Origin of the sequence: Legionella lytica, assembly GCF_044626755.1 — a bacterium.
Taxonomy (GTDB): domain Bacteria; phylum Pseudomonadota; class Gammaproteobacteria; order Legionellales; family Legionellaceae; genus Legionella; species Legionella lytica_A.
On the sequence record NZ_JBGORX010000006.1, the window covers coordinates 57,672 to 145,471 of the forward strand.

Here is an 87,800-nt window from a genome sequence, read left to right on the forward strand (position 1 = left end):
GGCGAAATTTACAGACTTTAAGCAAATTAATGGCGCCAACTTAAGGAACCTGGTAGCGTAACAAGTAGGCTGGGCTATAAAGCCCAGCAAACAATATGCGTACAATTCCGATGCGGGACTTTGCAGCCCAGCCTACACTCATCAATACAAGAACAAAGCACCTTGTATTGTTAAGTTGATTGCATTACATGAACACTTACAGAAACATGCAGGAGTAATTCATGCAAATTTTTCATGACCTTCACGAATGGATAAACTTTCGCCAACAGCTGCCAAGTGAGCAGACTATTGGCTTTGCGCCCACGATGGGTAATTTACATGCCGGCCATGCCTCTTTATTTTTAGCAAGCCGAAAAGAAAATCACTATACCGCCACCACCTTATTTGTTAACCCCACGCAATTTAATCAAGCAGATGACTACAAGCACTATCCTCGTACTTTAGAAGCGGACATACGTATTATGGAAAAAGCAGGAGTCGATTTTTGTATCTTGCCTACCGAAAAAACAATGTATCCGGATCAGTATAACTATCAAGTGCACGAGCACCAGCTGTGCCAGCTGATGGAAGGAGCTCAACGTCCAGGTCATTTTAACGGTGTATTGACGGTAGTTATGAAATTGCTGAACCTGGTTAAGCCTCACAAAGCTTATTTTGGTGAAAAAGATTATCAACAGTATTTGCTTATCAGGGAAATGGTTAAAGCCTTTTTTATGGAGGTGGACATTATCCCCTGCCCCATTATTCGGGAGCCCAGTGGTTTAGCCTATAGTTCTCGTAATAATCGTTTAAACCCTGGAGAAAAAGCGTTAGCTGAAGTCTTTGCCCAACTATTTCAGCAAAAAGACAAAACCTGCACACAACTTCAAGCCGAGATAAGCGCGAAGAATATTGCTGTTGAATACATTGAAGAATACGATCATCGCCGTTTTGCGGCTGTACGTATTGGGGATATTCGTTTAATCGATAATTATTGCTTATGATTTTAATCGGCATAACCTGGTTGCTCGCAACCAGGGTTTCTTTTAAAACAAAATGAATTCAAAAAACCTAACCCGTATTGGCGTAGCGTAATACGGGAGCAACCTTGGCCTGCGCCTATAACAACTCCGGTACCGCTTCTTGAGCCACTGCACCCACCACAGCTACTTGAGGTGCCAGTTGATAACCAGCCCCCACTGAAGTTGATTGGGCAGGAATACCAGCCCACTGGGTGTTCTCCGGTAAGCATTCCCCTTTCATTAATAAAGAAAGACTACCTAAAGAAGAGTTCTCTTCCATCACCGTGTTGTAGAGTACAATGGATCCAGTACCGACATTACAGCCTGAATTAATCGTTACATTAGACACTTTAAAGATACGATCTTCATAAAGATGGGTCTGAATTATAGTTTCCGCATTAATGCACACATCATCACCAATAGTGATTAAATCAAATTCAGAAAACTCGGCACTGTCAGTAAATACCCGCTTGCCCGCCTTAGTACCTAAACAACGATGGATCCACAGTGCAAATGGAGTGCCTAAAACCTTATTGGTTAAATGAGGATTGGTGTAATAGTTATAGGAATATTCAATAACATCATTTTGCCAAATAAAAGGATCCCAAATAGGCTTGGTTAAGGGCTTTAATTTGCCCAAAAGAACCCATTTTAAGCCGACTAAAACCCCAACCATACACACCGTAAGGAATAGCTCGGAAACGGGTAATACAAGCGCGGTAAGCCCCCAAGAATAAGTTGCCAGCATGTAGTCCAGAATATAAAGCAGGTTAAACAAAACTATTAATGAAAAGGACGTCGGTAAAATAATTCGTAAAAACTCAATTAACAAACGCGTGCAATACAGTTTTTTTGATGGATAAAAAGTTTCTTTATCAGAAAAACCAACAAATACCTCGCGTTTTGGCAAATATACAGCAGGAGAACCTAACCATGCAGAATTGACCTCAGTTGCCTTATCTCCTGGAGGAGTTATTGACAAACATCCAAGCAAGGCGCGCTCGCCTAATTCTTTACCTGCCGACAGTAAACTCACATTCCCAACGAAACCACGACGCCCCACAGAAACTGGAGCAAAATTAATTGCACCCTGATAAACATGGGGCCAAGCTAAAGCCACGGAACTTGCTGTAAATCCCCCCTCTTCGATCGTCACTAAATCGGGAATAATGTGTGGGGTCTCTCCCATTTCTACACTTTTACCAAGTTTAGCGCCAAGAAGCCGCAAAAAGGCCGGCAAATAAAGGGTATCCGCCATCACAGAGATTTCATCGCTGTCCAGCATTTTTACGATAATCCAATGACGCAGATAATAAAAGCTCTTCAAGGAATACTGGCCTGGTTTTACCTTATCCAGAATAATTTTTTTGCAGACAATGACGCACAGATAATACAAACTTAAGAAAAGCATCGAGCCCAAAGGAACAGCGAAGAAAATCGTTGTGAAATAACTGCCCTGATCATAGTAATAACTGATAAAAGAAAGCGCGGGTATCAAGCATAAATAGAACATGACCATAACAAAGACAATGCCTAAATAATGCAAAATACCAAACATCGTATTTTCCAGCATTGTTGATTCTTCAACTTCGACTTTTTTCCTGGTGATGTGATCACCAGGAAGCTCTCCCGGCACCGCAGGAGAACCCGAAAAATAAGAGCCTTGAGGCATATAACTTTGCTCAGGCAACATGGACATATCATCCAATACCGCATTATCTTCAACAACGCTATTTAAGCCAATTACAGCACGGGCACCAATATAGCAATTATCGCCAATAGTAATGGTCCCTATTTTCAACCAACCATCCTCCACAATATATCCATAAAGACGGCTATCCGTATTAATGGATGTATTATCGCCAATGACTAATAAATCATGAGCAGCAATCTGCATAGAACCTATATGACAGTTTTGACCGATTTTAGCCCCTAATAGACGATAATAAATTCGGACTAAGGGAGAACCTACGAGGTATTTAGCCAAAAATAGGTTTTTCTGCAGTTTCTGTACTAACCACCAACGGTAATAAAACCAACCCCACAGCGGATATTCACCCGGTTTCACTCGACCTAATAAAATCCACTTCATCGCAACAGTAATCATTAACGAAATAATCGGTAATGATAAAAATAAAGCTAAAAAGGCTAACTGTGATTCACGAGAAATAATGGAATATTCTGAGGTCACCCAACTGTAACATAAAACCACCGCCAGCAATTGAAAGGTGCCCACCGCATATTGCAGTAAACAACCAAAGAATTGCCCTAGGCCACAGAGATAATATTTCCATTGCGGAGCACGGTATTTGGGTTTACGCTGCACCTCTGCTTGAGGAGTAGAATTCGCATCCTTAAATTTTTGTTCTAGCTGGCTAATAGTGGGGTTTTTATATAAATCCAAAATAGAGATATTACGTAACGCAGGAATTCTGCGTAAGCTCGATATTGCCTTTGCAGCCAGTAAAGAATGTCCGCCTAAATCATAGAAAAAGTCAGCATCCACCGACACTTTAGGATAATCCAGTACTTTCTCCCAAACATGGGCAATTTCTTTTGCTAACTCTGATTTAGGTGCGGTATATACTCTCTCCGCTCTCGTTTGAGTTGGTTTAGGTAACGCCTTGCGATTTACTTTCCCACTCGATAAAACCGGAAACGATTCCAAAACTTCTGTAATCGCTGGAATCATATAATCTGGTAAATTAGTTTTTAAAAAAGACGTAAGTTCACTGGCATTAAATTTAGCATTTTTTTCGAGCAAAACATAAGCAACTAAGGTGGGTTGATCCAGGGTTTGTAAAGAGGCAACCGCTTGCTTAATACCTGGGTATTGCATTATTACCGCTTCAATTTCATTGAGTTCAATACGAAAACCACGGAGCTTGACCTGATCATCAATGCGTCCAGCAAAGCGTATATCACCATGTTCTGTTTTAGAGGCTAAATCCCCTGTACGATATAAGCGCTGCTGATTTGTGGGATTAGTTACAAATTTTTCCGCGGTACTTTCCGGACGATTCACATAGCCACGAGCCAGAGCCATACCGCTAATACATAACTCGCCCTCTTCGCCATCTCTTACTTCATTTAAATGTTCATCAACAATTAAAACACCATATCCAGAAAGAGGTTTACCGATGGTAATTTCTTTTTCTGGATAACATTCCGAATAAGTGGCAATTACGGTTGCTTCCGTAGGGCCGTAAGTATTGATAATTCTAAGACCCTTGCGGCTCCAGTTTTTAACCAAACTGGCAGGACAGGTTTCCCCACCTAAAATTAGCAAACGTAAATCAGGTAACTGCCCTTCCAAGGTAGACAAAAGAGTGGGGACCGTAGAGAGTACGCTGACTTGATGTTGATTTAAAAAGGAAATTAAACCAAGCCCGGAGCGAACTTCTTTTGCAGTACAAGCAACCAAGGCAGCACCATTAGCAAAAGCCATCCACAACTCTTCTAATGACGCATCAAAAGCTAAAGAAAAGCCTTGATAGACACGATCATTGCTCGTTATCTCATAAAGTGCACTCGCCTCTCTTACATAGTGACAAATACTGCTTTGTGGAATTTCTACACCTTTGGGCTTACCTGTCGAACCAGAAGTGTAAATGACATAGCACAAATCATCTGCACTCTGTTCATTTAGAGTCGAAACCAATCTTTTGGTAGGTTGCTGGGATAGTTCTTCACTAAGTTCATCAAGAGCAAAAGTGCTAGGCCAAGCTAGTTTTTTTTGAGTTAATTGAGTGGTGGAGGTCAATACCGCAGTAAATTGCAGATCAGAAAAAATATAATTAATTCGTTCCTCAGGATAATCCACTTCGATGGGAACGTAAGCTGCACCTGCTTTTAATGTAGCAAGGATAGCAATATAACATTCAACGGAACGTTCCAAAAGAATACCAACTATGCTACCTTTTGATACCTTATTCGCAACCAGATAATGAGCTAACTGGTTCGCACGACATTCTAATTCTTGGTATGAAATAAAAGCATTATCACAAATTAAGGCAATATTGCTCGGAAAGCTATCGACTGATCGCTCAAAAAAATGATGCAACTGCATAGTGTTATCACCGGAAGAAAAACTCAAGTTGGCTTGCTCCTACTAAACGCACCATTCCCACAAAGTAATTGATTTTTGCTGATAAAAAGCACCGAAAACCCCATACTTTAAATATATTATATTTAGCATCAATAGTAAAAGGCTTAGGAAAAAAACACCGTAGCGGAGCTTAATTTGAGGGATTATAATTCTTTCTTGTCTGACAAGCGACACTCAAGGATATAAATTTTTATTAAAGCACGAGACGCCACATAGCGCCCAATAAATTTCTGTATATTTAAACATCTTATCAAAGGGGATTGAATCGGCCAGGCTTTAACCTCATTTTCAAACGCACTTACCCTGAAAATTGACGAGAAAGAAACTCCTGGATAAAGCCCCATGCTCTTTCATAGCAGAGATGCTTCCCTCAGGAGTTCCTCTGATGATGTATTCACGGCCTTAGATGCCCCTATTCACTCCATAAAAATTTCGTGTAAAAAATTCGTCATTGCTTGCCATGAGCGTTTCGCAGCAACAGAGTTATACATTAGTCCTAATTGTGTATCATGAGCGTTAGGATTGGTGAATGCATGCTGCACCTGGCCATACATATGCAACTGCCAATCCACTTTTGCCGCAGTCATTTCCTGACAAAATGCATTGGCCTGCTCAGGATTTGCCATCGGATCTTCATAACCATGTAAAGCTAACACCTTTGCTTTAATTGCATCGGACTTCATAGTTCCAGGCTTATTCAGCAAGCCATGAAAACTCACCGCACCTTTGATGTCCGCTCCAGAGCGAGCTAACTCTAAAGCACACAGGCCGCCAAAGCAAAAACCTATAATCGCAACACGCTCCTTATCGACTTCAGGAATGGAGAGCACAGTATTTAAAGCAAGGTCTATACGCCGACGAAGCAATGCTTGGTTAGAAACTAAAGGTTGTATTAATGCTGATTTTTCTTCCGTCGTTGTACCAATCTGGGCATTACCAAACATATCCAGGGCAAAACCAAGATACCCCATCTCAGCAAGCATGCTTGCTTTTTGACAAGCAAATTCATTACGTCCGGACCAATCATGGGCTACAATTACTGCAGGGCGAGTTCCTTCTGTAGAAGAGTCATAAGCCAGAAAACCATGAAGTTCTAGTTCATCCTGATGATATATATAGTTTGAAGTATGCATGTGCTATCCCTGAAATAAACGATAACGATAGTCTAGGTGAATCTACTTAAATGTCCAGTGATTTAATAATTGGTTCCGTTCATAAAATACAGCGGTTCTCAGCAATAAAAATAAGGAAATTTTTACTCTATAGTGTTTGATAATAAAGGAATTGTGAACCAATAAAAAAATTGGTCTACACTAAAAGAAAATAAAAGGAATTAGTATCATGTTAACTACATCATTAACATATGTTAGGGATTTATTACATGCTAAATTCTGCTATCAAGTTTTTATTACTCCCATTCATTTTCCCCTGGAAAAGGAATATCGCGATTTTGCAAAATTAGCTTGTGAAATTATGGAGAAAAGACGTACGGAAGTAATTCATAAGGAACACCCTCGTCATCACGTATTACATCGCTTTATCCCCAACAAAATAACCAAAGATAAAAAAATTCTTATTACCCATGGCTGGATATCACGAGCGGCTTATATGATGCGTATTATCGATACGTTGCAGCAACAGGGATACGAAGTCTATGCTCTTGATTTTCCTGCTCATGGAGAGGCCAAAGGACTACAATTACCCTGGATGGATGCAGTGAATGTAATTAAGGAAACCTTAAACGAGTATGGTCCGTTCTATGGAGCAATTGGACATTCTTTTGGAGGCTCCATGTTGCTTAATACCTTAAATTTATCCGGACAACTTCCTGAATGGCACCTACATTATAAACCGGAGCGCGCCATATTAATTGCCTCTCCAACTCATATGCGTGGTCCCGTAGCCAGTGTGGCTAAAAAATTTCGTCTGAGTGGGCATGGCTATATTCACTTACGCCATCTCATGGAGGAAAGCGCAAAAGTTGGTTTAAATCGAATTCAATTAAATCATTTTATTTCCCAATCTCCAAATATCCCCTTTTTATGCATTCATGGAGATTTAGACAAAACGGTGAGCACCAAAGAATCAATTCGTTTTTGCCAACAATACCCGAATGCGGATTTACGGATTTTGACTAATGCGAATCATGTTAGCGTATTGATGGATGAGCGCGTGGAAAGTTTGGTGCGGGATTTTTTAGAGTAGGACTTCAAAGTAAAGCCTGGTTGCATGCAACCAGGCACTGAATAAATTAGCCAAAAACGACCTGCACGCTACGCTTCAATATATTGGCGCAGTTTCTTCATGGCATTTTTTTCAAGCTGTCGTACACGCTCAGCGGATACGCCATATTTTTCGGCTAAATCATGCAAGGTCAGCTTGTCATCTGCTAACCAGCGTTGTTGCAGGATATCTTGGCTGCGCTCATCAAGCTGCTCTAAAGCAAGCATTAATTTCTCACGCCCCTGCTCCCCACTGTCTTCCTTCTCTAATGCTAAAGCCGGATCGTCATTGGCATTAAATAAATAGTGTTCTGGTGCATGGAAAACATCACCACCGTCATCCGAATCAGAAGCTTCATAGGGAGAATCCATCGCATTCAAGCGCTGCTCCATCAACAAAACATCCTTAGTGCTTACACCCAGATCTTTTGCTACCACTTCAACTTCTTCACTAGTAAACCAGCCTAAGCGATTCTTCATCTGACGAAGATTAAAAAATAACTTACGTTGCGCTTTAGTCGTCGCAACCTTGACAATACGCCAGTTGCGTAATACAAATTCATGGATTTCCGCTTTAATCCAATGGACTGCGAAAGAAACTAGGCGTACGCCCATTTTAGGGTCAAATCGTTTTACAGCTTTCATTAACCCAACATTGCCTTCTTGAATTAAATCATTCAAAGGCAAACCATAACCTAAATAACCTCGAGCAACTCGAACAACATAGCGTAAATGAGCAAGCACTAAGTGTCTGGCTGCTTCAAGATCCCCTTCGGAATGAAAACGCTCGGCATAGGCAAGCTCTTCCTCCAAAGTTAACATCGGAAGTTGATTAACTCTATGAATGTACGCATCAAGACTGCCTATGGGTAAATTCATAGCAGCAAGGTGCAATTGTTGACTCATATGTCATCCTCTTGGAATTAAACTACAATTGAGGTTCTATAGAAGCTAATTGCCGTTTTACCGACAAACAGGCCCCTAACCAACCTAGTATAATAGCAAATATAATGAGTAGCAAGATTTGCCGCATAGAAAGAAGATCAACCGAGTAGTGCATTTGATAAACAAATGCGAGGTGATTAACGGCTTTGGCTAAACTCAAAATAAAGATATTAACTAAAAATGCAGCAAATACAGCGCCAATAACCCCATACCAAATCCCTGAATACAGAAAAGGACGAAGAATAAAAGGATCTTTCGCACCAATTAACTTTAATACTTGAATCTCTTCCTGACGACTGTGTAGCGCTAAACGCAATGTCGTACCAATGATCAGCACCACCGCTAAAGCGAGCAATATGAATAAACCATCTGAAAAATGAGCAGCAAATCGTATCAGAGCATCAAGGCGACTAATCCACTCCATATCAACCTTGGTTTGCTCAACCCCAGCCAAAGTCTGCAATTGCTGTGCCAGTTGATCCAACTTAAGGGGAGAATCAACGGATACAGCTGGCTGCACCGTCACCACTGCTGGTAATGGATTTTCAGGAAGGTAACGCATGATATCCTGCATGCCCTCTTGCTTGGTTAATTCCGCAAGCCCAGCTGCGGGCGATTTCAGGGAAACCTGGCCAACTCCCCCTGTATCACGTACTTTCTGTACCAATTGTTGTTGTTCTGCTTCCGTCAAATTAGGTTTTAGATAAATAGAAATCGGGCCACCACGTTTCCAATCGCTCGTCAGCTTATTTATATTATCAGTGCAGACCCAAAAAAGTGCGGGTAATGCCAATGCAATGGCAATTACCACCGATGTCATTAAGGTAGCCACGGGTTTACTGCACAGATAATTTAAACTGTGTGTTGCTGCCTGAACGTGATAGGCAAAAAAGGGTCGTAATTTCGTTAACACACCCGGCCTCCTTTAAGCATGACAATTCGGTGTTTCATGCGGGCAATTAAAGGTAAATCATGAGTGGCAATTAAGACACTCACCCCAACCTGATTAAATTGCTCAAATAGAGACATAATTTCCGTAGACAGCTTGGGGTCTAAATTTCCAGTGGGTTCATCCGCCAATAATAAAGCAGGCTTATGGACTACGGCGCGCGCAATACCAACTCGTTGTTGCTCTCCTCCAGACAGATGAGGCGGAAGCATTTTTTCCTTACTCAATAAACCGACCATGTCTAAAGCCGCATGCACCCGTTTTGCAATCATGGGATAAGGTGTGCCCTGGATTTGTAAGGGTAAGGCAACATTATCAAAGATACTACGATCATTCAGTAAATAAGGCGATTGAAAAGTAATTCCCAATTGGCTGCGGTGAGCGGCTACATCACGACGCTTCAAGTGGTTTAAACGCAGGCCATTCACCATTAACTGTCCCGATGTTGGCCATTCTAAAAGCGCGATGAGCTTCAATAAAGTGCTTTTTCCTGCTCCCGAATGCCCAGTAAGAAACGCCATTTCGCCCTTTTGTAAGGAAAAATTAACGTTGCTTAAGGCTTCATAGCCACCAGGATAGCGTTTACTTACCTGCTCAAATGTGATCATGAAACAATGCACCAACAAATTGTTCAGCATCAAAGGGACGTAAGTCTTCGATCCCTTCACCAATACCTATATAACGAAAGGGTATTCCCAATTCACTCGCAATCGCAAATAATATCCCGCCTTTAGCCGTTCCATCTAACTTGGTCATTGTAATGCCCGTTAAATTTACTGCTTCATGGAATTGGCGTGCCTGCACTAATGCATTCTGACCGATACTTGCATCCAAGATTAACATCGTTTCATGAGGCGCTTCTGGACAAAGCTTTTGTAAAACTCGCTTTACTTTCTTCAACTCATCCATCAGATTGCCCTGGGTATGCAAACGTCCAGCGGTATCTGCAATAAGTACATCGACCTTACGTGCTTTTGCTGCTTGCAGCGCATCAAAAACTACGGAAGCACTATCAGCTCCCGTATGTTGGGCGATGACAGGGATGTCATTGCGCTCACCCCAAACCTGCAATTGCTCTACTGCTGCCGCTCTAAAGGTATCGCCTGCAGCCAACATGACTTTTTTGCCTTGTTGCTGAAACTGTTTCGCAAGCTTACCAATGGTGGTCGTTTTTCCAGCCCCATTGACCCCTACCATTAAAATGACAAAAGGCGAATGATCTTCGGTCTCTAACGTTAAAGGGGTATCGTTTTGGGTTAGAATGGATTGTAAATGCGCTTTAAGGGCATCATAAACCGCCTCACCATTAGCTAATTTCTGACGCTCTAATCCATCAGTAATTTGTTTTAAGACCGTTTGCGTTGTATTAATTCCAAGATCCGCGGAAATGAGTATCGTTTCTAACTCATCTAACAGCTCTTGGCTAATCTCTTTTTTACCTAAAAGAAGTCGCCCTATACCATCACCTAATTGGTGACGAGTCTTACTTAGGCTCTTGCGAAAACGCGCAAAAATACCTTCTTTGGTAACTTCGGGTTCAGGTTCTACAGAGCGGGGAATCGCCTCAGAAATAGACTCTTCGATTTCCTGCTGTTCCTTGCTCTCGGGAGGAGCTTCACTTTGGCCTCGTTTAAACCATTTAATCATATTAGTATACAAATCCTAAAAAATGTGGAATTCTATCATCTTTTTGCTTAGAGGTTAATTTGTGCGCAAAATATTAATCACCTTACTTATGGTACTATCTTGCCAAACCTTCAGCCAAGTTCAAGAGTATACCTTGAATAATGGATTAAAAATATTGGTTAAAGAAGATCATCGAGCGCCCATTGCCGTATCCATGATTTGGTATAACGTAGGTTCCGCAGATGAACCCGGAGGGATTACCGGAGTTTCACATGCCATTGAACATATCATGTTTAAAGGTACCAAAAAATATCCTTTGGGTGTGTTTTCGAAGACAATCGCCGAAATTGGCGGGCAATCGAATGCATTTACCAATAATGACTATACTGCATTTTATGAAAAGACTGATGCTTCTCGCTTAGCAACCAGCTTTGAACTAGAAGCTGATCGCATGAATAATTTACTGCTTAGTGCCGATGAGTTCGCCAAAGAAATTAAGGTAATCCAGGAGGAACGTCGTTTACGCACTGACGATAATCCGCAGGCCCTGGCTTTTGAACGCTTTTTAGCAACAGCACATTTAGCAGCACCATACAGTCATCCAGTGATTGGTTGGATGAGCGATCTAAAACAAATGAGTGTTGATGATGTAAGAAAATGGTACCAGCGCTATTATGCACCAAATAATGCAACACTCGTGGTCGTCGGCGATGTGAACGCGGAACAAGTACGTGCTTTAGCGCAACACTATTTTGCTACTCTACCCCAGCGCCAAATCCCTGCACGTAAGCATCAGCAGGAACCTCCAGCATTAGGCAAAAAGGCAGTTAATGTGCAAAGCACCGCAAAACTACCCTTGGTGATGATTGGTTATTCAGTGCCAGGAGTAAAGACGGCAAAAGCCGCATATGAACCTTATGCCCTGGAAATTATTGCCGGTATTCTGGATGCTGGAGAAGGCGCTCGCTTTGCCAAAAATCTCATCCGCGGACAACATATCGCCACCGGAGCGAGCACTTATTATAATCTTTATACTCGCTATCAAACACAATTTATCGTTTATGGCGCCCCCAGCCAAAACCAAAACGTTCGTGTTCTGGAAAAAGGCTTAGTAGAACAATTAGACGATTTGAAGAGACATCTTGTTAGTGAGAACGAATTAAAACGCGTTAAAAATCAAATCATTGCTCAAAAAACCTATGAAAAGGATTCCATTTTTAGCCAAGCAATGGAACTGGGTTTGTTAGAAACCGTAGGGCTTGGTTGGAATAAAGCCAATGAATATACCCAAGCAATTAATGCGGTAACCGCGGAGCAAATTCAACAAACGGCTGAACGTTATTTTCAAGACAATAATATGACCGTTGCCACACTAGAGCCGCAAACCACTCCTAAGGTGAAATCATGAAAATCTTAACTACTTGCCTTATGGCGTTAACCATTGGCTTGTACAAAACCGCCCACGCGACAAGCTTTCAAACGGAAAAATGGCAAACAGCAAATGGCGTACGTGTAGTGTTTTATCCAGCAAAAGAAGTACCCATGCTGGATGTGAGCCTCGCATTTGCCGCAGGCTCCTCCTATGACGAAGAACATTATGGTTTAAGCTCCTTAACCGGACATCTGTTAAACCAAGGTAGTGCAGGCCAAGATGCAACCACGATTGCCGAGGCATTGGCAGACACTGGAGCACAATTCAGTGTAGAAAACAGCAGAGATATGGTCATTCTAAACCTGCGCTCACTGGTCACTAAGGATGCCCTGACGCAATCAAGCAAAACCTTCGCCCAAATTATTAATCAACCTGATTTCCCAGATGAAGCTTTTACCAGAGAAAAGAAACAATTGCTCATGGCGATAGAGCAAAGCCATGAATCGCCAGAAGACGTTGCCGATCGCGCGTTTTTTAAGGCGTTGTATCAGCAACATCCCTACGCCCATCCAGTTAATGGTACTAAAAAGTCACTCAATGCCATTACTAAAAAACAAGTAACGGACTTTTATCATCGTTATTTTGTGGCGCAAAATGCGGTGCTCGTGATGGTAGGAGATATTAGTAGTGAAACAGCGCACCACTTAGCAGAGCAGTTTACCGGAAGCTTACCTCAGGGCACTCCAGCTCAACCTGTAAGCCAAGCGGCACAATTAGCGCAAGCCGAGCGTGTGAATACCTCCTTCCCTTCATCACAAACCATGATTCGCCTTGGTCAAATAGGCATTGATCATAAGAATCCCCGTTATTTCCCACTGATGGTCGGTAACTATATTTTAGGTGGTGGTTCCTTAGTTTCGCGCTTGGCGGTTGAGGTAAGAGAAAAACGCGGATTAACCTATGGCGTTGAGAGTCAATTTTCCCCGATGCCTGGGGAAGGACCATTTCTCATCAGCTTATCAACTCGTAATCAACAAACTAAGCTTGCTTTGGAGATCATTCAAAAAGAATTACATACCTACATCAATAATGGTCCCAGCGAGCAAGAACTGGATGCGGCTAAACAATATCTCACCGGTAGCTTTCCACTCTCCTTAGCAAGTAATCGCAGCATTGCGACTATCTTGTTGCGTATGACCTTCTATCATTTGCCCGATAATTATTTGGATACTTACATCGCTCGCATCAAAGCCGTAACCAAAGACGAAATAAAACAGGCATTCCAGCAGCAGTTAAATCCAGATAAATTACTTCTCGTTACAGTGGGGCAATCTTGAAACAGGAAATTCGTATTATTGGCGGTCAATACCGGGGGAAAAAGTTACACTTCCCCGCTATTGACGGACTTAGACCCACCCCTGATCGGGTACGTGAAACCGTATTTAATTGGTTAATGCACGACATTAGGGACGCACGCTGCCTCGATGCCTTTGCGGGCAGCGGTGCTTTAGGCTTTGAAGCGTTTTCCCGTGGCGCAGCTCAAGTCGTCTTTGTCGAGCAATCACCTCAAGCGCATGCGAGTTTGCAGAAGATAATTACTTCATTTAATAGTCCCACTTTAACCTTATTAAAAATGGATGCACGGACCTATCTGCAATCCAGTAAAGAGCAATTTGATATTATTTTCCTCGACCCCCCTTTTGCGCAAAACTATCTTCCTCAATGCATCCAGGAACTGACGCAGAAGGATATTTTAGTTCCCGGAGGTTTGGTTTATTTGGAATCACCAACGGCAATCGCCTTGGATGAACAATCCTGGCGAACGGTGAAGCTGAAAAAAGCCGGACAAATCGTCTACGGTCTATTTGAGAAAATATAAAGTAATAAGTAAGCTGGGCTGAAAAGCCCAGAAAACAATGAAACCTGGATGCAAGCAACCAACACTTTCTTAAAAACGAAGCCCGCAAACATCCCCCTCATCAACCAGCCAAAGCTAAATCGAAGTGCTTTTTTTATGGATACAACCTAGCTGTCCGAGGAAAAAACAATTTGATTTAACAAAGATTTTGGGCGATTCTTTTCCAGAATTTACGTTATGACTTGACAAGGAGCGTGGCTCCTGTTTCAATCATTCCAATATTATCTAGACCGAAAGAATTTGAATGAACCACAAGCTTGTCACGCTTTTAATTGCTTCAATCCTGCTTGCCAGTTGTAAGTCTACGGGAGTCTTTTTTAAAAAACCGCCCGTAAATAATCCCAGCGATGATGCCACAATTAAATTGGCGGAAGCAGCGGTTTCTGTTAGCGATTCGATGCATGAAATGGCTCGTATAGAAAAAGTAGTCGTGCCACCACACAAAGATAATATATTAACAATCCCTAACGCCTATAACCTACAAGCCCGCGCAAGCGTAGATTGGTCCGGTCCCATTGAAGAGTTGACTGCACGTATCGCTAAAGCCGCACACTATAGAATGCGTATCCTAGGAAAATCTCCGGCGATACCTGTACTTATTAGTCTTACCGTTAAAGATCAAAGCTTAGCTGAAATCCTGCGTGATATAGATTATCAAGCTGGAATAAAAGCTTTTATTCACGTTTACCCTAACAGTCAGGTTGTTGAATTACGTTATGCCAAAATTTACTCTTAGTCTTACTGTTCTGGTGTCTGCCTTATTGGTAGCATCATGCCACAGATCAGCTTATCTAGGTGACACCGGTTCATTATCTGGTTTGCAAGCTATGGCCAATGTAACGGTCAAAGAAAGAACCAGAAAACAGTCTGGTAAATTTCGCCAAATGGCACTTAAAGAAACAGCGCTCAGCCTTGGAGCCCAAGCAGGTTTAGCGTGGCGAGCAAAAGCGATTGATGAGCAATTGGCTAAACAAACACGTACCTTAGATACTATCTATGACTTTAACTCATTAACTCTGGAACATAACATTCTTCCTCCAGTGCTATTGGAAGGAAGAAATACCTTAAATTTAGCAGATGCACAAAACATTCGTGTTGCCGATCGCACCTATAAAGTAGCCAAGCAAGCTCACTTTGTGACCACGCCTCCAACATGGCGCCAATATTTATGGCTGGATTATGTGAAACCAGAATATCCAAACCATACCTTGCTACCTAAAACGCGAATCGAGAAGAAAATTTGGTGTATGTATGTAGCGAAAGGATGGAAAAATGGTATTGAGCAAGCCAATACCATTCTGGAAGAAAACATTGCTCGTATCAAAGAAGACTTTGGCGGCATGATTCTTTATCGCAAGCTCTTAGCAATGAATATGGTTTCTCCTCCTTATGTTTCCCATACAGACTTAGGGGTAACTGGGGATGCTTCCGAAATTCGTATTGATGACCGCGTCTTACGTATTACCGCATTGCCTGCATTAAATATCAATAGTAATGAATGGCGAGCAGCAGTAGCCAAAGATGAAAATGCGTTGGAACAATTTAAGAACATGGAAAAATTGGCAAGTCAGTCTAAAATTATCATAACAGACAAATCTTGGCAGCCGGTTATTACACCAACGACAAACTGATAATTAATTATGACTACAGACCATTTAATGCCTGATGAGCCAACCCGTTTTACGCCATTATTCATGGATAAAATGTTGGAACATACGGAACGACTCAACGCATCAGATATCACCATTCAAACCGGTGAGCCTATCTATGCTGAGGTTTATGGAAAATTGCTCCGCATTACGAATCGCCGCTTATCGAATACTGAGCTTGGCGATTTAATTAATGCTATTTATGGACCTAACGCAACTACCCAGCTGCTTTCAGGAAAAGATATTGATACGCACTATGAATTCCGTCCGAATCGTGGCGTACGTTACCGTTATAGGGTCAATGGTACTGCTTGTCTCGTTGAAGGCCATGATGCGATTCAAGTTACATTGAGGACCATTCCCACCACCCCTCCTAAGTTAGAAACCATGAATCTTCCGGACATCGTGCTTGAGTCCATTGCTCCGCAGGAAGGTATTGTTTTTATCACCGGGGCAACAGGTTCAGGTAAGTCAACTCTGTTAGCATCAATTATTCGCGACTTAATTGAAAAAGAGGATTCGCACCGTAAAGTATTAACTTATGAATCGCCTATTGAATTCGTTTATGATGAAATTGAAACGATTTCATCCGTCGTAAGTCAATCTGAAATTCCTCGCCATCTGCCAAGCTTTGCGGACGGGGTACGAAATGCTTTACGTCGTAAACCACGTCTTATCATGGTTGGGGAGTGTCGTGACGCAGAAACCATCAGTGCGGCACTTGAAGCAGCACTCACTGGGCACCCAGTATATACCACTTTACACACCTCCGGGGTTGCAGAAACCATGCGGCGTCTCGTAACTTCATTCGCAGGGGAAGAGCGCTTAGGACGTACCATTGATATTCTGGAAACCATTAGATTGTGTATTTGGCAAAAATTAGTCCCCACTGTGGATGACAAACGGGTAGCATTGCGTGAATATCTGGTGTTTGATGAAGAGGTTCGCGATATTTTACTCGAAAGCGATCCCAATGATGTCACTGCAGCAACACGTAAATTAGTGCGGCAAAAAGGCCAACTCATGACGTGGGATGCCAAAAATAAATTCGAGCAAGGAATAATTAGCGAACGCGTCTATAAACTAATTATTGCTGGGGCAAAAGAGTATCAGCAATAATTCTAGATTTAAACTAGAGGGGTACAGCTATAAACGGAAACGCTTTATGTTACTATAAAAGTGCTCAAGCCTTATATTTACCAGTGAAACCTATTGAAGAATTAGAGGGGTTTGAGCTGCGCCTGCACAAACACCGTTACTTTTTCTGTGGCGCCGAACCTCCAATAAATTATTCCAGCAGTACCCGCATCGGCCAACATAAATATGTTGCCAATCGCTTATTAGAAGAGGCAGAAGTTCCGGTTCCTAAAGCTGTTTTACTGGATAAAGAAGAACTGAAAAACGATGCCTTTACCGAGCAGACTGCTCAACTAAAATTTCCTTTGGTGGTAAAACCGCTCAATGAACGGCAAGGAAGGGGTGTTTTATGCAATATCCAAAGCCTAGATGAATTAAGAACAGAACTAACCCACGCCTTTTCCACGTATGAGCAAATCATTGTGGAAGAATTCCATGGCAATTTACAGTCGTATAGAGTCCTCGTATTTAATCAAAAGGTAATTGGAGTAGTGCTTCGTCATCCAGCCTTCGTTATTGGCGATGGGAAGCACAACATTAAAGACTTAATTGAGCGCACCAATAAAGAACGTAAACGAATCAATGAGTTTTTAGGTCCTATCAGCTTGGATGTCGAAGCATATACTTGCCTTAACGAACAAGACATACAAGAAGACTATGTTCCTCACGTTGGAGAAAAAGTAGGCTTAGGCTATACCAGTAATGCGAGCCGCGGAGGCAGCTACGAGAACATAAATAAAAATATATGTAAAGAAAATCGCAAGCTTATGGTTGAAGTTGCCAATACGCTCAGCCTCAAATTAGTTGGTATTGATATACAATGTGAAGACATAAATAAACCAATAAAATACCCTGATGGGGTTATTATTGAAGCTAATGAAATACCCAGTATACGCATTCACGAGCTGCCTATGCAGGGGCGGGCTAATCGGGTAACCCGAAAAATAATGCGCCATTTTATCTATCGCCACCCTTTTGCCTATTTATGTTCGCTATACTTTAATAAACACACCGCGTTTTATATCAGGGCATTGAGTGTTTCCATAATTCTCGCGGTGCTGTATCCATTACTCAAAACAAAAGGCATTATATGAACGATTCCATGCAACTGTTGGATGCGTCATTAAGAGATGGTGGACATAGAACAAATTTTCATTTTAAAGACGATGAATTAGAAGGTTTTCTGCCCCTTCTCGATCATTCAGGCATTGAATACATTGAAATTGGTTATCGCAATGGCTCCTTACATTTTATTCCAGACTTAGGGCGAGCCGGATGGTGCCACAAAGACTATTTACTTTTTTGTCGTGGCTTGATTAAAAATGCCAAAATAGCAGTCATGGTTCATCCCCACAATGTAAACCAGGAAGACCTGCATGAGCTCAAAAGCTGTGGGGTGGCCTTATTAAGAATCTGTATTGCCCGAGGTGAGCTCCCCGTGGCGCTCCCTTTAATAAAAAGTGCTCAAGACCTAGGCATGATGGTTTCAGTTAATTTTATTCATATTTCGTACTATACGAATGCGGAATTAGATGAAGTCGTTGGCTTAGCCAGTAGTCATCAGCCAGATATTATTTATTTTGCTGACTCCAATGGCAGCTTATTGCCCTCTCGTACTAAAGAAATTTATGACCGCTATCTGAAAGATACCTCGATTCCTTTTGGCTTCCACGCCCATGACAATATCGGCCTCGCCCAAGCTAATGCTCTGGCCGCTCTCAATTCAGGGGTTCGTTTTATTGATGCGTCTCTTGCGGGAATGGGTAAAGGCATCGGTAATTTGCGAACTGAGTTTTTTACAGCATACCTCCATGCAATTGACGTTAAAAAATATAACTTGCAGGATGTTTTGGAGGCTGCTAATTACGTACGAGATGTGCTAAAAATAGGGCATGAAGCCATTGAGATGGATGAGTTTATTCGCGGAATTACCGATCTCTCCACGGCAGATCTCAAAGCATATAAAGAAAAAAATAAATTGTCCTAGAGGTACTGCATGCAAAAAAAGAAAATATTAGTTATTGGGCCGGTTTCTGCACATGCTGAAGACATGGTATCGATTGCTAAAACGCTGACATTTCTCACCGAGGACTATGCCATTGACTACCTCGACTCTCTGTCCATCCTGGAAGAGTTAGCCAATGCCGCCTACTACCAGCGCTGGGAACAAAAGTTAGCACCCTGCATCGATGCCTATGATGCCTTTTTTGGATTTGCATTTGGTGGTGTAGTCATTCAACAATGTTTTTCATTGTTCCAATCCGTGAATAAACCAATTATCTTATTTTCAACGCCTAGTTTTGCAGATAGCCCATTAAAACAAAAGCTCGGTTTGGTGGTGCATTTATGTGAGGAGCATAAACTTGAAGAAGCGCTGCAAGCGCTTTATGAACCAGTTTTTCACCCCCATCCCATCCCTCCGCAGTCAACTGCTAACCTTAACCGTGATCAAGCCTATAAACGGCTAATTTTTGGTTTAAACCGAGTACTACACACAGACTCAAGGCCCATCTTAGAAACCAATCAAGTACCTCATTTACATTTGATCGGCGAATACTCTAATCTGGTGAACAATAAAAATGTTGTTGCTGCTCAAAATGGCCAATTAGTGACGGTACCGCATTCCAGTATGCGGGTTCTGCAAGATAATCCCAGCTATTGCCAAAAGCTCATTTTGGAGGTTTTAAGTGACTCCCAATAAAAAGCTTAAAATCGCGGTCCTCCCGGGCGATGGCATTGGCATTGAGGTTACTGAAGCAGCGCTTCCCATATTTACTGCGCTTGATCTTTCCATTAGCCTACATAGGGGGGATATTGGGTGGTCCTGTTGGCAAAACGAAGCTACTCCTATTCCGGAAAGGACTTGGAAGCTGATCCATGACTGCGATACGGTTTTATTAGGGGCAATCACCAGCAAACCACAACGCGAAGCACAACAAGAGTTAGCGCAGGACTTACGTGAACGTCACCAAAACTACATTTCACCGATTATTTTACTGAGACAAAATTTAGATTTATACGCCAATGTACGCCCTTGCTTTTCAATTCAGCCCCGCGACAAAGCCTTTAATTTTTGCATCATCCGCGAAAATACCGAAGGCCTCTATGCTGGCTTTGATTATGCCCCACCTCCCGAAGCAATACTTAGTTTACTGAGTAAAAATAAAACCTGGCAGCACGTTCCTGCAGACGAGCTAAGTTGTGCGCTGCGCTTGCAATCAACCGCTGGCTTAACCCGTCTCTTTGAATTTGCATTCGAGCATGCAGACACCCAGCAAATACCCCGAGTCACTTTCGCTGATAAGCCGAATGTTTTAAGGCTAAGTGGTCATTTTGCCCGCGAAATTTTTGAGTCCGTCGCTCAGAAATACCCTCATATTCATGCCGACATCCTCAATGTTGATGCGGTTGGCCTGTGGCTTATTCGCCGCCCCGAAGAATTTGGGGTGATTGTTGCCGAAAACATGTTTGGGGACATTTTATCGGATGTCGGGGCGGGAGTTATGGGTGGTTTAGGATTTGCACCCAGCGCCAATATTGGCAAAAAACACTGCTATTTTGAGCCGGTTCACGGCAGTGGGCCACAGATGCGCCCACAAACTGCAAATCCAAGCGCCATGTTCTTAACCATCAGCATGCTCCTTAAGCAATTCGGCTATACAGAACAAGCGCAACTGATTAATGAATCCGTACGTACTATCATCAATAAAAAACGATTTGTGACCTGTGATGTGGGGGGGAATTCAAGCACCACCGATATGGCCAATGCAATTATCGAGCAATGCTTACGTGCCACCAAAAATCGGCATCAAGTCCCGAGCCTAAGCGAAGAAACCTCCATGGATGCATATCTGGAAAAACTATATACCTTTAATACCACCGAAATTTCAGATGCATTAGATGCCTGTCAGGTCGAAGGCGCTTTGTTACACCTAAAAGCATTAGCACCTGGCATGAAGATGGCCGGCCCCGCCTATACCGTACGTTATGCCGCTAATGAGCAAAAAAGTGCTGAGTTTAAAAATGCAGCAAATTACATCGACGCAGTACCAGAGGATTCGGTGATTGTCATCGATAATGAGGGACGCATTGATTGCACCGCCTGGGGAGCAATCCTTACCAAAATGGCGCTGCATCTGAATATAGCAGGCACTGTTGTTAATGGTGCTATTCGGGATGTAGACTTTATTCGTGAGGCCAAATACCCACTTTTTTGCGCAGGAACCTACATGCGCTCAGGTAAAAATCGTATTCATAAGGTAGCTGAACAATGTCCTGTGATTATAAATGAGGTAATGATTCATCCTGGTGATATCATTTTTGCCGATGATAATGGAGTTTTAGTCATCCCAAGACAATTAATGGCCGAGGTCATTAAGAAAGCAGAAAAAATAAAGTTCACTGAGCTCAATATTGCGCAGGCCATTCAAGACGGCTCCTCATTGGCACAAGCACGCATCGACTATCGCTATGATCAACCCTGGCTTGGTGCGAAAAAGAAATGAACACATTAGCAGATTATCAATTCATTGATATTCATTATCATGCCAGCCCCGATCTTTATGCTCGTCGCTGGAATGCTTTGCAAGCAGGAAAAATTTATCAATCATTACATGGCGCCGTTTTTTTAACCAGCCACCTTGGGGCAACCAGTATTCAAGCCACTCTAGCCCAGCAACAAGGATTACCCGTATTTCCTTCACTGATATTAAATCAACTCGCTGGTGGAATTGATTATCGTGCCATTATGCAGGCCCTGAACGAATATCAACCGCTTATACCTTCAAAACTATTAGTACATTTTCCTACAATTACGGGACGTAACTATCCCTCAAAACTTTCGCGTCAATTAAGCTATCCCCATTTAAGCCCATTTAGTCAACGTGGCGAAACTCTGTTTAATAGCGAACAGCAATTAGGTCAAAATGTGATTGATATTTTAAAAATGGCGAATGACTATCCCATTATTTTAACCACAGGACATGCCTCTAAAGAGGAAGTATACAGTGTAGTAGATGCCTGTATTCGCTATAACGTACCCGCCTTAATTTTAAATCAGCCCGCCCATCCATTAGTTAATTTAAAAGCGCCAGCCTTAAAGGAGTTAGCTCAGAATGAATTCGTCTGGATTGAACAAACGGCATTAACTTACCTTTTAGGACACCAGGATAAGGAAGATTTTAGCGCCGTCTTGCAAACCATTCCTCAGGTTATCTATAGCTCCGATCTAGGGCAGACAACTCAAATGGATATAAAGGATTGGGTTCGTTTTTCCGCTGAGCTATTTAGCGAACTGCAGCTATCAGAACAAAGGAAAAATGAACTGTTGCGAGATAACGTGATTAAGCTGCTTTCGTAATTAGAGGCGCATGCATTCAACACTGCGGGGTTGGTAGGTGCCGAATTACCGAGGTCAAAGTACAGTAATTCGCCAAGATACTATCCTAGCCCGCAAAAACCTCTTTCAAGAAGGCTTCGGTTGCCTGCCAGGAGCGACGGTCCGCCAGCTCATTGTAATGTAGGCCCATCTCATCATCATTCGCCAAAGGATTAGTAAATGAATGAGCCGTATTACCGTAAATATGGATTTGCCAATCCGCCTTACGGGCACTCATTTCAATCGCAAATTGATTTAGTTGATCCGGTTTGACCAAAGGATCATCATAACCATGAAACACCATAATTTTAGCTTTAATTGGAGCAAATAACTCCTCTTCAGGGGCTTTCAGCACACCATGAAAACTCACCACCCCCTTAACATCCACACCAAAACGCGCTAAATCCAAAACACATAAACCACCAAAACAATAACCTATCGCCGCGATCTTGTTTTTATCAACTTGAGGTAATTCCGTAAGTACATTAAAAGCGGATTGGATGCGCTTAATCAGCATGGGCCGATCATTCATAAAAGGCGTCATTAAAGCTCGTTTTTCTACCTTGTCAAAGACCACCTGCGCCTGTCCATACATATCAAGAGCAAAGCCAACATACCCCAGTTTAGCAAGCTGTATGGCCTTGTTACACGCATCATTGCCTCGTCCCCCCCAATCATGCGCAACCATCACGGTCGGCCGGGGTGAAGAAAGCTCCTGGTTATAGGCGATGAACCCTTTGCAGATGGTACTCGCATCGTTGTAATTTATTTCATCCGTTACAATCACACTAATCCTCAACTCATGAAAAGACTAAGGCCTGTTTACATCCTGGTTTGTTAACCAAAGCGTAAACAGACCTTAATTATAATAACCCTATTATTTTGTTAGCCGCCCTCGCCGCCAAGACCTTTGAGTTTACCTCCTAGGCCTTTACCGCCACCTTTGCCTCCTTTGTCACCAGTAGCCTCAACATTACCGCCAGAACCACCGCCGCCCAAGGCACCTTTCGCTTTATTAAGTCCTTTCATACCAACACCACCAAGTTGCTTGTCAATCTGACCTTGAGCATCCCTGGTTTCTTTAACACCAGCATCCTGTTGTTTTTGAACCTCACCCGCCCATTGTGCGGACTCCTGTCCTAAGCTTTCAGGGTTACCACCAATCCAGCGTAATACCTTATCAGGTAAGTAAGAGATTAAGGTAAAGGATTTTTGAATTAACACTAAGTACATCGAAGTGTAGGTCAAAATGGAGAAGAAGAAGGCATAAACACCAGCCCAATCCGAATAACCTCCCGTACCTGAGGCCATATCATTGACCCCACCACCTAAGGTAGTAATCGCGGTACCTAAACCCGTCTTACTCGTATTCTCCTGTTGAATAAAGGCTATAGCCGTATCATATCCGGAATTAAGAATCCATACGCCCACGTAGGACAAGGCAATACCCGCAATATATCCAATAATCATCATCGAAGGCCTTAAGAAGACGTTGATCAAGATCATAATTGCCGCCTCACCTTTACCAAAGGCATCATGTCCTTCTGGGTGAGTAACCCCTAAGGCAACAATTGGGGCCGCCACCATCGCCTCAATCACTGAAATCAGCCACGACATAGCACCGAAAGTAAAGATCATGTAGGGCAAGATAGGCACATAGTATGCAGTTGTAAATCCTATGGTCGTCATCACCCCAACCCAAGCGAGTAACAGAGGCAGGGATAAAGAAATCAACGCAAAGATGAAGATACCAAATACCGGGATTAGCGCACTTGTAACCGCCATATCCAATAACATGATCCATAAGTTACCAGAGAAGTTAATGTATTGGACCCCCATATTTGCTAAGGCCACAACAGGGTTAACTCCTGGAGCAGAAAGAACTTGTACCCCTTGTTTAAAGATATCAGCCATACCACTAAGAGGGATCATCAGGAAGGACATAATTACTTGGTTAATAATCTGGCCAAAAACCTGCATCAACGTGTTATAGATGAAGAGGAAGATCACATTATAGAACAAGTTACCTAACAACTGCCCTAAACAGAAGGAGAAGAACAAGATCTGTACCTTACCGCATGAGAAGCTTTGCTGTTGTAAGGTATATAATGACGTATCAATATGGAAGTTAATGGTATTAGCAAAGGTCAAAGGTTGTAAACCTGGTTGTCCTGGTGTTTGCATCATGACTGAGTTATTGATAAATCCATAAACAGTCGATGATTGTAAACTAGGAACGGCTGGTCTATTAGGATTTGCTGTCATATTAGGTTTAGGAACAAGGCTGCTTGAAGACGTAGAGGTAGGAGAAGAAATACCAGAACCATCAATTAAACCCTGTACCATCGCTACTGGTGCACGATTCCCACCAAACCAAGTACACAATGTTGTGAAAGAACCACCACTACAACTGTTATTATCGCCAAAAGCCGACGTAATCTTAGTTGCATCAAAAGAACTTTGATCTAAACCGGTATTACTATCCGTCATACTCGCGTTTTGAGTCGCACTGCCCTGAATTTGCACGAGGTTAAAGAAGTAAGCCCCCGCCATAATCCAGCCTTGAGTTGATGCTTGGGCAATGAATGAGCGAGCATTACTAGCATTAGTACTGTCGTTCATTTGAGTTAGCAGGTTGAGCGTTGGCATCATAATACCATTGTAATCATTGATGGCATTGATAAACTCGGTTCCATTAAACAATGTACCACCGCCAGTGCTGCCCGCAGCAGGTCCCCAAATATAACATGTGTCGCCATAGGAGTTACATACAGTCGAATTTTGCGTATAAGGTACCCCAAACTGCTGACTTGCCAGATTAGCAATAAATGGCGTATTGTTGCCTGAATTATTCGAACCAGGTGGTGCAAATCCAGGCGCATTGCCGATAATTGTTTGGGTTACATTAGATAAATCCACAAACATTTGTTGGATGGCAATTGCCCGTGACATCTGAGCAGTTTGTAACTCATCAGCACTTAGGGAAACTCCTCCAATGTTCGTTCTCTCACCAACTACTCCAGTACTGGAATTCAAATTACTGGAATTGTTACCCACGTTGTTAGTATTAGATACGGTACTGTTTGAAGGTTTAACACCGAAGGTAGTCTTGAGTGCAGCCAACGCCGCATTATCAGATTTGGTTGTGGTATTCGTAGTTGTAGTAAGGGTATTAATATTATTCCAACGAATCTGACCGCAAATACCGTTTAAGAAATTATAAGGAGAGCCAGTGTCAAAATTAGGCATTGACACAGTCCAGAAACTCGCAGTGGGATTGCCATTTTGCGTAGCCACGGCATTAACGGAACCAAGAAAATCAGGAACCGAAGTATTACAAAATGTAGCCATAGCTCCGGAAGGCGTTCCCGAACAAGGTCCTGAATTTTTTGCTTTCTGATTTAAATAATTTTGCCGCTGATTTTGTAATTGTGTTTGCAAACCCAGCATACACACTTGCCCCGCAAGAATGTTCATCGCACCCGAAGCAATACCCGACATTCCAGCAGAACCATTAACCAGCGCTGAAGCAGGGTTTACTTGCTGGGCTTGAATAATGACCCCACCCCGGTTCAAATAGCTTAATGCTGCATTCCATACTTTATCGGCAGCGCCAACACCTTGTACTACAATCCACATAACAAAAATTTGCATCAAGCAATAACCAGATGCTTTAGGGATTAATAAGGACAAGCCTACAGTGGAACGTACCGGAATCCAAATTGAAGACCATTTCTGGCCCAACATTTGCCCTTCGTGGGCCGTATTCATCGTGGAGACGAGCAAGGTGTACATGATAATCATACCGCCTAAGGCTAAAACGGCGGAGTTAAACACCCCAAACATGCTCCCCATTATTTGGCTACCGGTGCCGCTTATGACGCCATCCACGATACCAAATAAGTTACCCAAAAATACAATTGAATAGTCACTGGCCGGCGGCGCAAAAGTCAAGGAATTATCTGCTAATGCTAAAGCAGGGAAGAGAAAGAGGAGGGCAGTCTTTGTAAGAAAATCGTTCATTTTTTCTCCCCTAATAATCCTTGCTTAAACCATTCGTCAAAAGTACAACCCAACTTACGATTTTTAATTTGGTAGTACCAGAAATGGTAGCGAAAAGCCAATGCCAATGCGATTAAAGTGACTATTAAGCTCACAAAAACCGCCTTAAATGAACCATAAAAAAGTTGATAGCCTGCATAGCCCAAAATCAGGCCAGCAGCGATGAGCATGACGAGGCTTAAACGAAACAAAGCTTTTTGCTTTGTCATTAAGGTTGTATCACTCAGATTTAATTTGGTTGCCGCCTCTTCAAAAGACTCAGCTTCATTATTCTGTTGTGGTACAAACAGCCGTTTAAATCCATTAGATAGGTATAGAGTAAAAGATCTCACCCGTTCCCAATCAAACCATGCGCGAACATTTAGAATACTGCTAATAAGCTTTACGATTCTCGATTCTGATTGCTTCTTCATATTTTTTACTTCTTTAAATTAGAAATCTATCTTTTACCCTTCATAATATACTATAGTAGTAAGTAATGAATTCGTCCATTAATCTGACACAGTAAAAAAAGAGTAAATCATGCCCGATCTTAGCCATGAAGCATCCTCCCAATATTGGTTTGAATATATTGACCCGATGATCTACCGCGTAATTACTTTTATGGAAAGTGTCGAGCACTGGACTCTCGATGGAAACCCCGAATTTGAAGCTGCTATGGAGCAGCTAGGTAAGGAGCTTGATGACATTGAAAAGATCGATTTAGGACTCCTGTCTGAAGAGGAAAAGTTCATCCGTATCGTAGGAAATATTAAATCAGGGAGAGGACTACGTTTGTTGCAAGCAATCGATACAGTTCATCCGGGAAGCGCTTCACGTGTCCTGATTCATGCGGAAGAAACGAGTACTGGAAGCCATGATCCTGCAGGGGTTTTTCTTAAGAGAAACATTGTATTTGAACGTTTACGCTTATTATCGCGAGTTTTTTGTCAATATCGACTTAAACTCGTTTTGCGCGCACTTGAAGGGGATGAATGATGAAACGACTATCAAAATTCGCTGTGATTAATTTGTTTTGCTGGACGGCTCTGCCTGCTGTAGCAGATGATGTTTCCCAGTACAGCACCCAGCAAACAGCGACCAACACTCAAAACTTAGTACAATATTTAGTAAACCTTGGTGGCTATTTAGGATATAACATTACTCAATCCCCTACCAAAAATAACAGCACCGTAAGCCAAACCCTTCTTAATGCGACAGCAACTCAGGTTATGCAAACCTACATGTTTAATACCTTTTTAGGTGCCCTTCCCGTTAACGCGTTCAGCACTGCCTTAGCTCAAATAGTCCCCGGAGAAGTATCGGGTGCATCATCAATAAATGCGTGGGCCAATAATACTTTTAATGCACAAACGTTCAACAATCCTTCATCACAACAGCAAGGCAAGGTATCCGTTGTCAATAATGTTGACCAACAGACATTCCAGCAAGACCCAGTGAATCAAGGTTTGTTAAATATACTCGGCACACCAGATAATAGCTATTGCATGAACTACGATGGGACTGAATGGGTTGGATGCTCCTCTAATGCGAATGGCAACCTGGTGCCCGGAAGCGTAGTATCTGCGAACATCATTGGGGAACTCCCTTCAACGTACCAATATTTTACCTATCAATATAACCAACAATTTTTAAGTCAGTTAAACAGTAATAATCTAACTGCGCCACTGTTATATTCAACCCAAAGTACCTCGAATAATACGGGTTCACCTGGTTCAGGCTCTAACTCACAAAATCAAGGCTTAAGTGCTCAAAACCAAGCACAACAAGCGGCGAACTTTATTCGTTATGTTTCTGGCTCGGTGACGCCATTACAACTACCCAATCTTAAGTCCTATGATACCTTATATAGTACTGCAACCGCAGCAAGTGGTTCTCAGCAGCCAACACTTCAACAAATACAGGCGCAATCCACGCTGAATAATTATTTTACTTCGCTACGTACCTATGCAGCGCAATATTCTGTAGGGCTAAGTAACTTGTATTTCATTATGTCAAAAAGGCTGCCACAAAATCAAAGCACTACTGGACAAGCACCCGCAAGCCAGGCATTAAGTGAGTTTAAAATGGCGACCTGGAGATTATTTAATGCGGATATGAGCCAGAATAATCAATGGATCAATCAAATTAATAGCGCATCTCCGGCAACAGTCGAAAAAGAAATTGCAACATTGTTGGCTGAAATTAACTATCAAATGTACTTAGATCGCCAAATACAAGAGCGTATTTTAATGACCAACAGTATTATGCTTTTACAAAATACGCGCTCAACTCAACCCAGCGGCAATTTCACCAGCGGCTCCACAACAAACTCTCAATAGAATATCGTGTGGGCCTTAGGGCCCACAGTTTTTTACCACCTGCATACCAACGTAGACATCAGCGCTTCTCAAAAATACGAAGGAGCAACCTTCTGCCAAATTTCTGGACGTAGGCGCGTAGCACGGGCATTAAATCCAGGACCGTCAAGCTCGAAAAACAACCTTGCCGAATTCCTGGGTCTTGACGCAAGCTTGCTCCCGCGGTCAAAGCGCGAGAATTAGGTAGATATGATTGAAGGTCAAGGTAGCCTAGGCTACCCCGCTCTTTTATACACCAAATAAACATTATCAACCGTCTTTTGTGAATGTCCTTCTATATCCTGAGCAATAGGTCCTGACTCAAAACGAGCGATGAACTGATAATGAGTTAAAAAATCACTGCCTTGAAGTAGGCTAATCAAGAAATCGCCACGAGCTTCTAAAACAGGCTTGCTGATAATAACCCAATTAGGTTTTACCTGCTCGCGAAGATAGGAGGCATATAAAGCAAAATTACGATGATAGGGTGCTTGGGTTAATTCCGCATTATTCAAACACTGACTATCAATAAAACGTAAATCAGGGCGCGCATTAAAAGGAATTACTCCGCAATCCCCTAATAAAATAGTATCGCCCTTGGCTGCCTGCTCATTCAATAATCTGGCAATCAATAAGCGACTTTGATTGCGGCTTTGATAATTAGTGGCCAAGGTATGCAGCGAAGTCAAATGATTCCCTGGAATCAATAAAAGTGTTATGAGGATAAATACAAAACAAGCAAGCAGCCGTGAATCTTCTTTGGCTAAATTAAAATAGCTTAAAAACTCAGAAACACCCAAAACAGCCAGCAAAGAAAACAAGGCGAAAGGAGCTAAAAATAAGCGTAACATGTGTGCTAAAACCGGATCCGCCCCCCATAACATCACACCATACAACAGAGAAGGTAACCACAGAAGGAGATGACGGCAATCTTTAGATGCTAATAAATAGGGTAAAGAACACACGATTAAAGGCAGAATAACACGGACATAATCGAGATCAACCACCCCTCCCTGCCCAGTCAGAGAAGCTTTACATTGATAACTGTTTGGAATCCAATGCCCAAAATAACGCACCCGCCATATTAAGTAAATTGTATAAGGAAGTACTAAACACGCAAGGGTGATGCTTCCCCATAAATAGCCTGTTTTGGAGCTCGGCAACCTCATGTGTATACATTTTGATTTCCACTGACAAAAAATAAATAACGCAACAGGAACTCCCCAAATGATTCCTTCAAAGCGAGTTAGTGCCAGTAATAGCAAGCTAATATTAGCAATTATCCAAGCCTTAGTAGATAAACGACTATCTCCTGTTGCCGGTTCTATCACGGCGGAAAATCCCAAAGCCACTGCACTTTGCCATATTAATAGCAGCGATAAAGCACAGAAAAAAGCGCTCTCTAGTCCACTAACAGTCCACCAAACCACTCCAGTATAATGGCTAAAAATGAACACCGGAAGCATTGCCAATAAAGGACTTAAAAAAAGCCGGCTCAAACGATAGAGAAAAAACAGTCCCGACCCTAAACTAAAAACAGAGATCCATTTCATGGTCAAAACCACAGGCCAATGAAGCTTAAAACTTAAAGAGGCCATTACTAGCCAAAGAAAATTTGAATAGCCCTCAACTCGCGGCAACAACGCAGGCCAACTAATCCCCTCCCCCTCAGCCAACTGCCGTGCATAAAGCCAAGTAATGTAGGCATCGTCAGTCGTAAACCCCCAGGCAGCAGCTAAGGAAACAATTAAATAATAAGTACAATAAACTGCAAAAATAATTGCGAGCCAATTTTCTTTTCTCGTTGATAAAGAACTCAAAATTTAATAATCCGCTGTTTCTAAAAAGTGGTTTAAGCATAGCGATAAGCAGTAATACTGTCACCCAATTTTTTAGCTCTCTTAACCTATTCTTGCACCCAGGTTTGAGTAATTAATAATCTCATGATTTAATTGCAACCAATAAAATGCTTGAAAAAAACCTATCTACGCCTCTTTTTTAATATAAATTAACAATTTTGCAAAAAAAGGGTGCAAAAAATGTCATATGTGGTATGATTTCATTCAAATTGTAACATCCTGTTTTTAAGTCAATTTTAGCTAATGACTCACAAATAAACTAAAAGATAAAATACAAATCAAAATTTAGCGGGTAAATATGTCTAAGACTTTAATTTTTTATGTTTCCGGAATGACTTGCGGAGGTTGTAGTAGCAGCATTAAACGCATTGTAACGAATAAGCTCGCCGAAGAATCCATTGAGCTTATTTCATTTGATGTCGATTTATTGCAATTTAAAGATCCGAAAAAAACCACCATGGTTATTTCGAATACTCCAGAAGAAATACAACTATTAGACCAAGCGCAAACCAGCACAGAACGCGCACAGCGAGAAGAACAGTTAAGACACACAAGCTGGGAAAAAATAAGAACCTATATTGAAGACCTCGCATTTACCAGTAAAGATTATGACTACATTCCCGAAAATGAGCAGCCAGTATTGCTACCCTATCCTCAAGAGCCACTTTTAGTCGTAGAACACTCACAAGAAATGCTTTTAACCGCGGGAGAGCAATTACCAGCAACCGCCCCCAGAGCAGAAAACAGCATACCACCAGAGTCTCTCCCCTCCCAACTCCGTGCCCTATTCATTAGCCAAACAAAAAAATATTTTTCCTCTCATTGGTTCAAGGGTTTTCTAGGCTGCGGAGCAGGCGTTATCGTATTAATCGCGTGTTTGAGCGGTGCCTCCATGTCACTTGCTGTGATGCTGCCACTTGCAGGACTAAGTACCCTGTTAACTTTAGCATTAGGGGCAAACTCCTATGCTGACGCCTGGAAAAAATGGAGGGCAAGCCGTGCTCTAACTATGGATAGCCTCTTCGCGCTAAGTACAAGTTTAATTCTGGTTATATCTCTTGCTTCATTATATGCACCTTGGCTGCCGATGATGTTCGATGCAGCGCTGCTCATCTATGGCTTTAGACATATCGGTCTTGGCATCGAAGACCGTATTAAAGCACGCATAGGTACCGCTAAATTCCAGGATCGCGCAGCCAAAATAGTGCGAAAAATTAGCACAGACCCAGAAGATCAGGCTGCTGAGCGTGAGGAACAGGTCTTATTAACCCAGATTGAACCCGGCGATGTTATCCTTGTTCATCCTGGAGAAGTTATTCCTTTAGATGGAGAGTCTCTGGCAGAAAGCACTATTTATAATACCATTACCACAGGAGCCATTCTTCCTCGTTATTTCAAATCTAACGCTACAGTGCTTGCAGGAATGCGGCTTGCAGAAAATGCAGAACCGTTAAGAGTTCGTGTCACCAAAAACCATAAAAACTCCTATCTTTCACGTCTCGATGCCCTAATTTCCAAGGCTGCTTTAGATAAATCCCCCATTGAGCTGCAAGCAATACAATACTTAGAGTATTTCATTCCTTTAGTGCTCTTATTAGCATTAACTGCTGGAACTGCTATTGGTCTATTTTTCTCGTTGACCTCTGCCATTCAATGTGTGGCATCAATTTTAGTGAGTGCTTGCCCTTGTACCTTAGGCTTAATTATTCCCCTGGCAGTGACATCGGGAATGCACAAGGCAGCGGAAAATGGCGTACAATTTAAAAGCACCAAAGTATTACAAAATGCCGAACACATAGATACAGTTATTTTTGACCTAAATGGTACCCTAACGACAGGAGAACCTTACGTCGAGAAAATAATTGCTCTCAATGAACAAGAGACATCTGAATTGCAACTCCGCCAAATTTGTGCTGCTCTCGAAAGGACATCCACACATCCCACAGGCAAGGCTATTTATGCCTATACGAGAAGCACCAATTCAGAAGAGTTAGAAGTAAGTGAATTCGATAGAAAGCATCACTCTGGAATTATTGGAGAAATAAATAGAGCCAGCTATTTTATCGGTAGCCGCTCTTTGATGAAACAACAGGGCATAGTGATCCCTGAGCAGGTTGCCTTACTTAAGCAAGATAGCGATGATCTAATCCTGATTGCTCGTGATAAAACGGTCATTGGTTATATGGAGATGACCGACCCACTGCGCGAAGATGCTATTCGTACAATCAAAGCCTTAAAAAATATGGGTAAAGAAGTTCATCTCTGCACGGGTGCTGCTAAAGAAACAGCTCTTCGTTATGCGGAACAGCTTGGCATTAAACCTGAGCATGTATTTCCAGGATGTCTGTCCCATCAAAAGACGACTTATATCCAAGAATTAAAAACCCAAGGCCGTAAAGTAGCCATGTTTGGCGATGCAGGAAATGATGCTGAAGCGATGGCGGCAAGCGATTTTAGTGGTGCTATAGCCTCGGGAGACCAAGTAACTAAAGATGCTGCTGACGCAGTAATTCAGCCGGGTGCATTAATGGCGATTGCCTCATTGTTTGCTATTTCAAAACAAACGGTTGCAAATATTAACCAAAACATGCTCGGAAGTTTTGCCTACAATTTAGGTATGGTGGGCGCCTCAGGACTATTATTTATTACCGCGAGCATCACGATTCCCCCGGCAATAGGTGTTGTGCTAATGATGTCACAAGCCTGCCTTGTCTTATTAAATGTTTATCGATTCAAACATCAACCAATCAACCATTTGGCAGAAGAGGCTCAGGAAGAGAAAGAAGTACCTCAACCTCTATCACATACACGCATGATGCAGCGCATGCCAAGCTGCGGCAATACTGAATATTGCCTACTGAGTTCGCCGTTGAATAGTCCTCGAAATGATACCGCTCCCAGTTCTCATGTCGTAGAACCAGGAGTTTCACCGGATATAAACATAGAAGTACCCCATTTATTCACTATTTAGTGGCAAGTGCAAGATGGTGATTGGGTGCCATCTTTACACATTTGGTGCCCAGTAGCTTTATTACATTGGGCAACTCCGCCATGATTAGAACAACAGCCTTTAGCACTACCAGTTGAAGTTCCTTTGCTAGTCTCCGGGGTTGTTGTTTTAGATTTACCACCCCACCAGCTACTTTTTGGTTTTGTTGTTGTGCTCTTGGTTGCTGGAGTGGTAGTCGTCGTTTTAGGGGGTACTGCTTTCTTCGTATTTTTTGACTTAGGACAAGTACAGGTTGGAGAAGCAGTGCCATCTTTACACATCTGAACCCCTGTCGTTTTGTTGCACGAAGCAACCCCACCATGACCTGCACAACAGGCAGCATACGCCCCCGCTAATGGACTGGCAAATAAAAACAAGATAATAACAAGATGATTTAAACTGATGCATTTTACTGCTAAATTATTCTTCTTCATTTGGAACTCCATGTCCGTGGTTTACATAAGTAAATATAGACCATATTTTGCCTAAAATGCATAGTTAATACTCTGCTAAGATTAAAAGAGAAGCCGCTCCATAGCGAACAACTGTAATCAGCGAAAATTGTGGAGCAAATAAGCCTCAATGAATAAAAATAATTCCTTATGAATCAGTGGAACATGATGACAGAGATCAATTATAAAAAACTTAACGCCTGGATGTGGTTTATCTTCCTAGGCCTTATTATTGTGATGAGTTTTGCGTTAATAACCCTACACCGTTGGATAGGGGAACCTTCTGCTGCCTTTCATGTGGTCATGCTTATTTTTACTTTCTGCCTGCTGATAACCGTGCTTATGGCAGTATGCATGTATTTAATCCTTAAATCGCACGAAAAAAGTAAATCACTCTTTGATAACGAACAACGCTATAAAATGATTCTCGACAGCATCAAAGACATTGCAATTTTCACTTTAACCCCCTTAGGACATGTAAAAAGCTGGAATTTTGGTGCCCAACGCGTTTATGGGTATGCTGATAAAGAAATAGTGGGCAAACACTTCTCCCTATTTTATCCGCGTGAAGATGCTGCTAAAGGTATCCCTTTAAATGTGATCAGTATTGCCAAAACAAAAGGGAAATTTGAAGGAGAAGTAATTCGAATACGTAAAGATGGCAGTCCTTTTTGGGCGCATGTTATGATGGAACCTATATATAACGACAAACAAAGATTAGCAGGATTTGTTAATATAACTCGGGATGTGACCGAAAACCGCAAAATGGAAGAAGAACACTCCAGACTGATAGCCTTAATCGAAGAATCCTCTGATTTTGTAGGCATTGCGGATTTACAAGGCAATTTATTATACCATAACCGCAGCGCTAAACAGATGGTTGGTTTACCTGAGGATTATGATATTTCCTCATTGAAAATATCCGATATGCATCCTCAGTGGGCCGTACAAAAAATAATTAACGAAGTCATACCCACCGCTTTTGAAAAAGGATTTTGGACTGGGGAATTGGCTTTATTACACCGTAGCAGCCGAGAAATCCCGGTATTGCAAGCGGTAACCTTACATCGAAATGCTATGGGCGAACCGGTCTGTCTTACCACCATTGCGCGAGACATCACCGAACGTAAAGCAGAAGAAGATGCAACCAAAGCCAGCGAAGAAATATTCCGCTCCGCGATGCAACATGCCTCTACGGGAATGGCCTTAATATCACCTACTGGCAAGTGGCTAAAAGTAAATCATTCCATATGCAGCATGCTTGGCTACAGTGAGGAAGAATTATTGCAAAGTGATTTTCAGACCCTAACACATCCGGACGATTTAGAAACTGATTTGGAGAATGTGCTTTTAATGCTCAATAAACAAATCGACAGCTACCAAATGGAAAAAAGATATATTCACAAAGATGGGCATATTGTCTGGGGCTTATTGAGTGTCTCTTTAGTATGGGGTAATGATGGCACCCCCAAATACTTTGTTTCATTAGTGCAAAACATTTCCTATCGTAAAAAAGCAGAAGCCGCCAATAAAAAACTCCTGCAAGCTTTAGAAAGTTCAAATGCTGAATTAGAGCGATTTGCTTATGTAGCCTCCCATGACTTACAAGAACCCATACGCATGATCAATAGTTTCGGCGAACTGTTATTAACTGAAAAACAAGATAAACTTGACGATGAGGGAAAAGAATATTTAAAAATCATGACTGATGCAGGCCTGCGTATGCGAGCAGTCATCAATGATTTACTTGCCTATTCTCGTGTACATGAAGACGCTAAAAATGCCTCCTTTGATGGCGAAAGTGCCTTAAAAAGCGCTTTAGAAAATATCAAAGCGTTAATCGAAGAACAAAAAGCCCAAATAACCCATGATCCAATACCGTTGCTCTATGGTAACCCCATGCAGATTATGCGCGTCTTACAAAACCTACTCACCAATGCCATAAAATATCAACCGCCAGGCAATATTCCTATGATTCATATTGGTGTAGAGGATGCGGACCCCTATTGGAAAATCACCGTCCAAGATAATGGACTGGGAATTGATGAGCAATTTATTAAAGAAATTTTTGAACCTTTTAAGCGCCTCCATGCATGGGACTCAATTAAAGGAAGTGGGCTTGGGCTCTCAATTTGCAAAAAAATTGCCGAGCACCATAATGGCTCATTATCAGTCGCATCAAGGGTAGGATTTGGCAGCAAATTTACCCTCACTCTTCCCAAACATGATAACATTTTACATGCCTGAATAAGAAGACTAGTATTATAATAGCAGGAAAAATACTTTGACGTCCTCGCAGTAACGACACGTACGGATATGTTAAATAACTTAGGAAAAAATGATGCACGATTCCTCTGCCTCTAACCCGCTAAAAATCTTGCTCATTGAAGACTCTGCCGGCGATGCAATGATTATCGGCAAGGTATTACAGCAGGCTATGCCTCAGGCTCATCTATTGGAGCGAGCCGCAACAATTGGCGAAGCGCTAAAAATTGTCTCTGAGCAAGAATTTGATGTCGCATTATTGGATCGCACCCTCCCTGATTCTCATGGCTTTAACGGACTGCATAGCATTCAAAATATGTCCCCCAAACTGCCGATTATTTTTTTAACTGGTTATAAAGATGAGCGCTTAGCTCTTGAGGCAATCAAACAGGGAGCTCAAGATTATTTATTTAAAGATCAATTGGATGCCGAACTGATTAAACGTGCCATCCAATATGCAGTACTAAGAAAACAATTCGAAGATTTACTTATTATCCGCGCCAATTTTGATATGCTGACTGGGCTTGCCAATCGCATGCTCTTTGAAAATCGCCTGGAAATTGCCTTATCAAAAATGAGGCAACTTGGAGGCATTATTAGTGTACTCTTGCTTGATCTGGATAAATTCAAACAAGTTAATGACACCTATGGACACATTGCCGGGGATAAATTACTCAAAGAAGTAAGCTCCCGACTAAAACAATCGCTGCGTTCCTATGACGTTGTTGCTCGTTTTGGCGGAGATGAGTTTGCCATCCTGCTTGAAAACTTATCCGACCCTCATCAAAGTGAAATTGTCGCCCAGAAAATTGCCTCTTTGATGGATACACCATTTAATTTGTCAGGAAATGAGCTCCCCATTACCCTCAGCATTGGCATCGTTAATTGTCATAATAATCGTTACATCAGCAGTGAATCCGTCTTATTACAAGCAGATGCTGCGATGTATGAGGCGAAATCCCTCCCTGGCACTTCTTATCGGGTTTTTGGTGGGAAGTAAGTTTTACGTCAAATAAATTGTCGGTTGCCCCCCCAACACATTGAGCCAGCAGAATACGAAAACCTCTTCATTGCAAGACACGTAAGGACAACGCAACCGAGGAGATAGAAGCCTGGAAACCTGCGTAGCATCACTTCCGTTGCCAAGACGACTATTTTTTATTTCAATTTAAAAAATACATCATCTGGAGCACTTACGAACATAGCACAGCTCAGAAAAAATAGGTATATTAACGGGAATTCACTTTGAAAGAGATAAAGCAATGGGGCGCGTTATTGGATTTGCAGCCAGCTTAGTTATCGTATGGATCGTCGGATATTTTCTTATCGTTGGCAGCAGCATCTTAGTACCAGTTGTTTTGGCCATATTTATTTGGCACATCCTCAACACGATCAGTAGTATTATCCAGCGTACTCCCAAAATAGGTGTTTTACTTCCTAACTGGTTAAGTATGATTTTAGCCTTTGGTGTGACTGCTATTTTTATCAGTATCTTCGTGAATATTATTTCCAATAATGTCAGCAACGTTGTGTATGCCTCCGGACGTTACCAAGATCATTTGTTATCCATTATTGATGGCATTGATAAACGATACCACATTGAGGTGTTAACCAATGTTAACAACATTATAAAAACCATTAATATTCAAACAATGCTTCTAAAAATCTCAGGAGTTTTTACTACACTTGCTAGCTCTACCGTACTCATTGCCTTATATGTGGCCTTTTTATTTGTGGAGCAACACTACTTCCTCAGAAAAATCGATGCCCTAGTCCCCTCCCTAGAAAATCAACAGTTAGTTAATAATATTTTGACTCATATCGTGAACGACACGCAAATTTACTTAGGCTTAAAATCGCTATTAAGTATGGCTACAGCAATGGCAAGTTGGTTCATTATGAAATGGGTGGGGGTAGATTTCGCTGAATTTTGGGCTCTACTTATTTTCTTTCTCAATTTTATTCCCAATATCGGCGCGATTATTGCCATTTTTTTTCCAGCCACTCTCGCTATAGTGCAATTTGCTGACTGGCTGCATTTTCTAGAAATTATTATCGGTCTTGGCTCCATACAATTTCTAGTCGGTAACATAATTGAACCACGCTTTCTGGGTAACTCATTAAATTTAAGTCCCCTAGCAATTTTACTCTCCTTAACAGTTTGGGGAACCATCTGGGGAGTTATGGGAATGTTTCTTTCTGTCCCCATTACCGTAATGATGATGATCATTTTTGCGCATTTCGAAGCGACTCGTCCCATCGCTATTTTATTGTCTCAAGATGGGGATATTTTTAAATCATATGAAACAATTTCGGGCGAAAGGATACCGGAAAAAAATTGGATACAGTATTAATTAAGGGATTTTGTAATGAATAGATTGTACGTGGACCCAGACATTGAAAAAGCATCCACCCTGCCCGCCCAGTTCTATACCTCTGTAGACTGGTACGAGGAAGCAAAAGAAAAAATATTCGCGACCACCTGGCAGTTTTGTTTGAGTACTGAAGACTTACAATTAGAGGCAAAATTAATTCCCTTCACCATGCTCCCAGGACTTTTGGATGAACCCTTATTATTTGTGCGCGCTCATGACGAGGTTCTGCACTGCTTAAGTAATGTCTGTACTCATCGTGGAAATATTCTTATTGATGCCCCCTGTACTGCCGAAAAAATTAAATGCTCCTACCATGGCCGTCGCTTTAGTTTAGGAGGGGAGTTTTTGTATATGCCGGAATTTGAAAAAGCCTGCCATTTTCCCTCCACAAGAGATAATTTACCGTCAATCCCTTTTGGTGAACTATCCCCTTTTCTTTTCGCCTCATTAAGCCCAAAAATACCATTCAATGAGGTATTTATGGAAATAAAAGAGCGCCTTTATTGGTTGCCTATGGAGAAAATGCGCCTGGATAGTAATCGTTCTCGAGATTACCTGGTCAAAGCACATTGGGCTTTATACTGCGAAAATTATCTTGAGGCTTTACACATTCCCTTCGTACATCATTCCTTAAGAAAAGTAATTGATTGCACCACCTACACCACGGAATTGTATCCCTATTGTAATTTACAACTGGCTTTAGCCAGTCCCGGAGAGGAGTGCTTTGATATACCTAAAGACTCACCCGACTATGGCAAACAAGTAGCAGCCTATTACTATTGGATATTCCCTAATACCATGCTCAATTTCTACCCTTGGGGATGCTCTGTTAACGTAGTCAAACCCCTGGGACCAGAGCTGACCAAAGTTTCATTCTTTACCTATGTTTTGGATGAGGCTAAATTGGGCAAAGGAGCAGGAGGAGATCTCGATAAGGTTGAGCGTGAAGATGAAGCTATAGTGGAGTCCGTACAAAAAGGTATCCGCTCCCGTTTTTATGATTCTGGACGTTTCTCCCCCTCCAAAGAGCAAGGAACGCATCATTTTCAGCGTCTGCTGTGTGAGTTTCTTAATGACTAAGGGCTGATGCCTCTAAAAATGCTGAGCGCTTTTACGCTCAAAATACAAGGATTGATAATGCAGGATGAATTAGCCCAAGAACCCACTCTACAACGACAGTTTAGTGCTCGAGTTTTAGTCATGATAACGTTGGGGGGCTCAATTGGTACCGGGATTTTTTTAGCCAGTGGTAGTGCCTTAGCCTTGGCAGGCCCGGGAGGCACCTTGCTTGCCTACAGTACTATGGCCATTATGGTTTATTTTTTGATGACGGGTCTAGGCGAGATGGCCTCATACATGCCCACCACCGGCTCCTTCTATGTTTATGCCTCCGAATTTTGTGACCCATCATTAGGCTATGCTTTGGGATGGAACTATTGGTATAGCTATGCCATTTATATCGCTTCCGAAATCTCCGCTGCAGCCTTAATTATGCGCTATTGGTTTCCCGACAGCTCCCCCTTCCTTTGGTGCTCTATTTTTTCCTTTTTAATCATTGGCTTTAATGCCATTTCAACCAAAACTTTTGGGGAAGTAGAATACTGGTTGTCATTTATTAAAATTACCGTGGTCGTGCTCTTTATCATTACCGGCTTTCTGCTCGTTACAGGAGTTGTCGGGCACCACACCGGTGGCTTTCACAATTGGTACATTGGTGATGGCCCTTTTCATGGAGGGTGGAGCGGGATCATTGGTGCCTTTGTAGTGGCTGGCTTTTCGTTTCAGGGTACTGAGCTCATTGGCATCGCCGCGGGCGAAAGCAGTAATCCCCGTAAAAATATCCCCAGAGCCATTAAGATGGTTTTCTGGCGGATTTTAATCTTTTATATCTTATCCATTTTCATTATTAGCTTGTTATTGCCCTACAACGCACCGCAACTGGCCACCGAAGATGTGATAACTAGCCCCTTTACCTTGGTGCTCAAGCAATATCATGAAAGCTTTGCCGCAAGTATCGTCAATGGAGTTATCCTAATTGCGATTATATCTACCGCCAATACCGGCATGTATATCAGCAGCAGAATGATGTGGTATCTAGCTAAAGAAGGCCATATGCCGCGAGTTTTTTCCACAGTCAATCGTCGGGGCGTACCAATTCATGCTTTAGCCTTAACCAGTAGCATCACCATTTTAGCCTTTTTATCGTCAGTATTTGGCAATGGTACGGTTTATTTTTGGTTACTCAATGCCACCAGCCTCTCCGGTTTTATTGCATGGATGGGGATTGCCATTAGCCATTATCGTTTTCGCAAAGCTTATGTAAGTCAGGGAAGAGACCTGTCCAAACTACCCTATGTCGCCAAAGGCTATCCTTTTGGCCCTATCTGTGCTTTTATTTTATGCACGATTGTCATTGGTGGACAAAACTATTCGGCACTCGTCGCCAATCCTATTGATTGGTATGGTTTACTCATTTCCTACATCTGCATTCCCTTGTTTTTAGGCATTTGGCTGGGTCATAAGTGGATAAATAAAACTAAGGCTATCTCATTGATGGATTGTAAATTTACTGCTGAATAGCCTCAAAGAGAGCACTACGGATTTTATTTCTTATTGTTTTAAATTTATACTAAATAAATAAGAATAACTTTTTGGATGTTGTATCGTGATTATTCATAGTGAATTCAAACCTGCTTGGTGGCTAACAAATAAACATGGCCAAACCTTATATCGTACGCTAACTAATCGTTTACAGGCACCGATAGATTTTCATGAGCGCATTGAATTGCCCGACGGTGATTTTATTGATCTCGCCTGGGCAATTAATGGACTCAGCTCGGAAGCTCCACTGGTAGTCTTACTGTATGGTTTAGGAGGAAGTGTTAACTCAGCCTATGTAGCGGGACTACTGGCCGCATTTAATAAATCCGGTTACCGGGGGATGCTCATGCACTTTCGAGGTGCGAGTGGTGAACCCAATCGTCTGCCTCGTACGTATCATGGAGGAGACACCGCCGATTTATCCTATGTCCTTGAGCAGTTAAAAACCAGAGAACCTAAAACTCAAAAGGCTGCGGTTGGTATTTCTCTTGGCGGTAATGTGTTGTTGAAATGGCTGGGGGAGTCTGGCTCCGAAGCCTTAATTGGTGCGGCTGTTGCGGTTTCCGTGCCCTTTCAATTACATGATGTGGTGCATCACATCAATAAGGGATTCGCACGGGTTTATCAAGCGAATTTATTACAGCGTTTACGGGCGGTGTTTTTGCAAAAACTAGACATTCTAAATTGCCAATTACCCATTTCTGAAGAGCGCTTACTGAGCTTAAAAACACTTTATGATTTTGATCAACAAATCACCGCCCCCTTACATGGTTTTGCCAGTGTGGACGATTATTATCAACAGGCAAGCTCTCGACAATACCTCAGCGGAATTACCGTGCCCACCTTAATTATTCATGCCTTAGATGACCCGTTTATGACACCAACCACCATTCCTGGTGTAGACGAGCTATCCGAAAATGTAGTACTGGAATTAAGCAAACATGGGGGGCATGTAGGTTTTATTACCGGCAAAAATAAACACCATTCGAAATGCTGGTTAGAGCAGCGTATTAATTACTTTTTTAATGATTTGCTGATTAGAAGGGAAACAAACTAAACCTTAATGAAAAGGATGACACCTTATGTCCAATACCCTGCTCCACAATTCATTCTGTGCGCAGTTAAACATAAAATGGCCCCTTATCCAAGCTCCTATGGGCGGGGGACCAACAACTCCGGCCTTAGTTGCTGCTGTGTCTAATGCCGGTGGTTTAGGCTCTTTAGGAGTAGCTTATTTATCTCCGCAAAGTATTGAGCAAGCAATTAAAGAAACTCAAAAACTCACTCAACGCCCCTTTGGTGTGAATCTATTTGCGCCCGCACGCACCCCCACCTTAAATCAAACCGAGATTGACGCGGCCTGCAACGCAACCCAAGCTTACCGCCAGGAGCTTGGTCTCAATGATCCTTCCGTGCAAGCACCCTTTAACGAAAATTTTGAAGAGCAATTCACCAGTGTATTGCGATGTCGTCCTGCGGTATTAAGCTATACCTTTGGACTCATTAAAAAAGAACTGTTGCAAGAATGTCGCCGACAAGAAATCTTTACTATAGGTACCGCAACCACAGTAGAAGAGGGATTACTCTTACAAGAATATGGCGTGGATGCCGTAATTGCTCAAGGTGCAGAGGCCGGTGGGCATCGTGGGACCTTTACTGCAGAGCAACATGACTCTTTAATTGGGACCTTTGTCTTAACTCGCCTCCTAGCACAAAACCTACATATCCCTGTGATTGCTAGCGGGGGTATTATGGATGGTCGTGGTATTGTTGCCGTTCTAACCCTAGGTGCGCAAGCAGCACAAATGGGTACGGCTTTTCTTTTATGCGATGAAGCAGGGACTTCAGCGCCCTATCGAGAGGCATTAAATCATGCTCAAGATACCCAACTCACTCGCGTATTTTCCGGACGTTGGGCACGCGGAATACCCAACCGTTTTATGCAGGAAATGGAACATTCCCCCATTTTACCCTTCCCCGCACAAAACGCATTTACACGTGATATCAGGAAAAAAGCTGCGGAATTGGATAAGGCAGAATTTTTATCCCTCTGGGCGGGTCAAGGAGTCAATTTAATTCGCAGCATGAGTGCGAGTAAATTAGTTGAGACATTATACCAGGAAGCAGTGGATACACTAGCCCAACAATAATGGATTTGTCGAATGGCTATCTCTAACTTTTACAGCAATGATAAGATAATAAATTCACTGGAGTTTTTTCAGTTACATTCAAATGCAGTCATTGCCGAACGAAGTGAAGCAACCCAGGGGTTCCCTGCATCGAACTCCAAGATTGCTTGGGCACTACCTTTTTCGCCAGGGCGAGTGTAACTCGGTGCTTCGAATACTTAACACGAGCAACAACTGCACAAGCAATGGCCAGTTCTTTTTTTAACCTTATTGATGTATAATGCAACCTTTTATTCCAGATACACAGAGATTCTAAATGCACTTGAACATCCATGAAAAATATCAGCTCTTAGTTGCGGTTCTAAAAACTGCTATTGATGCGGCGAAACAGAATGATAAGCCCGAGCTTAAACGTCTGGAAGAACTAAAAAAAACTATGGAGCAAGCCTTGGTAACCAGCGAGCTAAAGGGCCTAAATGCTCATAGCAAAACGAAAAACACCGCCGAAGACTCTCTTAAAACAACATACCAACTCGCCAAAAAAGAATTAAACGCGTTACTGGGCAAATTAAACTCCAAAATTGATGTTGAAAAACTTCTTAAGCCGAGTGAAAAAACCTATAAGAAAATTAAAGAAGGCAAGAGAACAGCATTTTCTTTTGCTGATATCGTAGCCCATGTACAAAAGCAATTAATGGATGCGCTTAATCTTCAGCTCAATGATGAAGTGAGTTCAGACCTGGAATCCTCATCGCAGGAAGAGAAGCCCAGCTCCTCTGGCAGCGCTCAATTAAGAGCTAAATATGAGCAGCAGCGCCCAAGAAAATTTAGCTTTTATAAAAATGTTCCTGCTCTTAATATCGCCGTAGCTTCATCCTCAAAAACCAAGCCATCCCTACTATCGCCACATTCACCACGACCATTACAAGAAGATAACCTGACCACTTATTTTGATGACTTCTTTGCCTGTGATAGCGAAAAGACTTCGCAATTTGTAATTGCCCTAGCAACTCAAGGATATTCCTGGGGAATTCAGGCCCTTAATGCCGCAAGCGATAAAGAGCATCACGACATCGCCAAAACATTATTTGAAAATCTAAGTGAGCCCGAATTAGTTCATGTGTTTGCTGAAGTATTCAAATTAGATCCCTACGAAAAGTGGTGTCGAGGCAATCAACTCATTTATACCTTACTGCAACAATACATGGCTCAACCCAGCCTTAAAGAGTACCGAAAGCTCGTATGGGATACGGTTTTTATGTTAAGACCAGCAATTGACAAGATTAGTATTAAGCAACGCGACTCCATACAGTTTACAGCGAAGAACTTTTCTGCGGCGCAACAAGATATTAATGCCTTACAACACGCTTTTACCAGTGCAGTGAAACAAATACTTGCTCCGGAAAACATTCCGCCATTAATGCAAGAAATCATAAAATGTGCTTACTATGATTTATTAAGCAGAAGCGAGGTAAAACGTGACTACGGCACTCTGATGCGCACCCTCATGACGCCCTTCGTACTGCGTTTTATTTGCCCGCTAATTCTTGCAGAGGCGGAAAAAAATTTAACATTAGACAACCTAAATACATTGGGCGCGATTAATTTACAAACAGAAAATAATACACTCTGTGAAGAGAAGCTCATCGCATTAAAAACCTGGTATAAGACGATCTCAACTGCGATACAGGCATTGAATTCTCCATTAAAGAATACCAATGAAAAACAATCGAAGCCCCAAGCCATATGGATTGACCAACAACTAGAGGAGCAATCATTAGCAACAGCGATGTTTGAGGCAGTAACACAAGATGAAGCACTCCGAATCGAACTCTATACGGCAATTGAAAAAGGGCTACAATTAAAGCCTATAAGCTCAATAACACCCACCTATGATGACAGTAAAATACCATCGTTTAATAGACCTGATGTTATCGAAAAACTAAGTGAGTTATTCTTGACTGAAAAATTCTCAGGAGTGATTGTCCGAAAAGATGGCGCTGTACTAAGCCCCCGTAAAGAAGACAAAATCAGTATATTCTCTATTTTTAAACCAGAACCATCGCCCAGAAACGATTCGGAAGCCCCGATAAACTCACCTCGATAGTAATCTAATCTCTCAGGCAAATAGTCTAATGCGAAGCAGCGCTAAACGCGCTGCTTCCTCACTACGATTGCTCCAGCAGCTTTTAAGATAAAACTTCCGCCAGCTTATCCATTACCTCGTCAACCGAAATAAGCTGCATGCTTTCATCGCCATGTACATGCTGCCCCCAAACCTCCTCAACAGAGGCACTGCCTAAAATTTTTTCTGCAGCTTCGGGATAGCGATCCACTACTAAATGTTGAAAAAGATAAGGACCAGAAATAAGTGGATTAGTTACCGCATGCAAGGCAATAACCGGCGTGTTTACCGCAGTGGACATATGCGATGGTCCCGTATCAGGACAAAGAACCACTGTGGCTTTGCTAATCAATGCCAGTAATTGCTTGGGCTTTGTTTTTCCAGCTAAATTAATGGCGGGAATCTCTTGCAAGATTTGCTCAGCTAATTGTTTATCGAAATCACCAGGGCCGCCGGTAATAACCACTTGCGCCTGCCATTTTTCCTGAGCTTGATGCAATACATCGATGTAACGCGCGACAGGCCAACTGCGCTCTGGCTTGCTTGCCGCAGGGTTAATCACCAAAATAGGACCCTTTTTCGGCAAATGCTGATCCGCCCATTCGTAATCCGCGGGCGAAATCGGTAAATCCCACCGAATCACTTTTTCCTTGATGCCTAACGCTTCTGCAAACTTTAAAAAACCATCTAAAGTATGTTCAAAGCCTGGAGTAATACGCTCATTGACAAACCAGCCATGACCATCATTAGCTCGATGCTCATCATAGCCAATCTTACGTTTCGCTTTAATAAAAGGATAGAGAAAATTAGTGCGCAAACTCGCTTGAGGAGCCAACAAAACATCAAAAACACGGCCACTCATTTGTTTTTTAAAACGCCAATAATCTGCTAAACGATGAGGCTTGTCGATTACGATAAATTCAACACCATCCATGCCTTCGACTAAATCAAAAGCAGGACGGGATATAATCCAAGTCAATTTGGCATGCGGTAAACTGGCTTGCAATGTCCTGATGAGCGGGACCGCCATTAGGACATCACCTAAAGCAGATAATCGAACAATACAAATAGAATCAATCATTCTGTAATACAAATCGCGAACCACAATAAGGACAAACTTCTACGCCAGTTTTATCAATGGGTAGATAAACTTTGGGATGCGCGTTCCACAACACCATATCATCTGTAGGACAACTTAAAGGTAATTGATCACGGTGTACTACATAATTTTTTTTCGTACTTGCTGGTTCTAGTTGTTCTTTTAACATTGTGTTCCTCAATTAAAAAATACCCCATATTCATTCGAAGAGGCAAAGAATCAAGTGCAATGCACCACGAAACATTTAGCGATTATCTAATATTTCCCCAGTTTTCGCCATAACCTCATCAGTAAAAGCTGTATTTTGTGGATCAAAACGCATTCCCTCCTCCCAATGCCGCAACCAAGTTAATTGCCGTTTCGCTAATTGACGGGTAGCAGCAATGCCTTTTTCCCGCATCGAAGGATAGTCATCAGTCCCCTGCAAATAATCCCATACTTGGCGATAACCTACGCAACGCATGGAAGGCATATTGGTCGTTAAATTCCATTTATGCTGTACTCGTCGTACTTCGTCAATAAAGCCTTGTGCCAACATTTGCTCAAAACGCAATGCGATGCGTTCATGCAACCAAGCACGGTGTTCGGGGAAAAGCATGACATTGACAAAGGTATACGCGGCCCCTTCTTTTTGTTGCTGCGCTAAGAAATCAGATAAACAAGTCCCGGTTAAATAATAAACCTCTAAAGCACGCTGAATTCTTTGCGTGTCATTAGCATGAATACGTTGGGCTGCGATAGGATCCACTTGAGCTAACTTTTGATGTAAAGCACCCCATCCATACTGAGCGGCCTCTACCTCCAATTGTTGCCGTAGTTCAGGATTAGCTTCCGGTAAAGCTGATAAACCCTGCTGTAATGCATTAAAATACATCATAGTCCCACCGACCAATAAAGGAATCTTACCTTGTTGGATAATGGTCTCTGCTAAAGAGGTGGCATCCGTACAAAACTGTGCGGCAGAATAAGTTTCTGTTGGGTCTTTAATATCGAGCAAATGATGTGGCGCTGCTTGCAATTCCTCTGGAGAGGGCTTAGCAGTACCAATATCCATATCACGATAAATCATAGCAGAATCAACGCTAATAATTTCAAAAGGATACTGCTTGACCAATTCAATGGCTAAAGCGGTTTTTCCTGAAGCGGTGGGTCCCATTAAACAAAAAATCAATTTAGACATGTAACAAACTCTGACAATGTTCAATTGTTAAGGCTTTAAAAAGCCCGGCTTTCTGATTTTCTCCTCCCTGAATCTTAGCAAATATCTGATTCAATTCAATTTTTTCTTCACGACTTAATAATCTTGGGTCAAAAACTTGTGACTGGCTCATTAATTCACTCAGCTGTTCTAAACTCCATTCCTCTATAGCCGCCACCGCATCCAAAAATAAACGCAAATCCAAATAAGGAACGCTTATAGGAATAGTACGAATTAGCACTTCGTTTACTCCTGAAAGTTCACAGCGAATACCTAATTGCTCGAGGCTTGCACTTAGGTCGGTTATCTTGGCGACTAATTGCTGTTCTAATCTATAACGAATAGGCACCAATAAAGGACGGCTTGCCCACGGTAAGGCTTGTTGCGCCAAACGCTCCTGCACGGCATATTGATGTAAAGCGAGCAGGTTAATGAGAAAGGGGGTTTGCTGTATAAAACTTAGAATATACTGATTATTTAAAATGACCCATGATACATCTGTTTCTTGGCGTGGAGGTTCTCTGCTTAACAACTCCAATTGCGAATAAGGCTCACAAATTTCTTTGGCAGATTGCACCGCTATTTCATAGTTCGGTTGATAGTTTTTTTCTGGTTTTGGTTCAAACACTGGCTCCGTAGTAACCAAGCGCAATGCAGCTCCCAGCTGGGAAGTAAAAAAATCATGGACTAAACGTGGCTGTTGAAAACGCACCTCATGCTTGGTGGGGTGCACATTAACATCTACTTCGCCATGCTCAATAGAAAAATACAGCACGCAGGCAGGGAAACGTCCTGGATATAGCAACTCATCATAAGCTTGCTTAATTGCATGAGTAATTAATTTATCTTTGACCATACGTTGGTTAATATAAACCCATTGCCGATCATTTTGGCTACGTTGAAATCCTGTACCGCTAATCCATCCATAAAGCCGCATCGCGCCCCGTTCCACGTCTAAATAAATAGCGTTCTTCATAAACGTGCTGCCCATAATCCGCGTCATTCGGGTTAAGCGCGTTGGTTCATTGATTGCAGCCGGAAGCGCCAAAATCTGCTTTCCATTATGCTTTAAGGTTAAGGCAATACCGGGAGCACTTAAGGCAAAACGTTTAACCACGGTTTCGATGGCTTGAAACTCTAATTTTTCGCCTTTCAAAAATCGTTTACGCACAGGTGCATTAAAAAATAAATCAACCACATCAATGGTGGTACCCTGATTGCGGGCACAAGGTGTGATCGACATTTCCGTACCCTGCACTCTTAGAGCCATTGCTGTAGCTTGGGTTGCAGGTCGGGAGCTAATCGTTACTTTGGCTACCGAAGCAATACTGGCTAAAGCCTCACCCCGAAAGCCCATGCTCTCTATCGCATATAAGTCATTGAGGGTATTGATTTTACTAGTGGCATGCGCGGCAATTGCCAAGGGTAAATCGTCCGCAACAATACCCATGCCATTATCACTGATTTTGATTTGATTCAGGCCACCATAACCAACCTCTATGGTAATCGCATCAGCCCCTGCATCCAAAGAATTTTCCAGCAACTCTTTAACTACGGATGCCGGTCGTTCGATGACCTCACCCGCAGCGATTTGGTTGGCAATTAATGGTGGTAATTGGTGTATTCTCATGCCCATGCCGCTGGAATCACTAATTTTTGCCCAGGCTTAAGATAAGTTACTCCACGTAAATGATTCGCTGCCTGCAATGCATTTACCGTCACTCGATAACGAGCAGCAATTGCGGGTAAGGTTTCGCCGGCACGTACTAAATGAAACTTGCTCGCCACCATCGCCTCAATGCGTGAACCATGGGGTGGGTTTTCCCAGAAATAGCCTTTTATTCCTTGGAAAATTGCCTGGCTTAAACGCAACTGATAAGCAGAACTGGTGAGATTTCGTTCTTCTCGCGGATTGGAAATAAATCCAGTCTCCACCAAAATTGAAGGGATGTCGGGGGATTTAAGCACCACAAAACGAGCCTGTTCCACCCGGGAGTTATGCAAAGTCGCAAAACCGCCTAACTGATTTAAAACACGTTTGCCCATTTCTAAGCCCGCATTAATCGTTGCAGTTTGTGACAAGTCGATTAATACCGAACGCACAACTCCATTGCGATCATCTAACTCACCTAAATTCACGCCACCCAATTCAGAATAGTTTTCTTTTTCAGCGAGCCAATGTGCCGCCTCACTAGTTGCTCCTCGTTGCGATAAGGCAAAGACTGAAGCACCATTAGAATGCGGATTATGGAAGGCATCCGCGTGGATCGCCACAAAGATATCGCCATTGTATTTACGGGCAATATCTAAACGCTCCCTGAGTCCCACATAATAATCACCAGAGCGAGTGAGCACTGCATGCATTCCGGGTTGCTGATCAATAAGGCGTTTTAATTTAAGGGTAATCGCCAAAACGACATCCTTTTCCTTAGATGCATGAGGGCCGCGTGCTCCAGCATCTTTCCCCCCATGTCCTGCATCTAGGACCACAATTACATCCCGCAGTGCCTTCGTAGGACCTGCACTTACTTTAACAGGTGCTTGGCGCGCGAGGATAGGTTTTACCGGGGCTTTTACCGTAAGCGAAATAGGGACGGAAGCAGGAGCAGTAGGCACAGGAGCCGCGATTGTGGTCACCGCAACAGGCTCTTGTGTGTATATTAAATCAACACGCACCCCATAGATCCCCCCAGGAGGTTGCCAAGGAGCAGAACGAACCTGTACTTTTTGACTTACATCCAAGACCAATCTTAAGGTTCTGAAGTCGGCATTTCCTGTACGCATATGCCGAATAAGTGCATTAGTTAAACTTGGATGATTTAAATCTGTTGCTAATTGCGTGTCTTTTAAATCAACAACTACCCGGTGCGGTTGCGACAAAACAAATAGCTTATGCATAAACGGCCCATCAAGCGTAAAAAAAAGGGACGTTTGATTCTTTTGTTGTTGTAAGGCAATTGCCTTGAGTTGGCCTGCGAAGGCCCCTACCGAGCTAAAAAACAGCACGAGCAATAAAGACCATGAGCGTAAGATCATATTTCCCCTGAGAGGCAAGCTAAAATTCTTTGGCCAGCATCACTGGATGCAATAATCTGCACCTCGCGTCCAACCCCTTTTATACTTAAATTAAAACGAATATCTACTTTAGGCAACGCTCTTCCTGCTTTTTCAGCCCATTCAATACAGCAAATGCTCTCTTTCGTAAAATAATCGCGAAAGCCTAAATATTCTAATTCTTCTTCGTGGTGAATCCGATATAAATCAAAATGATGGATTGCTCCATTCGCACAAGGATAACTTTCTACCAGCGAAAAAGTGGGACTCTTAATTGCGGATTGCACCCCTAAACTGCGTAACATCGCACGCACAATCGTTGTTTTTCCAGCCCCTAAGTCGCCACTAAATGTGAGGATAAGAGGGGCACTAAGAGAAGAAGCCAATTGGCAGGCAAACTGCTCGCTGGCTTGTTCGTCAGGCAAATCTAAAATAAGCACTTTATTTAATTCATTCACAGTAATTTAGTACATAAGGTAAAACGTCAAACAAATCACTCGCTAATAACCCAGCACCTCCTTGCGCGTAAGCAACTTGGTCTCCTGCAAGCGCATGGGCGTAAACCCCACACCGAGCAGCCTCAGGTAAGGACATACCTTGAGCACAAAGACCGGCAATAATGCCGCTTAAAACATCCCCCATGCCCGCACTGGCCATCGCGGGGTTGCCTTTAGAGCAAACATAGGTGTTTTGCTCAGGGGCTTGGATTATCGAACCAGCTCCTTTCAATACCACCACTCCCCCATACTGCTGTTGAATTTTGGCAGCAGCCTGGTAGCGATTCTGTTGCACCTGCTCTGTAGAACAAGAAAGTAATGCAGCGGCTTCACCAGGATGTGGCGTTAAAATCCAATTATCATCCATCTGAGGATGTTCTGCCAAGAGTCTTAATGCGGAAGCATCAATAACCATAGGTAGTTGCGAGGTAATCGCTGCTAAAAATAAGCTAACCGCCCAATCACTATCGCCCAAACCCGGGCCTATAACGCAAACGCTAGCTCTGGCTAGTAAGGGCTGCAACTCGCATGCAGAATGGACTCCCCAGACCATCGCTTCGGGGATTAAAGCTAAAGCCCCCTTTGCATGCTCCGGCAAGGTGGCAATACTGACCGAACCCGCACCAGTACGCATAGCCGCTTTAGCCGCCAGACTAATCGCTCCAGGCATGCCCAGCCCTCCACCAATCACCAGCACATGACCGTAATCACCTTTATGAGAATTTTTTTTGCGGGGTGCTAAAGGTAATCCAATATGAATTGGCTCTAACAGAGATGCAGCTGGTTGCTGCTTGGCGACCCAAGCATCTAATTGAATGGAGCAACAATAAATATCACCGCAATAATCAAGGGCGTCTGCAGTATACAGTCCGGCTTTCAATGCAATAAAGGTTAAAGTAACGGATGCTTTAACACAAAGATTCTCCACACAGCCCGTATCGGCATTAAGCCCGGAAGGAACGTCTAAAGACACCACCGGTATGCCACTGTCGTTAATTTGATTAATTGCTGAAGCCATTAATCCATGCACTGGACCTTGCAAGCCAATCCCTAACAAGGCATCGACAATGAGTTCAACCTCACTATCAATAGGCTCATCCACGGGCTGACATTCGACTCCCGCATCAAGAGCCATTAATGCGGCATATTGCGCGGCATGCGGAAGATCCGCTAAAGCTTTGCCCTGATAAATCGTCACCGCCAATCCGTTTTCATGTGCTAGTCGAGCCACCACATAACCATCACCGGCGTTATTACCTGAACCACAAAATACGGCAATGTGCCTTACTTGGGGATAGAGCTTTTTAATACGAGCAAAAGCCTCTGCCCCTGCTCGAGACATTAACTCATTTTCATCGAGGTGATATAAAGACGTGGCTTGTTGTTCGCAAGCTCTGATGTGTTCACAACGGTAAAGGGCATTCTCTGGTTTAATCACCTGTTTGCTCCGATAACGATTGGGCTGTTGGCATACCCGGGTTTGAACTGAAACGATGAGCCTGGATGAAACATCGTGCTAAAAATCTTTTCTCAATTTTACTCTCTTACTTAACGGCCTGCAGCACGTCGCAAGAATGAGAGAAGAGTTCAGAACGATATCTGGCCCAGGCTACAACTTACTTAACTAACTTTAACGATGGCTTACTTTTAGCCATAGCCGCAGCGACATCTGCACCAGCGGTTGCAGGTGGCGGAGTCGGTGGTTCTTCTTCAAGCTCAAACGCAATACCTCGACCATTTTCTTTGGCATAAATCTCTAATACCGCACTAGGAGGAACAAAAATTTGCTCTGTTTTTCCTGAAAAACGTGCGGTGAATACGATACGATCGTTTTCTAATAACAATCCACGAGTGGCTGCTGGAGATATATTTAACACAATCCGTGCCTCAACGATGTGCTCATGAGGAACCTGTACACCCGCATAGGCGGTATTAACCAAAACATAGGGCGTTAATCCGTTATCTACGATCCAATCGTAAAAAGCACGAATTAAATAAGGTTTGTTTGATGTCATAGTCATGTTTATGCCGCTCTTAATTGTCGCTCAGCATCAGTTAAGCTAACTTGAAACGACTCACGTTTAAACAAGCGCTGCATGTATGCAATTAATCCTTTATATTCAGGTCCAATATCAAGACCTAAACGAGGTAAACGCCATAATAAAGGAGCAAGCGCACAATCCAACAAAGAAAACTCATCGCTTAAGAAATAAGGCTTGTCAGCAAAAACAGGATCTAAGCTAGTTAAACTTTCAAATAAGTTTGCTCTTGCTGCTTCAACATTAGTATCTCTTAAAATTTGATTCATTAAGTAATACCAATCATGCTCAATGCGATGCATCATTTTACGTGTTTCTGCACGAGCAACTGGATATACAGGCAGTAATGGAGGATGAGGAAAACGCTCATCTAAATATTCCATAATAATGCGTGGTTCATACAGTACAAGCTCTCTATCAATCAGAGTTGGCACTGTGCCGTAAGGATTCAGAGCTAAAAGATCAGCACTGGGTTCATTTTGCTTGGCAGGGAGAATTTCAACATTAACTCCTTTCTCAGCCAAAACGATACGAACCTGATGACTGTACACATCATCAATATCAGAAAATAAAGACATTATAGTGCGCTTTGCAACAATTGCCATGAGCAACTCCTATCATTTCATGAAAAACGGTAAGGCACCTAGGGGTAATAATTCTCGAAGGATATGTTGAGCCATTACTCAATATCCCTACCCGACAGTACAAACGTAACATTTTACCATATTTTTAACCTTTTGGGTTACTTTGTTATCTAAACTATGATATTTTTTGCCAGTACAGGCGATTTAAGCCTAGTACCACCAATAAAAACACCAGAAGAAACGCCAGTACATAATAACCTAGCTGGTAACGAGCCAGTTGTGTAGGCTCACCAACATAAATAAGAAAATTAACTAAGTCCTGCACTAGGCTATCAAGTTGAGCCGCAGAAAGCTCCCCCTCTTTAACCAACGATAAATGTGCCACATGCTCTTGAGTTGCTCGCACCAAGATCATTTCACCAATTAAAGGTTCTAAGATATTCGGCATGGCAACACCTGGCACCAATAAATTGTTCACCCCAAAAGGTCTGGAATTGTCGTTATAAAAGCTTTTTAAATAGCCCAATAGCCATTCGGATCCCTTTTCTCTAGCAACTAAAGATAAATCCGGTGGTACGACACCAAACCATTGCTTCGCATCCTCAGGAGGTAAGGCAATACGAATGGGATCATTCACTGAAGCTTCCGTAAAAATAAGATTGTTTTTCAGTAACTCATTATCAACACGCCCATCAAAGCCAACAAGACCGATGCCTTCCGCCATGTGATTGTAACGCAAATATTTTAATGAATGGCAGCCAGAACAATAATTCATAAACAGTTTAGCCCCCCGCTGTAAGCTAGACTTATTATCGACGGATTGAGCTTCCGAAATGGAGGCCCATATGCATCCTAAGAGCCCAACGAGAAGTACTTTTTGTTTTAACATAATTAGCCCCCTATCCGCAGCGGAACAGGGCGCGTAACTTCCCAACGGGTATAAATGGGCATAAAAATAAAGTAGGAAAAATAAAGAACAGCGCAAATACGCGCACTCAGTAAGCGTGGAGGATTTACCGGAATGGTGCCTAAATAGCCCAAAATTAAAAAGGCGCTAACGCCCACGAATAACATGATCCGTGAAAAACGCCCCTTATAACGCATGGAACGCACCGGACTACGGTCTAGCCACGGTAAAAAGAACAATATGGCGACCGCGGCTGCCATGCCCATAATCCCTAAAAGTTTATCAGGAATAGCCCGTAAGATGGCATAAAATGGTGACATATACCACATGGGAGCAATATGATCTGGGGTTAGCATAGGATTGGCGGGAACAAAATTACTGTACTCTAAAAAGTAGCCCCCCATCTCTGGGGCAAAAAATACCACGGCAAAAAAGAGGAACATAAAGACCAACACCCCCACTAAGTCTTTAACAATGTAGTACGGATGAAAAGGAATAGCATCAACTGGATTGCCTTTTTGATCTAAGTTATTTTTTATATCAATGCCTTCTGGATTATTAGAGCCGACTTGATGCAAAGCAACAATATGCAAGAAAGTCAGGAGCAATAAAAGTAAGGGGATAGCGATAACATGCAAAGCAAAAAAGCGTTGCAGCGTCGCATTCGTCACCGAATAATCGCCCCGGAGCCAAATTTCCAAGTTGTGTCCTATGTAAGGAATACCACCAACCAAAGAAGTAATTACTTCAGCCCCCCAATAAGACATTTGTCCCCAAGGCAACAAGTAGCCTAAAAATGCCGCGGCTAAAAGTAAAACATAAAGTAACATACCTAAGAGCCAGACCAACTCTCGTGGCCGTTGATAAGAGCCATAGAGCAGGCCTCTAAATAGATGTAGATAAATCACAATAAAAAATGCAGAAGCGCCCGTAGAATGCATATAGCGGAGCAGCCACCCATAGTTTACATCACGCATGATGTACTCCACAGAAGCAAAAGCCTGTTCGGAGCTGGGCGTGTAAAACATTGTCAGCCATAAACCCGTAATTAGCTGATTGACTAAGACGACCAAGGCAATAGAGCCAAAAAAGTAGAAAAAATTTAAATTCTTGGGTACATAATATTCACTAAAATATTGTTTCCAAGTACTGGATAATGGGAAACGCGCATCCAACCACTTAAATAATCTTTTCATTTCTTTTTCTCTAAAATCATCACGAACGTTATCCGCCTTAGACGAAGTAGTAATACCGGTGTTGCGGTACCAATATCCATAGTCCATAGAGTATCTAATTTCGATATTGCAAGCCCTGGCGCAGCAACAGCACGATGCCTTGTTAAAACTCCATACTGGTTTGTTTCACTGCCTTCGCATGACGGTCTTTTTTATTTTAATTGCATCTCTGAACAACTAATCGCTATCAAGTAGGCTGGGCTTTTAGGTGAACCTCTAAGTTTCACCATTCTGCCCTATAACTAAAGTATACTTATCCTTAAAATAGTAAGGCGGCACTTCCATATTTATCGGTGCCGGTACATTTTTAAATACACGCCCAGCAAGATCAAAGGTAGAACCATGACAAGGACAAAAGAAGCCACCCGGCCACTCCGGCCCCAACTCTCCAAGTGTCGGTTTATATTTTGGCGAGCACCCCAGGTGAGTACAAATACCAATTAAGACCAAATACTCAGGATTAAGTGAACGATGTATATTCTGAGCATAGACAGGCTGTTGGGCGGTGAGGGATTGAGGATCTCTTAGCTGAGTGGTGTTTTCATTAAGCCGTTGCAACATTTCATGGGTGCGGCGAATAATCCACACGGGTTTACCACGCCATTCAACTACCGCTTGCTCACCAGGCTCCATTTTACTTAAATCCACCTGAATAGGTGCACCCTCAGCTTGTGCTTTAGCACTGGGTAACCAAGACGATACGAGAGGAGTTAAAGCACATAAGGCGCCAACACCACCTAAAACACATGTAGTGCCCAGTAAAAAGCGACGTCTGCTTTCATCGACAGCATTATCGGTTTCTGGCTTTGAATCGGTAACTTCACTCATTATGAGAGCACCTCAAAATGATATTAGTATCGCTTGGTTGCGCTCAACCAAGCTCATCTTTGGCAATATTCACAGCCTTAATTTTTTAAGGCAATAAAACTAGCATCATTGCAAACGAAGTAAAGCAACCCAGAAGCCCTGGGTGGCTTCGCCACGGCTCGCAATGACTAAGCATACAAATCTGTATACCCTCGTTGGCGACAACGCCAATAAAAAACCCCGCTGCTGCGGGGTTTTTTGTGTCCAATAAACGATTAACGTTTGGAGTACTGAGTAGCACGACGTGCTTTGTGTAGACCCACTTTCTTTCTTTCAACACGACGTGAATCACGTGTTAACAGTCCGCGAGCACGAAGCTTTCTACGGAATGAATCTGGGTTTGGCTCTGCATCTTCAGCTAAACCATGCTCGTCATAAACAACTAATGCTCTTGCGATACCTAAACGAACTGCACCAGCTTGACCAGAAACACCACCACCTACAACAGTAATATAGATGTCAAACTTGTTAACTAAATCAACAGTTTCTAGCGGTTGCATCACAACCATGCAAGAAGTTTCACGGCAGAAATACTCTTTCAAAGTGCGACCATTAACTTTGATCTCACCTTTACCAGGACGCAAAAACACACGAGCTGTTGAACTTTTTCTACGGCCAGTGCCATAGTATTGCTTCATTTCAGCCATAATACTTATTCCTCAATATCAAGTTGCTTGGGTTGTTGTGCAGTATGTGGATGCTCGCTGCCAACATATACTTTCAGCTTACGATACATTTCACGACCCAAAGGATTTTTTGGTAACATACCTTTTACAGCTAATTCGATAATCCGAGCAGGATTTCTAGCCTGTAATTTTTCAAAACTATCTGATTTGATACCACCTGGGTGACCTGTGTGACGGTAATACATTTTGTCTTTGAACTTGCGACCAGTCACAGTAACTTTTTCTGCATTTGTGACGATAATGTAGTCACCAGTATCAACATGGGGGGTATACTCAGCTTTATGTTTTCCGCGTAAACGACGGGCAATCTCAGTAGCTAAGCGACCTAAAACTTTATCGCTGGCATCAACCACGAACCAGTCACGTTTGACTTCATGGCTTTTGGCACTAAATGTCTTCATTAAATGAACTCCGAACTGCCTAAATTAGTAATCTTCTATCATGGACGGGCGATTTTAACCAAAACAGAAACATCCTACAAGTAAAAAGGATAAAAATTTACAAACAAATAAATAAATCCGCGTAAATATAACAAATTCTGTGTGATAAAACCACTATAAAAATATTGCTCAGTTAAAGAAACAAAAATACAGATGCTTAATTACTGAACTAAAAACAATGTACGCATTCACCTCATAACATCGGCTCAAAGAAAATATCTTAGTACTCAACTGTAGGCCAGGCTTTAAAGCCCAGCAACGAAGCAGCATCAAAGTATCGTCCTGAGCTTTTCAGCCCAGACTATGATTTTTTCCTTAATTGACGCGATTAAACATACATCATAGGCACATAAGTAATTTATATGTGCTCAGGATCAATAGCTAATTCCTGGGCAATAACCCCAGAAATTAAATGTGAATCAATGATTTTGTCAATATCAGCAAAGGATGAATAGGTATACCACACACCTTCAGGATAAATAACAACACAAGGCCCTAAATCACAACGTCCAAGACACCCTGATTTACTCACACGAATTTTCCCCGGGCCATGCATCCCCAGTTCCGACAAACGTGATTTCATGTAAGTAAAAAACTCTTCACCACCAGAGTTAGCGCAGCATTGCTTGCCTGCAGCCTTCTGGTTAGTGCATAAAAGTACATGTTTCGAATAATAAGTCAACGATCTACTTTCCTATTTCTTCAATTTTGGTTTTCAACTTCAAACCAGATTTAAATGTAACAACCCTGCGGGCAACAACAGGTATTTCTTCACCCGTCTTAGGGTTCCTACCAGGTCTTTGTGGCTTATCCCTTAGAGTGAAATTACCAAAGCCTGATAACTTTACATGATGACCATGTTCCAGCGCATGTCTTAATACTTCAAAAAAATTTTCGACCATTTCTTTGGCAGCAGTTTTGGACATATTTAATTCATCACACAAGGTTTCAGACATTATTGCTTTGCTAAGTGCATTCACGATTATTCCCTCAATATGATTGAAAATTCATTTTCTAACGCTTTGATTATAGCACTGATTAGAGAATTGATCTCAGCGTCAACTAATGTTCTACCATCATCTTGTAATGTCATTGCAACGGCTAAACTCTTCTTACCCTCTGGAATACCTTGACCAGTATACACATCAAATACATCAAAGGCTTTTAACCAGTTTTCGTTGCTCACGGCTCTAATTGCCGACTCAATCTTCATCACACTAATTTGTTTATCCACTAAAAACGACAAATCTCTACGAATCTGCGGATATTTGGAAATGGGTCGATAACGAGGCGCATCATGGCCAGTGAGTGCATCTAAATTTAATTCAAACAAAAACACATCGTCTTGTAAATCTAAAGCATCCAGCAAGCGCGGGTGCAAGGCGCCGATCCATCCAGCAAATACACCATTTACCAGAATCTCAGCAGATTGTCCCGGGTGCAATGCAGAATGAGATGCCGCAATGAACTCAACTCGATTTAATTTTAATGCCGCAAACAAGGATTGCAAGTCACCTTTTAAATCAAAAAAGTCAAAGGTACGACTCGTTTCACTCCAGTTTAGCTCGCCAAAAGAGCCCATCATAAGCCCCGCCACACAAGGACGCTCAGTTAATTGTTGTTGTTTAATGTCAAACACTACCCCAACTTCAAAAAACTTTACGGACTGTTGTTGACGATGCACATTATGAATCATTGACGCAATTAAGCCAGGCCACATACCTACTCGCATTTGCGATAATTCAGATGAAATAGGATTTAATAACTGCATGGTTTGGCATTGTGGATAAAGCTCTTCTTGCAGCTGTGGATCCACAAAACTATAACTAATCGTTTCATTATAGCCATTCCCACTAAACCAACGAGCCACCCGCGTAGCAATCTCTTCATTAGCACAAGTTGTTCCTGCTTGTACAGAAGCCTGCATCGGCTCAGCTTTTAAATTGTCATACCCATAAAGACGAATAATTTCTTCGACCAAATCAACGTCTTGTTGAATATCAAAACGATGTGATGGTGCCGTCACTTCAAAAACCGTACCCTGTTCATTGTCAATTGTAATGCCAATTCCCTGCAACAGGCTTTTCATTTCTTCACGGGAAATATTAAGACCTGTCAACCGCTTTACTTTGTCTGTATCAAAAGAGAAGCTCACTGTAGCGGGTATGTGGGCACTATTATTTGCTTCAATGACGTGACCTGCTTTTCCGCCAACAATGGCCAGAACCAGCTCGGTAGCACGTTCAAGCGCTTTTCTTTGTAAATAAGGATCCACACCACGCTCAAAACGTTGTGATGAATCACTAAATAAGCCAAATTTTCTAGCAACACCCGCAATAGTGATGGGATTAAAGAATGCACTTTCAAGAAATACGTCTGTTGTATGTTCTTGCACGGCACTATGCGCGCCCCCCATAACACCAGCCATCGCTAAAGGTTTTTCTTGATCAGCAATAACTAACACACTCTCATTGAACTTAAGTTCTTGCCCATCGAGTAATTCCAATTGTTCGTTTACATTACTAAAGCGAACATTAATTTCGCCGTTAATGGTGCTTAGATCAAAGGCATGCATAGGCTGCCCCAGTTCCAGCATCACGTAATTCATAATATCAACAACGGGATGTAAGGAGCGCACACCGGCGCGACGTAGACGCTCTCCCATCCATACAGGAGTAGTTGCATGTGGGCTAATATTACGAATAATACGGCCACAATAACGTGCGCAAGCTTCTGGATTTTGTAACTTCACTGACAATAGGTCATCAATGCTCGGAGCGACTTCAGAAATCGACTTCTCTAGCAAAGGTGATTTATTTAATACCGCAACTTCTCGAGCAATACCTAAAACGCTGAAGCAATCCGCACGGTTGGGCGTTAAATCAACATCAAAAACATGGTCGTCTAAACCTAAGTATTCACGCAGATCCATACCTACAGGAGCTTCATGTTCTAACTCCAGAATACCCTCAGATTGTTCTGCCATTCCCAGCTCAGCTACTGAACACAACATTCCTTGAGAGAGTTGGCCACGCAACTTGGATTCTTTAATTTTAAAGCCGCCAGGTAAAACCGCACCCATCATTGCCAATGCAACTTTTAAGCCCGCGCGCACATTAGATGCACCGCAAACAATTTGTAGGGGTGTATCGGTATTAATGTTTACTTCGCATAAAGTTAATTTATCGGCATCAGGATGCGGCTTAGTACTAAGAACTTCAGCAACGATTACGTGGGTAAATTCTCCAGCTACAGGGCTTACTGCATCGACTTCCAGGCCAGCCATTGTTAATTGATCGGCTAATTCTTGTTCTGTTAATGAGAAATTAACCCATTCACGTAACCATAATTTACTTAATTTCATTTATAGTCCTTACCACCAAATTAAAATTGACTTAAGAAAGTAAAATCATTTTCAAACATCATACGCAGATCATCGATCCCATAATACAACATGGCTAACCGATCCATTCCCATTCCAAAGGCCCAACCTTGATAATCGTCAGGAGAAATGTTGACCGCTCTTAAAACATTGGGATGCACCATACCGCAACCTAATACTTCCAACCAACCAGTGAACTTACATGAACGACAACCTTTACCATTACACTGGGTGCATTCAATATCTACTTCAGCAGAAGGTTCAGTAAAGGGGAAATAAGAGGGTCTGAATCTTAATGCGAGTTCACGTCCAAAGAAATGAGCGAAAAAGTCTTGCAATAGACCCTTTAGTCCCGCCAAAGTAGCCTGCTTATCGATAAGCAAACCTTCCACTTGATGGAACATTGGTGTATGTGTTAAATCAGAGTCACAACGGTAAACACGTCCTGGAGCGATCAAACGAAATGGTGGCTTAAGTTGCTCCATGGTCCGAATTTGTACCGGTGAAGTATGAGTTCGTAATAGACGGCCATCACCAAAGTAAAAGGTATCGTGCATTGCACGTGCGGGGTGATGCCCGGGAATATTTAAGGCTTCAAAATTATAAAACTCAGTCTCAATTTCAGGACCATCAACGATATCAAATCCTAAACGACTAAAAAATTCATTAATACGATGTTTTACTTGGGTTACAGGATGTAATGAACCGCTGTATTTATTACGGCCAGGAAGGCTCACATCCACTTGCTCTGCAGCTAGTTTCTCTAATAATTGCTTTTCTTTGAGCTCATACATTTTCGCTTCAATCAGTGCAGTAATGTCGCGTTTCACCTGATTGACTAATTGCCCTACTTTAGGCTTTTCTTCAGCTGATAAATGAGCTAATCCTTTTAGGATTTCAGTTAATTGGCCTTTTTTACCTAAAAAATCAACACGAATTAATTCTAAAGCAGCAACATCTTGTGCATGATTAATTGCGTCTGAAGCTTGTTCTTGTATCGCGGTGATATCCTGCATAATTATACCCACAAGTAAAAAGGAGGCCTGAGCCTCCTTAGGAATTACATTTTATAGTTGCTCTAGTTAACTGTTGGTACAGTCAGGCTAAAACAATTATTTTGCTAATGCAGCTTTCGCTTGTTCGGCAACGGCAGCAAATGCAACTTTATCGTGAACGGCTAGATCAGCTAGAACCTTTCTATCTAGTTCAATTGATGCTTTTTTCAAACCATCTATTAAACGGCTGTATGATAATCCGCATTCACGAGCTTGTGCGTTAATACGAGTAATCCATAATGCACGGAATTGACGTTTTTTCTGGCGTCTATCACGGTACGCATACTGACCCGCTTTAATTACTGCTTGTTTGGCAACACGATAGGTACGACTACGGGCACCGTAGTAACCTTTCGCTTGGGCCATTATTTTCTTATGACGCGCTTTGGCAGTCACACCACGTTTAACTCTTGGCATTTTCTATTCTCCCCTTAACTACCGTGCAACATACGTTCTGCTAAACGTGCATCGCATGCTTTCAAACTACTAGCCCCAACGCGCAATTGACGTTTTTGCTTTGTAGACTTCTTGGTGAGAATATGGTTTCTGTAAGCGCCACGGCGTTTTACTCGACCACTTGCTGTTTTAATGAAGCGTTTGGACGCTCCACGATGTGATTTTAACTTCGGCATAACATATTACTCCGCATTTGTTCTGCTACTTAGTTTTTTTGGGCGATAATACCATCAGTAATTGTCTTCCTTCACGTTTTGCGTGTTGTTCAACAACAGCAACTTCAACAGTATCCTGTTGAATACGTTCAAGAATCTTCATACCTAGCTCTTGGTGCGCCATTTCACGACCACGAAAACGCAGTGTGACCTTGACCTTATCACCATGATTGAGGAAACGGATCAGGTTGCGTAGCTTGACCTGATAATCTCCATCTTCCGTCGTAGGACGGAATTTCAGCTCTTTAACCTGAATTTGCTTTTGCTTTTTTCTAGCTTCAGCTTGTTTTTTGCTCAGTTCAAAGAGAAACTTTCCATAATCCATAATACGGCATACCGGAGGTTTGGCTGTTGGGGAAATTTCCACCAAGTCCAAGCCACCTTCTTCCGCAGCGCGCAGGGCTTCACGTGTTGATACAATTCCTGCCTGATTACCATCGACATCAATTAAGCGTACCTCAGGTACATTGATCTGTTCGTTAATTCGTGCGCGATCACTTTCACGCTTAGTCGGTGCACTAATGGCTTAATCTCCCCTGCTGGTTAATTGGATATTGATCCCTTATGGGCAATTTCTTGCATTAAGGTATCACAAATTGTATCTATTGTCATCACACCCAAGTCTGCACCTTCACGGGTACGCACAGCGACTTGGTTTGCTTCGACTTCTTTATCCCCGATCACTAAAAGATAGGGAACTTTTTGTAAAGTATGTTCGCGAATTTTAAAACCAATTTTCTCATTTCTCAAGTCAAAATTGGCGCGAACCCCTCTTTTTTGTAAAGTTTGGGTTACTTTTTCAGCATATGCGTTTTGTTTTTCACTAATTGTTAAAACTACGGCCTGAACTGGAGACAACCATAAAGGTAATTTACCAGCATAGTGCTCAATAAGAATTCCCATAAACCGCTCAAAAGATCCTAAAATTGCACGATGCACCATTACCGGGGTTTGCTTACTGCCATCTTCAGCAATATAGCTCGCTTCTAAACGGCCTGGCATCGAGAAATCAACTTGAATGGTTCCGCACTGCCAGATTCGACCTAAACAGTCAGATAGTGAACATTCGATCTTGGGGCCATAAAAAGCACCCTCGCCTGGAGCATCAACCCATTCGATATTGCGGTCTTTCATCGCCTGTTTTAAAGCAGCTTCAGCTTTATCCCAAACCTCATCGCTACCGACTCGTTTTTCGGGTCGTAATGCCAAGCGGTATTTAATTTCATGGAAACCAAAATCAGCATAGACTGACTGCACTAATTGCAACATCATATCTACTTCAGATTGAATCTGATCTTCTGTACAGAAAATATGAGCATCATCTTGCACCATATTACGTACACGCATTAAACCATGTAATGAACCTGAAGGTTCACAACGGTGGCAGTTACCAAACTCAGATAATCTTAACGGTAAATCTCTATAGCTCTTCAAGCCTTGGTTATATACTTGCACGTGGCAAGGACAGTTCATTGGCTTTACTGCATAATGACGGTTGTCTGTTTCAGTAACAAACATTTCATCTCTAAAGTTAGCCCAATGGCCGGACTTTTCCCAGAGAACGCGATCAACTAATTGCGGTGTCTTAATTTCTTGATACCCAAAATCCACTAAGCGTGAACGCATGTAACGCTCAAGCTCTTGATAAATAGTCCAGCCTTTAGGATGCCAAAAAACCATTCCCGGAGCGATATCCTGGAAATGGAACAGCTCGAGACTTTTACCTAATTTACGATGGTCACGTTTTTCCGCTTCTTCAATACGGAACAAGTAATCAGCTAAAGATTTTTTATCTGACCAAGCCGTTCCATAGATACGCTGTAACATTTCATTGTTGGAATCACCGCGCCAGTAAGCACCTGCAACTTTCATTAACTTAAATGCTTTTAAGAAACCAGTGGAAGGTACATGGGGACCACGGCATAAATCTTCAAAATCACCTTGTTTATAAAGGGAGAGCACTTCATCTGCAGGAATGTCAGCAATAATCTTCGCTTTATAGTCCTCACCGATACTTGTGAAATAGCTAATTGCCTCATCTCGTGGCAACTCTCTGCGACTCACAGGATAATTGGCCTTGGCCAATTCCATCATTTTCGCTTCAATTTGCTCTAAGTCTTCAGGTGTAAATGGTCTTTGGAAGGCGAAATCATAGTAAAAACCATCGTCAATCACCGGGCCAATAGTTACCTGAGCGGTAGGAAATAAACTTTTTACTGCTTGCGCTAATAAATGCGCAGTAGAGTGACGAATCACCTCGAGGCTATCGTCTTGCTTTTCCGTAATAATAACTAAGGAGCAGTCATGTTCAAGAAGATATGAAGTATCAACCAGACATGAATCAACACGGCCAGCTAAAGCTGCTTTTGCCAACCCTGGACTAATACTGTGTGCCACATCATAAACAGTCAGAGGCGCTTCAAAATGTTTTACACTTCCATCAGGTAATTTAATGTTTGGCATGATTAGTATCCGTATGTCCGTCGATCACTTTATCTCAAAAAAAAACCCTGCAGAGCAGGGCTTAACATAATCTGAAAATAACTACAATCTAAGCGTAAAGTATTCTACACTTAATAAACTTAAAAGAATTCTGTTCTTGGTAGGCACGAGTGGGATCGAACCACCGACCACCACCATGTCAAGGTGGTGCTCTACCACTGAGCTACGTGCCTATAAAAAGACCTGCATAAAGCATAGCTAGGCAGTATATAATAGTGGGTATTGCAAAGCAACCTATTATTTACAATCTTGATGCAATTAATGATTTGACTTTTTGACAAAGAAAATACATAGTGATCGCCTGTTGTCTAACTTATAAGAATAATAACCATGGCAATTAGCCCTATAAAAAGCATTTTAAATTGGTTCAGTGGAACTAACTCAACGTTAAAATCGTTTACAAATTGGTATCAGGAAAATAATTCATTCCAAGATACCCCCCTCGCATCTCAAGAATGGGATAAGCTGATATCTAAAAAACATGTACGAAAAGCACTGGCAACCAGCACTGAAAAAAGCATTCTTTGCTTGCAAGTTGAAGCGCGTTTGGCGCAAGACTATGCCGACTTGCTGGATGTTCAATTAAGAAGTGCTTTTCAACAATTAGCAGAACAAGACATAGCAAACCCTGTTGGATTTTCTGATATCAGCCGTGGCAGCATCAACATGCAAAACTATTTACAATGTTACAATATAATGGACAAGTTCATTGAAGCTGATATTACTGGACATTCAAAGAAAGCGACGAAACTACATGCCTTCGAACGCTGGATAGAAGTTGCAGCCATCCTGCTTAATCAACACCAAAATTACGAAGCCTTCACCTTAGTTATGTTGCGCTTGTCTGTAGTGGAAACCGATTTAAAAAATTTATACGCTTTATCCGCCACCTCCAGAGATGCCTACACCGAGCTCCAGCCATATATAAACCCGCGTGGAAACTTCAGAGAATTAAGAACGCATATGCAAGGCAATAATGACCCTAAAGTGCTTAGACCAAGCTTTTTATTGTCAAAAGACATATTGTTCCTCAATGAAACGCTGGGAGAAAACAAAAACTTGAAGAGCACAGATGTCCCAATTACTCATGAGAACTATGAGAATCTTAAGAAGAAAGAAGATATTCTTGCGCAATTTGTTGCGGCACAAAAAACTGAGGTAAAAAAGCAATCCCCTCATTTAAAAGAGACCTATACAATTCTTGCCGAACAATATAAGGCACAAGCTGAATTAGAAGAACGTAATAACTTAGAACAAGAGAAGACAAACCAAACTACGCGCCCGCGAAGAAATACAGCAGATGCCGAACTTCCCAAGAGAAAAACGGAACCAATGGTTGAAGAAAAGGGACATAAAAGACAGCGTAGTAAGTCGCTTGATTCTGGAAGTACTCCAAAATCCGAAGGCACTACAGCAAAAGAAGAAGCTAAAAAACACTATAATAATAAAGGGCTCACCTTCTGGCACAAACCCAACGATATTACGCTGGATCGCATGATAGAAGCTCAACGCGATTTGATACGCACATTAGGAATGGGCTTTTAACTTATCAACAGAGCCTGGTTGCTTGCAACCAGGTCCTCCTTAAACAGCAGCCAACTCAAAGAACATCATGTTAAAGGCAATAAACGCTTAAATCCGATAACCCGAAGAAAGACGCTCCGTTTCATCCTCCTCTTCTTTACGAGCCAACCGCAGCTTAGACATCAAGAATCTAAATTTAGAGAACCATCCTTTATCCCATCCCTGATTATCCCTCGTTGTCAGTTCGAGCGTCCGCCTGTTTGTTTCCGTAGACTCTTGCATCACCCTCATAACGACTACTTTAGGCTGCAATTCATCAATATCTGCCCTTGATCATACCTCTCTAAATAAGATTGAAGCGCCTTATTTAGCTTACCCTTTTATATTAGAAGAAATAAAAAAAGGCCTGAATGATTCCCATCATTCAGGCCTTGGTTTGCGAGGTTAACCGCTATGGTTAAACCACTACTCCTGTTTGTTGAACTGTTCATGACACGATGTTCCATCGGGTGTCATGTTTTTCCATGTATTTTTGGACTTTGTTGAAATATTTCCGTAAATTTCACAGCCATTATAGCGCCCTGGTTTCGAATGTCAACACCTAATTTCGAATCGAAACCAAAAGTTTCGTTTTAATACTAAAATTTGCAGGTTCCCCCAGTCTTTGTTACAATTCAGCACAGTTTTCACTCTAATAAGTTTATTGCACGCTCCATGGAAAAAGTTGATTTAACAAAACAATTTGCATACCGCCTACGTGATGCCATGATCGCTGCAGGTTTCAATTCTCAACGTTCTACATCTGGCGTGTGCATTCATAAGTTGTCGGAAATTACTGGTTATTCCTTACAAATTTGTCGAAAATATCTGCGCGGAGAAGCTATACCGGAACCATTAAAGCTGGTTGACATTGCCACGAAACTCCATGTTTCGCCAGGTTGGTTATTATTCGGTGATTCCCATGATGATCGCGGTTTAGAGCAGGATAAAGTATCAATTAGCAAAACATTACTTCATTATATTTTCAGCAAAGCAGCAAATCTATATAATAGCCCGCTTATGGAACAAGAAGTCTCTGACTTCTTAATGGAGTTGATAAATGATGTAAGTTTAATCAATGCCAATGAAGAGCAGTCAAAAAGAATTATTGATCTGGCTTTAGCTTCAGTGAAGCATTTTAGCCGGCCCCATGGAATTTGAAATAAGAATGGTTTTATGGAAAATTGTCGTCATGAAGTAATGCAGCATCCAGAGTTACTGGAAGTCCTTTTTGCATTTAGAAGTAAAGTCTCCTCCGTATTCCGCGATGTTTTAGGCATACATGAAATTGATCACCTTGCCTTTACTCGCATCAACAAGAACAATCAACTACTAACGCTATCCTCAACACCGGCGATGGAGTTTAATTTATTTAATAGCCCGCTTTGGCGTTTTGATAAAACCTATAGACATCAATGGTTTGAATTATGCGTACAGGATTATTGGCAAAACTTATATGACCCTACGCGCTACGATGAACTGTATTATTTAAAGCAAATCAAACATGCTTATCCAATAGGATTAAGTCTCGCCGCAAAAATGGGCGAGGAATACCTTATCTATTCATTGGCTAGCCGCAAATCCTGTGCTCATACTCGTGAGCTATTTGCGAATCAACATGAAGATTTTTATAAAATTGGGCAATATTGTTCAAACAATCTAATCTCACTTTTAAATACCTATGATCCTACATCCTCACCCCTACTACCCATTACAGGTTGAACTATGAAACACCAAAATAAATCGATACTCGGCGGTCTTATGGGGAATGTCGTAGAAGCCTATGACATGTCTATCTGCTACTTTATGGCAACAGAAATGTCACGCTACCTCATTGGGGATAATAAAGGCAGCATCACGGTGGTTTTGTCTTTAGTCTTCATTGCTTATTTAGCCAAACCCTTAGGTGCATTCATCCTGGGTTTATTTTCCGATTTATATGGGCGTAAAAATGTCCTTATGGTATCAATTCTGATTATGGGGGTTTCTACTGCACTAATCGGGGTGATTCCCGGACATCAACAAATAGGCCTTGCCGCAGCAGGTTTACTTTTGACCTTGCGTATTATCCAAAGCATGGCTTTAGGTTCTGAATTTTTGAATTCAGCGTCCTTATTAGTTGAAAGTGGCGACAATCAGCAACGGGGTTTTCGTGGCTGCTGGTCTTCGGTGGGCGTCAAAGCCGGTTATTTACTTGCCTGCTTAGTCGTTGAGGGCATGCGTTATTTTGCCGATGCCTATCCCGAAGTCGACTACATCTGGCGGATTCCCTTTTTATTTGCTTTGCTGACCACCATTATTGGTTTTGCAATCCGTGCTAAGATGCCTGAAAGTTTGGCCTATGTTGTCTATTATGCGAATCGAGCCAAACCCACAACACGAGATATTTACAGACAATCATTAAACTACATCCAAAAATATCCCTTCATGTTTCATTATGCCTTTTTCTCCAGTTTTCTCTCCGTCACCACAGGCTTCTTTTTTTATCTTTATATTCCCTTACACGCGATTCAGTATGCCCATCTTTCGCGTTCATTAATTATGACCTCCAATACTTTAGCGCTTGCTTTAGTCACCCTACTAATCCCCATTTTTGGCTGGCTCTCGGACAAACAGGACCGTTTGAAAATGCTCACTTTTGCCAGCAGTGGCTTATTGGTGCTGGCCTATCCCTTTATGCATGGTGTTAATTATGGAAGTGCCGGTTATTATATTTTAATGCAGCTGCTCATCTCGATTCCCTGCGCTTGTTATTATAGTGTCGCTACGGTATTACTTACCGAGCTCTTTCCGTTGCAGATACGCTGCACCGCTTTATCAATTGTTTATTCCATTGCAGCAAGCCTGGCAGCCGGCGTCCCCCCACTGCTTTCCGATTATTTGGCACGCAAAACGCAAATGCCTAGCGCTCCCAGCCTAATCATTATCGTATTGGCAGCGATCGTATTAATTAATATTAAGATTTTGGCGCAACGATATCGCATAGGTAAAAACCAATATGCGAGCGCATCCATTAAGGATGAGTCACCCGTGTTTAGTATCCATTATAACTAAGACTATGCTCCCGTATTACACTACTCTAATACGGGCTACTGCATCTTGAATTTACTATTCCTCAACAACTAATGAAACTACTGGGGTTATGGCTTTGATTGCTTGCTCAATATCTTGCATAAGATGAGGCAAATGACTTTCCTCGGCTTCATTTAATTTCAACTCTACTTCGGCACGTAAAGTCTTTAATTTATGATCAAGCTCAAGAATTTTTTTACGTGTATCTGTATCAATTTCATTTAGGAAAAACGGCATACCTATCTTCATGAATACGCTCCAAATAAAAAATACTTTTTAATGTAGGTTCTGGATAAGAATTCGCACGTTTATCTCTTCCGCCAATTGACTCAACAATGCTATCATTGGCCTTTTTGCAGGCAGTGAGTTGTATGTTGTTACATTTTCTATTCATCATGGGCATTTGTGTCGAAGCGGTTACAGGTGCATTGGCCGCTGGCCGCAAAAAAATGGATTTTTTCGGCGTCATGCTCATTGCATGCATTGCAGCACTTGGTGGTGGCACTGTAAGAGACTCGCTATTTAATACCTACCCATTGACGTGGGTACTTCATCCAGAGTACCTATTATACACGTCCTTATGCGCATTTCTCACTATTTTTATTGCCCATTCACTGATAAAAATTATGAAGCTCTTTTTAATCCTTGATGCACTTGGCTTATCGACCTTTGTGATCATTGGTACTCAGAAAGCATTAAATCACGGATTATCTCCAAGCATCGCTGTAATTAGTGGAGTAATAACCGGTATTTGTGGCGGGATGCTACGTGATATTTTATGCAATGATATTCCCTTGGTCCTAAGAAAAGAATTGTACGCGGTGATTGCTATTGGCGGGGCTCTGCTCTTTATTACGTTGAATTATTTTCAAGTTGCAGAAAACCTCAGTGTGATTATTACTTTGATAAGTATCTTCATTGCACGTCTTTTGGCTATTTTCTTCCATATTGAAATACCCATTTTTGATTATTCGGAAAGTATTAAGAAGCGTCGCAACGAATAGGATTTTTTCACCAATCAGACTACGCAATTTCGTCATTGCGAAAAACGTGGTGACGAAGCACAGAATCCTAAGTTGCTTCTCTTCGTTTGCAATGACGACAGGTTTTATAATTAATCACGCCGCGAACAATTCGCGGCAATAAAAAATTACTCGACTTCTTTAACGGAAAGAATACTTACTTCCTCAACTGGAACATCGGCATGTCCCATGCTTTGTCCAGTTTTTACTTTAGCAATCGCATCGACAATGTCCATACCTTCAACTACTTCACCGAATACGCAATAGCCAAAACCTTGCATTGAGTCCGCAGTGTAGTTCAAAAATGCGTTATCAGCGACATTAATGAAAAACTGTGCTGTTGCAGAGTGAGGGTCCATTGTTCTTGCCATAGCAATCGTGCCGCGCTTGTTTGGCTTGCCATTTTTTGCTTCATTTTTAATTGGGCTTTGCGTTTGTTTTTGTTCCATATTGGAATCAAGTCCGCCGCCTTGAATCATAAAGCCAGAAATGACGCGATGAAAAATTGTGGTGTCGTAAAACCCGCTACGCACATAACTTAAAAAGTTTTCTGCTGTAACTGGAGTATTTTCTGTATCTAACTGAAGACGAATGTCACCTTTAGATGTGCTAATAACTACCATTATTTCTCCTGTGAATTAATTACCAACTCGCGCATTTTATCACAAACATCATGCATCACATGGATATTGTGAATCGTCGCCAGAGCAGTGAAAAGATTAGACTTCTGTTTTATTAAGTGGTGCAAATAAGAGCGTGAATAATTACGGCAAGTATAACAGGTACAATCAGGCATAATCGGTGACATATCATCAGCAAAGCATGATTTTTTAATTTGAATACGTTCATTCTCATACTCACTGGCAAAACGCAGCCAATTCCCGTCTGGTATCACCTTCCCGCAATACAAAGCTCCATGTCGTGCATTACGCGTGGGCGCAACACAGTCGAACATATCGATTCCCTCTGCAACTACGTCCAAAAGATCTTGGGGAGACATGCCCACCCCCATGGTATAACGCGGTTTATTTTCGGGTAAATAATCGCGTACCCAACGAATTACTTCAACTGTTGTGTTCATGTCAAAACCAATGGTTTCACCCCCAATGGCTAACCCATCAGTATTCATCGATGCAACAAAATCAGCACTTTCACGTCGTAAATCCTTAAACGTGCCTCCTTGAATAATGCCAAATAAAGCTTGCTGATAGCCATAGCGTGATTCAGGGTGTTGCTGATGATATTGAATTGATTGTTTTAACCAGCGATGGGTGCGCATCATAATGTGACTTACTTCATCTTTAGTACAACTATCAGGCGTACATTGGTCAAAAGCCATAATAATGTCGGCACCAATAATCTTCTGAGTCTCTAAAGACATTTCCGGAGTCATGTGGATGATGCCCTGCTTACCCGGCAAGACAAAATGAGCGCCGTCTTCATCAATGGTACAAATTTCTTTATTTCTGGACAAACTAAAAACTTGAAAACCCCCGCTATCCGTCAGCATAGGACCATGCCATCCCATAAAAGGATGCATCCCACCGGCCTTTTCAATGACCTCCATACCAGGAGCACAAAGCATATGATAGGTATTACCACCTAAAATAATTTGGCTATGGGCATCTTGTAACTCAGCAGGCATCATATTGTTCACCCCGGCACGCGTACCAACGGGCATAAATACTGGAGTGATAAATTCACCATGAGCAGTGGTAACACGGGTAACCCGGGCTTTGGTGGCCGAATGCCGATACAGCACTTCGCAAGAAAAGCTTTTCATTGTGTCAAAAATAATTCAAAAAAAGCGATGATAGCTAACTCGACTTCAGATTACCAGTAAAGGATACTCAGAAATATTAATCCCCCATCAATCTATGATAAAATCATGCGCTAATTTGAATGGGAATCAGGTCTGAGACCTAAACTACGTCATTCTGAGGCGTTTACGACGAAGGATCTCCTGAATGTGACCTTAATAGTCATACATAAACTTTATGCTGAATTCAGGAGCTCCCTCGCTTGGGCTGACGTGTATTACGTTAAACGAGGAGTATCATTATGCCATCGCAATTCATGGTTGATATAGAGGGAACTGAGCTATCTAATATAGAACGGGAACTTTTAGCGCACCCTAATGTAGGTGCCGTAATTTTGTTTACCCGTAATTTTATAAATCCTGAACAACTCGCACAGTTGACTGCCGAGATAAGAAGTATCAATCCCGCTCTTTTTATCGCAGTTGATCATGAAGGAGGTAATGTCCAAAGGTTCCAACGGCAAGGATTTAGCTCCATTCCGGCCGCTCGCTCCTATGGCAAGGTTTATGATCTGCATCAGGAGGTTGGTTTGGCTCATGCCCAAGAATACGGAAAAATCATGGCGCAAGAACTTTTAGCACATGATATTGACCTTAGCCTCGCCCCCGTATTAGATCTAGAAGGCAATAGCCGTGTTATTGGCGGTTTAGATAGGGCGTTTCATTCCGCTCCAGACGCCGCGGCAGCCTTAGCAGGGGCCTTTATTCAAGGCATGAACGATGCGGGCATGCCAGCCGTGGGCAAACATTTTCCTGGCCATGGCTCTATCGTATCGGATTCACATATTGCGATGCCAACATCCTCTGCATCTCTCGAGGAATTAGAAGCCAAAGATTTAAAACCCTTTAGTGAGCTAATTAGTAAAGATTTATTAACCGCGGTTATGCCAGCCCATGTAACCTATGAGGCTATTGATAAAAATAACCCCGCCGGTTTTTCCAAGGTATGGTTACACACTATCCTCCGTACTAAATTAGGATTTAAAGGATTAGTCTTAAGTGATTGCTTAAGTATGAAAGGTGCTGACATTGGCAATTTAAAAACCCGAGCCGAACGTGCACTGAATGCTGGATGCGATATGTTGATCGTATGCCACCAACCTCGCGAATTATTATTGCAGTTGCTGCACTCCCCTTCGATTGAGCAAACATCTGAATCTGCCGTCCGCATTAGTGCATTCAAAAAACAAATGCCCCGTTTTTCTAAAGGACCTATCTCACCCTATTCCTTATATGAAAGAAACGCTGTTGATAAGGCTCAGGTTATTGCAGGACCTAATGATGAATTTAATAAGACGGTGGAAATTTAGCGCTATTTATGATGCTTCCACATCCCGTATTAGACAAAGTCATAATAGGGGATGTTCTGGTGGTGCTACATTCTTGAGTACATCCTATCAAAACGTGAGCGATGGGTATTCCAAAACAAAAACAGCCCCATAACCACCATAAAAATAAAATACATAGCACTCCAACCCGCCATAGAAATACCTAACCAATGCCAAGTAGCTTCAGCACATTCCCCAGAGCCCCATAACAACGTTTGCGCTACCGTTTTCCAGGGAAAATAACGAATCATAATATCCAAACCAGGCATACAGGCAGGAACATTTCCTGCAGGTAATGATTGCAGCCACAATTGACGGCCGGCAAAAAATAAACCTAAGACCGCAAAAAAGACTATCCATCCACTAATTGCATGTGCTCTTTTTTGCGTACCAAAACTTAAACTCATAACGGCCAATAAGAAAAAGACACACAGACGTTGCATCAGGCATAAAGGACAAGGCGCCAAGCCTACAAAGTATTGAAAATAAAATGACGCGAACAGCACCAATAAAGTAACTACTGCGTTAAATGTTTGAATTCTTCTAAAATTTAATTTTGTCATGATTTTGGCAACATATAAGAGATTGCAGCGCTCAGATCATCCTCACTGCACTTAAAACAAGTTCCTTTTGTAGGCATCGCATTTAAACCCTTTATTGAAGAAGCAACTAAATCCTCTAATGTTCTACCCGTTAAACGAGGTTTCCAATCTTGCTCATTACGAAACTTAGGCGCACCCGCCAATCCATCTTTATGGCAAACAATGCAATACTGCTCATAAGTTTCTTCGCCTGGCTCTTTTTTAGCTGGTGTTGCCAACGCTTTCTGTTCAGAACCAGATTGTCCCTGCACCGAAACCTGACCTACGGGTTGAATTCTTAACTGCATTTCCTGCCGCTCGGTATCACTATCTGCATAGCCTGCAAAGGAGAAAAAAGATACTAGCACCACAACAGACCATTTCATACCCGTACACCTCGAAAACACAATTTAAAAATCATACCTATAAGTAAGCTTTTTTTCCAGCATAGCGGATAATTATTCATTCTATAGGCTATATTAAAAATAATACAATCAAAAGGAACTGATATGGATAACACAGAAAAGATGCAGATCCCAATGGTCGATTCATTACAACGTCATTGGGGATGGCTGTTAGGACTAGGGATAATTCTGCTGATTATTGGAACGATTGGTTTAGGCATGGACATTATGCTGACCTTAGTAAGCATGTATTTTTTTTCTGCCATGCTATTAGTCTCCGGTTTATCGCATTTTGCAGATGCATTTAAATACCAAAAATGGAAAGGAGCGGTTTGGCAAATTCTTATTGCGCTGTTGTATGTAATTGCCGCCGGTGTGGTGTTATACGACCCTATTCTCGCCTCCGCAGTAATTACCGCCATGCTCGCCTGGTTGCTTATTATTATCGGCGTAACACGCATCTCCATGTCCATTTCGTTACGAGATACTGAAGGTTGGGGTTGGATACTGTTTGCCGGTATTACCTCATTAATTTTAGGAATTTTAATTCTCATCAAGTGGCCAATGAGTAGTTTATGGGTTATCGGGATGTTCATTGCCATTGATATGATCGTTAGCGGTTGGACTTATATTTTCATGGCCCTAGCACTACGCGCTGGTTATAAAAAATAAACCGTTTAAAACCTGGTTTGGAGCCTTGCTCTACTCCAGGTTACATTTCTTGACGTCAAACTCACACTCCTGCAAATAAAATGCTATGATAGCGCATCATTAAATAAGTCGTTCTAATTATCTATGAATATCAAAACGCTACGTATTGCAACACGCCAAAGCCCTCTTGCGTTATGGCAAGCTAACCATGTGCGTGATTTATTATTAGCACAGTGGCCCGAGCTAAAAATTGAGCTCGTGCCGATGACCACCTCAGGAGATAAATTTCTGAAAGATAAACTGCTGGCCATAGGGGGTAAGGGTTTATTTGTCAAAGAATTAGAAGAAGCTTTATTGGACAACCGAGCAGATATCGCCGTGCATTCATCAAAAGATATGCCAGCGGAGTTTCCCGCAGGCCTATGCTTAGCGGTTATTTGTAAACGAGACAATCCCTTTGATGTCTTAGTCAGTAATCAATATAGTAGTTTGCAAGACCTCCCTCCCCAAGCTATTGTGGGCACCAGCAGCCTCAGACGCCAATCGCAATTACTCACCTACCGACCTGACTTATACATCAAACCCTTACGAGGGAATATCAATACCCGCCTAGCTAAATTAGAATCTGGCGAATACCAAGCCATCGTATTAGCAGCTGCCGGCCTTGAGCGCATGGGATTTACCGACGCCATTCGCCAACAAATTCCCGAGCACATTATGCTTCCCGCCTGTGGACAGGGAGCATTGGCTATTGAATGCCGAACCAACGATCAAGAAACGCAAGCCTTAATCGCCGGACTCAATGACCCTACCTCCGCTATTTGTGTACACACAGAACGTCAGGTGAATGCATTATTAGGAGGCAACTGCCATGTGCCTTTAGCAGTTTTTTGTGCACCAGTCGCGGCCAATCAATTGATGTTGCATGCCAAAATATTAAACGAAGAGGGTACACAAATCCTGAGCAATCAGCAGACAGGCGCTCTGGTAGATGCTCCTCAATTAGCTAAACGTTGTTCTGAGGAATTACTTGCTCAAGGTGGGGCTGAACTTCTGGCATCGGTTCCAAAATGAATCCGTCATTGCAAGGCTTACGTATTTTAAATACCCGCCCACAAGAACAAGCTCAGCACCTAAGTGAGCGCATCCGAGCAGCGCAAGGCATCTCTATTGAATTACCTACATTGGAAATACAGGCAACGGCTGATTGGCTTGGCCAGCTGCCTGATTTAAATAGCGTACAACAAGCCATATTTATCAGTGCAAATGCCGTTAAACATTGTTTCATGCAACTGGAACAAGCACAAATTCATTGGCCATCAACCATTGAGGTCATTGCGATTGGCAACGGCAGCGCCACACTACTGCAGCAATTTGCGGTAGCGGTACATGCCACCCCCTTAATGCCAGATAGTGAACATTTATTGGCATTGCCGAGCCTACAAAACCCAGAGAAGCAAAAAATTCTCTTATTTAAAGGTGAGGGTGGAAGACCACTCATTGAAGAAAGCTTGTTACAACAAGGTTCTGATTTAATTGCATTAAATGTATATCAACGTGCTTTGCCCAAAATAAATGAGCAATTTATAAAATCAATCTGGCGCGATGATTTAGTGGATATTATACTGTTAACTAGTGAGCAGTCTATGCATCATCTTTTTCAATTATTTCCTAAAGATGCTCATCACTGGCTGCGCAGTAAAACATGCCTGGTTATTAGCGAACGCCTGGCTCAAAGCGCCTCCTCATTGGGAATAAAACATATTATTCGTAGCCATCCCGAGGGGATAATGAATGCATTGTTTGACTCTGTTATCAAGGATTAATTTATGGCCAATGGCAATGAAGAACAAAAAAAAACATCCGAAACACAACCAAAACAGACTATGGAGCAAAGCACTAGTCCGTCAATGAACAAGCAAGGCGCGACTGTAAAAACTAAGTCGGCAGTGGCCTTGGGAGCCGTGGTCATTGCGATTGGTGCCCTTAGCTCTTCACTGTATACACTATCACTCAATAAGCAATTACAAGCGCAGCTAAGTAATCAAAGAAATCAAAACAATCAAGTAAATCGACAATTAGATAAGTTAGAGCAAAATGAAGATAAGACCCAAGCACAACTTGAAGCCAAGGCGAAAATGCTTGAGGAAACACGCACCACATTACAAAACCAATTTGGTGAGTTAAACAAACAATTGCAAGCAGCGATGAGCCAGCGATTTTATCAAAATCAAAACTGGCTGTTACTCAAAGCCCGTTATTATCTTGAGTTAGCACAAGTCAATGCCCATTGGGGCAACAGCTTTGATGCCACCATCAGCTTGTTGCAGCAATCGGATCAGTTATTACTGCAATTAAATGAACCCAAAGTTTTTGAGATCCGCCAAGCGGTAGCGAAAGACATTGCTGAATTAAAAGCAACACCTAAAATGGACATCGCAGGAACCCTAAGTCAATTGGATGCAGCGCAAAATAGCCTTGAGGATTTAAGTATTGCTTCGACTTTAAGTGATATGAAGCCCGCCTCTCCAGCAGCAATAACACCGGCTAGCCGCGAAAATAAAACATCAGTATGGCGCCTGCGCTGGCAAGATAGCATGGATGTATTAAGCAAACTGGTAGTCATTCGTCGTAATGATGAGCAGATTAAACCATTAATATCCCCTGCCCTTGAAGCCATACTCAAGGAAAACATTCGTCTGGACTTACAGCAAGCACAATGGGCAGTACTCAATAAGAATACCGAGGTCTATCAATTAGTGCTCAATCAGGCAATAAAAACCCTGCAAAAGAATTTTAATGAGAGTGCCGCCAATACTGCCGCCCTTATAAAAAAATTAACTGAATTACAGCAAATTCAGTTAACACAAAAAAGCCCTGAAGTTGGATCTCACTCCTTACCATTATTAAATCAATTAATTGATTCCAAAGAGCCTGCTGCCAAGCCGGCTGATAAAGAAGAACAGGGAGGAACCCCACAATGATGCGACTTTTTATTGCGTTTTTCATCTTATTAGCCGCCATCATTTTAGGCGTGCAGCTCAATAAAGATCCGGGCTATGTATTAATTGCCATAAATCATTGGACCATTGAAACCACCTTGTGGGTAATGATTTTAGGTTTAATTCTGGTATTTCTTATCGTCTATTTAGTAGTCCGCTTATGTCACAAAGTTACTCGCGCCCCGAAAGCAATGAGTCGTTGGCACTCTAAGCGCTTAGCTCAAAAAGCCCAGGCAATTACCCGTAAAGGATTAATCGAATACAGCGAAGGATACTGGGATAAAGCAAAAAATCATTTAATTCAAGCTCTGCCCAACACAGATACCCCACTACTCAATTATTTAACTGCTGCGCGAGCAGCACAAAAAATGGGGGATAGTCAATTACGTGATGACTTTCTGCGTGAAGCACAACAATCAATGCCAGAAGCAAAGATTGCGGTGGAACTGACACAAGCCCAATTACAATTGGCAAATCATCAATGGGAGCAGGCATTAGCCACGTTAAGACACTTACATGATATTGCCCCACGTCATCCTTATGTTTTAAAACTGCTCGTGCAATTGTATCAAGAGGTCCGCGATTGGCCGCAACTCATTGCCTTACTGCCTAGCTTGAAAAGATATAATGTGCTCGAACCCCAAGAATTTGAAGCACTACAGCATAGCGCCTATTTGCAAGCATTGGCGGATCTAACGAAACAAAACCAGCCTGAAGCGGTAATGGAACTCTTTAAGTCATTGCCCAAACCCTTAGCAGCAGATCCCAATATTGTTACCGAGTATGTGCGGTTTCTACTTAAGAACAAGGAACATGCCAAAGCCAAAGAATTATTACGCCGTAATCTGCGTAAGGAATTTAATCCGCAACTCGTTACTCTGTATGGCTCATTACCCAGTGATGATAGTCAACTTGCTTTTGCTGAAAGCCTATTAAAAAAACATGCTCATTCAGCGGAGCTTTATTTATGCTTAGGGCAATTATGTATTAATCGTCAGCTATGGGGTAAAGCGAAATATTATCTGGAGCAGTCGAACGAAATCGAACCCACTCCTTTAGCCTATATGACACTAGGCAAGCTACAGGAAAAATTAGGTGATGCCCACCAAGCCTGTGAAAGTTATAAAAAAGGATTAGCGTTAACAACTCATCATGTATTGATATGAAAAAATTACCGTGGTTTACTTCACCACGGTAATTCAAGCTTTAGTGCAAAAAATACCATTTTACTCGTAATGAACTACATTCATTTATAAAGAATAAGGGTAATTACTGCTTAAATCCGAATATCCATTTTACTGAGTTTCTAAATCAATAATTTATTGCTTTAACTCGCTGATTTTATTGATTTATAATCGTCTGGTTCAAGCGCTCATTTGGAGCCACGCGCGGATAGGCATTTTTTCCTGCTTTTTTCAAAACGTTTAAAGTTCCTCAAACCACCTTATGAGAAAAAGAAGTACTCTGAGTTACCGGTGCAATTGCTGCAAGGGGCAATTCTCTGCGGATTTCTTTTAATACCCTAATTCCTTCATCCTATACGTTATGAAGTACCTATAAGTATAGAATGAGGGAAATTTACTTTGCTCAAGGGAGCTAGCTATAAAAAATTAGAGTTATGGCAATTATCATTGCAAGCTGATTGGGTCTTTTCTACCTGAATAGTGATATGCTGGATACTAAATTCGTGTCTTAACTGTTCTGTCCACTCCATCCGTGATGCGTCGCTTAACTCGACTTCGGGCATGTATAAATGTACCGACATCGCATTTTCCTGCGTACTCATAGCCCAAATGTGTAAATCATGGAAACCATCAACCCCAGGTTTAGCTAACAAAAACTCACTCACCGCAGACCAGGAAATATTTTCGGGTACGCCATCAATAATTAAGCGGAAACTGTTAACAAATAAAGACCAGGTCCCTTTTAAAATAATAACCGCGATAAGTAACCCCACAACCGGATCAATCCAGAGCCAACCTGTAAAATAAATCAAGGCAGCAGAGATTACTACCCCAACCGAAATTAAGGCATCGTAAAATAAATGGAGATAAGCACTCTTGATATTAAGATCATCGGTACCACGCATAAATAAAAGGGCGGTTGAAAAATTAATGACAATACCAATACCTGCCACAATCATCACTGACACGGCTTGAATTTCCGCGGGGGAAAACAATTTATACATTGCTTCCGTAGCAATAATACCGCAGGTGAAGACCAACAAAATCCCATTGGCAAGCGCAGATAGAATAGAGGTTTTTTTCAGTCCATAAGTAGCTTTCATCGTGGGAGCCCGTTTCATCAAACTCGTGGCAATCCAGGCTAAAACCAAGCTCAACACATCGCCTAAATTATGGAATGCATCAGCTAATAAACTGGTGGAGTTTGATAAATAAGCGAACACAATTTGCAAAAGCACAAATAGACCATTCGCAATAATTGCAATTAAAAAAGCCCTATCATAGGTAACAGGACCATGCGAATGGTTATGATGGTCATGACCATCACTGTGTGAATGTGTACTCATAAATCCTCTTTATTTTCTGCCTCGGCAGCATTGTAGTAATTAATTCCTATTTTAATGCGATTACGTTCCTTTTGCCGGCGCCAAGCATTGGTATCTCTTAATGAATAGACACAACCACAATACTCCTGCTTATAAAATTCCTCACGCTTGGCAATTTCATACATACGCGCTGCCCCTCCATTTTTCCGCCAATTATAAGTCCAATAAACCAGTTCGGGATAATGAGCGGCTGCGCGAAGGCCACTATCATTAATTTGGTTCATGTCTTTCCATCGGGAAATGCCTAAGGAACTACTAATCACCGGAAAACCATGCTCATGGGCATATAAAGCCGTACGCTCAAAACGCATATCAAAACACATTGAGCAACGTTTACCGCGCTCAGGTTCCCACTCTAAGCCTTTAGCCCGCTCAAACCAATTATCTTTATCATAATCTGCATCAATAAAAGGAATATTATGTTTTTCGGCAAACTTTATATTTTCCTCTTTCCTAATTTCATATTCCTGAACAGGATGAATATTAGGATTGTAAAAAAATATTGAAAAATTAATTTCTGAACTGATCAGAGCTTCCATTACCTCACCAGAACAAGGTGCACAGCAGGAATGCAGTAATAATTTATCTGCTCCATTAGGCAATTCCAATTGTTCTCTTTCTATCATTGTGATACTTCCGGCAAATTTATAAAATGTTGGCGATAATAAACCAATTCGGCAATTGAGTCTTTAATATCATCTAAAGCTAAATGTTTTGAGTGCTTGTTAAATCCATTTAATAATTCTGGTTTCCAGCGAACCGCTAATTCTTTAAGCGTGCTTACATCTAAATTACGGTAGTGGAAAAAGGCTGCTAATTCAGGCATGTATTTGTATAAAAATCGTCGATCCTGGCATACGCTGTTACCACACATCGGTGATTTTCCTTTCTCAACAAATTGCTTTAGAAAATTCACTGTCTCTTGTTCTGCTTGTTTCTCATCCACAGTACTTTCCAGGACTCGAGCCACTAATCCAGATTGGCCGTGTTGTCGGGTATTCCATGAGTCCATGGCATCCAATTCTGCTTTAGGTTGAGAAATGGCGAAAACGGGACCTTCTCCAATAACATTTAAATGGGGATCGGTCACGACTGTCGCAATTTCAATAATGCGGTTTGCTTCCGGGTCTAAACCCGTCATTTCTAAGTCAATCCAGATTAAATTATGATTGTTTTTCATTTGTTTTCCAGGAGTTTAATATTAAGTCAACACAGGCTACTCGATGCTGGTGTAAAGCATGTTTAATTGCCTCCCCAGTATACCCCTGCGCGATTATAGTTTGTACATTTACCTTAGCACATTCCGCTAATAAGCCACTCCATAGCTGCGCTTGGCGATAATCAACCTTACGTCCACATCCTTCGGCATCTGCCTGGCAAGCAATGAGCATATTATAAAAAAGCTGCGGGCGTCGAAATGCATCCGCTTGCTCTAACACCTTAACTATGGTAGCAGCTCGTAGTTCCGATAGGCGATGAATAGTTAAGTGATACCGTGAAACTGTGATCCCCAATGTACGATATTCATTGGGAATTCGCAAACGTGTGCATAAAGCTTCAATAATTGGTACACCACGCTCTTCATGTCCATGATGACTCGGCCAATTTGCCATCGATGATGTTGCTTTACCTAAATCATGAACTAAGGCCGCGAAACGAATTATCGGATCCGTAGTCAAAGCAACAGCCGCTTGGAGGACCATAAGCGTATGCACACCGCTATCGACTTCATGGTGATAACGGTATGGATTAGGGACACCAAATAAAGCATGTAGTTCCGGGAGAATAATACGCAATGCATCACAAGCACGTAAAGTGCTAATAAATTGTTCCGGATTTCGCTCTTCCAAACTACGTTGCCATTCCTGCCAAACTCGTTCTGCAACTAAATGCGCCAACTCGCCGTTGTGCACCATAGAATACATCAATGAGCGTGTTTCATCTGCCACCTTAAAGCCTAAATGATGAAAACGTGCCGCAAAACGTGCAACACGTAAAACACGCACCGGATCCTCAACAAATGCAGGGGAAACATGTCGTAATACTTTAGCGCGTAAATCCTGCTGCCCTTGATAAGGATCAATTAACTTGCCGTGTTCATCCATAGCTATGGCATTAATCGTGAGATCGCGGCGAGCTAGATCTTCTTCAAGGCTAACCGTATTACTAAAATCACAGGTAAAACCATAATAACCTGGAGCTGCTTTACGTTCTGTGCGAGCTAAAGCATATTCTTCATTAGTTTCAGGATGCAAAAAAACTGGAAAATCTTTCCCAACCTGGCGAAATCCTTTTTTTATTAATTCTTCAGGGCCAGCACCAACCACGACCCAATCCCGCTCTTTTACCGGTAGATTTAGCAATTGATCGCGAACAGCCCCACCCACTAAGTAGACTTTCATTATATGTAATTTACCTTCATACTGTTTAAATAAAAGTATTTGTTAATTTTGCGTTTTAAATTTGCAATAATGGTAATTAATTTTGGCCTATTATCCAATAATGCACAAAATTTAAAAAAACTATCCTAATTATAATATAGATCCTAATCATGAGTAAAAGACGTATTAACAAACAACAGTCTGCGCGTATTGAAAAAATTCAACAAACGTATCAGACGAATAAAGAAAACCATGATAATTTAATGAATGGTCTGGTTATTACTCGTTTCAGCCGCCACGTCGAAATTGAAGATCATCTGGGTGCACATACGCGCTGCTCCATTCGGCCTAATATTGAAACATTAGTTGCAGGCGATCGCGTAGTATGGCAAAACGAAGGAACAAATCAAGGGGTAGTCTTAAGTCTTTACCCAAGAAAAAGTGTCCTTGCTAAGCCGACGGGCGCGGGAGTAGTAAAACCGGTAGCTGCCAATATCACCCAGCTTATTGTGGTTATTGCTGCGAAACCTGAAATATCCTGGCCCCTCCTTGACAGCTATTTGGTTATGGCGGAAACCCTACGGTTACCAGCGATCATCCTTTTAAACAAGACCGATTTACCGTGTACTGAGCTTAAAGAGCGATTAATAGCAGACTATCATCAATTAGGTTATCCCCTTCTATTTATTAGCCAAGATGATGTTAAGGGTATCGCTCAATTAAAAAAGATATTAGATCACCAAGTAAGTGTCTTTGTTGGACAATCAGGAGTGGGTAAATCTTCGCTAATTTCTGCCATTTTGCCCCACGAAGAACACATCGCGACTGGGGCCATTTCAGAGATTTCTGAATTAGGACGGCATACCACCAGTAATTCACGTTATTATCATATACCTAGTGGCGGTGCCTTAATTGACTCACCAGGAGTGAGGGAGTTCAGTTTATGGCATATTGATGCAGCAGAAATTGCGCGTGGCTATAGTGAGTTCAGACCCTTTTTGTCGCATTGTAAATTTAGAAATTGCACGCATAAAGATACTCCCCACTGTGCAATTATAAAGGCTATGGAGGATGGACTGATTGCTAAAAAAAGATATGAAAACTTCCTTAAACTGTGTGCACAATATAAGACATAGAACACGAGTATCCACACCAAGAGGTTTATCGAATCAAATAAAAATTTGAGCTAACTATTAATGCATCACACCAAGTAACACCATAATGAAGCAACTCCGGATTTGAGGAAATAAACCCTGGGTTGCTTCACCTCATTACCATTGACGCTATATGTATATCAACTGGGTTGCCCTATGGGATCAACTCTAGTTTCAGTTTCTTTTAGAGTTTCCTTCTTCTCCTCACAACTTAAAATTGGATTCTTCAAGTCGAATAAGAAACGTCGTATTTTTCCTTGGACATCACTGGCAAGATGGCCTAATTCCAATTTAGTAGCGTAATGCTCAATCACCTCGATTAGATGCTCTACTCCCTCAACAAGTGCTGGATCAATCTTGTAGCACGGTTCAGCATGGAAAAAACTGGGAGATTTATCAATAGGCTGATGATAGCCTAATTCTACTAAACGACTGTTTATATGTACGATACAATTATTTAAAAAATCCCCCTCCACTCCTTCCGACGAAACTCCATCAGCGGAGGTCATGAACGTCTCTAAAGTCTGACGTTGCTGCTTATTAAGCTTAGAAAGAAATTGGGAAAATAAGATATTAACACGCAGCTCTTTTCTAAAGCAGCCTTCCTCTTGAGCATAGGTAGTCACTAACTCATCCAAAAGATCGGTAATTGGCTTTTTAAATATAGTTGCAGTGTGAACAAACCTTAATAGACGATGAAGAATTAACTCTTTAGGATACCAATAGCCTTCCAAAGCAGAATCCTCGTCCTCCAAATTAGAATCCTTCTCGTCCAATGCATTCGCTTTTTTTAACCAGCTCAGAGAGGCAGATGGCCTGATATTTACCCATGGGCTTTGGTCTTTTTTCATCGCAGTGATTTTACTCTGAATCTCATCATAATAGACATCAATATAATTTGGTTTATCAGAGTTATATAATTTTATTAAATGCTGATAGATGCCATAAAACTCTGCAGGAATCTCATTAGGTTGATCCCATGTTGAAATCTCTTTCCCTTTATACAAAAAGCCAGTATAAAATTTAGTCACGAATAAGGATACGAGCAAGCGACAACAATTAATGTATGCTGTAACTTCATTTTGTGCGGTATATGCTGGTTTTTTGCGTTCCTCTTTTAAGATATGTTGTGGTTTCTTTTGTTCTTCAAGATAAAATAAGTGTACGAGACTGCTCTTAGCTTCTAACTCAGGGTGAAGATGAAATAATAATGTGGTTATAGCATAAATCTCTTGCTCCAGATTAAATTGAGTCGCATCAAAAATAGCAATCAGTACATCAAGTAAATGATGCTCTCGGTCTTTATAAAAAACCCTTTGCCCATAGAGAGAATTAACGTCAGCGGCAGCGCTGTTATATATATGTTCAAAAAATTCACTGGCTTTCTTTTGAAAGCAATTAAACTCTTTACCATCAACTTTCAAATTCATATAGCACTCTACCAATTCAAATAAGGGAGCTAAAAAGCTCATAGGCAGCGATCCTACATTTGAACTGGATGTAAACACTTTTCTCTGCAGAAAATCCCAAAAGCTCGTGAAATATTCAGTTTTGGATTGGGGTTCACTTATTTGAGCATCCCCTTTAGTTTCGATAGAAAAGCATGAGTTAACTTTACAGCGCTTTAAGCTGCTTAGTTCATCCAAGGTGAAAACAACCGCGGCATCCATGCTTCTGCTGGTTACTAGTTGATGATTATGAGCTAATAAGTAATCACAAAGACTCCTTTTGCGACAGAGAACAGTCCCTTGATTCGCCAGATAAAAATTAGTCATTGTCTCTGTCTGGGTTAGTGCCGAACCATCATGGGGATCTTTATCATTAGTAATGCTGCTCATGAGAATTTTTAAATACGGAATATCAGCAGGTGTGCTTAATTCTCTCGCTAGATTAACCCAGATACGCTCTATGGGGGAATTACTTAGCGTGTAATCATGATTTTTACCGCGTACAGTCTGCCAGCGCACAGCAAAACACTCTATTAAAAAAACAATATCCGGTTTATTAAGAGGTGTCTCTAAGGGTTTGCTAAGAAAATATGTGGTAATTTTATCCAGAAGAGCAGCGTCACATTCAGCTTGGATGCCTTCTTTGCGTAGTTCCTCAATGTATTCCGATATTCGTTGGACTTTCATAAAATTTATTATTTATGCTAAATGAAAATAACTTAAACTAAAGGGAAGAAAAAATCAACTTTTGATTAATAAAATGACTTTATTATCAACTGATTGAGCAAATATTAATTGTAAATATTTTTTAGAGTAACCGGGTTCCATGCAAGCATGGTTTTCTTTCATGTGTCATTATGCGAGGCGTGGTACTCTGGGTTGCTTTACTGTGTTCTCAATGACAGGTTTTTATTTACTACTGGGGTGGCTAACTACTTTTGACGTAGCGCAGATTGTGCTACGTCAAATACATGAATAGCAGAAACAAAAAAAGCGGCACAAGGCCGCTTTTCTCTTTTAATAAAACCCTGGCGATGACCTACTTTCACATGAGGAGACCTCACACTATCATTGGCGCATGTCTGTTTCA

The 87,800-nt window shown here is 41.9% G+C and carries 80 protein-coding genes and 1 tRNA gene; 37 read left to right on the forward strand and 44 right to left on the reverse strand.

What is annotated here, in order from left to right; all coding sequences use genetic code 11:
* The first annotated feature begins 221 nt into the window (after positions 1–221).
* A complete protein-coding gene (panC, locus tag ACD661_RS12775) occupies positions 222–983 on the forward strand; it encodes a pantoate--beta-alanine ligase (protein ID WP_400188255.1) in 762 nt (253 codons plus the stop codon).
* A 115-nt stretch (positions 984–1,098) separates the two neighbouring features.
* Here panC and ACD661_RS12780 read toward each other — a convergent pair whose 3' ends face one another.
* The gene (locus ACD661_RS12780) at positions 1,099–5,097 is read right to left on the reverse strand and encodes a Pls/PosA family non-ribosomal peptide synthetase (protein ID WP_400188256.1); all 3,999 of its coding nucleotides are present in this window, start codon (positions 5,095–5,097) and stop codon (positions 1,099–1,101) included.
* A gap of 428 nt (positions 5,098–5,525) precedes the next feature.
* Positions 5,526–6,242, reverse strand: coding sequence for a dienelactone hydrolase family protein (locus tag ACD661_RS12785; protein WP_400188257.1), 717 nt, complete (start codon positions 6,240–6,242; stop codon positions 5,526–5,528).
* 208 nt (positions 6,243–6,450) lie between these two features.
* Between ACD661_RS12785 and ACD661_RS12790 the strand changes: the two genes are divergently transcribed.
* A complete protein-coding gene (locus ACD661_RS12790; protein ID WP_400188258.1) occupies positions 6,451–7,314 on the forward strand; it encodes an alpha/beta hydrolase in 864 nt (287 codons plus the stop codon).
* Positions 7,315–7,382: 68 nt separating this feature from the next.
* On the opposite strand, the gene rpoH is transcribed toward ACD661_RS12790, so the two are convergent.
* Genes rpoH through ftsY form a run of 4 tightly spaced genes read right to left on the reverse strand, consistent with a single transcriptional unit; the run spans position 7,383 to position 10,872 of the window.
* On the reverse strand, positions 7,383–8,237 hold the full coding sequence (gene rpoH, locus ACD661_RS12795; RefSeq protein WP_400188259.1) for an RNA polymerase sigma factor RpoH: 855 nt from the start codon (positions 8,235–8,237) through the stop codon (positions 7,383–7,385).
* A gap of 22 nt (positions 8,238–8,259) precedes the next feature.
* Positions 8,260–9,189: a permease-like cell division protein FtsX gene (gene ftsX / locus ACD661_RS12800; RefSeq protein ID WP_400188260.1), complete on the reverse strand. Its 930-nt coding sequence runs from the start codon at positions 9,187–9,189 to the stop codon at positions 8,260–8,262.
* Entirely contained in the window at positions 9,183–9,833 is a 651-nt protein-coding gene (gene ftsE, locus ACD661_RS12805) for a cell division ATP-binding protein FtsE (RefSeq protein ID WP_400188261.1), read from the reverse strand. Before ftsE ends, ftsX begins: the two co-directional genes overlap by 7 nt.
* A complete protein-coding gene (gene ftsY / locus ACD661_RS12810; RefSeq protein WP_400188262.1) occupies positions 9,820–10,872 on the reverse strand; it encodes a signal recognition particle-docking protein FtsY in 1,053 nt (350 codons plus the stop codon). The genes ftsE and ftsY overlap by 14 nt, the downstream gene beginning before the upstream one ends.
* A gap of 61 nt (positions 10,873–10,933) precedes the next feature.
* On the opposite strand from ftsY, the gene ACD661_RS12815 reads away from it, so the two are divergent.
* The 11 genes from ACD661_RS12815 to ACD661_RS12865 all read left to right on the forward strand — a co-directional run bounded on the left by ACD661_RS12815 (position 10,934) and on the right by ACD661_RS12865 (position 22,286).
* Positions 10,934–12,259, forward strand: coding sequence for a M16 family metallopeptidase (locus ACD661_RS12815; protein WP_400188263.1), 1,326 nt, complete (start codon positions 10,934–10,936; stop codon positions 12,257–12,259).
* The gene (locus tag ACD661_RS12820) at positions 12,256–13,560 is read left to right on the forward strand and encodes a M16 family metallopeptidase (RefSeq protein ID WP_400188264.1); all 1,305 of its coding nucleotides are present in this window, start codon (positions 12,256–12,258) and stop codon (positions 13,558–13,560) included. The genes ACD661_RS12815 and ACD661_RS12820 overlap by 4 nt, the downstream gene beginning before the upstream one ends.
* Positions 13,557–14,102, forward strand: a complete 546-nt coding sequence (gene rsmD, locus ACD661_RS12825) for a 16S rRNA (guanine(966)-N(2))-methyltransferase RsmD (RefSeq protein ID WP_400188265.1) — start codon at positions 13,557–13,559, stop codon at positions 14,100–14,102. The genes ACD661_RS12820 and rsmD overlap by 4 nt, the downstream gene beginning before the upstream one ends.
* 283 nt (positions 14,103–14,385) lie before the next feature.
* Positions 14,386–14,877: a type IVB secretion system lipoprotein DotD gene (gene dotD, locus ACD661_RS12830; RefSeq protein WP_400188266.1), complete on the forward strand. Its 492-nt coding sequence runs from the start codon at positions 14,386–14,388 to the stop codon at positions 14,875–14,877.
* A complete protein-coding gene (locus tag ACD661_RS12835) occupies positions 14,858–15,772 on the forward strand; it encodes a type IV secretion system DotC family protein (protein WP_400188267.1) in 915 nt (304 codons plus the stop codon). Before dotD ends, ACD661_RS12835 begins: the two co-directional genes overlap by 20 nt.
* Positions 15,773–15,799: 27 nt before the next feature.
* Positions 15,800–16,909 (forward strand): Dot/Icm type IV secretion system ATPase DotB, encoded by a 1,110-nt coding sequence (gene dotB / locus ACD661_RS12840; RefSeq protein WP_400188329.1) that lies wholly within the window; start codon positions 15,800–15,802, stop codon positions 16,907–16,909.
* 83 nt (positions 16,910–16,992) lie between these two features.
* The gene (locus ACD661_RS12845) at positions 16,993–18,021 is read left to right on the forward strand and encodes a UDP-N-acetylmuramyl peptide synthase (protein ID WP_400188268.1); all 1,029 of its coding nucleotides are present in this window, start codon (positions 16,993–16,995) and stop codon (positions 18,019–18,021) included.
* On the forward strand, positions 18,018–18,914 hold the full coding sequence (locus ACD661_RS12850; RefSeq protein WP_400188269.1) for a beta/alpha barrel domain-containing protein: 897 nt from the start codon (positions 18,018–18,020) through the stop codon (positions 18,912–18,914). Before ACD661_RS12845 ends, ACD661_RS12850 begins: the two co-directional genes overlap by 4 nt.
* Positions 18,915–18,923: 9 nt before the next feature.
* Entirely contained in the window at positions 18,924–19,628 is a 705-nt protein-coding gene (locus tag ACD661_RS12855) for a hypothetical protein (RefSeq protein WP_400188270.1), read from the forward strand.
* Positions 19,615–21,432 (forward strand): isocitrate/isopropylmalate family dehydrogenase, encoded by a 1,818-nt coding sequence (locus tag ACD661_RS12860; RefSeq protein WP_400188271.1) that lies wholly within the window; start codon positions 19,615–19,617, stop codon positions 21,430–21,432. Before ACD661_RS12855 ends, ACD661_RS12860 begins: the two co-directional genes overlap by 14 nt.
* Positions 21,429–22,286, forward strand: coding sequence for a DUF6282 family protein (locus tag ACD661_RS12865; RefSeq protein WP_400188272.1), 858 nt, complete (start codon positions 21,429–21,431; stop codon positions 22,284–22,286). The genes ACD661_RS12860 and ACD661_RS12865 overlap by 4 nt, the downstream gene beginning before the upstream one ends.
* Positions 22,287–22,371: 85 nt before the next feature.
* Here the strand turns inward: ACD661_RS12865 and ACD661_RS12870 are convergent, their stop codons facing one another.
* From ACD661_RS12870 to icmV, 3 genes are all read right to left on the reverse strand, one after another.
* On the reverse strand, positions 22,372–23,091 hold the full coding sequence (locus ACD661_RS12870; RefSeq protein ID WP_400188273.1) for a dienelactone hydrolase family protein: 720 nt from the start codon (positions 23,089–23,091) through the stop codon (positions 22,372–22,374).
* A 98-nt stretch (positions 23,092–23,189) separates the two neighbouring features.
* Positions 23,190–26,327, reverse strand: coding sequence for a type IVB secretion system protein DotA (dotA, locus tag ACD661_RS12875; protein ID WP_400188274.1), 3,138 nt, complete (start codon positions 26,325–26,327; stop codon positions 23,190–23,192).
* The gene (gene icmV / locus ACD661_RS12880) at positions 26,324–26,779 is read right to left on the reverse strand and encodes a type IVB secretion system protein IcmV (RefSeq protein ID WP_400188275.1); all 456 of its coding nucleotides are present in this window, start codon (positions 26,777–26,779) and stop codon (positions 26,324–26,326) included. The genes dotA and icmV overlap by 4 nt, the downstream gene beginning before the upstream one ends.
* 109 nt (positions 26,780–26,888) lie before the next feature.
* Between icmV and icmW the strand changes: the two genes are divergently transcribed.
* A complete protein-coding gene (gene icmW, locus ACD661_RS12885) occupies positions 26,889–27,344 on the forward strand; it encodes a type IVB secretion system protein IcmW (protein WP_400188276.1) in 456 nt (151 codons plus the stop codon).
* Positions 27,344–28,687, forward strand: coding sequence for a type IVB secretion system protein IcmX (icmX, locus tag ACD661_RS12890; RefSeq protein ID WP_400188330.1), 1,344 nt, complete (start codon positions 27,344–27,346; stop codon positions 28,685–28,687). The genes icmW and icmX overlap by 1 nt, the downstream gene beginning before the upstream one ends.
* A gap of 254 nt (positions 28,688–28,941) precedes the next feature.
* Here icmX and ACD661_RS12895 read toward each other — a convergent pair whose 3' ends face one another.
* Positions 28,942–30,525: a protein LphB gene (locus tag ACD661_RS12895; protein WP_400188277.1), complete on the reverse strand. Its 1,584-nt coding sequence runs from the start codon at positions 30,523–30,525 to the stop codon at positions 28,942–28,944.
* A 337-nt stretch (positions 30,526–30,862) separates the two neighbouring features.
* Between ACD661_RS12895 and ACD661_RS12900 the strand changes: the two genes are divergently transcribed.
* Entirely contained in the window at positions 30,863–33,535 is a 2,673-nt protein-coding gene (locus ACD661_RS12900; RefSeq protein ID WP_400188278.1) for a heavy metal translocating P-type ATPase, read from the forward strand.
* Here ACD661_RS12900 and ACD661_RS12905 read toward each other — a convergent pair.
* Entirely contained in the window at positions 33,532–33,987 is a 456-nt protein-coding gene (locus ACD661_RS12905) for a hypothetical protein (RefSeq protein WP_400188279.1), read from the reverse strand. The two genes, ACD661_RS12900 and ACD661_RS12905, sit on opposite strands and share 4 nt — an antisense overlap.
* A gap of 183 nt (positions 33,988–34,170) precedes the next feature.
* Between ACD661_RS12905 and ACD661_RS12910 the strand changes: the two genes are divergently transcribed.
* From ACD661_RS12910 to ACD661_RS12950, 9 genes are all read left to right on the forward strand, one after another.
* Entirely contained in the window at positions 34,171–36,252 is a 2,082-nt protein-coding gene (locus ACD661_RS12910; RefSeq protein ID WP_400188280.1) for a PAS domain S-box protein, read from the forward strand.
* A 91-nt stretch (positions 36,253–36,343) separates the two neighbouring features.
* Complete coding sequence (locus ACD661_RS12915) at positions 36,344–37,270, forward strand: diguanylate cyclase domain-containing protein (protein WP_400188281.1); 927 nt, start codon at positions 36,344–36,346, stop codon at positions 37,268–37,270.
* Between the two features lie 262 nt (positions 37,271–37,532).
* Positions 37,533–38,624: an AI-2E family transporter gene (locus ACD661_RS12920; RefSeq protein ID WP_400188282.1), complete on the forward strand. Its 1,092-nt coding sequence runs from the start codon at positions 37,533–37,535 to the stop codon at positions 38,622–38,624.
* Between the two features lie 15 nt (positions 38,625–38,639).
* The gene (locus ACD661_RS12925) at positions 38,640–39,725 is read left to right on the forward strand and encodes an SRPBCC family protein (protein ID WP_400188283.1); all 1,086 of its coding nucleotides are present in this window, start codon (positions 38,640–38,642) and stop codon (positions 39,723–39,725) included.
* 57 nt (positions 39,726–39,782) lie between these two features.
* Positions 39,783–41,225: an amino acid permease gene (locus ACD661_RS12930; RefSeq protein ID WP_400188284.1), complete on the forward strand. Its 1,443-nt coding sequence runs from the start codon at positions 39,783–39,785 to the stop codon at positions 41,223–41,225.
* Positions 41,226–41,310: 85 nt separating this feature from the next.
* Positions 41,311–42,303, forward strand: a complete 993-nt coding sequence (locus ACD661_RS12935) for a hydrolase (RefSeq protein ID WP_400188285.1) — start codon at positions 41,311–41,313, stop codon at positions 42,301–42,303.
* Positions 42,304–42,328: 25 nt separating this feature from the next.
* Positions 42,329–43,396: an NAD(P)H-dependent flavin oxidoreductase gene (locus ACD661_RS12940; protein WP_400188286.1), complete on the forward strand. Its 1,068-nt coding sequence runs from the start codon at positions 42,329–42,331 to the stop codon at positions 43,394–43,396.
* 12 nt (positions 43,397–43,408) lie between these two features.
* Positions 43,409–43,576, forward strand: coding sequence for a hypothetical protein (locus ACD661_RS12945; RefSeq protein WP_400188287.1), 168 nt, complete (start codon positions 43,409–43,411; stop codon positions 43,574–43,576).
* A 115-nt stretch (positions 43,577–43,691) separates the two neighbouring features.
* Entirely contained in the window at positions 43,692–45,482 is a 1,791-nt protein-coding gene (locus ACD661_RS12950; RefSeq protein WP_400188288.1) for a hypothetical protein, read from the forward strand.
* An 82-nt stretch (positions 45,483–45,564) separates the two neighbouring features.
* Here the strand turns inward: ACD661_RS12950 and ACD661_RS12955 are convergent, their stop codons facing one another.
* The 23 genes from ACD661_RS12955 to ACD661_RS13065 form a co-directional block, all read right to left on the reverse strand.
* A complete protein-coding gene (locus ACD661_RS12955; protein ID WP_400188289.1) occupies positions 45,565–46,581 on the reverse strand; it encodes a glycosyltransferase family 9 protein in 1,017 nt (338 codons plus the stop codon).
* Positions 46,574–46,768, reverse strand: a complete 195-nt coding sequence (locus ACD661_RS12960; protein WP_133136772.1) for a zinc-finger domain-containing protein — start codon at positions 46,766–46,768, stop codon at positions 46,574–46,576. Before ACD661_RS12960 ends, ACD661_RS12955 begins: the two co-directional genes overlap by 8 nt.
* 75 nt (positions 46,769–46,843) lie before the next feature.
* Positions 46,844–47,779, reverse strand: coding sequence for a tRNA (adenosine(37)-N6)-dimethylallyltransferase MiaA (gene miaA, locus ACD661_RS12965; protein WP_400188290.1), 936 nt, complete (start codon positions 47,777–47,779; stop codon positions 46,844–46,846).
* Positions 47,772–49,433, reverse strand: coding sequence for a DNA mismatch repair endonuclease MutL (gene mutL, locus ACD661_RS12970; RefSeq protein WP_400188291.1), 1,662 nt, complete (start codon positions 49,431–49,433; stop codon positions 47,772–47,774). The genes miaA and mutL overlap by 8 nt, the downstream gene beginning before the upstream one ends.
* Entirely contained in the window at positions 49,424–50,833 is a 1,410-nt protein-coding gene (locus ACD661_RS12975; RefSeq protein WP_400188292.1) for an N-acetylmuramoyl-L-alanine amidase family protein, read from the reverse strand. Before ACD661_RS12975 ends, mutL begins: the two co-directional genes overlap by 10 nt.
* The gene (gene tsaE / locus ACD661_RS12980) at positions 50,830–51,309 is read right to left on the reverse strand and encodes a tRNA (adenosine(37)-N6)-threonylcarbamoyltransferase complex ATPase subunit type 1 TsaE (RefSeq protein WP_400188293.1); all 480 of its coding nucleotides are present in this window, start codon (positions 51,307–51,309) and stop codon (positions 50,830–50,832) included. Before tsaE ends, ACD661_RS12975 begins: the two co-directional genes overlap by 4 nt.
* Entirely contained in the window at positions 51,302–52,786 is a 1,485-nt protein-coding gene (locus ACD661_RS12985; protein WP_400188294.1) for an NAD(P)H-hydrate dehydratase, read from the reverse strand. Before ACD661_RS12985 ends, tsaE begins: the two co-directional genes overlap by 8 nt.
* Positions 52,787–52,964: 178 nt before the next feature.
* Complete coding sequence (locus tag ACD661_RS12990; protein WP_400188295.1) at positions 52,965–53,369, reverse strand: ClpXP protease specificity-enhancing factor; 405 nt, start codon at positions 53,367–53,369, stop codon at positions 52,965–52,967.
* A 2-nt stretch (positions 53,370–53,371) separates the two neighbouring features.
* On the reverse strand, positions 53,372–53,992 hold the full coding sequence (locus tag ACD661_RS12995) for a glutathione S-transferase N-terminal domain-containing protein (protein WP_400188296.1): 621 nt from the start codon (positions 53,990–53,992) through the stop codon (positions 53,372–53,374).
* A 154-nt stretch (positions 53,993–54,146) separates the two neighbouring features.
* A complete protein-coding gene (locus tag ACD661_RS13000) occupies positions 54,147–54,860 on the reverse strand; it encodes a cytochrome c1 (RefSeq protein ID WP_400188297.1) in 714 nt (237 codons plus the stop codon).
* Positions 54,861–54,862: 2 nt separating this feature from the next.
* On the reverse strand, positions 54,863–56,074 hold the full coding sequence (locus ACD661_RS13005; protein ID WP_400188331.1) for a cytochrome b: 1,212 nt from the start codon (positions 56,072–56,074) through the stop codon (positions 54,863–54,865).
* A 255-nt stretch (positions 56,075–56,329) separates the two neighbouring features.
* Positions 56,330–56,941, reverse strand: coding sequence for a ubiquinol-cytochrome c reductase iron-sulfur subunit (gene petA, locus ACD661_RS13010; protein WP_400188298.1), 612 nt, complete (start codon positions 56,939–56,941; stop codon positions 56,330–56,332).
* Positions 56,942–57,195: 254 nt separating this feature from the next.
* Positions 57,196–57,627: a 30S ribosomal protein S9 gene (gene rpsI, locus ACD661_RS13015; RefSeq protein WP_400188299.1), complete on the reverse strand. Its 432-nt coding sequence runs from the start codon at positions 57,625–57,627 to the stop codon at positions 57,196–57,198.
* Between the two features lie 5 nt (positions 57,628–57,632).
* On the reverse strand, positions 57,633–58,067 hold the full coding sequence (gene rplM / locus ACD661_RS13020) for a 50S ribosomal protein L13 (RefSeq protein ID WP_252580880.1): 435 nt from the start codon (positions 58,065–58,067) through the stop codon (positions 57,633–57,635).
* A 397-nt stretch (positions 58,068–58,464) separates the two neighbouring features.
* Positions 58,465–58,788, reverse strand: coding sequence for a (2Fe-2S) ferredoxin domain-containing protein (locus ACD661_RS13025; protein ID WP_400188300.1), 324 nt, complete (start codon positions 58,786–58,788; stop codon positions 58,465–58,467).
* A gap of 4 nt (positions 58,789–58,792) precedes the next feature.
* Complete coding sequence (locus ACD661_RS13030) at positions 58,793–59,086, reverse strand: integration host factor subunit alpha (protein WP_165485130.1); 294 nt, start codon at positions 59,084–59,086, stop codon at positions 58,793–58,795.
* 2 nt (positions 59,087–59,088) lie between these two features.
* Entirely contained in the window at positions 59,089–61,470 is a 2,382-nt protein-coding gene (gene pheT, locus ACD661_RS13035; protein ID WP_400188301.1) for a phenylalanine--tRNA ligase subunit beta, read from the reverse strand.
* A gap of 20 nt (positions 61,471–61,490) precedes the next feature.
* Positions 61,491–62,504, reverse strand: coding sequence for a phenylalanine--tRNA ligase subunit alpha (gene pheS, locus ACD661_RS13040; protein WP_400188302.1), 1,014 nt, complete (start codon positions 62,502–62,504; stop codon positions 61,491–61,493).
* Positions 62,505–62,600: 96 nt separating this feature from the next.
* Positions 62,601–62,960, reverse strand: coding sequence for a 50S ribosomal protein L20 (gene rplT / locus ACD661_RS13045; RefSeq protein ID WP_400188303.1), 360 nt, complete (start codon positions 62,958–62,960; stop codon positions 62,601–62,603).
* Positions 62,961–62,974: 14 nt separating this feature from the next.
* Entirely contained in the window at positions 62,975–63,175 is a 201-nt protein-coding gene (gene rpmI / locus ACD661_RS13050; protein ID WP_252580873.1) for a 50S ribosomal protein L35, read from the reverse strand.
* A 25-nt stretch (positions 63,176–63,200) separates the two neighbouring features.
* Complete coding sequence (infC, locus tag ACD661_RS13055) at positions 63,201–63,737, reverse strand: translation initiation factor IF-3 (protein WP_400188332.1); 537 nt, start codon at positions 63,735–63,737, stop codon at positions 63,201–63,203.
* A 20-nt stretch (positions 63,738–63,757) separates the two neighbouring features.
* Positions 63,758–65,677 (reverse strand): threonine--tRNA ligase, encoded by a 1,920-nt coding sequence (gene thrS, locus ACD661_RS13060; RefSeq protein WP_400188304.1) that lies wholly within the window; start codon positions 65,675–65,677, stop codon positions 63,758–63,760.
* Positions 65,678–65,814: 137 nt separating this feature from the next.
* A tRNA-Val gene (locus tag ACD661_RS13065) sits at positions 65,815–65,889 on the reverse strand.
* 157 nt (positions 65,890–66,046) lie between these two features.
* Between ACD661_RS13065 and ACD661_RS13070 the strand changes: the two genes are divergently transcribed.
* The 4 genes from ACD661_RS13070 (at position 66,047) to ACD661_RS13085 (ending at position 70,333) form a co-directional block, all read left to right on the forward strand.
* A complete protein-coding gene (locus tag ACD661_RS13070) occupies positions 66,047–67,261 on the forward strand; it encodes a RasGEF domain-containing protein (RefSeq protein WP_400188305.1) in 1,215 nt (404 codons plus the stop codon).
* A 693-nt stretch (positions 67,262–67,954) separates the two neighbouring features.
* Complete coding sequence (locus ACD661_RS13075) at positions 67,955–68,440, forward strand: helix-turn-helix domain-containing protein (protein WP_400188306.1); 486 nt, start codon at positions 67,955–67,957, stop codon at positions 68,438–68,440.
* 15 nt (positions 68,441–68,455) lie between these two features.
* The gene (locus ACD661_RS13080; protein WP_400188307.1) at positions 68,456–69,001 is read left to right on the forward strand and encodes a hypothetical protein; all 546 of its coding nucleotides are present in this window, start codon (positions 68,456–68,458) and stop codon (positions 68,999–69,001) included.
* A 3-nt stretch (positions 69,002–69,004) separates the two neighbouring features.
* A complete protein-coding gene (locus ACD661_RS13085; protein WP_400188308.1) occupies positions 69,005–70,333 on the forward strand; it encodes an MFS transporter in 1,329 nt (442 codons plus the stop codon).
* A gap of 54 nt (positions 70,334–70,387) precedes the next feature.
* On the opposite strand, the gene ACD661_RS13090 is transcribed toward ACD661_RS13085, so the two are convergent.
* Positions 70,388–70,600 (reverse strand): hypothetical protein, encoded by a 213-nt coding sequence (locus ACD661_RS13090; RefSeq protein WP_400188309.1) that lies wholly within the window; start codon positions 70,598–70,600, stop codon positions 70,388–70,390.
* 122 nt (positions 70,601–70,722) lie between these two features.
* Between ACD661_RS13090 and ACD661_RS13095 the strand changes: the two genes are divergently transcribed.
* Positions 70,723–71,355 (forward strand): trimeric intracellular cation channel family protein, encoded by a 633-nt coding sequence (locus tag ACD661_RS13095; protein ID WP_400188310.1) that lies wholly within the window; start codon positions 70,723–70,725, stop codon positions 71,353–71,355.
* A 146-nt stretch (positions 71,356–71,501) separates the two neighbouring features.
* On the opposite strand, the gene ACD661_RS13100 is transcribed toward ACD661_RS13095, so the two are convergent.
* Complete coding sequence (locus ACD661_RS13100) at positions 71,502–71,996, reverse strand: peptidylprolyl isomerase (protein ID WP_252580858.1); 495 nt, start codon at positions 71,994–71,996, stop codon at positions 71,502–71,504.
* Positions 71,996–73,156: a tRNA guanosine(34) transglycosylase Tgt gene (tgt, locus tag ACD661_RS13105; protein ID WP_400188311.1), complete on the reverse strand. Its 1,161-nt coding sequence runs from the start codon at positions 73,154–73,156 to the stop codon at positions 71,996–71,998. The genes ACD661_RS13100 and tgt overlap by 1 nt, the downstream gene beginning before the upstream one ends.
* A 278-nt stretch (positions 73,157–73,434) precedes the next feature.
* Here tgt and nagZ point away from each other — a divergent pair, with 278 nt between their 5' ends.
* Positions 73,435–74,502, forward strand: coding sequence for a beta-N-acetylhexosaminidase (gene nagZ, locus ACD661_RS13110; protein WP_400188312.1), 1,068 nt, complete (start codon positions 73,435–73,437; stop codon positions 74,500–74,502).
* A gap of 65 nt (positions 74,503–74,567) precedes the next feature.
* Here the strand turns inward: nagZ and ACD661_RS13115 are convergent, their stop codons facing one another.
* Positions 74,568–75,083, reverse strand: coding sequence for a disulfide bond formation protein B (locus ACD661_RS13115; protein WP_400188313.1), 516 nt, complete (start codon positions 75,081–75,083; stop codon positions 74,568–74,570).
* Complete coding sequence (locus tag ACD661_RS13120; protein WP_400188314.1) at positions 75,080–75,487, reverse strand: c-type cytochrome; 408 nt, start codon at positions 75,485–75,487, stop codon at positions 75,080–75,082. Before ACD661_RS13120 ends, ACD661_RS13115 begins: the two co-directional genes overlap by 4 nt.
* Before the next feature lie 123 nt (positions 75,488–75,610).
* Here ACD661_RS13120 and ACD661_RS13125 point away from each other — a divergent pair, with 123 nt between their 5' ends.
* The 5 genes from ACD661_RS13125 (at position 75,611) to ACD661_RS13145 (ending at position 80,324) form a co-directional block, all read left to right on the forward strand.
* Complete coding sequence (locus ACD661_RS13125; protein ID WP_400188315.1) at positions 75,611–76,177, forward strand: HdeD family acid-resistance protein; 567 nt, start codon at positions 75,611–75,613, stop codon at positions 76,175–76,177.
* 123 nt (positions 76,178–76,300) lie between these two features.
* A complete protein-coding gene (gene hemC, locus ACD661_RS13130) occupies positions 76,301–77,230 on the forward strand; it encodes a hydroxymethylbilane synthase (protein WP_400188316.1) in 930 nt (309 codons plus the stop codon).
* A complete protein-coding gene (locus tag ACD661_RS13135) occupies positions 77,227–77,982 on the forward strand; it encodes a uroporphyrinogen-III synthase (RefSeq protein ID WP_400188317.1) in 756 nt (251 codons plus the stop codon). Before hemC ends, ACD661_RS13135 begins: the two co-directional genes overlap by 4 nt.
* A gap of 3 nt (positions 77,983–77,985) precedes the next feature.
* On the forward strand, positions 77,986–79,140 hold the full coding sequence (locus ACD661_RS13140; RefSeq protein WP_400188318.1) for a uroporphyrinogen-III C-methyltransferase: 1,155 nt from the start codon (positions 77,986–77,988) through the stop codon (positions 79,138–79,140).
* Positions 79,137–80,324, forward strand: a complete 1,188-nt coding sequence (locus tag ACD661_RS13145; RefSeq protein WP_400188319.1) for a heme biosynthesis HemY N-terminal domain-containing protein — start codon at positions 79,137–79,139, stop codon at positions 80,322–80,324. The genes ACD661_RS13140 and ACD661_RS13145 overlap by 4 nt, the downstream gene beginning before the upstream one ends.
* A 434-nt stretch (positions 80,325–80,758) precedes the next feature.
* Here ACD661_RS13145 and ACD661_RS13150 read toward each other — a convergent pair whose 3' ends face one another.
* The 4 genes from ACD661_RS13150 to ACD661_RS13165 are packed head-to-tail and all read right to left on the reverse strand — an operon-like array spanning position 80,759 to position 84,129.
* A complete protein-coding gene (locus ACD661_RS13150; protein ID WP_400188320.1) occupies positions 80,759–81,688 on the reverse strand; it encodes a cation diffusion facilitator family transporter in 930 nt (309 codons plus the stop codon).
* Entirely contained in the window at positions 81,685–82,353 is a 669-nt protein-coding gene (locus ACD661_RS13155) for an epoxyqueuosine reductase QueH (RefSeq protein WP_400188321.1), read from the reverse strand. The genes ACD661_RS13150 and ACD661_RS13155 overlap by 4 nt, the downstream gene beginning before the upstream one ends.
* Positions 82,350–82,907: an oligoribonuclease gene (gene orn / locus ACD661_RS13160; RefSeq protein ID WP_400188322.1), complete on the reverse strand. Its 558-nt coding sequence runs from the start codon at positions 82,905–82,907 to the stop codon at positions 82,350–82,352. The genes ACD661_RS13155 and orn overlap by 4 nt, the downstream gene beginning before the upstream one ends.
* Entirely contained in the window at positions 82,891–84,129 is a 1,239-nt protein-coding gene (locus tag ACD661_RS13165) for a multifunctional CCA addition/repair protein (protein WP_400188323.1), read from the reverse strand. Before ACD661_RS13165 ends, orn begins: the two co-directional genes overlap by 17 nt.
* Before the next feature lie 149 nt (positions 84,130–84,278).
* Between ACD661_RS13165 and rsgA the strand changes: the two genes are divergently transcribed.
* Positions 84,279–85,244 (forward strand): small ribosomal subunit biogenesis GTPase RsgA, encoded by a 966-nt coding sequence (rsgA, locus tag ACD661_RS13170; RefSeq protein ID WP_400188324.1) that lies wholly within the window; start codon positions 84,279–84,281, stop codon positions 85,242–85,244.
* 158 nt (positions 85,245–85,402) lie between these two features.
* Here rsgA and ACD661_RS13175 read toward each other — a convergent pair whose 3' ends face one another.
* Positions 85,403–87,397 (reverse strand): hypothetical protein, encoded by a 1,995-nt coding sequence (locus ACD661_RS13175; RefSeq protein WP_400188325.1) that lies wholly within the window; start codon positions 87,395–87,397, stop codon positions 85,403–85,405.
* Between the last annotated feature and the right edge of the window lie 403 nt (positions 87,398–87,800).

Bases quoted from the DNA above. Each gene is read 5' to 3' on its own strand.
- panC (WP_400188255.1), top strand. From the start codon at position 222: ATGCAAATTTTTCATGACCTTCACGAATGGATAAACTTTCGCCAACAG.
- ACD661_RS12785 (WP_400188257.1), bottom strand. From the start codon at position 6,242: ATGCATACTTCAAACTATATATATCATCAGGATGAACTAGAACTTCAT.
- ACD661_RS12790 (WP_400188258.1), top strand. From the start codon at position 6,451: ATGTTAACTACATCATTAACATATGTTAGGGATTTATTACATGCTAAA.
- rpoH (WP_400188259.1), bottom strand. From the start codon at position 8,237: ATGAGTCAACAATTGCACCTTGCTGCTATGAATTTACCCATAGGCAGT.
- ftsE (WP_400188261.1), bottom strand. From the start codon at position 9,833: ATGATCACATTTGAGCAGGTAAGTAAACGCTATCCTGGTGGCTATGAA.
- ftsY (WP_400188262.1), bottom strand. From the start codon at position 10,872: ATGATTAAATGGTTTAAACGAGGCCAAAGTGAAGCTCCTCCCGAGAGC.
- ACD661_RS12820 (WP_400188264.1), top strand. From the start codon at position 12,256: ATGAAAATCTTAACTACTTGCCTTATGGCGTTAACCATTGGCTTGTAC.
- dotD (WP_400188266.1), top strand. From the start codon at position 14,386: ATGAACCACAAGCTTGTCACGCTTTTAATTGCTTCAATCCTGCTTGCC.
- ACD661_RS12835 (WP_400188267.1), top strand. From the start codon at position 14,858: ATGCCAAAATTTACTCTTAGTCTTACTGTTCTGGTGTCTGCCTTATTG.
- dotB (WP_400188329.1), top strand. From the start codon at position 15,800: ATGCCTGATGAGCCAACCCGTTTTACGCCATTATTCATGGATAAAATG.
- ACD661_RS12850 (WP_400188269.1), top strand. From the start codon at position 18,018: ATGAACGATTCCATGCAACTGTTGGATGCGTCATTAAGAGATGGTGGA.
- ACD661_RS12855 (WP_400188270.1), top strand. From the start codon at position 18,924: ATGCAAAAAAAGAAAATATTAGTTATTGGGCCGGTTTCTGCACATGCT.
- ACD661_RS12865 (WP_400188272.1), top strand. From the start codon at position 21,429: ATGAACACATTAGCAGATTATCAATTCATTGATATTCATTATCATGCC.
- dotA (WP_400188274.1), bottom strand. From the start codon at position 26,327: ATGAACGATTTTCTTACAAAGACTGCCCTCCTCTTTCTCTTCCCTGCT.
- icmV (WP_400188275.1), bottom strand. From the start codon at position 26,779: ATGAAGAAGCAATCAGAATCGAGAATCGTAAAGCTTATTAGCAGTATT.
- icmW (WP_400188276.1), top strand. From the start codon at position 26,889: ATGCCCGATCTTAGCCATGAAGCATCCTCCCAATATTGGTTTGAATAT.
- icmX (WP_400188330.1), top strand. From the start codon at position 27,344: ATGAAACGACTATCAAAATTCGCTGTGATTAATTTGTTTTGCTGGACG.
- ACD661_RS12900 (WP_400188278.1), top strand. From the start codon at position 30,863: ATGTCTAAGACTTTAATTTTTTATGTTTCCGGAATGACTTGCGGAGGT.
- ACD661_RS12905 (WP_400188279.1), bottom strand. From the start codon at position 33,987: ATGAAGAAGAATAATTTAGCAGTAAAATGCATCAGTTTAAATCATCTT.
- ACD661_RS12910 (WP_400188280.1), top strand. From the start codon at position 34,171: ATGATGACAGAGATCAATTATAAAAAACTTAACGCCTGGATGTGGTTT.
- ACD661_RS12915 (WP_400188281.1), top strand. From the start codon at position 36,344: ATGATGCACGATTCCTCTGCCTCTAACCCGCTAAAAATCTTGCTCATT.
- ACD661_RS12920 (WP_400188282.1), top strand. From the start codon at position 37,533: ATGGGGCGCGTTATTGGATTTGCAGCCAGCTTAGTTATCGTATGGATC.
- ACD661_RS12925 (WP_400188283.1), top strand. From the start codon at position 38,640: ATGAATAGATTGTACGTGGACCCAGACATTGAAAAAGCATCCACCCTG.
- ACD661_RS12930 (WP_400188284.1), top strand. From the start codon at position 39,783: ATGCAGGATGAATTAGCCCAAGAACCCACTCTACAACGACAGTTTAGT.
- ACD661_RS12940 (WP_400188286.1), top strand. From the start codon at position 42,329: ATGTCCAATACCCTGCTCCACAATTCATTCTGTGCGCAGTTAAACATA.
- ACD661_RS12945 (WP_400188287.1), top strand. From the start codon at position 43,409: ATGGCTATCTCTAACTTTTACAGCAATGATAAGATAATAAATTCACTG.
- ACD661_RS12950 (WP_400188288.1), top strand. From the start codon at position 43,692: ATGCACTTGAACATCCATGAAAAATATCAGCTCTTAGTTGCGGTTCTA.
- ACD661_RS12955 (WP_400188289.1), bottom strand. From the start codon at position 46,581: ATGATTGATTCTATTTGTATTGTTCGATTATCTGCTTTAGGTGATGTC.
- ACD661_RS12960 (WP_133136772.1), bottom strand. From the start codon at position 46,768: ATGTTAAAAGAACAACTAGAACCAGCAAGTACGAAAAAAAATTATGTA.
- miaA (WP_400188290.1), bottom strand. From the start codon at position 47,779: ATGTCTAAATTGATTTTTTGTTTAATGGGACCCACCGCTTCAGGAAAA.
- mutL (WP_400188291.1), bottom strand. From the start codon at position 49,433: ATGGGCATGAGAATACACCAATTACCACCATTAATTGCCAACCAAATC.
- ACD661_RS12975 (WP_400188292.1), bottom strand. From the start codon at position 50,833: ATGATCTTACGCTCATGGTCTTTATTGCTCGTGCTGTTTTTTAGCTCG.
- ACD661_RS12990 (WP_400188295.1), bottom strand. From the start codon at position 53,369: ATGACTATGACATCAAACAAACCTTATTTAATTCGTGCTTTTTACGAT.
- ACD661_RS12995 (WP_400188296.1), bottom strand. From the start codon at position 53,992: ATGGCAATTGTTGCAAAGCGCACTATAATGTCTTTATTTTCTGATATT.
- ACD661_RS13000 (WP_400188297.1), bottom strand. From the start codon at position 54,860: ATGTTAAAACAAAAAGTACTTCTCGTTGGGCTCTTAGGATGCATATGG.
- ACD661_RS13005 (WP_400188331.1), bottom strand. From the start codon at position 56,074: ATGAAAAGATTATTTAAGTGGTTGGATGCGCGTTTCCCATTATCCAGT.
- petA (WP_400188298.1), bottom strand. From the start codon at position 56,941: ATGAGTGAAGTTACCGATTCAAAGCCAGAAACCGATAATGCTGTCGAT.
- rpsI (WP_400188299.1), bottom strand. From the start codon at position 57,627: ATGGCTGAAATGAAGCAATACTATGGCACTGGCCGTAGAAAAAGTTCA.
- rplM (WP_252580880.1), bottom strand. From the start codon at position 58,067: ATGAAGACATTTAGTGCCAAAAGCCATGAAGTCAAACGTGACTGGTTC.
- pheT (WP_400188301.1), bottom strand. From the start codon at position 61,470: ATGAAATTAAGTAAATTATGGTTACGTGAATGGGTTAATTTCTCATTA.
- pheS (WP_400188302.1), bottom strand. From the start codon at position 62,504: ATGCAGGATATCACCGCGATACAAGAACAAGCTTCAGACGCAATTAAT.
- rplT (WP_400188303.1), bottom strand. From the start codon at position 62,960: ATGCCAAGAGTTAAACGTGGTGTGACTGCCAAAGCGCGTCATAAGAAA.
- rpmI (WP_252580873.1), bottom strand. From the start codon at position 63,175: ATGCCGAAGTTAAAATCACATCGTGGAGCGTCCAAACGCTTCATTAAA.
- thrS (WP_400188304.1), bottom strand. From the start codon at position 65,677: ATGCCAAACATTAAATTACCTGATGGAAGTGTAAAACATTTTGAAGCG.
- ACD661_RS13070 (WP_400188305.1), top strand. From the start codon at position 66,047: ATGGCAATTAGCCCTATAAAAAGCATTTTAAATTGGTTCAGTGGAACT.
- ACD661_RS13075 (WP_400188306.1), top strand. From the start codon at position 67,955: ATGGAAAAAGTTGATTTAACAAAACAATTTGCATACCGCCTACGTGAT.
- ACD661_RS13080 (WP_400188307.1), top strand. From the start codon at position 68,456: ATGGAAAATTGTCGTCATGAAGTAATGCAGCATCCAGAGTTACTGGAA.
- ACD661_RS13085 (WP_400188308.1), top strand. From the start codon at position 69,005: ATGAAACACCAAAATAAATCGATACTCGGCGGTCTTATGGGGAATGTC.
- ACD661_RS13090 (WP_400188309.1), bottom strand. From the start codon at position 70,600: ATGAAGATAGGTATGCCGTTTTTCCTAAATGAAATTGATACAGATACA.
- ACD661_RS13095 (WP_400188310.1), top strand. From the start codon at position 70,723: ATGTTGTTACATTTTCTATTCATCATGGGCATTTGTGTCGAAGCGGTT.
- ACD661_RS13100 (WP_252580858.1), bottom strand. From the start codon at position 71,996: ATGGTAGTTATTAGCACATCTAAAGGTGACATTCGTCTTCAGTTAGAT.
- tgt (WP_400188311.1), bottom strand. From the start codon at position 73,156: ATGAAAAGCTTTTCTTGCGAAGTGCTGTATCGGCATTCGGCCACCAAA.
- nagZ (WP_400188312.1), top strand. From the start codon at position 73,435: ATGCCATCGCAATTCATGGTTGATATAGAGGGAACTGAGCTATCTAAT.
- ACD661_RS13115 (WP_400188313.1), bottom strand. From the start codon at position 75,083: ATGACAAAATTAAATTTTAGAAGAATTCAAACATTTAACGCAGTAGTT.
- ACD661_RS13120 (WP_400188314.1), bottom strand. From the start codon at position 75,487: ATGAAATGGTCTGTTGTGGTGCTAGTATCTTTTTTCTCCTTTGCAGGC.
- ACD661_RS13125 (WP_400188315.1), top strand. From the start codon at position 75,611: ATGGATAACACAGAAAAGATGCAGATCCCAATGGTCGATTCATTACAA.
- hemC (WP_400188316.1), top strand. From the start codon at position 76,301: ATGAATATCAAAACGCTACGTATTGCAACACGCCAAAGCCCTCTTGCG.
- ACD661_RS13135 (WP_400188317.1), top strand. From the start codon at position 77,227: ATGAATCCGTCATTGCAAGGCTTACGTATTTTAAATACCCGCCCACAA.
- ACD661_RS13140 (WP_400188318.1), top strand. From the start codon at position 77,986: ATGGCCAATGGCAATGAAGAACAAAAAAAAACATCCGAAACACAACCA.
- ACD661_RS13145 (WP_400188319.1), top strand. From the start codon at position 79,137: ATGATGCGACTTTTTATTGCGTTTTTCATCTTATTAGCCGCCATCATT.
- ACD661_RS13150 (WP_400188320.1), bottom strand. From the start codon at position 81,688: ATGAGTACACATTCACACAGTGATGGTCATGACCATCATAACCATTCG.
- ACD661_RS13155 (WP_400188321.1), bottom strand. From the start codon at position 82,353: ATGATAGAAAGAGAACAATTGGAATTGCCTAATGGAGCAGATAAATTA.
- orn (WP_400188322.1), bottom strand. From the start codon at position 82,907: ATGAAAAACAATCATAATTTAATCTGGATTGACTTAGAAATGACGGGT.
- ACD661_RS13165 (WP_400188323.1), bottom strand. From the start codon at position 84,129: ATGAAAGTCTACTTAGTGGGTGGGGCTGTTCGCGATCAATTGCTAAAT.
- rsgA (WP_400188324.1), top strand. From the start codon at position 84,279: ATGAGTAAAAGACGTATTAACAAACAACAGTCTGCGCGTATTGAAAAA.
- ACD661_RS13175 (WP_400188325.1), bottom strand. From the start codon at position 87,397: ATGAAAGTCCAACGAATATCGGAATACATTGAGGAACTACGCAAAGAA.